Here is a 110006-nt window from a genome sequence, read left to right on the forward strand (position 1 = left end):
CGCGATCATGGAGGGCGTCAACGAGGACATCAAGAAGCGGGTCGGCTGGCTGGCGTACGTGCTGTCCGCGCTCAAGTCGCTGATGTTCCCCGCGATCCGGGTCGAGATCTCGGTCGACGGCGGGGAGTTCACCAAGCACCGCGCCCGCACGGTCGTGGTCGGGAACGTCGGCTTCCTCCAGGCCGGCATGCCGCTGCTCCCCGACGCCGCGATCGACGACGGGCTCCTCGACCTGGTGATGCTGCACCCGCGGCGCTTCCTCTCCTGGGTGCCCCTCGCCTACCGGATCCTCGCCAAGCGGTCGCGCACCGACGACCTGGTCAACCGGATGACCGGCCACTCGGTCGTCGTCCGGGCCGCGACCGACACCCCGCGCCAGCTCGACGGCGACTCGATCGGCCCCGGCCGTGAGCTGCGGATGACCTGCATCCACGGCCGGCTGCTGGTCCGCGTCCCCCGCTGACCTCTCTGCGTCAGGGTTGGGTCAAGCCGGGGCCGGCGAGCATCAGGGAACCGTCAAGAGTGGGCCACCCGAGGCCCGGGCGGGCCTACGAATGAGGCGTGCTCGACTTCGTCTACCTCCTCCTGACCCTGGTCGCCTTCGGTGCCCTCGCGATCCTGGCCGGCGCCATCGACCGTCACCTCGGTAGCGGCCGGGGCAGCGAGTGAGCGCCGTCGGCCCCGCGCTCGCCCAGGTGCTGCTGCTGGCGCTCGCCCTGGCCGCGGCGGTCCCGCTCCTGGGTCGCCACCTCGCGCACGTCTACACCTCCCCCCGGCACCTCGCCGTCGAGCGCGCGTCGTACCGGCTCCTGCGGGTCGACCCCGACGCCGACCAGCACTGGCGGGCCTACGCGATGTCGGTGCTCGGCTTCTCGCTCGCCGGCGTCCTCGCGCTCTACGGGTTCGGCCGGCTCCAGGCGCACCTGCCGCTCTCGCTCGGGTTCGCCGGGCTCCCGGCCGACGGCGCCTGGAACACCGCGGTGTCCTTCGTGACCAACACGAACTGGCAGTGGTACGCCGGCGAGGCGACCGTGGGTCACCTCTTCCAGATGTCCGGCCTGACCGTCCAGAACTTCGTCTCCGCCGGGGTCGGGATGGCGGTCGCCGCGGCGTTCGCCCGCGGGCTGGCGCGCAGCCACCGGGACGGGCGGGTCGGCAACTTCTGGGCCGACCTGGTGCGCACGGTCGTGCGCGTGCTGCTGCCGATCTCGCTGGTCGCGGCCGTCGTGCTGGTGCTCTCCGGCGCGGTCCAGAACCTCCTCGAGCCGATGACCGTGCACACGCTGACCGGCGGGGTGCAGCAGATCACCGGCGGCCCGGTCGCGAGCCAGGAGGCGATCAAGGAGCTCGGCACGAACGGCGGCGGCTTCTACAACGTCAACTCCGCGCACCCGTTCGAGAACCCGACCCCGTTCACGAACCTCCTCGAGATCTTCCTGCTGCTCCTCATCCCGTTCGCGATGGCGTGGGCCTTCGGGCTGATCGTCGGCGACCGTCGCCAGGGCGGCGCGGTGCTCTCCGTGATGGGAGTGCTGTGGGGCGGCTCCGTCGCCCTGCTCACCTGGGCCGAGATGGCCGGGCCTGGCACGGCGCCCGGGTTGGCCGGTGGCGCGATGGAGGGCAAGGAGGTCCGCTTCGGGGAGGCGGCGTCGGCGCTGTTCGCGTCCTCGACCACCGGCACCTCGACCGGTGCGGTCAACTCCATGCACGACTCGCTCACCGCGCCCGGCGGCGGGGTGGCGATGTTCAACATGATGCTCGGCGAGGTCGCGCCCGGCGGGGTGGGCTCGGGTCTCTACGGCATGCTGATGCTCGCCGTCCTCACCGTCTTCCTCGCCGGGCTGATGGTCGGCCGCACGCCGGAGTACCTCGGCAAGAAGATCGGTCAGCACGAGATCGTCCTGGTCGCGCTCTACGTGCTCGCGACCCCCGTGCTCGTCCTGACCGGCGTCGCCGTCGCGGTCACCGCGCACGCCGGCCTGGCCGGCCTCCAGGAGTCCGGTCCGCACGGCCTCTCGGAGGCGTTGTACGCCGTGACCTCGGCCGCCAACAACAACGGCAGCGCGTTCGCCGGCCTCAGCTCGGGGACGCCGTTCTGGAACACCCTGCTCGGGCTGCTCATGCTGATCGGCCGGTTCGTGCCGATCGTGCTCGTGCTCGCCCTCGCCGGCCGCTTCGCGGCGCAGCGCCAGCTGCCGCCCGGCGCCGGCACCCTGCCCACGCACCGGCCCCTGTTCGTGGTCCTCCTCACCGGCGTCGCCGTGGTGGTGGTCGGCCTGACCTACGTGCCGGTGCTCGTTCTCGGTCCCATCGCGGAGTCGCTGTCGTGAACACCCACCAACCCGCGCCGGTACGGCGTCCCCTCGGCGCGCAGCTGCGCGAGAGCCTGCCGGTCGCCCTGCGCAAGCTCGACCCGCGCGAGCTGCTCGCCTCGCCGGTGATGCTCGTGGTCGAGATCGGCGCCGTCGCCACGACCGTGATGTCCGTGCTCGACCCGAGCACGATGTCCGTGGGCGTCACCGTCTGGCTCTGGCTCACGGTGCTGTTCGGGACCCTCGCCGAGGCCGTGGCCGAGGGTCGCGGCAAGGCCCAGGCCGCCAGCCTGCGCGCACTCCAGCAGGAGACCACGGCGCGGCGGGTCCGCGGCTCGGCCGACCAGCTCGGGTACACCGGCAACCTGACCGAGCTGCCGACCGACCGGGTGCCGAGCACCTCGCTGCGGACCGGCGACGTCGTGGTCGTCGAGGCCGGTGAGCGGATCCCCGGCGACGGCGACGTGATCGAGGGGGTCGCCTCCGTCGACGAGTCGGCCGTCACCGGGGAGTCCGCACCCGTGATCCGCGAGTCCGGCGGCGACCGGTCCGCGGTCACCGGCGGCACCGTGGTGCTCTCGGACCGGATCGTCGTCCGGATCACCTCCGACCCGGGACAGTCCTTCGTCGACCGGATGATCGCCCTGGTCGAGGGCTCGGAGCGGCGGCGCACCCCGAACGAGATCGCGCTCAACGTGCTGCTCACCTCGCTCACCGCGATCTTCGTGGTCGTGGTGGCGTCGCTCCACTTCGTCGCCGACCACAGCGGCGCCCACCAGTCCGCGATCGTGCTCACCGCCCTGCTGGTCTGCCTGATCCCGACCACGATCGGTGCCCTGCTCTCCGCCATCGGCATCGCGGGCATGGACCGCCTGGTGCGCCGCAACGTGCTGGCGATGTCCGGACGGGCGGTCGAGGCCGCCGGCGACGTCGACGTCCTGCTGCTCGACAAGACCGGCACGATCACCTACGGCAACCGGCAGGCGACCGAGCTGCTCCCGCTGGAGGGGGTCTCCCACGACGAGCTCGCGGAGGCGGCGCTGCTGTCCTCGCTCGCCGACGAGACGCCGGAGGGCCGCAGCATCGTCACGCTGGTGGGCGAGCGGCGCGCCGTACCGGACGGGGCGGTGCTCGTGGCCTTCTCGGCGAGCACCCGGATGAGCGGCGTCGACCTGCCGGGCCGGATCGTCCGGAAGGGCGCCGCGTCCGCGGTCGCGCACTGGGCGCACAGCACCGGTGTCCCGGCGAGCGCGACGTCGGGGGGCGAGCTCACCGTCCTCGTCGACGGCGTCAGCGCCTCGGGCGGCACCCCGCTCGTGGTCGCCGAGCAGGACGGCGGGCGGCCGGCCCGCATCCTCGGCGTCGTCCACCTCAAGGACGTCGTCAAGGAGGGCATGCGGGAACGCTTCGACGAGCTGCGTGCGATGGGCATCCGCACGGTGATGATCACCGGCGACAACGCGATCACCGCCCGCGCCATCGCCGAGGAGGCCGGGGTCGACGACTTCCTCGCCGAGGCCACGCCCGAGGACAAGATGGCCCTGATCCGCAAGGAGCAGGAGGGCGGCCGGATGGTCGCGATGTGCGGGGACGGCACCAACGACGCACCCGCGCTCGCCCAGGCCGACGTCGGCGTCGCGATGAACACGGGCACGACCGCGGCCAAGGAGGCCGGCAACATGGTCGACCTCGACTCCGACCCGACCAAGCTCATCGAGGTCGTGCAGATCGGCAAGCAGCTGCTGATCACCCGGGGCGCGCTCACGACGTTCTCGGTCGCCAACGACGTCGCGAAGTACTTCGCGATCCTGCCCGCGATGTTCGTCGTCGCCTTCCCGGACCTCGACGTCCTCAACGTGATGCGGCTCTCGTCACCGGAGTCCGCGATCCTGTCGGCGGTGGTGTTCAACGCGCTGGTCATCGTCGCGCTGATCCCGCTCTCGCTGCGCGGCGTGCGCTACACGCCGTCCTCCGCGGCCGACCTGCTGCGCCGCAACCTGCTCCTGTACGGCGTCGGCGGCCTGATCGCACCCTTCCTGGGGATCAAGCTGCTCGACCTCGTCGTCTCGCTGATCCCGGGGGTCTGACATGTCCGACATCTACGCCCTGTTCCGCCACAGCCTCGCGGGGCTGCGGGTGCTCGTCGCGGCCACGCTGCTCGTCGGGGTCGCCTACCCGCTCGCTGTGTACGGCGTGGCCGCGGTGGCGGCGCCGTGGCAGGCCCACGGGTCGTTGGTCACCGCCACCGGCGCGCACACCACCGACGCCTCCGAGGCCGTCGGGTCGGTCGTCCTCGGGCAGCTCGTCGAGGGCGACCTGGCCGGCGACCTGTTCCGGCCGCGACCCTCCGCCGCCGGCGACGGCTACGACCCGCTGAGCACGTCCGGCTCGAACCTCGGACCCGAGAGCCCCGAGCTGGTCGCCGCGATCCGGCAGCGCCGGGCCGAGGTCGCCGCGCGCGAGGGGGTCGAGCCCGCCCAGGTGCCGCCGGACGCCGTCACCGCGTCCGCCTCGGGTCTCGACCCGGACATCTCACCGGCGTACGCCGAGCTCCAGGTCCCACGGGTCGCCCGCGCCACCGGGCTGGCCGAGGAGCAGGTGCGCCGGCTGGTCGCCGAGCACACCTCGGACCGGACCTGGGGCGTCCTCGGCGAGCCGCGGGTCGACGTCCTCGAGCTGAACCTCGCGGTGCTGGCAGGATCGTGAGCATGGACGAGGCTCGCCGAGGGCGGCTCACGGTCTACCTCGGCGCCGCCCCCGGCGTCGGCAAGACCTACGCCATGCTCAGCGAGGCCCGGCGGCGCTTCGAGCGCGGCACGGACGTCGTGGTCGGCTACGTCGAGACCCACGGCCGCTCCCACACCGCAGCGATGGTCGAGGGGCTCGAGGTCGTCCCACGCCGGGAGATCCCCTACCGCGGCACGACGTTCACCGAGATGGACACCGAGGCGGTGATCGCCCGCCGGCCCGCGGTGGTCTGCATCGACGAGCTCGCCCACACCAACGTCCCCGGCAGCCGGCACGAGAAGCGCGCCGAGGACGTCGAGCAGATCCGGGCGGCCGGCATCGACGTCATCACCACGGTCAACATCCAGCACCTGGAGTCGCTCAACGACGCGGTCGCCGGGATCACCGGGGTGCGCCAGCGCGAGACCGTGCCGGACGACGTGGTCCGCACCGCCGACCAGATCCAGCTCGTCGACATGTCGCCCGACGCGCTGCGCCGCCGGATGGCGCACGGCAACATCTACCGAGCCGAGCAGATCGACGCCTCGCTCACGTCGTACTTCCGGGTCGGCAACCTGACCGCGCTCCGCGAGCTGGCGCTGCTCTGGCTCGCCGACCGGGTCGACGACGCGCTCGACGACTACCGGCGCGCCCACCGGATCGAGGCCCCGTGGCCCGCCAAGGAGAGGATCGTCGTGGCGGTCACGGGCGGCCCCGAGACCGAGACGCTGCTGCGGCGCGGGGCCCGGCTCGCCCAGCGCGCGGCGGGCTCGGACCTCCTGGCCGTGCACGTGATCGCCAGCGACGGGCTCGCGAACCCGGACGAGAACCGCATCGCCCACGCCCAACGGCTGGTCGCCTCGCTCGGCGGCACGTTCCACTCCGTGGTCGGTGAGGACGTCCCTGCGGCGGTCGTCGAGTTCGCGAGCGGGGCCAACGCCACGATGATCATCGTCGGGGTGTCCCGGCACGGCCGCGTGCGCCGGCTGTTCAGCGGCACCACCGGCGACCGGATCGCGTCCCTGGCCGGCGCCATCGACGTCCACCTGGTCACCCACGGCGAGGTCGCGCATGTCTCGCGGCGGCGCCCCCACCGCTCGCCCCTGAGCCGCGAGCGGCAGATCGCCGGCGTGCTGTCCTCGGTGTCGCTGCCGCTGCTGCTGACGGTCGCGCTGCACACGTTCAACGACCCCAACCAGCTGCCGCTGGACGTCCTGCTCTTCCTCGCGCTCACCGTGCTGGTGGCTCTCGTCGGCGGCCTGCTGCCGGCCCTGATCGCCGCGCTCGAGGGCTTCGTGCTGATGAACTGGTTCTTCACCCCGCCGTTCCACCGGCTCACGATCTCCGAGCTGACCGACCTGGTGGCGCTGCTCGTGTTCGTCGCCGTGGCGGTGGGTGTCGCCACGGTCGTCGACCGGGCGTCGCGCCGGGCGGCCGACGCCGTACTCGCCCGGGCCGAGGCGGCCACGATGAGCTCCCTGTCGCGGTCGGTGCTGACCGGCCAGGACACCGCCGACGCGATCGTCGCCCGGCTGCGGGAGACCTTCGGCCAGAGCTCGGCCTCCCTGCTGGTCCGCACTCCGGCCGGCTGGTCGGTCCTCGCCTCCAGCGGCACCTCGCCCGCCTGCGCACCCGACGAGGGCGACACCCGGGTCCAGGTCGACGACGACCACGTGATCGTGCTGTGCGGGGCGCCGCTGCGCGCCTCCGACCAGCGCGTCCTCGAGGGCTTCGCGGTGCAGACGGGCCTGGTCCTGGAGTACCGCCGGCTCCGGGAGCGCGAGGAGCGGGCCGCCGCGCTCGAGCGGGCCGAGTCGACGAGCACCGCGATCCTGCGCGCGGTCTCGCACGACCTGCGCACGCCGCTCGCCACCATGCGCACCGCGGTCGACGGCCTGGTGTCGGGGTCGCTGGACTCCGCCGACCGGACCGAGCTCGTCGCCGCCGTCGACTCCTCCACGGACCAGCTCGAGCGGCTCATCGACAACCTGCTCGACCTGTCGCGGATCCGGTCCGGCCTGCTGCACCCGGTGCTCGTGGAGCGGAGCCTCGAGGAGGTGCTGCCGCTGGCCGTCGCCGGCCAGCCCGGCGGGGCGGTCTCCCTCGAGGTCGACGAGTCGGCACCCCTCGTGCTCACCGACGCCGGGCTGCTGGAGCGGGTGGTCGCCAACCTGGTCACCAACGCGGTCCGCGCCTCGGCCGGGATCCCGGTCCGCGTGCTCGCCCACGTGCTGCCCGCATCGGTCGAGATCCTCGTGGTCGACCGCGGCCCCGGCGTGCCACCGGCGCTGCGGGAGCGGATGTTCGACCCGTTCCAGCGGCTCGACGACACCAGCCCGGGCGGCCTGGGCCTCGGCCTCGCCGTGGCCCGCGGTCTCACCGAGGCCCTGGGCGGCGAGCTGAGCGCCGAGGACACGCCGGGCGGCGGACTGACCATGGTCGTCTCGATCCCCCGGGCTCCCGGGGAGGACCGGCCATGAGCCCCGCCCCGGCGAAGGTCCTCGTGGTCGACGACGAGCCCGCCCTGGCCCGCGCGCTCGCGATCAACCTCCGTGCCCACGGGTGGGAGGTGGTCACCGCTGCCGACGGTCGCTCCGCCCTGGACGCCGCCGCGACCGAGCACCCCGACGTCGTCGTGCTCGACCTCGGCCTGCCGGACATGGACGGCACCGAGGTGATCGCCGGGCTGCGCGGCTGGACCAGCGTGCCGATCGTCGTCCTCTCCGCGCGGCAGCACGGCGAGGACAAGGTCGAGGCGCTCGACCTGGGCGCGGACGACTACGTCACCAAGCCGTTCGCGATGAACGAGCTGATGGCGCGGCTGCGCGCGGCGGTACGCCGCAGCCAGGACGCCTCGCCCGCGCCGTCCGCCGTCGAGGTCGGCGACCTGGTGATCGACCTGGCGCGGAAGCGCGTGTCCCGCGGCGGGACCGACGTCCGGCTGACCCCCACCGAGTGGGCGTTCCTCGAGCTGCTCGCCCGCAACGTCGGCAGGCTCGTGCCCCGCGCCCAGATCCTCCGGGAGGTGTGGGGGCCGGCGTACGAGCACGAGTCGCACTACCTGCGGGTGTACGCCGCCCAGCTGCGCCGCAAGCTCGAGCACGACCCGGCCCGGCCGCGGCACCTCGTCACCTCCCCCGGCCTGGGCTACACGCTCGAGCCCTGAACGGGCCCCGGGCGCCCGTCGTGGTCAGCCGCGGGGACGGGCGTGCTCGATCGCCTCGAGCTCCTCGGGCGAGAGCTGCTGGTCCGAGCGCCACTCGTGGACGCTCTTGGCGTAGGTGCGCGCCTCGCTGCGCCCGTGGATCGAGGTGAGCACGACCCCGTCGCCGCCGTCGTCGAGCAGCGCGAGCGTCCAGGACAGGTGGCCGCCCATGTCGCCGAACGCGTCGTACCGCACCACCGCGAGGTGCCGCAGCGCGTCGCCCGCCTCGGCCCGCAGGGCGGCGACCTCCTGGCGCAGGCCGTGCACGTCCTCGGGCACCGAGTCGATCCCCGCCCCGGAGCGCGGGCCGCCGGCCCGGCGTCCGGCGAGCAGGGCGACGAGCAGGGCCGCGACCGCGACGACCAGGGCGAGCACCGCGAGGATCTCCACGCGCCGAGCCTAGGTCGACGTGGCGCGGACACCCGGCCGGATCGCCGGTGCGCCCGTGGGACGATGATCGCCGTGACCCGACGCATCGCCTACCAGGGGGAACCCGGCGCCAACTCCCACCAGGTGTGCAAGCAGCACTACCCCGACTGGGAGACCGTGCCGTGCGCGTCGTTCGAGGACGTGTTCGCCGCCGTCGAGGCAGGCCCCGGGGTCGAGCCGAGCGCCGAGCTGGCGATGATCCCGATCGACAACTCGATCGCCGGGCGGGTCTCGGACATCCACCACTTCCTCCCCGGCTCGGGGCTGCACATCATCGGCGAGCACTTCCTGCGGATCCGCTTCCACCTGCTGGGCGTCCCGGGCTCCTCGCTGGACACGATCACCACCGTGCACAGCCACGTGCACGCCCTCGGGCAGTGCCGCAAGGTGATCCGCGAGCACGGCCTCAAGCCGGTGATCTCCGGCGACACGGCCGGTGCCGCGCGGGAGGTCGCCGAGCTCGGCGACCCGACCCAGGCCGCGATCTCCCCGCCGCTGGCCGCGGAGATCTACGGCCTCGACGTGCTCGCCGAGGACGTCGAGGACGAGGACCACAACACCACCCGCTTCGTGGTGCTCTCCCGCGACCTGGTGCAGGCGCCCCCGGGCAACGGCCCGGTGGTGACCAGCTTCATCTTCAACGTCCGCAACCTCCCCGCCGCCCTCTACAAGGCGCTGGGTGGGTTCGCGACCAACGGCGTCAACATGACCAAGCTCGAGAGCTACATGGTCGGCGGGGAGTTCACCGCGACCCAGTTCCTCGCCGAGGTCGACGGGCACCCGGACGACATCGGGCTGAAGCGCGCGCTCGAGGAGCTCGCGTTCTTCACCACCGACGTGAAGATCCTCGGCGTCTACCCCGCCGACCCCTTCCGCGCCGCGGTCAGCTCGCCATCAGGTTGAACATGGCGCCCTGCGGGTCGGCGAGCACCGCCATCCGGCCCACGCCCGGCACGTCGAACGCGGGCGCGACGACCGAGCCGCCGAGCTCGGTGGCCCGCGCGATCGTGTCGTCGACCGAGTCGACGTTGAAGTAGACGTTCCAGTGCGCCGGGACACCGTCCATCGGCGGCAGCATCGCGCCCCCGACCTGGCGCCCGTCGACGACGAGGCAGGTGTAGGCGGGCCCGTCGCCCATCGGCTGGTCCTCCCACCCGACGCCGAGCACGTCGCTGTAGAACCGGGTCGCGGCCGCCACGTCGGGGGTGACGACCTCGTTCCAGATCGGGGTGCCGGGCTCGTTGGCGCGCTCGGTGCCGATGCTCGTGCCGGCCTGCCAGAGGCTGACGACGGCTCCGGTCGGGTCCTTCACGACCGACATCCGGCCGAGGCCCATCACGTCGAACGGCTCGGCCTCGACGGTGCCGCCCGCCCCGGCGACCTTGGCGGTCACGGCGTCGACGTCGTCGACGGCGAGGTAGACGCCCCAGTGGGCGCCGTGGTCCTCCGTGCCCGGCATCGGGCCGGAGATGCCGGCGACGGCGTCCCCGCTCACCGCTGCCGTGACGTAGTAGCCCGCGTCCCCCATCGGGACGTCCTCGAGATCCCAGCCGAACAGCGCGCCGTAGAACTCCTTGGCGGCGGCCTGGTCGGTCGTGGTCAGCTCGACGTAGCTGGGTGTGCCCTGGAGGTAGGACTCGATCTTGGTCATGTCTCGCTCCCTTGTGCGGTGGATCGACCCCACCCGACAGACAACACCCGGCCGCCGACACCTGACAACGCCCGGGCGATGCCCTGCGGGTGAACGAGTAGGTTCGCCCCGTGGACCAGCCCGACCCCCGCACCGCCGACCTCGGCTTCGCGCGCGTGGACCTCGACCGCGCCGCGCGCACCGGCGACCCCGAGGTCGTCTACGGGGCGGGCAAGACGCCCGACGAGGTCGTGGCGATCCTGCGCACCCTGCACGAGAAGCACCCCGAGCGGGCGGTGCTCGCGACCCGGGTCGCCCCCGACGCCCTCGCGGCCGTGTCCGAGACGCTGCCCGCCGCCACCGTGGACCACGTCGCCCGGGCGGTGACGCTCGGCCCGCTGCCGCAGGCGCGCGGCACCGTCGCGATCGTCAGCGCCGGCACCTCCGACGCACCGGTCGCCGCCGAGGCCGCGCTGACCGTGCGGGTGCACGGCGCCGAGGTCGACCGGATCGCCGACGTCGGGGTGGCCGGGCTGCACCGGCTCCTCGGCGTGCGCGACCGCCTGGCCGCCGCCGACTGCCTCGTGGTCGTGGCCGGCATGGAGGGCGCGCTGCCCTCCGTGGTCGGCGGGCTCACCGGCGTACCGATCGTGGCCGTCCCGACCAGCGTCGGGTACGGCGCCTCCCTCGGCGGGGTCGCGGCGCTGCTCGCGATGCTCAACTCCTGCGCCCCGGGTGTCACGGTCGTCAACATCGACAACGGGTACGGCGCGGGCGTGCACGCCGCCCGCGTGGCCCGGCAGTCGGTGCCCCGATGACCGGCGGCCCCCGCCAGATCTGGGTCGACGCCTCCGCCGGTGCGAGCGGCGACATGCTGCTGGGGGCGCTGGTGGGCGCGGGCGTCCCGCTCGAGGCGCTGCAGTCGGCCGTGGACTCCGTCGCTCCCGAGCCGGTGACGCTGCGGGTCGAGGAGGTGCGCCGGGGCGGGCTGGCCGCCACCCGGGTGCACGTCGAGATGGCCGAGTCCCACCACCACCGCACCTGGCGCGACGTGCGGGAGCTGCTCGACGCCCAGCCGCTCGCGCGGCGCGTCTTCGAGCGGCTCGCGGTCGCGGAGGGCACGGTCCACGGGGTGCCCGCCGACGACGTGCACTTCCACGAGGTCGGCGCGCTGGACGCGATCGCCGACGTGGTCGGCGCCTGCGCCGGCTTCGCGCACCTCGGCGCCACCTCGGTGACCGTGTCGCCGGTCGCCGTCGGCTCCGGCACCGTGCAGACCGCGCACGGCACCCTGCCGGTGCCACCCCCGGCCGTGGCCGAGCTGCTGCGCGGGGTCCCGACGTACGCCGGCGCGGTGCCGATGGAGCTGTGCACGCCGACCGGAGCCGCGCTGCTGACCACGCTCGCGACGGCGTACGGACCGCAGCCCGCGATGACCGTGGACACCATCGGGGTCGGCGCCGGCGGCCGCGACCCCGAGGGCCACGCCAACGTGCTGCGGCTGTTCGTCGGCGAGCCCGCGACCGCCACCGGTGGGCCGGTCCTCTTGGAGTGCAACGTCGACGACCTCGACCCCCGGGTGTGGCCGGCGGTGATCGCGGCGCTGCTCGAGGCCGGCGCCGCGGACGCGTGGCTGACCCCGATCCTGATGAAGAAGGGCCGGCCCGCGCACACGCTCAGCGCGCTCGTCGACACCGAGCGCGCGACCGCCGTACGTGCCGCGATCTTCCGGCAGACCTCGACGATCGGGCTGCGGGAGCAGCCGGTGACCAAGCACGCGCTCGACCGGGAGTTCGTCGCGGTCGAGGTCGGGGGCCGGCAGGTGGCCGTCAAGGTCGCCCGGCACGACGGCGTCGTGGTCAACGCGCAGCCGGAGTACGACGACGTGGCCCGCGCCGCCGCCGAGCTGGGCCGCCCGGTGGCCGACGTGCTGGCCGAGGCCACCGCGCTCGCGAGGCGGTTCCGGTAGTGGATCCGGCTATCGTCGGACTGACGTTCCTCGCGATCTTCGTGGTCGAGCTGCCGGACAAGACGTTCCTCGCGACGCTGGTGCTGGCCACCCGCTACCGGCCGATCCTGGTGTGGATCGGCGTCGGCTCCGCGTTCGCCGTCCAGACGACGGTGGCCGTGCTGCTGGGCCACGCGGCGTCGTTCCTGCCGCACGACGTGGTGCGGGCGGCCGCCGGGCTGATGTTCCTCGCCGGCGCGGTGATCCTGATCCGTGAGGGCCGGGGTCACCAGCAGGCGGCGCAGGACGAGGCGCTCGTGACCCGCGACGTGCACGGCCTGCGGGCGGTGGTCGCGAGCTTCCTGGTGCTGTTCGCCGCCGAGTGGGGCGACCTCTCGCAACTGCTGACGATCTCGATGGTCGCCAAGTACGAGCAGCCGTTCTCGGTGTTCGCCGGCGCGCTGGGCGCGCTGCTGGTGGTCAGCGGCCTGGCGGTGCTGGCCGGCCGGCAGCTGCAGCGGTTCGTCAAGCTGCACGTGCTGCACTACATCGGCGCGGCGGTGTGCCTGGCGCTGGCAGGCTTCACGGCGTACGAGCTCGTGAGCTGAGGCCGGCTCGCGGGGCACCGCCTAGAGTCTCCGCATGGCTTCTCCCCACGGCGCCGACAGCGAGGTCGGCCGGCTGCAGACCGTCCTGCTCCACCGGCCCGGCAACGAGCTCAAGAGGCTCACCCCGCGCAACAACGACCGGCTGCTGTTCGACGGCATCCCGTGGGTCAGCCGGGCGCAGGAGGAGCACGACGCGTTCGCCGCCGCGCTGCGCTCGCGGGACGTCGAGGTGCTCTACCTCACCGACCTGCTCACCGAGACCCTCGCCAGCGAGATCGCGCGCAACCACGCGATCACCACCGCGCTCGCCGGACTGCACCTGGGCGACACGATGCGCGGCTACCTGGCCCGGTTCCTGCACGACGCCTCGCCCGCGGAGCTCACCGGCTACCTCACCGCCGGGATCCGCAACGACGAGGTGCGCGGCGGCTTCGGGCTGGTCACCTCGCTGCTGGCCAGCGACGACTTCCTCATCGACCCGCTGCCCAACCTGCTGTTCACCCGCGACTCCTCGGTGTGGGTGCGCGACCGGGTGGCCGTGACGTCGCTCGCGATGCCGGCCCGGGCCCGCGAGACCCAGCTCACCGAGCTGATCTACACCGAGCACCCGCGCTTCCGGGGCACCCGCAAGATCCACGGCTGGCACCACGAGCACGTGGAGGGCGGCGACGTGCTGCTGCTCGCCCCCGGCGTGATCGCGGTGGGCGTCGGCGAGCGGACCACACCGGCCGGCGTGGAACGGTTCGCCCGCCAGGTCTTCCACGCGGACCTCGCGCACACGGTGCTCGCCGTACCGATCACGCAGGAGCGCGCCACCATGCACCTCGACACGGTGTGCACGATGGTCGACGTCGACAAGATCGTGATGTACCCGAACGTCGCCGACTCGCTGCAGGCGTACGCCGTCACCCTCACCGACCGCACCGACGACGACCGCGACCTGGTGCTGCACGTCGCCGGCGCCGAGCCGTTCCTGGTCGCGGCGGCGAAGGCCATGGGCATCGACACCCTGCACCAGATCGACACCGGCCTCGACCCGGTCACCGCCGAGCGGGAGCAGTGGGACGACGGCAACAACACCCTCGCGCTCGCCCCCCGGGTGGCCGTCGCCTACGAGCGCAACGACGAGACCAACGCCCGCCTGGAGGACGCCGGCATCGAGGTGGTTCGGATCGCCGGCTCCGAGCTCGGCTCCGGTCGCGGCGGCCCGCGGTGCATGTCCTGCCCGGTCGCCCGCGAGCCGCTCACCGTCGGCTGACCCCTGCGCCCCCCGCCCGCGGTCGGTCGGAACACTTGTCGTTTGGTCACCAACCACAGCATTTCCGGTCACGCGGCTGCCGTCTGTGACCACTGGATCGGTCCAGGAACCCACACCGGCATCGCCTGCGGCCGCCCCGCCGGTCGCGTGCAGCCGGTGACCATTCGGCGGTGCGTTCGGTAGATGAGAGCGCGGATGTCTGTCGTTTGGTCACCAACCGCGGGATCTCCGACCGCGAGGTGACAAACCCCCACCCGGCAGAACGTTTACAGCAGACCCAGGCTCCGGAAGGATCCGTCCTGGGGAGGACCAACCGCGAGAGGCGACACATGGCTCAGTCGTTCTACGACGCGTTCGCGCCCGACGAGATCGCGCGCATCGCTGCCGCAGGCACCCGCGTCCACCTGCCCCAGGGCTGGTCCCCGATCTGGGAGCACACCCCGGCGGACAAGGCGTACCTCATCCTCGACGGCACCGTCTCGGTGCGTCACCACGGCCAGGAGATCGCCCAGCTCGGCGCCGGCGACATCGTCGGCGAGGCCGCGATCGTCAACCACTCCCTGCGGACGGCGTCGATCGTCGCACTCACGCCGCTGGAGCTGATCCACTTCACCGACGACGCGGTGCGCCGGCTCTGCGACGAGATGCCGTCGTTCAAGGCGGCGCTCGAGGCCGTGGCGCTGGAACGGTTCGGTCCGCGCTGATCGCGCACCCCCCTCCCAGCCAGAACGACCTCGCGGGCGCCCAGGAGACCGTCGAGGCGCTGCTCCTCGGGTCGCTGCCGCATCTGACCCGCGGCGAGGTGGCCGAGCGGGCGGGCGTGCCGATCGAGGTGGCCGAGCAGCTGTGGCGGCTGCTCGGCTTCGCCCGCACCGAGGCCGACGACCTCGCGTTCACCGAGGCCGATGTCGACGCGCTGCGGCTGACCCGAGAGCTGATGGAGCTCGGTGTCATCGGCCCCGACTCGCAGGCCGCGCTGGTGCGCACCTGGGGCCGCAGCTATGCCCGGCTCGCGGAGTGGCAGACGTCGCTGCTCGCCGACATCGCGGTCGAGGACGCCGACCCGGCCCACCGGCTGACCCAGCTGGCGCAGGACGTGCTCCCGCGGGTCGAGTCGCTGCAGAGCTACGTCTGGCGCCGCCACCTGGCCAGCGCCACGAGCCGGGCCCTGGCCGTCGAGTCCGCGACCACGCCGGTGAGCACGATGGCGGTCTGCTTCGTCGACATCGTGGGCTACACCTCGCGGAGCAAGAGCCTCGACGAGGCCGAGCTGGTCGCCTGGCTGGAGCACTTCGAGGACGCCGCGACCGGGCTCGTGGTCGACCGCGGCGGCCGGATCATCAAGACCATCGGCGACGAGGTGCTGTTCGTCACCGACCGGGCCGAGGACGCCGCCGAGGCCGCACTCGAGCTGACGGCCCGCGGCGCGGACGACGGCGACCCCTTCCCCGCCGTACGCGCCGGCATCGCGTACGGCGAGGTGGTGAGCCGGCTCGGCGACGTGTTCGGCCCCACGGTCAACGTGGCGGCCCGGCTCACCTCCGTGGCCCGGCCCGGCGCGGTGCTCGTCGACCAGGGCTGCTTCGAGGAGCTGTCCGGCCGGACCGCGGACGACGCCCCGGACGACCCGGGGGACACAGGGGACACAGGGGGCACAGGGGACGCAGGGGCGGCGTACTCCCTGCGGCGCACCCGGCGGGTGTCGGTGAAGGGCTACTCGAAGCTGCAGCCCTGGGTGCTGCGCCGCGCCGATCGCTGAGGTCCGAGGATGGGGCCATGCCCACCCTGCTGCTGGCCACGTTCGAACTCGTCCCCGACGGCGAGGCCGGGGGCGACCTGCTCGTCGAGGCGTTCGCGCGCCGCGGCGTCCAGGCGTCCTGGGCGGTGTGGACCGACCCCGCCGTCGACTGGGCCGCGGCGGACACGGTCGTGGTGCGCTCGACCTGGGACTACCAGCGGCGGCTGCCGGCGTTCCTGCGGTGGATCGAGCGGGTGTCGGCCGCGACCCGGCTGGTCAACGATGCGGCGACGCTGCGGTGGAACGCCGACAAGCGCTACCTGCTCGACCTCGCCGCCGACCTCCCGATCGTGCCCACGCGCTCGGTCGGGGCCGACGAGCTCGTGCCCGGCCTCCGCGACGGCCTCGCCGAGCACGGGACGATCGTCGTCAAGCCCCGCGTCGGCGCGTCCGGCGTCGGCGTCGTGGTCGCGGAGGCCACCGACGACCTGCGGCTCGCGGGCCTGACCACCGGTCCGTGGGTCGTGCAGCCCCTCGTCGAGTCGATCCGCACCGAGGGCGAGCTCTCGGTCTACGTGTTCGGCGGCCGGGCCGTCTCCCAGCTGCGGAAGACGGCGCCCCCGGCCGACATCCGGGTGCAGGAGGAGCACGGCGGCGCGACGGCGGCGGTGCCGCTCGACGAGGACGCGGCGGCGCTCGCCGAGCGCGCCGTGGCTGTCGCGACGGATCGGCTCGGGCAGCGCCCGGCGTACGCCCGCGTCGACCTGCTGCGCTGGGACGGCCGGCTCGTGGTCAGCGAGCTCGAGCTGATCGAGCCGGGCCTCTACCTCGACCTGGTGCCGGAGAACGCGGAGGCGTTCGCGGCGCACGTACTCGCCTGATCCGGGGCGGCCCGGACAGCGAAAGGCCCGGCCGTTGTCGACGGGGGACACGACAACGACCGGGCATCCGCGAATCTACGTGGCGACGGGAGGGTCACACAACTCCCACACGCCGATCCGTCACATCGACGTCCGGAGCGCCGAGGTTTTACCCACGACGACCTACCGGATCGTGACCTGGCGGTTGGCCAGGCCCGAGCGGGCGGCCCGCTCCTCGGTCGTGAGGTCGGCGGTCTCGGCAAGGGCGGCGGCGAGGTCGGCGGCGAACCGCTCGGCGGGCTCCTCGAGCGGCTCGCGGCCGGTGCCGAGCGGGAGGTCCCACACCGGCGTCAGCAGGCCGTGGGCACGGAACATGCCGACGAACCGCGAGCCCTCGACGAGCACGTCCTTGCCCTGCGCGTGCAGCCGCGCGAGCGCGTCGAGCAGCTGGTCCTCCGGCTCCGGCATCACCCAGCGCAGGTGCTCCTTGGTGCCGACGTCGGTCCAGTACGCCGCCTCGACGGTCGTCAGCCGCGCGGTCGGCATCGCCGAGGAGTTCGCCTGCTCGAGGGCGGCGGCCATCGAGGCGCGCTCGCTCTCCTCGACGTCGCCGATCCAGAAGTCGAACCCGTCGTGGACGGTGACGGCCAGCCGATCGCCCGTGACCAGGTCCTGCAGCCGCGGCCCCTCGCCGGGCGGGTCGGTCAGCCCGACGATCCCGGCGTCGGCGGTCAGCGCCTTGCTGAGCACCGCGCCGAGGTCGCGCGCGGGGTCGCCGAAGTTGTGCTGGACCTGCAGCCCGAGCCAGATCTCGCCGCTGTCGCGCACCATCGCGGGCGCCGCCATCGGCAGCAGCGTGCACAGCTGCACCACCCGGTCGGGGTCGTCGCTCAGCGTGAGCGGCGCGGTCGCGGCCGGCACCAGCTCGCGCATCGCGACGACGTCGCACTCCGACGGCAGCCCCTCGAACGGTCGGCCGACGTACGGCGCGGGCGCCCCGTCGGCCGAGCCGTGGCAGGCCTTGTAGCGCCGGCCCGACCCGCACGGGCAGGGCTGTCGCGGGCCGACCTCCCCGGGGCTCGGCTGCTGGTCTCGGGCCTTGGTGCGGGACTTCTTCGCCATGCCGGTGACCCTATGGCACGGCCTACCCGGACGCGGCGTCGCGCTTGTCGAGCAGATCGTGCACGTACGCCGGCCGGTCGGTGATCACGGCCTTCACGCCGAGCTCGAGGCAGCGCTCCAGCTCGGCCGGCGTGTTCACGGTCCACACGTGCATGTCGTGCCCGCTGCGGGTGATCCTGCGGCCCAGCCTGGGGTGCTCCATCAGCTCGTCGATGCCCGGGCCGACCAGCCAGTCGTCGCCGATCAGCCGGCTCACGAACGGCCAGTGGTGGGCGTGCTCGACCAGCAGCACGAGCCGGATGCCGGGGGCGAGCCGCTCCAGGCGCTGCAGCGCGGTCCACGAGAAGCTCATCACGCGCACCGGCGAGCCCGGCCGGTCCCAGCCGAACCGGCGCAGCTCCTCGACCAGCCGGCGCTCGACGAGGCCGCCGTACCGGGTGGGGTGCTTGGTCTCGATCGCGACCTCGACCGGGCGCTCGTAGTCGGCGACGGTCTCCAGCAGCGTGCGGAGCGTCAGCACCCGGTCGAGCCGCTCGTCGCGGGGCGGGGCCTCGTCGTCGAGGTCGGCCCAGGGGTTCTTCCAGGAGGCGAAGTCGAGCTGGTCGAGCTCGGCGAGCTCCATGGTGGAGATCAGCCCGCGCGTGCGCGCCGTACGCCTCAGGTCCCGGTCGTGCACGCAGACCAGGTGGCCGTCGGCGGTCAGCCGCACGTCGCACTCGACCGCGTCGGCGCCGGCGTCCAGGGCGGCGACGTACGCGCCGAGGGTGTGCTCGGCGTTCTCGTAGCTCGCGCCGCGGTGCGCGACGACCTGGGGCCTCACCTGGTCCTCACCGGGGCCGGCGCTCGACCAGGCCCACGAGGTTGCCCTCGGAGTCGCGGACGAAGGCGTGCCATTCGTCGGTGCCGCGGGGGCCGAGGGTGTCGTCCTCGTGGGTGAAGATCACGTGCGGCTCGGACTCGACGGTGGCGCCGGCCTCGCGCAGCCGGCCGACGGTGGCGTCGACGTCGTCGACGCGCAGGTAGATCGTGGCGCTCGGGGCACCACGCTCGACCAGCAACCGCACCCCGCCGAGGTCGAAGAACACCAGCCCGGGCGGGTCGTACGTCGCGACCGGTGGACTGCCGAGCAGCAGGGTGTAGAACGCGGTCGCCCGCTCGAGGTCGTCGGCGCGTTGCGCGATCTGGACGAGGTCCACCCCCCGATCGTCTCAGGGTGGCTGGTCGCTGACCGTCGAGACACCCGAAGTGGCTGTGATGGAAACGATTCCACCAGCCAGTTCTGGTGTTTCGACGGTCGCTCAGCGAGACCGCAGGAACTTGCCGAAGTGCGGCACGGTGAACGCCACGCTCCCCCGCTCGGCGGAGAAGACGAGCCCCTTCTTGATCAGCCCGTCGCGAGCGGGTGAGAGCGACTGCGGCTTGCGCGCCAGGTGGCGGGCGATGTCGGCGGTGGCCACGGCCAGGTCGCCGTGCTCGGCGCCGAGGTCGGCCATCGCGGTCATGTAGTCGCGCTCGGCCGGAGTGGCCCGGTCGTAGCGCGCCCCGAAGAACCCGACCGCGAGCTCGGCCTCCGCCTCGGGCGCAGCCGCGTGCACGTCGGCGACCCGGATCGGCGAGTCGACCGCAGCGTCCCAGGTGACCTTGCCGTAGGCCTGCACGAAGTAGGGGTAGCCGTCGGTGAGCCGGTAGAGCTCGTCGAGGGCGTCGTCCTCGAACGTCACCCCCTCGCCGCCCGCGGGCACCCGCCAGGCGCGGTCGGCCATCGGCCGCGGCAGCCGGTCGACCGAGGCGTAGCGGAACAGTCGCTCGGCGTACGACTTCGAGGCGGCGAGCGCCACGGGCAGGTGCGGCAGCCCGGCGCCGACGACGATCAGCGGCGCGCTCTGCTGGCTGATCTCGTGGCAGGCGCCGCAGAGCGCGGCCAGCTCGGGCAGCGCGATGTCCTGCATCTCGTCGACGAACAGCGCGACCCCGACGCCGAGGTCGCCGGCCAGCGTCGCGACGTCGCCGAACAGCTCGACCAGGTCGAGCTCGAGGTCGCCGGAGTCGGCGCGGCCGCGGGTGGCGGGCACGTCGACCGGCGGCGTCCACCGGGTGCCGGCCTTCGCGGCGGCCCGGCGGTCCTCCGCCGCGGTCCGCAGCGCGAAGCTCTTCAGCACCCCGGCGACCGCGTCGACCCGGTCGGGGTCACGGTGCCGGTGGGCGACCTCGCGTACGGCGGCGTGCACGGCCTGGGCGACCGGGATCCGGATGCTCTGGTCGGGTCGGGCCTCGATCTTGCCGGTGCCCCAGGCCCGGCGTACGGCCTGGCCGCGCAGCGCGTTGAGCAGCACGGTCTTGCCGACCCCGCGCAGCCCGGAGAGCACCATGCTGCGCTCGGGCCGGCCCGCCGCCACCCGCTCGAGGGTGACCTCGAACTGCTCGAGCTCGCGGTCGCGGCCGGCCAGCTCCGGCGGCCGCTGCCCCGCGCCGGGCGCGTACGGGTTGCGGATCGGGTCCATGCCAGGACCGTATCTGCCTGTCTAGCGGATTCCGTAGACAACGCGCCGGCGCAGGTAGCGCTCCTTTATGGTCCCCGGCCTACGCCTGAGACAGGGTCCCCAGGGGCAATAGAGGAGCGTGACAAGCGGCAGGAGCCCGAGGTCAGGCGGACTCGACCGCGCCGAGCCGGTCGCGGGCGTGCTCGTAGGAGCTGACCAGGCCGGCGCGGAGCATCTCGATCAGCCCGGGCACCTCGTCGATGTCCAGCCGGAACGAGCCGGAGCAGACGTTCTCGCGCCACAGCGAGAGCACCACGAGACCGGACTCCTCGTGCCAGGAGACGCGCAGCGCGCGGTCGCCCCCGCGGGCGTCGAGGAAGATCGACCCCGTCTCCGGGAACGGGCGGACGGCCACCATCTGCCCATGATGCTCCCGGCAGGCACCGCTTGTCACCGATTCGCGACCCGGCCGGCCGTCCGGGAGACCTCCTAGACTGGCGCCGTGCCCGAGCTGCCCGAGGTGGAAGCCCTGGCCCTCGACCTCCGGGGCCGGCTGGACGGCCACGCCATCGCGAAGATCCACGTGGCGCAGTTCAGCGCTCTCAAGACCTTCGACCCGCCGCTGTCCGCGCTCGAGGGCACGCTGGTCGACGACGTCACCCGGCACGGCAAGTTCCTCGACGTCGAGGCCTCCGGCCTGCACCTCGTGCTGCACCTGGCGCGCGCCGGGTGGGTGCGCTGGCGCGACGAGGTGCCCGCGGTCCCACCCAAGCCGAGCACCAAGTCCACGCTCGCGGTGCGGGTCGTCCTCGACGACCAGTCCGGGCTCGACATCACCGAGGCCGGCACGCGCAAGAGCTTGGCGATGTACGTCGTGCGCGACCCGCGGGACGTGCCCGGCATCGCCAGCCTCGGGCCCGACCCGCTGACCGACGAGTTCACAATCGAGCGTCTCCGCGAGATCCTCGAGCGCGAGGGACGCAAGCAGCTCAAGGGCGTGCTGCGTCACCAGGGCACGATCGCCGGCATCGGCAACGCCTACTCCGACGAGATCCTGCACGCGGCGAGGATGTCGCCGTTCAAGCCGGCCGGCACGCTCACCGACGACGAGCTGCAGATCCTGTACGACGCCCTGCGCGGCACCCTCGCCGACGCCGTCGACCGGTCCCGGGGGCTCGCCGCGAGCGAGCTCAAGGGCGAGAAGAAGTCCCACCTCGCGGTGCACGGCCGCACCGGCCAGCCCTGCCCGGTGTGCGGCGACACCGTGCGCGAGGTGTCGTTCGCCGACTCCAGCCTGCAGTACTGCCCGACCTGCCAGACCGGCGGCAAGCCGCTCGCCGACCGGCGGCTCAGCAAGCTCCTCAAGTAGCCGCGGACGGCCCCGTGGCCGACCCGTCGTGCGGGTGCCGGTAGGGTGGGCCGCGAAAGGGAGTAGTCCCCAACAGCCGTGTCGACATGCTGGCCCTCGGGCCCGGCGCGGCGGGCCACCTCGGTGGCGGACGAGACTTTCGACCGATGTGCCGACCTTCGACAGGACCGGCCTGGTCGAAGGGTCGTCCACGCTGGCGAACACCCTCCGGCCTGGCCCGGAGAGGACCAGAACCCGATGTACGCATTCCTGCTGAGCACCGCCGTGATCTTCGTGGCCGAGCTCGGCGACAAGAGCCAGCTGATGGCGATGACCTTCGCGGCCCGCTACCGGGTCCGCGACGTGCTCATCGGCATCACCGTCGCCACCGCCATCGTCCACCTCGCCTCGGTCGGCATCGGCTACACCATCGGCGATGCGTTCGCCGACCAGCAGCACTGGATCTCGATCGCCGCCGGCGTGGCGTTCCTCGGCTTCGCCGCCTGGACACTGCGCGGCGACGAGCTCACCGAGGAGGAGGCGGCCAAGGCCCGGTCCAGCCAGGGCATGGCGATCCTCGCCGTCGGCGTCGCGTTCTTCCTCGCCGAGCTCGGGGACAAGACGATGCTCGCCACGATCACCCTCGCCACCCAGGAAGGCTGGTTCGGGACCTGGCTCGGCAGCACGCTGGGCATGGTCGTCGCCGACGCCCTCGCCATCGGCGTCGGCGCCGTGCTGGGCAAGAAGCTCCCTGACCACGTCATCCGGTGGGGCGCGACGGCGCTGTTCGCGCTGTTCGGCCTGCTCCTCATCGCCGACGGCGTGCGGGTCCTCGGATGACGTCCGAGCACCACGACCACGCACACGACCATGACCACTCCCACGGCCTGGTCGACCCCTCGATCCTCCGGTCGCGGGCCGGGGTCCGGGCGGTCAGCCTCAGCCTGGCCGTCCTCCTGGCCTCCGCGCTCGTCCAGCTCGTGGTGTTCCTCCTCAGCGGCAGCGTCGCGCTGCTCACGGACGTCATCCACAACGGGGGCGACGCCCTGACCGCGATCCCGCTCGGGATCGCGTTCCTGCTGCGCAGCCACCGCGCCGAGCGGTGGGCCGGCTACGCCGTGGTCGCGGTCATCCTCGCCAGCGCCCTGGTCGCCCTGGTGGAGGTGGTCGACCGGTTCCTGCACCCGCAGACCCCGACCCATCTCTGGGCGCTCCTGCTGGCGGGCGTCGTCGGCGTGGGTCGGCAACGAGATCGCGGCGGTGATCCGCTGGCGGGCCGGTCGCCGCCTGGACTCTCCCGCCCTGATCGCCGACGGCAACCACGCCCGCGCGGACGGCTACGTCAGCGCGGGGATCGTGGTGTCCACCGCGTCCATCGCGATCGGCCTGCCGATCGCGGACCCGATCATCGGGCTCCTCATCACCGGCCTCATCCTCCACACGACCTGGGAGTCGTGGGTGACCATCCGCCGCGGCTGAGGGCGCCGGACCTCGGGCCTCACCAGGTCCGCGTCAGACTGGGCGGGTTCGTCCGCAGCCCAGCTGGAAGGCACCGCAGCACATGACGCAGGTCCCCACCGTCCCGATCGAAGGTGTCCCGCACCCCCTGCCCGACGGGCTGGTCGTGCTCGACGTCCGCGAGCCCACGGAGTGGGAGCACGGCCACATCGAGGGCGCCGTGCACATCCCGCTGTCGCTGCTGCCGCTGCGGTACGCCGAGCTGCCCACCGCCCAGACGCTCGTCGTCTGCAAGGTCGGCGGCCGGTCAGCCCAGGCGGTCGCCTGGCTGCAGCAGCAGGGCCACGACGCGGTCAACCTGGCCGGCGGGATGCTCGACTGGGAGGCGGCGGGCCGGCCGATGGTCTGCGATACCGGCCGGCCGCCCCAGGTCGTCTGAGCCGCGTCCGCTCGGTCAGGGGCTCTCGGTCAGCGAGCCCATCTGCTCCTCGAGCTCCGACATCATCGACTCCATGTCCTCGGGGTCGATGTTCTCCAGGTCGCTGGCCAGGTCCGACGGGTCGATGCTCGGCAGGTCGGAGGCGTCCACGCCCGGGATGTCGAGCGCGCAGTTGTCCGTCGTCCAGGTGCTGAACGCGTCGCCGTCGGCCTGGTCGTCGTCGCTGAGGTCGTCGCCGAGGTTCTGCAGGTCGTCGAGGGTCGCGTCCTCGTCGAGGTCCTTCGCCTGGTCGATGAACAGCTCGAAGCCGCGCCGGGCGTCGTCGGGCATGTCGCTGGGGGTGCCGATGTCCTCCATGTCGCCCGCCCAGTCCTTGAGCGCGGTGATCATCGCGGACGAGTCGCCCGAGGCCGCCTGGGCGAGCACCTTCTCGAAGAGCCCGTTGAACCCGTCGCAGAAGTCGCTGGTGGAGGCGTCGTCGGGCGCCGAGGCCCCGGAGCCTCCGTCGCTGCCTCCGCACGCCGTCAGCGAGGTGGCCAGCGCCAGGCCGGCCAGGACGTTGAGTGCTGCTCTCATGGGGTCCGTCTCCCGTCTCGTCGGTCCGTCGGCGTCACCCTTCCCACCGGCGGCCCTCTCATGCTCCACCCCCGCCGGGTGGTTCGGACAGGGTGAAGGCCTGTGGGATCGGCAACGGCAGCGCCCGGGCCAGCGCGCGGAGGTACGCTGCTCGCGGGACCTCGACCGCGCCGAGGGACGCGAGGTGCGGGGTCAGCCACTGCACGTCGAGCAGCCGGCCGGGGACCCCGTCCCGGAGTATCTCGACCAGCCCCACCAGGGCGACCTTCGACGCGTCGCGCTCGCGGTGGAACATCGACTCGCCCGCGAACAGCCCGCCGACGGCCACGCCGTACAGCCCTCCGGCGAGCCGGCCGTCCCGCCACGCCTCGACCGAGTGGGCCCACCCGAGCCGGTGCAGCCGGACGTACGCCTGCCGGATCTCGTCGTCGATCCACCCGCCGGGCCGGTGCCGGTCGGCGCACGCCTCGACGACCTCCTCGAACGCCGTGTCGACCCGGATCTCGAACTCCCGGCACGCCCGCCTCAGCGACCGCGACACCCGCAGCCCGTCGAGGGGCACGATCCCCCGGCGGACCGGGCAGAACCACGCCATCGGGTCCCCCCGCCGACCCGACGGCATCGGGAACAGGCCGCGCCGGTAGGCCGCGAGCAGCGTCCCCGGCTCCAGGTCGGCGCCGATCGCCACCATGTCGTCCTCGGCGTCGTCCTCGGCGTCGTCCTCGGCGTCGTCGTCGGCGTCGGCCGCATCAGCGTCGGCGTACGTCGCCGGGTCGGCGAACGCCCAGCGCGTCGGCGGGGGTTCCTCGGGCACGGGACCGAACCTAGCCGCCGGCTGGCCGCCGGGCACCCGCCCGCCAGTCACCCGGTCCGTACGATCGCTCCATGAGCAGCAAGGGGATCGGCGGCCGTCTGGTCGAGCAGCACCTGGCGCCGCGCGTGCCGCACCTGGCGCCCGACCTGACGGCCTCCTTCGTCCGCGAGGCGCTGGACCGGGCGATCCACGGGGTGGGTCCGCTCCCGGCCGCGGCCGACGCCGCCGACAAGCAGCTGCGCGAGCAGCACGGCGACGTCAAGCGGGCGGTCCGCGAGGTGATCGAGAACCACGTCCGGTACGCCGGCGCCCAGGGGCTCCTCACCGGCGTCGGCGGCGTGGTCACGGCCGCGTTCGCGATCCCCGCGAACCTCACCGGCCTGGCGCTCATCCAGGCCCGGATGATCGCCGGCATCGCCCACCTGCGCGGCTACGACCTCGCCGACGCCCGGGTCCGCAACGCCGTACTGGCCTGCATGCTCGGCGGCGACGCCGTCGACAAGCTCGTCAAGGAGCGCAAGCTGCCCGCCCCGCCGATGGCGATCGCGACCGCCCCGGTCCACGACCCGCAGCTCGACCGGGTGCTCTCCGCGGAGGTCACCTCCGGTCTGATCACCCGGGTGGCCGGCAAGCGGCTGGCGATCACCGTCGCCCGGCGCACGCCCGTGGTCGGCGGCGCGTTCGGGATGGGCGCCGACGGACTCGCGACCTGGCGGATCGGCCGCTACGCCGACCGCGAGCTGCGCCCCCGCGCCCGCCCGTAGCCCCCGATGTCCGCTCAGCCTGGATCCACCGATCCAGGCTCAGTGGTCGCGCAGCCGCTGCGCCTGGTGACGGACCCGGGAGGCCAGCTGGCGCTCCGGGTCGGGCCGGCGCGCGGCCTCGCGGGTCATCGCCGCCAGCGCGTCGAGGGCGGTGGTGAGCTGCCGCTTGGCCCCGACCAGGTCGGGGTCGCGCCAGGGCTCGTCCTCGGCGGGACGCACCGGGCGCAGCTCGTCGACGTCGCCGACCACGTGGACCCCGCTGCCCTCGATCCACTCGATCCAGCGCTCGGCGCGCTCCTCGGCCCACGCGTAGCGCTCGGGCGGCAGCCGCACGGCGGCCGACTCGCGCTTGACCAGCTCCCCCTGGGCGAGCATGTCGCGGATCAGGGCGTCGTACGTCGACTCGCGGCGCGCCGCCCGGTCCATCCGGCGGTTGAGCTGGCGGATCACCTGGGTCTCGGCGATGCCGAGCGAGCGGTTGGAGCGGTCGCTGTCGAGCGGCGCCCAGGCCGGGTCGATGCCGAGCACCTCGCACATCCGCAGCCACAGCCGGTCGCCGTGCTGGGCCTGCACCCGGGCCTGCGGGACGGTCACGACGTGGATGTTCTCGGGCGGCAGGCCCGAGCCCCAGGTGCCCAGCACCCGCGGGACGTCGAAGGCGGAGTGGTACCAGGTGCGACCCTTCTCGAACCGGTCCAGGAACCGCCGGTAGCTCCACCGGCGGCCCTGCTTGATGCTCTCCTGCCACGCGGCGGGGAGCTGGCGGGCGAGGTCGCGCGCCGTGTAGACGACGTGGATGTCGCTGCCGGCGAGGTCGCGCATCGCTCGCGCCACCTGGCCGGGAGCGGCCGGCGCGAGGATCTCGTGGCTGATCACGACCGTCCCCGACCGGCGCTTGGCCTTGCGCACCAGCGCGCCCCAGCTGCCGTCCGCGTGGCCCGGCGGCCCGCCCCAGTCCTGGTCGAGCAGGTCGAGCGCGGCCCGGAACTGGAACAGCCCGGGGCTGACCAGCGGCGACCCACTCGGGAAGTGCACCCCGTGGTCGGCCAGGGACTTCGCGTTCACCGACAGCCGGTCCTGCAGATAGGTCGTCCCCGTCTTCGGCGCACCGATGTGCAGGTAGACCCTCCGGCTCATGCCGTGATTGTGCCGTAGTGGCCGCGCCCGCTTGTAACGCGGGTTTATTGCCCCTCGCCGGGGCTCGCTCACGCGTGGGGCGCTGGCAATAGAGGAGCGTTACAAGCGGGGGCGGGCTACGACGCGGACGGCGCCAGCGCGCGGACCACGGCCGAGGGACTGGGGCGGCCGAGGTGCGCGGCCATCCACACGCTGGTGGCGGCCACCTCCTCGAGGTCGACCCCGGTCGCGATGCCGAGCCCGTGCAGCATCCACACGAGGTCCTCGGTGGCGAGGTTGCCGGTGGCGCTCTTGGCGTACGGGCAGCCGCCCAGCCCGCCGGCGCTCGCGTCGTACGTCGTGATGCCGGCCTGCAGCGCGGCGTAGGTGTTGGCGAGCGCCTGCCCGTAGGTGTCGTGGAAGTGCAGGGCGAGCCGGTCGGCGCCGAGGCCGACCTCGTCGAAGGCGCGCACCAGCGCGGTCACGTGACCGGCGGTGCCGACGCCGATGGTGTCGCCGATGCTGAGCTGGCTGGCGCCGAGGTCGAAGAGCCGCTTGCCAACGCCGACCACCTGCTCCAGCGGCACCGAGCCCTCCCACGGGTCGCCGAAGCACATGCTGACGTAGGCCCGTACGTCGAGGCCGGCGTCGCGGGCCCGGCGCACGGTCGGCTCGAACATCGCGAACTGCTCGTCGAGGCTGCGGTTGAGGTTCTTCTGCGCGAAGGTCTCGGTGGCCGACCCGAAGATCGCGACGTGCCGAGCGCCGAGCTCGAGGGCCCGGTCGAGGCCGCGCTCGTTGGGCACCAGCACCGGGCAGTCCCGACCGGCCGGGCCGAGCAGGCCCATCAGCTCCGCGGCGTCCGCGAGCTGGGGCACCCACCGGGGGTGCACGAAGCTGGTCGCCTCGACGATCGGCAGACCGGCCGCGAGGAGCCGGCGTACGAACTCCGCCTTGACCTCGGTGGGGACCAGCGCCTTCTCGTTCTGGAGGCCGTCGCGCGGGCCGACCTCGTAGATCGTGACCCGGTCCGGCAGCCCCGGGGCCGGGATCACCGTGGGAGTGCGCATCAGTCCTCCATCTCCGCCGGAGCCTCCACCAGGAACAAGCGGTCGCCGAGCGCCACCTGATCCCCGGTCGTCGTGTGGACCTGCCGGACGATCCCGTCGAACGGCGCCTTGAGGCTCAGCTCCATCTTCATCGCCTCCAGCACGCCGAGCACGTCGCCCGCAGACACCTGAGCACCGGGCTCGACCCGGACGTCGAGCACGGTGCCCGGCATCGGCGCGGCGATCGCGCCGTCGCCCACGTCGACGGCATGGTCGCCGAAGACGTCGGGTCGGTCGAAGACGAACCGCTGGCCCTCGTAGGCCACCTCGGCCGTGTGCGGCTGCACGTTGACGACCGCCGAGACCAGCTCGCCGTCGACCTCGAGGGTGAGCACGTGGTCGGCGGCGGAGACCTGGCGGACGGGGAGGTCGTCGACCAGACCGGCGTGCCGGTCGACGGCCACCACCCGGTCCAGCTCGACGAGCGTCGGCGCCGGGTCGGCACCCGAGCGCCAGCCGTCGGACCGGAACGGCTGCCCGGAGTCGGTGCCGGCGGTGAGCATCGCGCTCACCCAGGCCACGAAGACCCGGGGCAGCGCGTCGTCGGGGGCCGGGACGGTGTGCCGGTCGAGCCAGGCGGTGTCGATCGCGGCGTCGCGGAACTCGTCGCTCGCGGCGAGCGCCCGCAGGAACCCGACGTTGGTGGTGAGGCCGAGGATCGCGGTCTCGTCGAGCGCCGCGACCAGCGCCCGACGGGCCGACTCGCGATCGGGACCGTGCACGATGACCTTGCCGAGCATCGGGTCGTACGACGTGCTGACGACCTGCTCCGGCTCCAGCGCATGGTCCACGCGCACGCCCGTCGGCCACCGCACGATCGACGTCCGGCCGGCCTGGGGCAGGAAGCCGCCGAACGAGTCCTCGGCGTACACCCGCGCCTCGATCGCGTGACCGGTGACCGTCACGTCGTCCTGGGTGACCGGCAGCGGCTCACCGGCGGCGACGCGGAGCTGGAGCTCGACGAGGTCCACCCCGGTGATGGCCTCGGTGACGGGGTGCTCCACCTGGAGCCGGGTGTTCATCTCCAGGAAGTAGGCCTCGCCCGTCCCCCCGTTCGCCTCAGGGTCGAGCAGGAACTCCACGGTGCCCGCGTTGCGGTAGCCCACGTGCCTCGCGAGCGCGACGGCGCTGGAGGTCACGAGCTCACGCACCTCGGGCGTGATCGTGGGCGCGGGTGCCTCCTCGAGCACCTTCTGGTGGCGGCGCTGGGTCGAGCAGTCGCGCTCGAAGAGGTGCACGACGTTGCCGTGCGCGTCGGCCAGCACCTGGACCTCGATGTGCCGGCCGTGCTCGACGTACTTCTCGACCAGGAGGGTGTCGTCGCCGAACGCGCTCAGCGCCTCGCGTGCCGCCGCGGCCCGCGCCTCGGCGAGCTCGGACTCCTCGCGCACGATCCGCATGCCCTTGCCGCCGCCGCCGGCCGCGGCCTTCACGAGCACGGGGCCCTGCCAGTTCTTGGCGGCGTCCTCGCCGCGGGGTACGACGGGGACCCCGGCCGCGACCGCGATCTCGCGAGCGGCGTCCTTGCGGCCCATCGCGTCCATGACGTCCGCGGTGGGGCCGACCAGCGTGATGCCGGCGGCCTCGACGGCGCGGGCGAACGCCGCGCGCTCGGAGAGGAAGCCGTAGCCCGGGTGGACCGCGTCCGCGCCGGCCCGCTGCGCGACCGCGACGACCTCCTCGACGTCGAGGTAGCTCGCCACCCGGTGGGCCTCTCCCCCGTTGGACAGGGCGGCGCGCACGTGGGGCGCGGTCCGGTCGAGGTCGGTGTAGATCGCGACGGTGCGGATGCCCATCCGGGCCGCCGTGCGCATCACGCGCAGGGCGATCTCGCCGCGGTTGGCGATGAGCAGTGTGTTCATGCGTGGTCCTCGGTCTGCCTGGCTACTGGGTCTCGACGCGCCCGCTGCGGCCTCGTCCCTCGGCCGCAGGGCAAGCTCTGCCTGGTCTCGCCCACGTGCCGCGCTCGTTCCTCGCGCTCCACTGCGAGCCTCACATCCTGAAGACGCCGTACGACGGCGCCTCGATCGGTGCGTTGGCCGCGGCCGCGAGCCCCATGCCGAGCACGCGGCGGGTGTCGGCGGGGTCGATGATCCCGTCGTCCCACAGCCGGGCGGTCGAGTAGTACGGCGAGCCCTGGGTCTCGTACTGGTCGCGGATCGGCGCCTTGAACTCCTCGTCCTCCGGACGTCCGGCGACCGTGGCCAGCACCGACGCCGCCTGCTCGCCGCCCATCACGGAGATCCGGGCGTTGGGCCACATCCACAGGAACCGCGGGTCGTAGGCCCGCCCGCACATGCCGTAGTTGCCGGCCCCGAAGGACCCCCCGATCACGACCGTGAACTTCGGGACCACCGAGCACGCGACCGCCGTCACCAGCTTGGCGCCGTCCTTGGCGATCCCGCCGTTCTCGTACTCCCGACCGACCATGAAGCCGGAGATGTTCTGCAGGAACACCAGCGGGATGCCGCGCTGGTTGCACAGCTCGATGAAGTGCGCGCCCTTGAGCGCCGACTCGCTGAACAGGATGCCGTTGTTGGCGACGATGCCGACCGGGTGGCCCCAGATGTGCGCGAAGCCGGTCACCAGCGTCTCGCCGTAGAGCTTCTTGAACTCGTGGAACCGGCTGCCGTCGACCACCCGGCGGATCACCTCGCGGACGTCGTACGGCGTGCGCGTGTCCGCGGGGACCACGTCGTAGAGCGTGGCCGGGTCCTCGTGGGGCTCCTCGACCGGACGCACCTCCCACCCGGCCACGGTGGTTGAGGTGCGAGCGAGGCGAGCCTCGAAACCACCGTGCCGCGGCAGGGTGTCGACGATCGAGCGGACGATCGCGAGCGCGTGGGCGTCGTCCTCGGCCAGGTGGTCCACGACGCCGGAGGTGCGGGCGTGCACGTCGCCGCCGCCGAGCTCCTCGGCGGTGACGACCTCGCCGGTCGCGGCCTTCACCAGTGGCGGGCCGCCGAGGAAGATCGTGCCCTGGTTGCGCACGATCACCGTCTCGTCCGACATCGCGGGGACGTAGGCGCCGCCGGCGGTGCAGGAGCCCATCACCGAGGCGATCTGCGGGATGCCGCGCGCGGACAGGTTGGCCTGGTTGAAGAAGATCCGGCCGAAGTGCTCGCGGTCGGGGAAGACCTCGTCCTGCATCGGCAGGAACGCCCCGCCGGAGTCGACGAGGTAGACGCAGGGCAGCCGGTTGTCGGCCGCGACGGTCTGCGCGCGCAGGTGCTTCTTGACGGTCAGCGGGTAGTAGGTGCCGCCCTTGACGGTGGCGTCGTTGGCGACCACGACGACCTCGCGGCCGCTCACCCGCCCGATGCCCGTCACCACGCCCGCCGCCGGGACCGGGCTGGTCCCGGGCTCGCCGTACATCTCGTACGCCGCGAGCGGGCTGAGCTCGAGGAACGGGCTGCCCGGGTCGAGCAGCCGGTCGACCCGGTCGCGGACCAGCAGCTTGCCCCGGTCGGTGTGCTTGCGGCGCGCCGACTCGCTGCCGCCGAGGCGCGCCGTCGCGAGCCGCTCGCGCAGCTCGTCGACCAGCTCCTTCATGTGGCTCACCCGGAGAAGGTTAGCGATCATTAACCAACCGGTCCACCGTCACCCTGCGGAAGGCTCTCGCCCCTTGGACGGCCATTCTCGACAGGCCTACTGCACTTTAGGCTGCGAGCACCGACCCGAGGAGAGACCATGACCTACCGCCCCGAGACCCTGGCCGTGCACGCCGGGCAGGAGGAGGCCGACCCCGCGACCAACGCCCGCGCGGTGCCGATCTACCAGACCACGTCGTACGTCTTCAACGACACCGAGCACGCCGCGAACCTGTTCGCGCTCGCCGAGCCCGGCAACATCTACACGCGGATCATGAACCCGACGCAGTCGGTCTTCGAGGACCGGATCACCCAGCTCGAGGGCGGCGTCGGCGCGCTCGCCACGGCCAGCGGCTCGGCGGCGACGACGTACGCCGTGCTCAACCTGACCTACGCCGGCGACAACATCGTCGCGCTCGCCACGCTGTACGGCGGCACCTACGCGCTGTTCGCCCACACGCTGCCGCAGTTCGGCATCGAGGTCCGCTTCGTCGACCCCGAGAAGCCCGAGGAGCTCGCGCAGCACGTGGACGAGAAGACCAGGCTGGTCTTCGGCGAGACGGTCGGCAACCCGAAGATCAACGTGGTCGACATCCCCGCCTGGGCCGAGGCCGCGCACGCCCAGGGCCTGCCGCTGATCATCGACAACACCGCGCCCACGCCGTACCTCGTGCGTGCCTTCGACCAGGGTGCCGACGTCGTCGTGCACGCCGCGACCAAGTACATCGGCGGCCACGGCACGTCGATCGGCGGCGTGATCGTCGACTCGGGCAGGTTCGACTGGGCCGCGCACTCCGAGCGGTTCCCGGGCCTGACCAAGCCCGACCCGGCGTACCACGGCGCCGTGTGGACCGAGGCCGCCGGACCCGCCGCCTACATCATCCGCGCGAGGACCGTGCTGCTGCGCAACACCGGCGCGGCCATCGCACCGCTCAACTCCTTCCTGTTCCTCCAGGGCCTGGAGACGCTGCACCTGCGGATGGAGCGGCACAGCGAGAACGCGCTCGCGGTCGCCGAGTTCCTCGAGTCGCACGACGGGGTCTCCTGGGTGAGCTACCCCGGCCTGGCGAGCAGCCCCTACAAGGAGGTCGCCGACCGCACCTTCACCGGCAAGGGGTACGGCGGCCTGGTCAGCTTCGGGCTGAAGTCCGGGCGCGACGGGGGCAAGCGGTTCATCGAGGCCCTGGGGCTGTTCAGCCACCTCGCGAACATCGGCGACGCCAAGTCGCTCGCGATCCACAACGCCACCACCACCCACAGCCAGCTCACGCCCGAGGAGCTCGACGCCGCCGGCGTACCGGAGGACATGGTGCGCCTCTCGGTCGGCATCGAGAACGTCGCCGACATCATCGCCGACCTGGAGCAGGCGCTGGCCTCCAGCAAATGAGCAGAGCCACGTGACCGGCCCGCTCGGCTACGTCGAGACGCAGCGGGTCGTCCTCGCGGACGAGGACGACCCGCTGCTGACCCGTGGCGGCGGGCGCCTCGACCACGTCGAGGTCGCCTACGAGACGTACGGCGAGCTGAGCCCGGCCCGCGACAACGCGGTGTTCGTCTGCCATGCGCTGACCGGCACGGCGAACGCGGCCGGGCTGCACCTGGGCGCGAAGAAGCGCGGCTGGTGGGACAACATGATCGGGCCGGGCAAGCCCGTCGACACCGACCGGTTCTTCGTGATCTCGCCGAACATCCTCGGCGGCTGCTCGGGGACCACCGGTCCGCTGTCCACGGACCCGGCGACCGGCCGGACCTACGGCCCGGACTTCCCGCTGCTGCACATGACCGACCTGGTCTCGGTGCACCGGCGGCTGCTGCGCCACCTGGGCGTGGACCGGCTGTACGCCGGTGTCGGCGGGTCGCTCGGCGGGATGCAGGTGCTGCAGTGGGCGATCGACGACCCCGTCGCGGTCGAGCGGGCGGTGCTCGTGGCCGCGTCCTCCCGGCTGACCGCTGAGAACATCGCCTTCTCCGCGGTCGCCCGCGAGGTGATCATGAACGACCCCGACTTCGTGGGCGGCCGCTACGCCGAGCACGGGGTGTTCCCGTGGCGGGGCCAGAAGGTAGCCCGGATGATGGCCCACATCACGTACGTCTCGGGCCGGTCGCTCGAGGACAGGTTCGGCCGAACCCGCGCGTCGACCGGCGACGCCTGGACGTTGGACGCCGACTTCGAGGTCGAGCACTACCTGCAGCACCAGGGGCTCACCTTCCTGGACCGCTTCGACGCACTGTCCTACCTCTACCTCACCCGGCTGCTGGACTACTTCGACCCGTTCGCGGACCCCGGCACCGACGACGCCCTGCGCCGGGCGGTCACCCGGTTCCAGGTCACCTCCTTCGACAGCGACTGGCGGTTCTCCACCGCGCAGTCGCTGCGCCTGGTCGCCGAGCTGGAGCGCCTCGGGCTCCCGGTTGACTTCGCCGAGCTGGCCTCGCCGTACGGCCACGACTCGTTCCTGCTCGAGCCTCCCGGCTACCACGACCGGGTCCGCGCCTTCCTCAGCCCACGTTGAGTCGGGACTTCCGCACGTCGAGTCGGGACAACCGACGGTCGAGTCCGGAGATATCTCCGGACTCGACCGTCAGAAGTCCCGATTGAGCCGTCAGAAGTCCCGACTCAACGATCGGGCGTCACTTCGGCGGGGCCGGGACCAGGCAGGGCGTGGGCGCCGACTGGTTGCCGCTGAAGTCCGTGGCGTAGACCTCCGCGTCGCCGGTGCCGGTGATGTGGAGGATGCCGCCCGGCATCGGCTTCACCGAGGGCGTGGCGCCGTTCTCGGTGTACTTGATCCGCTGACCGTCGGCGTACGGCCCGAACACCGTGCCGCTGCCGGTGTCACGGACATAGACCTGCGGGTCGGCGTCGACCGCGTCCGAGGACGTGAGCTCGAAGAAGCCGTCCGGGTTGTGGGAGCCGGGCACGTGGCCGCCGGGGTTGGGGCCCTCCGGGCACGCGGCGGTCGGCGCGGTGGTGTCGACCACGGTGATGGTCCCCGTCCCGGTGCCGGTGTTGCCGGCGGCGTCGGTCGCCGCGCAGGTGACCGTGGTCGAGCCGAGCGCGAACAGGCTGCCCGAGGGCGGCGTGCAGTCCGGGGTGAGCGGGCCGTCGACGTTGTCGACGGCGGAGGCGTCGTACGTCGTGGTCGCGCCGTCCGGCCCGGTGGCCTCGACGGTCTTGCTCTCGACGGTGACCACCGGCGGGGTGACGTCATTGACCGCGATCTCCACGGTCTGGACGAACTCCGGGCCGGGCAGCTCGCCGTTGACCAGGAACCGCGTCGTGCAGGTGACCGTGCCGCCCTGGGGTGCGTCCCCGGCGAGGGTGACCGTCTCCTGGAACGTCGTGCTGTCTCCGGAGACGACCGTCCGGCTGGCCTGGTCGAACGAGAGGCTCGCCCCCGGGTCGCAGGTGGTGTCGTGGGTGACGACCGCGGGCAGGTTCTGCAGCTCGCTGAGGATCGTGCTCGCGACCTCGCTCGGGTCGGCCGCGGCCAGCGTCCCGCCGGTCTGGCTGGTGACGTGCGTGGCCTGGCCGTCGTGATCGAGGTCGCCGACGTCGATGGCGATCACCCGGATGCCGGCGGCCTGGAGCCCGCTGGTGGCGGAGCCGAGGGTGAAGCCGAGCGACGGGTCGTGGCTCGGTGCGTCACCGAACATGACGAGCACGCGCGTGCCGTCGGGCCGGAAGCTGATCGTCGACGGCACCCGGCCGAGCGCGCCGATCCAGGCCTCCGGGGTGTCCCCGCCTCCGGAGGCGGACCACGCGTTGATGCCGGTCACCACGTCGGCGGCGTTGCCGGTCAGCTGCTGGTCCACCTGGTAGACCGCGGCCCCGTCGCTCTCGTCCTTGTACTCCGCCACGGCGAACTGCGCCGTCGGCTGGGCGCTCTGGATCTGGCTGAGGATAGCGCTGGCGTTCGTGCGGACGTTGGCGATGCTGCCGCCCATGCTCCCGGTCGTGTCGGCCATCAGGACGATGTCGGGCCGGGGCGGGATGGGCGGTGTCTCGACCGTCTTGGTGATCGTCACCGAGGCGCCCGGATCGAGGCTGTCGGTGTAGTGGGCGGGGGTGACGCCGGGGCTGGCGAGTGCCGCGGCTGTCGTGGCGATGCTGAGGGCGGCGGCGCCGGCGACCGGCAGCAGCCGGCGCGGTACCGCCCGAGAAGTGGTGCGCATGATGTCCTCCGAGTGTCGACGGCTTGTGCCGTGCTCATCGACGCTAAGGACGCACTCCGGCCCCGGACATGGCTCTCCCGGGCCACCCCCCGCCCCCCGTGAGGGGGGTTACGCAGGCACTGGCCTGCGGTGGGGGTGACCCGGGAGTGACCTCAGCTCTGCCGGCGGAACCGGTCGAACAGGCCCGGGCGCGGCTCGCCCTCATGGCCCTGGCAGCGCTCCGACTTCGGCACGCCGGCCATGACCTGCGAGACATGGGCGCCGCAGCCGGACCAGCCGGCCTTGCCGCACCGGCGGCAGGTGATACGTCGACACATAGTGGTGTTTCGTCCTTCCTCAGGGGGTCAGTTGGGTCAGGGTCAGCTGTGGGAGAAGCGGATGTCCGGCAGGACCTTGGTGAGCCAGGTGGGCACCCACCAGGCCGCCCGGCCGGTGAGCCGCAGCATCACCGGCAGCAGCACGAGCCGGACCAGGAACGCGTCGAGCAGCACGGCGACGCCGAGCACCACGCCCATCTCCTTCGGCGGGAGCGGGCCCGACAGCGCGAACGTGAAGAACACCGCGACCATCACCGCACCGGCGGCGAAGATCACCCGGCCGGAGTGGGCGATCGATCCGACCATCGCGTCCTTCGGGTCGCCCGAGTGCTCGTAGTGCTCCTTGGCCGAGGCCAGCAGGAACACCGTGTAGTCCATCGCGATCGCGAAGATCATCGCGAAGAAGAACACCGGCGCCCACGCGTCGAGGAAGCCCTGGTGCTCGAACCCGAGCAGGTCGGAGCCGTAGCCGTCCTGGAACACCAGCCGGGCCACGCCGAAGGCCGCGGCCGTCGACAGCAGGCTCGCGAGCGTGCCGAGCAGTGCGATCAGTGGCGCCCTCAGCGCGACCAGCAGCAGCAGGAAGCCGAGCGCGAGGATCACCCCGATCACCAGTGGCGTGGAGTCGTCGAGCTGCGACTTGAGGTCGAGGTTCTCGACCGCGGCGCCGCCGACGATCGCGGACTCGGGCAGGTCGCCCCGCAGCCGGTCGACGGTCTGGCCGAGCTCGGGGTCGGACGGGTCGACCGTCGGCACGGCCTGGATCAGCACGCTGTCCGTGCCGTCCGGGGCCGGCATGGCCGGCATCGCCGCGGCGATGCCCGGGTCGGCGACCAGGGCGTCGTACGTCGACTGGGCGTCGGCCGAGTCGGCCACGACCTGGAGGGCACCGGGGGCACCCTCGCCGAAGCTCTGCTGCACCAGGTCGTAGCCGACCCGGGCGCTGGCGTCCTCGGGGAGGACCTTGATCGACGGCATCGCGGTCTTCAGGCCCATGATCGGCGCGGCCAGCGCGAGCAGGATCACCAGCGCCGCCAGGCCGAACGCGATCGGACGCTTCCACAGCCGCTCGCCCCAGGCCTCGAACTTCGGCGAGCGGTGCTCACCGGTGTGGACCCACGGCAGGGCCAGCTTGTTGATCCGCTGGTCGAGCTTGTGCAGCACCAGTGGCAGCAGGGTCAGGGTCGCGGCCAGCACGAAGACCACGGAGAGCATGATCCCGCCGGCCATCGAGCGGAACGACGGCGAGGGCACCAGCATCACCGCGGACAGCGAGATCAGGACGGTGGCGCCGGAGAGCAGCACGGCCTTGCCGGCGGTGTCCATGGTCTCGGCGATCGCCTGGCGTGGGCTCTCGTGGTGGCCCATGCGGGCGGCACGGAAGCGGACCACGATGAACAGCGCGTAGTCGATGCCGAGGGCGAGCGCGAACATCATCGCGAAGTTCATCGCCCAGATCGAGACCGGCACCACCTGGTTGATCAGCACCAGGGAGCCGGCGGAGGCGACCAGCCCCGCCAGGGTGAGGATCAGCGGCAGTCCGGCGGCGACGAGCGCGCCGAACGCGAGCACGAGGATCGCGAGGGTGACCGGCCAGGAGAACATCTCCGACTTCATCATCGCGTTGAGGTTGGCCTCGTTGAAGTCCGACCACAGCAGCGAGGCACCGGTCGGGTTCACCTGCACGCCGTCCGTCGACAGGTCCTGCAGCGGACCCTTGAGGTCGTCCGCGGCGCGCACCATGTCGTTGGGGTCGGCGCCGGCACCGGCGAGCAGCACGGCGGTCTTGCCGTCCTGGCTCAGCGTGGCGCCCGGCTGGGGCTGGACGACCTCGGCGATGCGGGAGTCCTCGTTGAGGATCGCGGTCGCCTCGGCCAGGATGTCCTTGCCGGCGCCGCTCGTCACGGGGCCGTCGTTGCTGTGCACGACGACCTGGATCGCGGAGCTGGCGTTGCCGCCGAAGTGCTCCTGGGCGAACTCTCGGACGGCCACGGACTCCGAGCCGTCGGCCTGCCAGCCGGCGCCGGACAGCTCGGCCTCGACCTTCGGCGCGAAGGCGCCGAGGCCGACGATCACCAGCAGCCAGACGATGGCGGTCATGCGAGTGTGGTGGCTGACCCACACACCAAGCCGGCCCAGCGGGCCGGGGCGGTAGCCGATCTCGGGATCGACGTCAGGGGGCGTCGTGATGGTCGACATGGGGAAAGGGACTCTCACTCTCGGTTTCGGTACCTGGTGGAATACCCCTGGGGGTATCCGTCGTTCGGAACCATAACACCCCGGGGGGTATCGTATTCCCGGGACGACCAGAGGAGAGACATGACCACCACCACCCTGACATCTGCCGAGTTCGAGGAGACCGTGACCGGGAACGACATCGTCCTGGTCGACTTCTGGGCCTCCTGGTGCGGACCCTGCCGCCAGTTCGCCCCGGTCTATGAGGCTGCCTCGGAGAATCACCCCGATGTGGTGTTCGGCAAGGTCGACACGGAGGCCGAGCGCGAGCTCGCCGCAGCCGCCCAGATCACCTCGATCCCGACGCTGATGGCGTTCCGCGAGGGCGTGCTCGTCTTCGCGCAGCCCGGCGCCCTGCCCCCGGCCTCCCTGGAGCAGGTGATCACCGCCGTCCGCGAGCTCGACATGGACGACGTGCGCGCCCAGCTGGCCGCCCAGCAGCAGGGCCAGAGCGAGGGGAGCGACCAGTGAGCTTCACGCTGAGCACCACCGTCGAGCGCTCGTACGACGACACGGTGGCCGCCGTGCGCGAGGCGCTGGCCGACCAGGGCTTCGGCGTGCTCACCGAGATCGACCTGCGCGCGACCCTGGCGGCCAAGCTCGGCGTCGACGTACCCCCGCAGGTGATCCTCGGGGCCTGCCGTCCCCAGCTCGCCCACCAGGCGCTCCAGGTCGACCCGTCCGTCGCCGCCGTCCTGCCCTGCAACGTGGTCGTCCGGTCGACCGGTGAGCACACCACGATCGTCGAGGCGTTCGACCCGGACGCCATGATGGCGCTCGCGGGCGACGGCCTCGCCGAGGTCGCCGCCGAGGCACGGCAGCGCCTGACCGCGGCACTCGCCGCCCTGACCGAGGAGAACTGACATGGAGCTGGACCCGAAGGACATGACGCCGGTCATCAACCGGATCAAGCGCGCCCAGGGCCAGCTGGCCGGGGTGCTGCGGATGCTGGAGGACGGCCGGGAGTGCGAGGACGTCGTGACCCAGCTCGCCGCGGTCTCGCGGGCCCTGGACCGCGCCGGCTTCGCGATCGTCGCCACCGGGCTCCAGCAGTGCCTGGCCAACGGCGAGGGGCTCGACGGCCTCGACGCGAAGAAGATGGAGAAGCTGTTCCTGTCCCTGGCCTGACACGTTGACCCGCCCGAAACTTCACGACGGGTCAACGTGGATCGGTCGATGGCCCACGGGTTAACAAGCACTAACCTGAGCCCATGAGCAGGCGCGACCAGATCCTCGCCACGGCGGCGGAGCTGTTCGCGACCCATGGGTTCCACGGCGTGTCCGTGGCCGACCTCGGCTCGGCGTGCGGGATCTCCGGGCCAGCGCTCTACAAGCACTTCCCGTCCAAGCAGGCGGTGCTCGCCGAGATGCTGGTCGCGATCAGCGAGGAGCTGCTGCGGGTCGGCACCGAGCGGGCCGCGGCCGCCGACGACGCGCGCGCCGCGCTCGCGGCTCTCGTCGACTGGCACGTCGACTTCGCGCTGCGCCACCGCGCCCTGATCGTCGTGCAGGACCGCGACTGGGAGGCGCTCCCGGTCGAGGCCCGCGACCGGGTGCGCGCGCTGCAGCGGGAGTACGTCGACCTGTGGGCCACTCAACTGCGCCTGGCCGACCCGACGCTCGACCAGCCCACCGCGCGGTCGATGGCGCACGCGGCGTTCGGGCTGATCAACTCCACCCCGCACAGCGGCCTGCTGCCCGACACCCGCATGCGTGGCCTGCTGAGCCGGATGGCGCTGGGCTCACTCGGCGTCAGCTGACTCCGGCACCGCCTCCTGGAGCAGCCGCGCGGCATACAGCGCGGCCTCGACGGCGGCCTCCAGGTCGGGCTCGTCGTCCGTGGGAACATCCGAGGCGGTCGGCTCCACCGTGCGCTCGTGCAGCCGCCCGAGCAGGTCGTCGCGGGACAGACCGCGCAGCTGGAGCAGCACGAACGGGTCGGCCTCCACCAGCCACGTCAGCTGCTGGAGCACCGCGAGCGCGTGCACGCACGGGTCGGCCCAGTGGTCGCAGGTGCACGACGAGCCGAGCTCGCCGCCGTACGGCAGCAGCTCGACGCCCGCCTCGTCCGCGTGCTCGACGAGCCCGAACGGCAGGTCGCCGGCCAGCAGCGCCGCGATCCGCCCGGACTCGGCCGCGACCGCCTCCACGAGCACGCCGAGGTCGGCCGGGTCGAGCACGGGCACGGCACCCTCGACGGTCCACAATCCACGCCGGTCCTCGACCGAGGCCACGAACCGGCCCGGCTCGGTGGCGATCTGGCCGACGTGCCCGTTGCGGGCCAGCACCCGCGCCGCGACCAGCTCGGACTCGGCGTACGCCGCCTCCTCGACCGCGCGCACCCAGGCCTTGCCCCACCACGTGGTGGCACGGACCATCGAGCGCCGGGCCGCGAGCCGGGGATGCAGCACGGGTCGGGCCATCAGTCGTCCGGCTCGGGGTCGCGGTCGGGCCGCAGGGCCACGAAGTCGCGCAGCTCGTCGTTGCTCAGCTCGGTGAGCGCCGCCTCGCCGCGCGCGAGCACCGCGTCGGCGAGCGCCCGCTTGCGGGTCAGCAGCTCGGCGATCTTCTCCTCGACCGTGCCGCGGGCGATCATCCGGTGCACCTGGACCGGCTTGGTCTGCCCGATCCGGTAGGCCCGGTCGGTCGCCTGGTCCTCGACGGCGGGGTTCCACCACCGGTCGACGTGCACGACGTGGTCGGCGCGGGTGAGGTTGAGGCCGGTGCCGCCGGCCTTCAGCGAGAGCAGGAACACCGGCACCTCGCCCGCCTGGAAACGGCGCACCATCGCCTCGCGCTCCCGCACGGGGGTGCCGCCGTGCAGCAGCTGGTGGGGTACGCCGGCCCGCGCGAGGTGGCTCTCGAGCAGCCGCGCCATCGCGACGTACTGCGTGAACACCAGCACCGCGCCGTCCTCGGCGAGGACCGTGCCGACCAGCTCGTCGAGCAGGTCGACCTTCTCCGAGCGCCCCGACAGCCGGACCGCGGACTGCTTGAGGAAGTGCGCCGGGTGGTTGCAGATCTGCTTGAGCCCGGTCAGCAGCATCAGCACCAGCCCGCGCCGCGCATCCTCGTCGGCACGCTCGATGCGCGCCATCGTGTCGCGGACGAACGACTCGTAGAGCACCACCTGCTCGCGGGTCAGGCTCAACCGGTGGTCGGTCTCGGTCTTGGCCGGCAGCTCGGGCGCGATGCCCGGGTCGGACTTGCGGCGGCGCAGCAGGAACGGCCCGATCAGGTCGGCGAACTGCCGCGCCTTGGTCGGCTCGAGGCCGGACTCGATCGGCGCGGCCCAGACCTTGCGGAACGCGTTGCGGCTGCCGAGCAGCCCGGGCGTCGTCCAGTCGAGGATCGCCCACAGCTCGGTGAGGTTGTTCTCGACCGGCGTGCCGGTGAGCGCGACCCGCGCGGCGCTCTCGATGGAGCGGAGCGCCCGCGCGGACGACGTACGCGGGTTCTTCACGTGCTGCGCCTCGTCGGCGACCACGAGGTCCCACGCGACCGTGCCGAGGGCCTCAGCGTCGCGCCTCATGGTGCCGTACGTCGTGAGCACGAACCCGTCCCCGGCCGCCGAGACATCACGCGCGCTGCCGTGGAACCGCACCGCCGGCACGCCCGGCGCGAACCGGTGGATCTCGTCCTCCCAGTTGCCGAGCAGGCTGGCCGGACACACCACGAGCGTGGGGCCCGTGGCCCCCCGCTCGTGGCGGTGCAGGTGGAGGGCGATCAACGTGACCGTCTTGCCCAGGCCCATGTCGTCGGCCAGGCAGGCGCCCAGGCCGAGCGAGGTCATCTCGGCGAGCCAGGTCAGCCCGTGCCGCTGGTAGTCGCGCAGCGTGGCCCGCAGCCCGCCGGGCGGCTCGACCGGCTCCTGGGTGGCCGCGCCGAGCAGCCGCTCGCGGACCTTCAACAGGCTCGCCCCGACCACGACCTGCTGGTCGGTGTCGGCGACCTGGACGGTGCCGGTCAGCGCCGCGGCGACCGCCTCGGCCGGCTTGACGGTGCGGATCAGCCGCTTGCGCGCCTTGCGCGCGATCGCGGGGTCGACCACCGTCCAGGCACCGCGCAGCCGCAGCAGCGGCGTGGCCGAGCCCGCCAGCCGGTCCATCTCCTCGGGGGTCAGCGGGTCGCCGTGCACGGCGATCTGCCAGTTGAACGAGAACAGCGCCTCGCGGCCGAGCACCGGCTCGTTGAGCGGCTCCTCGCGCGGGCCGGCCGGCGCGCGATCGAGCACCGTGGTCGCGGTGAGGTCGCGGCCCAGGCTGCGTGGCCACAGCACGTCGACCCCGCGGTCGCGGAGCGCGCCGACGCCCTCGTCCAGCAGGCTCACCAGCTCGTCGGTGTCGAGCACGAGCTGGTCGGGCACCCGCAGCTCGAGCAGCCGGTCGAGCACCGGCCAGGCGTCGGCGGCGGCCCGCAGCGCGATGGTCGCGTGGGTGCGGGCCCGCTCACCGAAGCCGTGCTCCTCGGGCGTCCCGGTCCACAGCAGCGCCAGGTCGCAGAGGTGCAGCGGGTTCTGCTCGTCGTGGGCCTGCGGCACGAGACGTACGGCGCCGGCGACGAGCTCCTCCTCGTCGGCCTCGACGCGCAGCGAGATCGTGACCAGCTGCGGCAGGTCGCGCGCGTCGACGCGCTGGTGGCGGGCCAGCCGCGCCTGCAGCCGCTCCTCGAAGGTCGGCCGCCGCTCCCGCGGCGCGACGGCGACCGCGGCGCGGCTGGGCTGCGAGCGCGGCATCGCGTCGGCGACCGCGTCGAGCAGGTCGCGGACCACCTGCTCCTGCTCGGCTCCGCTGCTCGCGAGCATCGCGATCCGCTGCTCGTCGTCGGCGTCCAGGCCGGCGACCCGCCAGCTCGGCGGGCTCCCCGCCGGGGCGAACTTGCCGGCCGCGACCAGCCGCAGCGCGAGCAGCGCCGCCCCCGAGAGCACGCCGACGCTCGGGTGCAGGTCGTCGCGCGACCGCGCCTTGGTGAGCACCGGCAGGGCCGCGCGGATCGGCAGGCTCACGGTCCGCCGGTCGTCGGTGAACTCCACCACGCCCTCGCGCGGCGGCTCGGCGGCACGGAACGTCGCCGGGCCGGTGACCGGGACGAAGCTCACCTACGTGACCGTAGTCGGAGACGCCGACAGGTCGGCCTTCCGGGCGCCCGTAGCCTGAAGGCATGAGCATCCTCGACGCCCCCGTCGCGCGCCTGGACGGCACCCCCACCACGCTCGGCGAGATCACCGGCGGCCGGCCCGCCCTGCTGGTCAACGTCGCGAGCAAGTGCGGGCTCACCCCGCAGTACGCCGGGCTCGAGGAGCTCCACGAGCAGCACGCCGAGCGCGGCTTCACCGTGGTCGGCCTGCCCTGCAACCAGTTCCTCGGCCAGGAGCCGGGCACTCCTGCGGAGATCGCCGAGTTCTGCTCCGCGACGTACGGCGTCACCTTCCCGATGACCGAGAAGATCGACGTCAACGGCGACGACCGACACGAGATCTACCGCGGCCTCGTCGACACCCCGAACGAGAAGGGCGAGGCCGGCGACGTCACCTGGAACTTCGAGAAGTTCCTCGTCGACGGGTCGGGTGCCGTCGTCGCTCGCTTCAGCCCCGGCGTCGAGCCGGGCGACCCGGCGCTCGTGGCGGCCGTGGAGTCCCAGCTCGCCTGAATCTTGCACTCACCTGGTGACCCAACCCACAGGCCGTCGAGCCGAAAGTAGGGTGCCTGGCGAAGGTAGGTCCACCTAACCTCGTCCGGTGACCGAGACCCAGGACGAGAACACCGCCGCCCAGGCCCCCGCCACAGCTCCCGACGCCCCTCCTGAGGGGCTCGACGCGCGCGTGCTGCTGGTCGCCGGCGTCGTCGTGCTCGGCGCGATCATGTCGATCCTCGACATCACCGTGGTCTCAGTGGCGCTGCAGACCTTCCAGCGCGAGTTCGACGCCACCTCCGCGCAGGTCGCCTGGACGATGACCGGCTACACCCTCGCGCTGGCGAGCGTGATCCCGTTGACCGGGTGGGCCGCCGACCGGTTCGGCACCAAGCGGCTCTACCTGCTCGCCGTCCTCCTCTTCACGGCCGGCTCGGTGCTCTGCGCCGCGGCCACGTCGCTGGAGATGCTGGTGTCGTTCCGGGTGCTGCAGGGCCTCGGCGGCGGCATGCTGATGCCGCTCGGCATGACGATCCTGACCCGCGCCGCCGGCCCCGAGCGGGTCGGCCGGGTGATGGCGGTGCTCGGCATCCCGATGCTGCTGGGCCCGATCTTCGGCCCCATCCTCGGCGGTGCGCTGATCGACTCCGCGAGCTGGCACTGGATCTTCCTCATCAACCTGCCGATCGGCATCATGGCGCTCGCCTACGCCGCGGTCGTGCTGCCCCCCGACCACGTGGAGCCGTCCGAGACCTTCGACTGGGTCGGCATGGCGCTGCTCTCCCCCGGCCTCGCGGCGTTCCTGTACGGCGTCTCCTCGATCCCCGAGGCCCGCCAGGAGGACGGCACCGTGTGGACCGCGCAGGTCGTCGGCCCCGCAGTCGCGGGCCTCCTGCTGATCGCGGCGTTCGTGCCGTGGGCGCTCCACCGCAACAACCTCCACCCGCTCGTCGACCTGCGCCTGTTCGGCCACCGCACGATGACGGTGGCGGTGCTCGCGATGTCGCTGTTCGCGATCGCGTTCTTCGGCGCCAGCCTGCTGTTCCCGCTCTACTTCCAGTCGGTCCGCGGCGAGGACGCCCTGCACGCCGGGCTGCTGCTCGCACCGCAGGGCGTCGGCGCGATGCTGACGATGCCGCTGGCGGGCGTGCTGGCCGACCGCATCGGCCCCGGCAAGATCGTGCTGACCGGCATCTCGGTGATCACCGTCGGCATGGCGATGTTCACCCAGATCGAGGCGGACACGTCGTACCTCTACCTGTGCTCGGCGCTGTTCGTGATGGGCCTGGGCATGGGCGGCACGATGATGCCGATCATGTCCGCGGCGCTGGCAACGCTGCAGACGCACACGATCGCCCGGGGCTCGACGCTGATGAACATCGTCCAGCAGGTCGCGGCCTCGATGGGCACCGCGCTGTTCTCGGTGCTGCTCACCAACGGCACCATCGACCTCGACCCGACCGACCCGGCGTCGTACGTCCCCGGCCTCGCCGACGCGTTCGCCACCGTGTTCGTCGTCGCGACCATCCTCGTGGCCTGCGTGATCATCCCCGCCGCGTTCCTGCCCCGCCGCAAGGTCGCCCCGCTCGACCCCTCGCTGGTCGTCGGGCACTAGCCGCATGGACCTGGCAGCCCAAAGCCGCACGACACGCCGACGCCTCTCGGCGTGTCGTGCGGGTTTCGGCTGTCAGCAGCCGAACCCCGCAACCCGCCCCGTCACCGGCGGCAGATCCGCGAGCGTGACGATGCCGGGCGGGGCGGCGACGACGGACGGCACGGCGTTGGTCACCGGCATCGCGGTGTAGATCATCCCGAGGCCCATGAACCCCGGCTCGTCCCAGCCGTCGGGCGGCAGGCAGTGGATGACCGTGCGCATGTTGGGCAGCCCGAACACCTGGACCACGTGCCCGTGGGCGAGGGGCTTGGGCGGTACGACGTGCGAGCCCATCGTCCAGTTGAACCCGACACTGACCACGTTGCGCTCGCCGACCCAGCCACGGTGGTAGCCCATCACCCCGCCGACGGTGCCGGCCGGGATCGACATGTTGCCCAGGTCCGAGTCACCGGTCGCCGGCGTGAACGTGACGTCGAAGGTCATCCGGTCGAGCGTCACCCCGAGCGCGTCGGCCATCATCGCGGCCGACTCGGCGAAGACCTCCGACTCGCGGCGCACCGACTCGGCGAGCCCTGGGGTGTCGGGCGCCTGCGCGAAGCCCATCGCCCGCTGGGTCTCCGCGCTCTCGTACGTCGAGCAGTCCACCGACTCGGTGATCCGGATCTCGTCGACGCGCTCGCACGACCCGCTGAGCACCATGCCGACCAGGTTGGTCATCCCCGGGTGCGCGCCGCTGCCGAAGATCGTCGCGCCGCCGCGCTCGCACGCCTCCAGGACTCGGGCCCGGTCGTCGGGGGTCTGCTTGCCGCCGGTGATCCAGGCGGCGCTCGTGCACACGTTGACGCCGGCGCCGAGCAGGGCGCACAGCTCGTCGATGCTCGGCCACAGCGGGTTGTAGCAGCACGCGTCCGCGCCGAGGGCCAGCAGCGCGTCGACGTCGTCGGTCGCGAGCACGCCGGTCGGCTCGGGCCAGCCGCAGAGGTCGGCCGCGTCGGTGCCGACCTTCTCCGCGCCGTGGGCGTAGACACCCACCAGCTCGAGGTCGGGTCGGGCGAGGATCGCGTGCAGCGACCGTCGCCCGATGTTGCCGGTCGTCCACTGGATGACCCGGAGCGGTTGTGGTGCGGGAGGCATGGGCGCAGACTAGAACGTGTTCTATCAACCGTCCATCGCCCGGAGGCGGCGCGGCGAGCCGCGCGGGGTCACCGCCCCGGACTGACCCGCTCGGCCAGCCGCACGGCCGCGTGGTGCACGAGGTCGGCGGTCTCGGGGTCCGCGGCGGCCTGCTCGGGGACCAGGCCGCCGAGCAGCCCGGCCGGCTGGGTCAGCCAGGCCCAGGCCTTCCACGGGTCCATCCGGGCAGCGAGCAGCGGCTCGATGACCGGCCCGAGCTCGGGCCGCAGCTCGCCGCGGCCGGTCAGCTGGAAGCCGGGCACCAGGGTCCGCTCGTCGGCGGCGACCACCAGCAGGCGGTGCTCACCGCCGGCCTTGTGCACCGCGAAGCGGGTCGCGTCGACCGAGGTCTCGCGCAGCTCGGCCAGCGTCTCGTAGGTGAACCACGGGCTGGCCAGCAGCTCCTCGCGCAGCCGCGCCTGCCGCGCGAGCTGCACCAGCTGCACCGGCACCGCGTGCTGCGGGTCGGTGCCCTCGCTGCGCAGCAGCCGCTCGAGGTCCTCCAGCTGCACGCTCGCCATCGGCAGGCCGGTGTGGGGATCGGTCCACCGCACCCGCCCGTGGTCGTCGCGCTCGTACGTCGGCAGCCCGGCGGCCTCCAGCTGCGGACCGAGCCCCAGCTCGTCGAGCCAGGCGGCGAGCCGTTCGCCCAGGTCGGCTGCGCGCGCCGACTCGTCGCTCGGGTCGTCGGGGTGGGCGTCGTACGCGGTCATGGGACCAGCCTGCCGCACGGGCGGCGGGGCCCGCTCACCGGTCGCCGGGCAGGGCGGCGTCGAGGAACGCCACGACCCGCTGCGCCCACTCCTGGCGGCTAGGTGGTGGCGGCGAGCACCAGCGGCCGCACCTCGGCCGCGCCGGCACGGCGTACGGCGCGGGCGGCGAGCGTCAGCGTCCAGCCGGTGTCGGTGCGGTCGTCGACGAGCAGCACCCGCTGGCCCTCGAGCGGCTGGTCGGCCTGGAGCGCGAACCGCCGGCCGACCGCCGCGACCCGCTGGGCGGAGTTGGCCGCGCCCTGGCCGGGGGCCACGTCGGGGTTGACGATCGCCCACCGGCCGAGCACCGGCACCCGCAGGTAGCGCGAGAGCCCGTCGGCGAGGTCGGCGGTCAGCGTCGGGTGGGTCTCGGACTCCACGACCACGATGCCGTCGACCGGAGGACGCCAGTCGCCGAGCACCTCGACGACCGCCCGCACCAGCGGCACCGGCACCGGGCCGTCCGGGGTCGCGGGGGCGAACAGCTCGCGCAGTGCCTGGCCGTGGCCGAGGTCGGTGAGCCGGGCGACCGCTCGCCCCTCCTCGGCGCCCTCGGCGATCTTGCCCTTGAGGTCGATGCCGAGGTTGGCCAGCGCCGTCGGCCACATCTTGCGCGGCTCGACGACCACGCCGGGCCGGGCCAGCCGCGCGCCGGCCTCCTCGAGCGCCGCCGCCGAGACGTCGGCGGACAGGGCGAGCCCGCCACAGTTGTCGCAGCGCCCGCAGTCCTCGGCCTCGGGGTCGTCGAGCTGCTCGCGCAGGAACCGCATCCGGCACGCGTCGGTGGCGATGTAGTCGAGCATCGCCTGCTGCTCGCGCTGGCGGGCCTCGGTGACCCGCCGGTAGCGCTCCTCGTCGTAGGCCCACGGCTGTCCGGTGGACTCCCAGCCGCCGCGGACCCGGCGTACGGCGCCGTCGACGTCGAGCACCTTGAGCATGGTCTCCAGCCGGGTGCGGTTGAGGTCGACGTACGTCTCGAGGGCGGCCGTGCTGAGCGTGCGGCCCTCGGACGCGAGCACCTCGAGCGTGCTGCGCACCTGCTCCTCGCGCGGGAACGCCAGCGAGGCGAAGTAGGCCCAGATGTCGCGGTCCTCGGTCGCGGGCAGCAGCACCACGGTGGCCTCGTCCGTGCCGCGGCCCGCGCGGCCGACCTGCTGGTAGTAGGCGACCGGGGACGGCGGCGCCCCCATGTTGACCACGAACCCGAGGGTCGCGTCGAAGCCCATGCCCAGGGCGCTGGTCGCGACCAGCGCCTTGACCCGGCCGTCGACGAGGTCCTGCTCGAGGGCGTGCCGCTCGGTCGGGTCGGTCTGGCCGGAGTACGCCGCGACCGCGTGCCCGCGGGAGCGCAGGTAGTCGGCGATCTCCTGGGTGGCCGCCACCGTCAGGCAGTAGACGATGCCGGAGCCGGGCTGCTCGGCGAGGTGGTCGGCGAGCCACGCCAGCCGCTGCTCGGCCGTGCGCAGCCGGACCACGCCGAGCCGCAGCGACTCCCGGTCCAGCGAGCCGCGCAGCACGAGCACGTCGCCCATCGAGCCGTGGCTGCTGCCGAGCTGCTCGGCGACGTCGGCGGTCACCCGGGCGTTGGCGGTGGCCGTGGTGGCGAGCACCGGGATGCCCTCGGGAAGGTCGTCCAGGAGGGTGCGGATGCGGCGGTAGTCGGGGCGGAAGTCGTGGCCCCAGTCGGAGATGCAGTGGGCCTCGTCGACGACCAGCAGCCCGCAGGTCGCGGCCAGCCGGGGCAGCACCTCGTCGCGGAAGCCGGGGTTGTTGAGCCGCTCGGGGCTCACCAGCAGCACGTCGACCTCGCCGGCGGCGATCGCGGCGTGGATCGGCTCCCAGTCCTCGATGTTGGTGGAGTTGATCGTCACCGCGCGGATGCCGGCGCGCTCGGCGGCCGCGATCTGGTTGCGCATCAGCGCCAGCAGCGGGGACACGATCACCGTGGGCCCGGCGCCCTGCTCGCGCAGCAGCAGGGTCGCGACGAAGTAGACCGCGGACTTGCCCCAGCCGGTGCGCTGCACCACCAGGGCCCGGCGCCGCTCGACGGCGAGCGCCTCGATCGCCGACCACTGGTCCTCGCGGAGCACCGCGTCACCCCGTCCATCCCGGGGCCCGACGAGGGCGCGCAGGTGCGCCTCCGCGCGCTGGCGGACGTCGGTCGTGGTGGGCGTGGTCATGGCGCCCTGTCTACCAGCGGCCCCCGACCGCTCCGTACCGCCGCTCGTGCCCGTGGACGTATCTGGCGTGACCCGGCTCACTCCTCACCGCCGACGCGGCTCGTACCGGCGGGCCACCCCTCCCCCAGGAGCACGACATGAGCACCACGCACCGCACCCTCAGCTTCGCCGCCGTCGCCGGGATCGCCACGCTCGCGCTGGTCGGCGCCGCCACCACCCCCAGCACGGCCACCGGCTCGTCCGACCGATCCGCCCCCCACGCCGGTCAGCGCGTCGCCGCGCGGGCGGCCGCCCCGGTCACCTGCTCGGGTGGCCCGCTGAAGTCGATGACCAGCCGGCTCTCCGCCGACCCGTTCTCCTTCGCCGGCACCGCCGGCGCCGACGTCGCCGTGCCCGGCGCCCAGGTGTCCCTGTCCGGCCCGAGGCGCGGCACCGACACGATCCTGGTGACGTTCACCGCCGAGAGCTACTACACCGGGGGCGGCTGGCTGAGCCTCGAGCTGCACAAGGACGGCGTGCCGGTCGCGCCGTACGCCGACAACGGCAGCCCGTTCGCGTTCACCTCCGAGTCGAGCTACCACGGCGACTCCGCGCAGTTCTGCACCAAGATCCGCCGCGGCGTCCACACGCTGGCACTCCAGGCGAGCACCACGGGCGACGCCACCACCGACTCCGGCTGGATCGACGACTGGACGATGACCGTCGAGCGCTTCGAGTGATCCTCCCCAGGCTCAGGTAGCCCGGCGTCTCCTCGTCTCCGGCCACGTCGGCGGCGATGCCCAGGTCGCCCCGTCGGCGTACGTCGGTCCCGTCGTGGCGTCGCCGTCGACGGCGATGCCCAGGGTGAACGGCAGCTCGACGGTCTCGCCGCTCTGCTTGGAGCTGATCATCAGGTAGTAGTCGCCGGCCAGCGAGAGGTCCGGCGAGCCGATGTTGGGCGAGTGGTCTGCCCGCCACCGGCCGGCTCGGACATCGAGCCCGAGGAGTCCAGCAGCAGGATCATCCGGCGCGAGCCGGCCTGGTAGCCACCATCGGCGGTCCGCAGCGGCCCGCTGACCCCGGGCGCCCCGGCTGGTGGTCCCTCGATCCCCATCGCCCCGCTGACGCCGATCACGGGCATGCACCCGATCGCCACGACCTGGCGAGCCCCGAACTCATGGTCACGAACCTTCCGCACGGTGGCGCTCTCCAAACCCGGCTGTGCCGACCTCAGGCCGGCCGGGGTCGGCAGCCAGCCGCGACGAACGCCTCGCCCACCAGGAGAGGTACGACGTCGCTCGCGTCGAGCCCGGCCGCCACCTCGACGTCGCCGGCGAACCCCATCTCGACCAGCTCGCGACCGCTCGCGCAGTCCGGGAGCTCCTCAGCGAGCCGTGGCTCGACCGCCCGGAACGCCTGTTCGGCCACGCGGGCCTCCGGGCTGAGCCCGCTCGCGCCCAGGCCGGCCAGCGCAGCGATGACCGCCCCGGCTCCCCAGAGGTCCTCGACCGCCGGGCGCAGCGTGCCGTCCGGCCAGCGCTCGCCCGCGGCCACCACCGCCACGGTCGCCCCGTCGGGCAGCCACCGCGCGACCGCGGACGCGTTGCGCAGCGAGGCACCCACGACCCGCACCCCTGCCTCGGCGAGCCCGAACGCGATCGACGACCCGTTCGGCGACGGCAGCACGAGCCGCTCGACCCCGGCCGCTGCCCGGACCGAGACCGGCGACAGGCTGACCCCGCCCCGCGCGGAGCGTCCGGTCGCCAGCACCGCGTCCCGTTCGGCGGCGTACGCCGCGGCCCGCTCGTCCTTCCACCGGAACGGGTAGACCGTCATCCCCCGCTCGACCGCGACACTCAACGTCGTGGTGAACGACAGCACATCGACGACCACGGCGACGTCGGCGCCCTCGGCCATCGCCGCTGCTCCGGTCGCCCCCCACTCCATCCGGACCCGGTACGCCGACTGCGAGTGGGCCCCGATGTGCTGCATGGGAGGGAACCTAACCGCTCGGCGCCCGGCCCGCGCCGTGTGCTTCGGCTTGCGGGCCGCCGTGTGGTTGCGGTGGCCGGCAGCAAGGCGGGTACGGCGGGCGTCTGGTCGCGGCCGCCTCCCGGCTTCGCGGTCGCTACCTGCAGTGCGGTCTCTGGGTTGAGCCTGCGTCATCCCAGCGACCGCACCCGGCCACACGGCCCGCACCCAAGCGCCGACCGCAACCACCCCGTCGGATGGCCAAGCCCAGAGCGATCCCGCGGCTACCAGATGCGGACCCGGTCCGCCCGGTCGAGCCACAGCCCGTCCCCGGGCGAGGTGCCGAACACCTCGTGGAACTCGTCGAGGTTGCGCACGATGTTCGCGCGGAACTCCGGCGGGCTGTGCGGGTCGATCGTGAGGTACTGCTGCTCCTGCTCCTTGCGCCGCTTGGTGCGCCAGCAGTACGCCCAGTTCATGAACAGTCGCTGCCGCTCCTCGGCGGAGGCCGAGCCGCCGCGGGCGATGAGGAACGCGGTGTGGCCGATCGTGAGGCCGCCGAGATCGCCGATGTTCTCGCCGACGGTGAGCGCGCCGTTGACGTGCTCGCCCGGCAGGGTGCGGGGCTCGAACGCGTCGTACTGCTCGATGAGCGCCTTGGACTTCACCTCGAACGCGGCCTTGTCGTCCGGCGTCCACCAGTCGTTGAGGTTGCCGGCGCCGTCGTACTGCGCGCCCTGGTCGTCGAAGCCGTGGCCGATCTCGTGGCCGATGACCGCGCCGATGCCGCCGTAGTTCTCGGCCTCCTCGGCGTCGGGGGAGAAGAACGGCTTCTGCAGGATCCCGGCGGGGAAGCAGATCTCGTTGGTGCCGGGGTTGTAGTAGGCGTTGACGGTCTGCGGCAGCATGAACCACTCGTCGCGGTCGACCGGTGAGCCGATCTTGGCGAGCTGGCGGTCGGTCTCGAACGCCGACGCGGCGGCGACGTTGCCGAGCAGGTCGTCGCGGGTGACCCGCAGCGCCGAGTAGTCGCGGAACTTCTCGGGGTAGCCGATCTTGGGCCGGAACGTGTCGAGCTTGTCGTAGGCCCGCTGCTTGGTCTCTTCGGTCATCCAGTCGAGCTTCTCGATGGAGACGCGGTACGCCGCGAGCAGGTTGGCGACCAGGTCGTCCATCATCGCCTTCGCGCGGGGCGGGAAGTGGCGCTCGACGTACTGCTTGCCGACCGCCTCGCCGATCGCGCCCTCGACCAGGGCCACCCCGCGCTTCCAGCGAGCTCGCAGCTCGGGGGTGCCGTTGAGCGTGCGGCCGTAGAAGTCGAAGTTGGTCTCGACGAAGTCGTCGGTGAGGTAGGCGGCGACGGAGCGCAGCACGTGCGAGAGCAGCCACTCGCGCCAGTCGTCGAGGGGCACCTCCTCGAGCACCGTCGAGAGGTGGGCGAAGTACGACGGCTGCCGCACGCACACCTCGGCGAGCGTCGCGTCGCTGCCGCCGAGGTTGGTGATGTAGGCGTCCCAGTCGAACGCCGGACAGAGCTCGACCAGGTCGGCCTTGGTCATCAGGTTGTAGGTCTTCTGGACGTCGCGGGTCTCCGCGCGCTCCCAGTGGCCGGCCGCCAGACGGGTGTCGATCGCCAGCACGGTCGCGGCCGCCGCCGCGGGGTCGGGGTGCTCGCCCAGGCCGAGCAGGGTGGTGAGGTAGGCGACGTACTTGTCGCGGATCTCGGCGAACTTGTCGTCGCGGTAGTAGGACTCGTCGGGCAGCCCGAGGCCGCCCTGCACCAGGTTGAACAGGTAGCGGTCGGAGTCCTTGCTGTCGGTGTCGACGTAGGACCCGAACAGCCCGTGCCCGCCGATCCGCTCGAACTCGCCGAGGAACGCCGCCAGGTCGCGGATGTCGCGCAGCGCGCCGACGGCGGCGATCAGCGGCCGCACCGGCTCCAGGCCGTGCCGCTCGATCGTGGCGGTGTCCATGAACGACGCGAACAGGTCCCCGATCTTGTGGGCGTCCTCGTCCACGTCCTCGCCGGCCTCGACCTTGCGGGCGAGGTCCTCGATGATCGCGTGGACCTGCTCCTCCGCGACGTCGGCGAGTTGCACGAACGGCCCCCAGCTCGACCGGTCGGCGGGGATCTCGGTCTCGTCGAGCCAGCGCCCGTTGACGTGACCGAAGAGGTCGTCCTGGGGCCGGATCTCGGGGTTCATGCCCGCGCGGGCGTCGTCGAGGATGCTCACGGCGACGACAGTAGCCGGGGAAGCCGACCGGCACGTCACCACTTCGCGCAGGGCGAACGGTCCGGGCGGAACGGTCCCGGGCGGCCCGGGGGTCGTCGAGACACCAGGAATGGCTGCCCCGGGGCCCGGGCCACAACCACTTCTGGTGCCTCGACGGGAGACGGCCGGCGGCTAGCGCACCCGCAGCACCGACTTGCCGAGCGTGCGGCGCTCGTCCATGTCGACGAGCGCCCGGGCGACGTCGTCGAGGTCGTACGTCGCACCGATCGGCGGCTTGACCACGCCGGACTCCAGCATCGGCAGCAGCGCGGCCCACTGCTGCTGCATGTAGCCCGGACGCATCATCGCGTAGGCGCCCCAGCCGACGCCGCGGACGTCGACGTTGTTGAGCAGCAACCGGTTCACCTTCACCTCCGGGATGCCCTGGCCCGCGGCGAAGCCGACCACCAGCAGCCGGCCCTGAGCGGCCAGGCAGCGCAGCGAGTCGGTGAACGCCGAGCCGCCCACGACGTCGACGACCACGTCGACGCCCTGGCCGCCGGTGAGGCCCATCACCGCGTCCTTGAACCCCTCGAGAAGCACCGCCTCGTCGGCCCCGGCGGCTCGGGCCACCGCGGCCTTCTCCTCGGTGCTGACCACGGCGATGGTGCGCGCGCCGTACCCCTTGGCGACCTGGATCGACGCCGTGCCGACGCCGCCGGCGGCGCCGTGGACGAGCACGGTCTCCCCGGCCTTCAGGCCCCCGCGCTCGGCGAGCGCGAACTGCGCGGTGAGGTAGTTCATCGGCAGCGCCGCGCCCTCCTCGAAGGACACGTGGTCGGGCAGCGCGAACGTGAACATCGCCGGGTTGGCGACCAGCTCGGCGGCGCCGCCGTACCCGTTCACGCCCGCCACCCGCTGGCCGGGCTCGAACGGACCGCCGCTGACCACCGTGCCGGCGAAGTCGACGCCGAGCGTGAACGGCACCTCGGGCTTGAGCTGGTACTCCCCCTTGCTCAGCAGCAGGTCGGGGAAGGAGATCCCGACCGCGTGCACCTCGACCAGCACGTCGTCGGGGCCGGGGGTCGGCTCGGGTACGTCGCGCACGGCGACGTCGGCGGGTCCGGTGGTCTCCAGCACTCGGGCGGCTCGCATGCGCCGACCGTAGCGGGCCGCGACTCAGCCCGGACGGACCAGGCGGTTCATCTCGAAGTGCATCGGGTCGGTGTAGGCCCAGTCGCCGCCCCAGGTGAAGCCCCAGTACTTGAAGATCTCCACGACGCGGCGGTCGATCTCGCCGGCGGTGCCGCGCTGGTTGCCCGGCACGTTCAGGTCGAGCGCGAGCCCGAACGCGTGGTTGGAGAGCTTCGTCGAGCCCGCGATGAAGCGCGGGTAGTAGCAGCCGGCGTACTCGCCGGGGTGGATCCTGTCGGCCAGACCCTCGCGTTGGACCTGCGCGAGCGCGGCCTTCAGCTGCGGGTACATCAGCCGGTTGCAGGTGACGTTCCCCAGGATCGGCACCGCCTCGGTGGCGATGTGCGCCGCGACCCAGCCGGGGTCGGGGGCGATGTGGCCGCCACTGAGCACGGTGTAGCGGAAGATGCCGACCGCGTCGGCGATGGTGCCGGCCACGATCGCGGTCTGCCGCACGTCCGTGTCGAGGCCGTTGCGGGCCACGGCGTCGGTCATCTGCACCGAGGCGTCGCTGCCGCGCAGAATCCGCTCGATCGGCTTGCGCAGTGTGATCGGCGCGGTGGTGCCGGTGCGGATCAGCAGCGCGTTGCCCTCGGTCATGTCGAGGTCGGGGACCCAGGTCTCGTTGACCACCGCGTCGACGAGCCACGACTGCTGGGCGTAGGCGCCCACGTGCACCCGCGGCGCGTCCTGGGCGCTGCCGAGGCGCAGGAACCCGTCGTCGTCGATCGGGGCCCGCTTCTCCAGCGCCGGGCGGAGCGCGAGCTCGCCGCCGGAGACCCGGTCCCACACGTCGTCGGTCTTGGCGCTGTCGCTGTTGGTGACGTAGTTGCGGTACGTCGCCGGGTCGACCGCGGCGACGCTGAGGGACTGGTTCTCGATCAGCACCTGGACCAGCGAGATCTGCTCGACATCGACGACGCCGGGCAGCCGCTCGATCGCCCGGACCCGCGCGGGGGCGATCGTCTTCGACCCGTTGGCGACGATGTCGGGTGGCGAGATGAGGCCGGTCCGCCGCCCCGGCCTCTCGACCGCATGAGCGGGGTCGAGCGCCGGCTCGGCCGTCTGGCCGCCGGCCGCGGCCGTCGCGCTCGAGGAACCGCTCGGCTGGGGGGCGCCGGCGTCCGAGGAGCCGTTGCACGCCGTGGTCAGCGCGCCGAGGGACAGCACGAGACCCAGCACCGCCGTACCCCGCGCGCGCCCGAGTGCCATGACATCCCTCCCCGGGAGCCAGGGTACGACGTCAGTCCGCGCTGCCGGTCCGGTCGCGCAGACCGGAGACCTCGTAGCACTGCTCGTCGTCGATCGTGTCCTGACGGGGGTCGATGCTGACCGACCGGAGCGCCCCGTCGTCGTCCCGCTCGACCTCGACGACGGCGTCCGGCCCGGCCCGCTCGATCAGCTGCTCGAGGTCGGCGATCGTCGGCACGTCCTGGAGCCGTGGCCTCGGGGTGCGCCCGACCGGCTCGACCTTCGCCACCTCACCGTCCTCGACCCACACCCGGAAGGACCCGATCAGGCTCCGCTCGCCGCAGCTGGAGGTGAGGTCGAAGGAGTACGCCGCCGGCAGCTCGGCCCGCTGCGTCCCACCCGCCCGTGCGGCTGGCTCCGATCCGTCGCCGCACCCGGCCGCGAGGACCGGCACCACGGCCAGCAGACAGAGCAGTCGCCTCATGCCCGATCGGACGTCGGCGCCCGCCCGCGGGTTCCGCGCGTGGCCGATGGGAGACTGGTGCCGTGTCCGAGTTCGTGCTGATCCTCTCCTGCCCCGACCGCCCCGGCATCGTGCACGCCGTCACCGGCTTCCTGGTCGAGCGCGGGGCGAACATCACCGAGAGCCAGCAGTTCGGCGACCCCCTCAGCGGCCGGTTCTTCATGCGGATCGCGGTCGACGTCCCCGGCACGGTCGACGAGGCGACGCTGCGCGCGGAGTTCGCGCCGGTGGCGGAGACGTTCGAGATGCGCTTCGAGGTCCGCGACGCGGCCGCGCCGTACCGGACCGTGATCATGGTGTCCAAGGACCTGCACTGCCTCAACGACCTGCTGTTCCGCGCGAGCACCGGCGCCCTCGGCATCGAGGTCGCGGCCGTCGTGTCCAACCACCCGGACGCCGCGCCGATGGCCGCGTCGTACGGCGTGCCCTTCCACCACGTCCCGGTCACCCCGGGCACCAAGGCACAGGCGGAGGCGCGGCTGCTCGAGCTCGTCGCCGAGCTCGACGTGCACCTGGTGGTGCTCGCGCGCTACATGCAGATCCTCTCCGACGAGCTCTGCCGGGCGCTCGACGGCCGGGCGATCAACATCCACCACTCGTTCCTGCCGAGCTTCAAGGGCGCCCGGCCCTACCACCAGGCGTTCGACCGCGGCGTCAAGCTCGTGGGCGCCACCGCCCACTACGTCACCGGCGACCTCGACGAGGGGCCGATCATCGAGCAGGACGTGATGCGCGTCGACCACGGCTACAGCCAGGCGCAGCTGGTCTCCGCCGGCCGCGACGTCGAGTCGCAGGTGCTGTCCCGCGCGGTCCGCTGGCACGCCGAGTCGCGGGTGCTGCTCAACGGCCACCGCACCGTCGTCTTCCGCTGACTCGGCGCTCCGCGCACGTGCGGATGCGCCGACTCGCGGGTCAGGCGGACCAGCGGATGGCCTCGACGGCCAGGTCGGCGGGCGGGTAGACCCCGGCCAGCTCGGGCCGGCGCTCCATCAGCTCGACCAGATCGCGGGCCCGGGCGGCCGCGCGAGCCTCCTTCACGACGGACGTCGGTGCTGGTGTGGCGCGGGGGGGGCGGGTCGTCGTGACCATCGGTCCGCGTCCTCCCTCGTTCGGCTTGTCGAAGGCCTAAGTCTAGCCAACCCGTCGCCGGACGCCTCCCGGGCCCGCCGAGAGTGGGCTCAGACGGACCAGCGGATCGCCTCGACGGCGACGTCGGCGGGCTTGTAGACGCCGACCAGGTCGGGCCGGCGGGCCAGCAGGTCGACGAGGTCCTGGGGTCGTACGGCGACTCGCGCCTTGCGGGTCGCGGCGGCCGGCGCCCGTCGGGTGGTGTGGCGCTGCGGTACCGCGAATGACGTGGTCATGTCTCCCCCTCCGGGTGCGAGTCCCCCACGGGGCTCCATACCCCTTCACATCGGCGGCACTCGACCGGTCATGAGGCTTGCGGGCCGGCGATCCGCCCGTACCGTAGGGGAGGTGAGCGCGAGCCACCCCGTCGTCGCCCAGACCGTCCTCGACTGCCCCCGACCCCGGGTGCTCGCGGAGTTCTACCGCGAGCTGCTCGGCTACGCCTACCGCCCCGGCGACGAGACGCCGCCGGCCGGCGAGCCGGACCCCCGGGGCGAGGACTGGCTGGTGATCCGCCCAGAGCGCGACGCCCCGGCCGCCGGCCGCGGCCTGGCCTTCCAGGCCAACGCCGCGTACGCCGCACCCGTGTGGACCCCCGGCCCCGATCGGCCCGGCGACCAGCAGATGATGCTGCACCTCGACCTGACGGTGCCCGACGTCGCGAGCCTCGAGGCCCAGCGCGCCCGGGTCCTCGCGCTCGGCGGCACCGAGCTCTACGACCGCAGTGACGACGAGGACGAGCCGCTCTACGTCTTCGCCGACCCGGCCGGACACCCGTTCTGCATCTTCGTGGCCGGCTAGACCCGCGGAGTCAGAGGCCGGGGTCGCGGATCGTCAGCCAGGACACCACGCCGCCGACCGCCAGCAGCACCGCGCACGCGATCGTCGCCGAGCCGTACGCCGCGTCGAACGCCGCCGGGTCGGCGTACTCCTCCCCGCCGAGCCCCACCGCCGCGGGCAGCGCGGCCACCGCGAGCAGCGACCCGGCGCGGGCGACCGCGTTGTTGATGCCGCTGGCGATGCCCGCGTGCTCGTCGGACGCCGCCGCCAGGACCGTCGCGGTCAGCGGCGCCACCATCAGCGCGAGCCCGAGCCCGAACACCACCAGCCCCGGCAGCACGTCGGTCCAGTAGTCGGCGTCGGGCCCCACCCGCAGGAGCAGCAGCGTGCCGCCCGCCAGCACCAGCGGGCCGACGGTCATCGGCAGCCGCGGCCCGATCCGGGCTGCGAGGGCACCGCCGCGCGAGGCGAGCAGCAGCATGCAGAGCGTGATCGGCAGCGTGGCCAGGCCGGCACGCAGCGCGCCGTACCCGCTCACGGTCTGCAGCTGCAGCACCAGGAAGAACAGCACCGCGCCGAGCGCGGCGTACACCACGAGCGTCATCACGTTGGCCGCGGTGAAGGTGCGGTTCGCGAAGATGCCGAGCGGCAGCATCGGGTGGTCGCTGCGCCGCTCGTCGATGACGTACGCCGCAGCCGCGACGACGGCGACGGCCCCGGCCCAGGGCGCGAGCGGGCCGCCCCACTCCGTCAGCGCGTAGGTGAGGGCGCCGAGGGCGAGCGCCGCCAGGAGAGCACCGAGCGCGTCGAATCGGCGGGGTGCGTGCGGGTCCCGGGTCTCGGGGACGGTGCGCTGGGCGATCAGCACGGTGAGGGCCGCCACGGGGAGGTTGATCAGGAAGATCCAGCGCCAGCTGGCGTACTGCACGAGCCCGCCACCGACCAGCGGGCCGATCGCGGCGGCGACGCTGGTCAGGCCCGACCAGGAGCCGATCGCGCGGGCTCGGTCGTCGTGGGCGAACGCACCCTGGATCATCGCCAGGCTGCCGGGGGTGAGCAGTGCGGCGCCGACCCCTTGGAGGACCCGCGCGGCGATCAGGACCAGCGGCGTCGGCGCGAGACCGCAGGCCAGCGACGCCGCCGCGAACCACACCGTCCCGACCACGAACACACGTCGCCGGCCGAACCGGTCGCCGAGCGAGCCGCCCAGCAGGATCAGGCTGGCCAGGGACAGCAGGTAGCCGTTGGTGATCCACTGCAGCTCGGCCAGCGACGCGTCGAGGTCCTCGCCGATCGTGTGCAGGGCGACGTTGACGACGGTGCCGTCGAGCATCGTCATCCCCGAGCCGAGCACCGCGGCCGCGACGACGGCCCGGCCGGCCGGCGTGCCGAGCCGGACGCCGTCTGCCGGTGCGGCGTGGTCGCCCATCGGGACACCCTAGTGTCGACGAGTGCGGGGACCTCAGGGGAAACCCGGATGTGCCGAGCACCCGAACCCACCTAGCATTCCGCAATGCCGCGCGCGTCAACCTCCGAGGCGAGGCTCGCCGACCACGTCGACCGGCTCGGGCTGGAGCACCCGCCGATCGACCTGGACTCCGTGGACTTCACGGTCCGCCGTCCCCGCGAGCTAGCCGCCCGCTTCGGCCACGTGCTCGACTACATGGCCCGCGTCGAGCTCGAGGTCGACCGCAACGTCCTCGAGCTGACCACGCTGCTGCCCGACCCGCCCGAGATCGACCGGCGCTTCTACGCCGAGGTCTGGCAGCCGCAGGAGATCCAGCACGGGTTGATCCTCGACCGGCTGCAGGTGGAGCTGGGGCGCGCCCCGGCGCAGCCGGACCGTACGTCGGTCGGCGTCAAGCTGAGGGTCCTCGGGGCGCTCGCGCACCTGGATGCGTTCCAGGACGTGTGCCGGATGCTCTACTACCTCACCGGCATGGCCACCGAGCGGTCCGCCGTCCTGGCCTACAACCTCCTCCACGCCGGCGTCCGCGAGCTCGGCGAGCACGCGGTCGCGGACACGCTGATCGCACCGATCCGCCGGCAGGAGCCGGGCCACTTCGCGTTCTACCAGCTCTCCGCGCGCGCCCTGTGGGCCGAGCTGGCGGCCTGGCAGCGCTGGCTCGTCCGCCGGATGCGCCGGCTCTCCTTCGCCCCGGTCGGCGCCAACGACGCCGCCCAGTCCGCCGACTTCGGTGATGTGATGCGGGCCCTCGGCATCGACCGGGACGTCGACGACTTCGCGGCCCAGGTCTCCCGGGTCGAGAGCGAGCTGCTGTGGGCCCACCGGCGCGGGCTGGCCGTCCCGCCGTACGTCGTGCGTGCGTTCCGCGAGGCGGCCGAGCTCGCAGCGGTACGACGGGCGGCCTAGCATCCGGACAGCGCATCGACCCGCGGCTCGGAGCCCTGCTCCGCGTGCGCCCCCAGGTCGTCCGGGGTGACGGTCGCGGCCCGGCGGGCGGCACGCGTCGCCAGCACCAGGCCCACCACGCCCCACGCCGTCAGCAGCAGGAGCCCCGCGACGGCCGCGCCCCGACCGGTAAGCGCCGTCCGCACGAGGTCCGCCGCGACCGGCACCGGCAGCAGGCCGTGCAGCATCCGCACCGCGGCCGGGGCCGCGTCGATCGGCAGCAGCCCGTCGAGCAGCAGTGCCTGCAGCGCGAGCAGCACGAGGACCGTCGCCCGCCCGCGGGCCGCGCCGAGCAGCCCGACGATCCCTTGGACGAGCGCCGCGAACACCGCCCCCGCGAGCACGAGGACCGGGACGAGGAGCCCGACGTGGGCCAGCGTGACGTCGAACAGCACGAGCACCGGCACGAGCAGCACCGCCTGCACGACCCCGGCCAGCAGGCCCGGTCGCCAGCCGGCCAGTGCGACCCGCCAGGGCAGTCCGGGCGCCTCGAGCCGCGCCGGCGGGAGCGCCGGACGGAGCAGGTAGACCAGGGCGGCCCCCAGCCAGAGCACGAGCGCGAGGACGGCGGGGGCGATGCCGACCCGGGTCGCGTCGCCGGCCTCCGTCACGTCAGTCCGCACCGCGACCGGCTCCGCCACGGCGCCGGCGAGGCGCTGCTGCTCGGCGGAGGTCATCGACGGCAGCGCCTCGACGCCGCTGCGCAGTCCCTCCGCCAGGTCGCCGGAGCCCGAGCCCAACCGGTCGGCGCCACTGGACAGACGGTCCGCGCCGGAGGCGAGGCTCCCCGCTCCGTCGGCAGCGCGGGTGGCACCCGCCGCCAGCCGTCCGGCGCCGCCGGCGAGCTCGCCGGTGCCGGTGGCGAGGCGCGCGGCCCCCGTCGAGGCCGACCCGGCCCCGTCGGCGAGCCGGCCCGCGCCCGCACCGATCTGCCCGGCTCCATCGGCGACCCGGCCGGCTCCCGTCGCCAGCCGGTCGGCGCCGGCCGCCAGGCGCGCGGCACCGGCGTGCAGTCGTGCGGCGCCGTCGGCGGCATCGCTCACGCCCTGGACGAGCGCGGGTGCCGCGTCGGCCAGCTGCCGCGCGCCCGAGGCGACCGCGGCCGCCCCGCCCGTGAGCTGGTCTGCGGTGGCGCCGTCGGCGCCGACTGCCTGCGTGGTCCCGGCACACAGCGCGGCGTACCTCGTCATCGTGGGATCGGCGGCGCACGCCTGCTGCCACCCGCGCAGCACGCGGGCCCAGCCCGCGACACCCTGGCTCACCACGCCCGCGCCGTCGGCGAGCCGGCCGGCCCGCGTGGGCAGCGGCGCCACGGCGTGGTCCAACGTGGCCAGCCCGGTGCCGAGATCGGACGTGCCGGAGGCGAGCGTGTCCGCCCCCTCGCCGAGGCGGCCTGCCCCGGCGTCGAGGGCGGTGGCGCCGCGGGCGAGCCGGCCGGCGGCCGAGGCGAGCTCCTGGGCGCCGCCCGAGAGCCGTTCGAGGCCGGTGGTGAGCTCGCCCGCCCCGGCGCTCGCCTGCTCGGAGCCCTGGCGCAGGTCGTCCGCGCCCGAGGCGAGCGCATCGACGCCCGTCCCGAGGTCATCGGCACCCTGCGCCAGCGTGTCGGCTCCGGTGGTCAGGGTGCTGGCCCCGTCCCCGATCCGGCCGGCCGCGTCGGCGGCCCGGCCGAGACGGACGCCGAGCTGTGCGGTCTGCCCGTACAGGCCCTCGAGGTAGGTGCCGGTGATGCGGTGGCCGAGCTCGGCGCCGGCGATCCGGCTGACGTCGTCGCTCAGCCGCCCGAGGAGAGCCCCCGAGCCCTCCGCGCTGCGGACGGAGAAGCTGGCCTGCTGCGCCTCGTTGCGGGTGAGCCCGGCCACCGTCTGCGAGAAGTCCTCGGGGATCGTCACGACCGCGTCGTACGTCCCGTCGTCGAGACCGGAGCGCGCGTCGGCGGCGTCCGTGAGCTGCCAGTCGAGGCGCATCCCCCCGGTGTCGGCGTCCTTGCTCGGCGAGGTCAGGCCCGCGGCGAGGAGCCGTCCGGCGGCGATGGTCTGCTGCTGGTCCCCGGTCCCGGTGGTCACCGGCTCGTCGAGGTTGACGACGGCGGCGGCGATGCGGTCGGTGTCGGCCCCGCGGTCGCCCAGCGACCACAGCGCCATCGCCGCCAGGAGCGCCGGGAGCAGGATGAGCGCGATCAGCGCCCGGAGGGTGCGGCGGTGGGCGATCACGACACGGTCTCCTTCTCGGCAGCCGCGAACGGCCGCAGCGGGTGATGGGGTACGTCGGGGGTGGTGCTCGCGCCGGCCACGACCGTCACGCCGAGCTCGGCCAGGCCCACGAGGCGGTGCCACCGCTCGAGCTGGACGGCCACGGAGGCCTCGTCGACACCGTCGACCACGAGGAGCAGGTCCGCCCCGGCGCGGGCCCGGCTCGCGAGGCGCTCCAGCAGTGCGGCGTCGGGGAACCGCGGCAGGTGCCAGACGCGGGCACGCACGGCGACGGCCTCGGTCGGCAGGATCCGGTCCTGCACGACCAGGACACCGTCGGTGACGGGGAGCCGGCCGGCGAGCGCCGCGAGCAGCGCGGCACGGGTCCGCGTGTCCTCGAGGGCTACCACGCTCAGGTCGCCCGTCGGGACGACGAGCGTGGCCGGCGGCAGGACGGTCCGCCCGTGACGGTCGACCACCTCGGCGCCGTCGGCCCGCACCGCGACCTGTCCGTGGTCGCGCACCCACGCCTCGTGCTCGAGGTGGGCGTGGAGTCCTGCCCCCTCGACATCGAGCTGCGGCACGCGCGCCTCGAGCCACCGGGGCAGCCACCAGGCGCGCCGGCCGAGCAGGGCGAGCACGGCCGGCACGAGGGTCATCCGGACCAGGAAGGCGTCGACGAACACTCCGACCGCGAGGCCGAGGGCGATCGGCTTGACGATGGCGTCACCGTGCGGGACGAAAGGCGGCGAAGACGCCGAACATGATGATCGCGGCGGCCGCGACCACCCGGGCGCTCGCGGTGAAGCCGCTGACGACCGCGCCGCGGGCGTCGCCGCCGTGCCCGCTGCTGTGCACGAAGTCCTCGTGCATCCGCGAGACCAGGAAGACCTCGTAGTCCATGGCCAGCCCGAACAAGACGCCCATCAGGATGATCGGCAGGAACGAGATCACCGGTCCGACCTTCGACACGCCCAGGGCGTCGGAGAACCAGCCCCACTCGAAGACGGCGGCGACGGCGCCGAACGACGCGGCCACTGAGAGCACGTAGCCCAGGGTCGCCTTGACCGGAACGGCGATCGAGCGGAACACGATCATCAGCAGCAGCAGGGAGAGGCCGACCACCACGAGACCGAAGGGCAGCAACGCGCCCGACAACCGCTCGGACACGTCGATCGTGACCGCGGTCTGGCCGGTCACCTCGAGGTCGGTGACGCCGTACCTCTCCTCCAGGGACGTGCTGCGGTCGCGGATCTCGCGCACGAGGTCCGCGGTCGCCGCGTCGGTCTGGCCGGTCTCCGGCACCACCTGGATCACCCCGAGGTCGCCCTGGGGGTTGGGCGTGGCCAGCGGGACGGCGGCGACGCCGTCGAGGCGAGCCAGGTCGGCCGCCAGGTCCTCGACCACGCCGACCGGGTCGGTGGTCTGGATGATGTCGACGGTGACGAGCAGCGGGCTGTTCCAGCCCGGGCCGTAGGCGTCGCTGATGAGGTCGTAGGTCACGCGCGAGGTGCTGCCCGGCGCGTCGGAGCCGCGGTCGGGAAGCCCGAGGTCGAGGTCTCGTGCCGGCAGGGCCAAGACCAGCAGCACGGCCGTGGTGAGCACGACGGTGATCACCGGCAGGCGGGTCACCGCGCGCACCCACCGAGCGCCCATGCTGTGGCCGGTCGCCACGCCGGAGCCGGCGACGGCACCGTGCCGCGCAGCCCGGGAGCCAGGTCGCGGACGGAGCCGCTCGCCTGCGACCGCGAGGATCGCGGGCACGAGGGTGAGCGCGACGGCGACGGCGACGGCGACACCGGCCGCCGCAGCGAAACCCATGACGGTGATGCCCGGGATGCCCACGACGACGAGACCGCAGAGCGCGATGATCACGGTCGTGCCGGCGAAGATGACGGCGCTGCCGGCGGTGGCCACCGACCGGGCGATCGACTCGTCCACCGCCATGCCGGTCGCGAGTTGGGTGCGGTGGCGGAAGACGATGAACAGCGCGTAGTCGATGCCGACCGCCAGCCCGATCATCAAGGCGAGCGTCGGCGTCGTGCTGTTGACGGTCGTGAACGCCGCCACGGCCAGCAGGCCCAGCATCGTGGTGCCGACCCCCACCAGGGCGGTGAGGATGGGCAGCCCGGCGGCCAGCACGGAGGCGAAGGTCATGGCGAGCACCACCATCGCGATCACGACGCCCAGGCCCTCGGTCGCGCTGAGGGTGACCTTGGTCGGGGTGTACACCTGCCCTCCGAGGTGCACCGCCAGCGGGCTCGAGGAGGACACCTCCACGGCCTCCTCGAGGTCGCCGAGCGTGCCGCCGTCGAGCTCGTCGAGACCCTCGTCGAGCAGCACCTGGGCGAACGCCTGGTGGCCGTCCTCGGAGAGGAGGTACTCCGAGCCCGGAGCGAACGGGTCGACCACGCGGGCGACGTGCTCGACCCCCTCGACCCGGTCCAGGACCCGGCGTACCTCCGCGCGGTGGTCGGCGACCTGCTCGCCCTCGGGCGCGACGAACAGGACCTGGGCGCTGGTGCCGGCCAGCAGCGGGAACCGGTGGTCGAGGGTGTCGAGGCCGCGCTGGGACTCGGTGCCGGGGATCGACAGGTCTTGTTGGAGATGGCCGCCGAGCAGGCCGGCCGATGCTCCGGCGAGGATGAGCAGGGCGAGCCAACCCGCCATGACCCAGCGCGCGGACCCGACAGCGAACCGGCCGAGCCGGTAGAGGAACGAGGACACGTTCAATACGGTAGCGTATTGAATACACGAATGAATCGAGGGGTGCCCATGACGACCACCACATCCCCGCAGAGCCCCGCTCCGCGGCGCCGGGAGAACACCCGAGCCCGGCTGGTCGAGTCGAGCTTCGGCGTCTTCGTCGACCAGGGCCTCAAGCGGGTCACCGTCGACGACCTCGTCGGGGCCGCCGGCTACACCCGCGGGGCGTTCTACTCGAACTTCTCCAGCATCGAGGAGCTCTTCTTCGAGGTCTTCCGCGACCGGGGCGAGGGGATGCTGGCCGCCGCGTCCGCAGCCGTCGACGCGGTGCCCGAGGAGGACTTCACGATCGAGTCGATCGGCTCGGTCCTCGACGCCGTGCGGGCGCAGGGCCGCGAGTGGTACATCCTGCATGCGGAGTTCACGCTGCTGGCGCTGCGCGACGAGCAGGCTCGCGAGGTGCTGGCGGAGTTCTCCGGCAGGTTCCGGGTCCGCCTGGTCGCGGTGATCGAGGACGTGCTGCGTCGCCTCGGGCGCACGGCCGACCGGCCCACCGAGGAGCTGGCCGAGATGGTGGCCGCGCTCCACCTGCACGCCCTCGGCCAGCGCCTGGTCGGCTCCTCGGTGCTCGGCCCCGACGGGATCGGCCTGGAGACCGTGTCGGCGCTGGTGCTCGGCTTCTCCCACCCGGCGGGGTGAGCCTGCGTCAGGACGTGCGGGACGCTCGCGGGTCCTGGAGCACCCGGGCCGCGATCCAGGCGATGTCGTCGGCGGTCTCGGCCGGGCTGCCCGAGGGCTGCATGACGTGGCTGAGCACCACCCGCACGACCACGTCGATCGCCGCCTCCAGGCGCCGGCCCTCGAGGTCGAGGGTGTACGGCGCCAGCCGCTCGGCCACGACCAGCTTGGCCGCGGCGAGCAGCGACTCGGCGTGGGTGGTCAGCAGCGGCAGCAGCTCGGTGTCGGCGCCGTGCGTCGCGGACACCACGGCGTGCAGCAGCAGGTTGTCCTGGGCGAGCTCCAGCACCGCGGCCGAGGCGGCCCGGATCGCGCCGACCAGGTCGGCCGGGTGCCGGTCGAAGGCGTCGGCGACCACGCCGAGGAAGCGCTCGAGCTCGTGGGCGATCATCGCCTCGGCGAGCCCGGGCTTGGTGCCGACCTCGTTGTAGACCGTCTGCCGACTGACCCCGACCCGCTCGGCGAGCCCGGCCATCGTGACCGAGGACCAGCCGGTGTCCACGGTCATCGCGACCGCGGCGTCGATGATCCGCGAGCGCGTGGTCGGGGGCACCCCCGGAGTGTAGGCAACGCCCGGCTCAGACCTTGAAGGCGCTCACCAGCTCCGCGAGCCGCGACACGGTCTGCCCGAGGTCGTCGGTGGCACGCGACGACTCGTCGACGGCGACCCGGGTCTGCTCCATCGTGGCCTCGACCTCCCCCAGGCTGTCGAAGATCTGCCCGCTGCCCGCGGCCGCGGACGCGACGTTGTGCGACATCTCGTTCGTGGTCGCGGTCTGCTCCTCGACGGCCGCCGCGATGGCGGTCTGGAACCCGTCGACCCGGCCGATGGTCTCGGTGATCGCGTTGATCGCCTGCACCGCGCTGTCGGTGTCGCCCTTGATGGCGGCGACCCGCGACGCGACCTCCTCGGTCGCGCGGGCGGTCTGGCTCGCGAGCTCCTTGACCTCGCCGGCGACGACCGCGAAGCCGCGCCCCGCCTCGCCCGCGCGGGCCGCCTCGATGGTCGCGTTGAGCGCGAGCAGGTTGGTCTGGCCGGCGATCGTGGCGATCACGTCGACCACCTCGGCGATCCGCGCCGAGGACTCGCTCAGCGTGCGCATCACGCCCTCGACGTCGCCGGCGAGGCCGACGCTCTCGCGGGCCACGACCGCTGCCTCCTGTGCGCTGCCGGAGATCTCCCGGATCGAGGCCGACATCTCCTCCGAGCCCACGGACAGGGTCTGCACGTGCTCGGTGACCTCACCGGCGGACGCGGCCGCTGCGACCGACAGCCGGGTGGCGGCGTCGGCGCTCACGATCAGGTCCTGGCGCACGCCGCTGAGCCGGTGGCTGGCGTCGTCGACGCGGCCGGCCTCGGTGCTGATCTCCTCGAGCAGGTCGTGGAGCCGGCGTACGGCGAGGTTGAGCGCGCGGCTCATCGTGCCGATCTCGTCGCCGCCGTCCTCGGGCACCGACACGGTCAGGTCACGCTCGGCGAGCCCGCTCATCGCTGCGGTGAGGCGGCCCATCCGCCGCGACATCCGGGTCGCGACCGCCCACGCCGCCAGGGCGCCGACGATCGCGAGCACGACCGCGACGATCACGAAGACCCTCAGCATCGTGGACCGTCCGTCGGCCAGCGCCTGGCTGGCGGCGGCGAAGTCCGGGCCGTAGGCCGTGACGACGATCGCCCAGCCGTACGCCGCGTACGACCCGACGTACACGGTGCTGTCCGCCGCGGGTGCGCCGCCGGTGCCGGGCAGGCGGTAGCCGGCGGCCGCCAGCCGGCCGGCCTCGAGCTCGGCGGCCCGGGTCAGGGTCTCCTCCACCCAGGGCTTGCCGTCGGCGTCCTCGCCCTCGAGCGTGGAGCCGACGGAGTCCGGGTCGCTGGACGCGACCACGCGGCCGCGGTCCGCGGCCGCGGTGCTGACGATCGAGACCGTGCCGTGCTCCCCGATCCTGGTCTCGGCGAGCGCGCCGCTGAGCGCCGCGATCGCCTGGGCCTGGGGGACGCCGACGAACAGCGCGCCGACCACCCGCCCGTTCGCGTCGCGGATCGGGTCGTAGGCCGTGACGTTCCAGGTGTCGACGACCTTGGCGATGCCGCGGTAGGGCTTGCCGGAGCGGATCGCGGCCGCGACGGGGTTCGGGTTGCCGGCTTCGTCGGCGGCCGGGATGTAGGTGCCGATCGCCCGCATGCCGTCCGCGGTCTCGACCGTGGTCGCGACCCGCAGCAGGTCGCCGCGCTCGTTCATCCGCTGGAAGACGGTCACGGCGCCGCCCACGACCTTGGTGATGTCGTCCACGACCGGCGTCGCGATGTCGAGGTCCTTGTTCTGCCCCAGCCAGGTGCCGCCGACGGTCGCGGCGGGCAGGCGCACCTTCGTGGCCTCGCCGCTGACCTGGTCGACGGCGTCCCACGTGACGGCGCGTCCCGCGTCGAGCCGCAGACCGCCGTCGCGGCGTACGACCGAGGTCGCGACGGTCATCCCGCGGTCCTGGGCCTCCTGCACCGACTCGCCGACCGCGGCCACCAGGGTGCCGATGCCGGCGGTCACGTGGGTGAGGTCGGAGGCCGTGAGCTCGTCGATGCGGCGGTCGGCATCCCCGGTGAACCGGGTGGTCTGCCAGGCCCCGACACCGACGAGGACCGCGGCCGTCAGCACCACGCTGCCCGTCCCGAGAGCAATGAGGCGGTGGCGCAGCTGCCAGGAGCGTGCGCGAAGGTTCATAGGCTTCCCAACGGCTGCGCACACCTCGACCTGAGGGCACCTCAGGTAAAGCCTGGCCCAGGGTGACGCTCGTCCCGCGTCAGGCGTTCGCCTCGCTGAGCGGCACGAAGTCGACCTTCTCGCGGACGCCGCAGTCCGGGCAGCACCAGCTGTCGGGGATGTCGGCCCAGGCGGTGCCGGCCGCAAACCCCTCGTGCTCGTCGCCGGCCGCAACCTCGTAGGTGTAGCCACAGCCCGGGCACCGGGCGGCGAGCACCTCGTCGACGACAACCGGCTGGCCGTCCGCACCGGTGGTCGGGCCGGCGGCGACGTCGACCGCCGGGGACGGGTACTTCGCGAGGATCTTGTCGCGCTTGCGCGGGCTGAGGTTGGCCCGGGACAGGTCGCCGTGGAAGTGGGCCAGCACCCGCGGGTCCATCACCCGCCGCCAGATCGCAGGGACGATCGCGAGCACGATCATGCCGGCGTACCCCGTCGGCAGCACCGGCGACTCCTCGAAGTCCCGCAGCGCCTGGTAGCGCCGGGTCGGGTTCGCGTGGTGGTCGCTGTGCCGCTGCAGGTGGTAGAGCAGCACGTTGGTGGCGATGTTGTTGGAGTTCCACGAGTGCGTCGGGTCGACCCGCTCGTAGCGCTGCCGCTCGCCGACCCCGACCTTCTGGCGGAGCATGCCGTAGTGCTCCATGTAGTTGACGACCTCGAGCAGCGAGAAGCCGACGACCGCCTGGATCACCAGGTAGGGCAGCAGCCCGATGCCCAGCCAGGCGACCAGCCCGCCCCAGAGCATCGCCGACATCAGCCAGGCGTTGAGCACGTCGTTGCCGATCCGGAACGGGTGCTGGCTCTTGCGGGCGTAGCGGCGCTTCTCGATCCGCCAGGCCGACTTGAGGGAGCCCCAGACCGTGCGCGGCCAGAACTGGTAGAAGTTCTCGCCCACCCGGGAGGAGGCCGGGTCCTCCGGCGTCGCGACCCGCACGTGGTGGCCGCGGTTGTGCTCGATGTAGAAGTGCCCGTAGAAGCTCTGCGCGAGCGCGATCTTGGAGAGCCAGCGCTCGTTGGCCTCCCGCTTGTGCCCCAGCTCGTGGGCGGTGTTGATGCCGATGCCGCCGATGCAGCCGATCGAGACGGCCAGGCCCACCTTGTCGATCGTCGCCAGGTCGGCGCCGCCGCCGATCAGCCACATCGCGCCGACGAACCCGGCGTACTGGATCGGCAGGAACAGGTAGGTGATCCAGCGGTAGTAGCGGTCGTTCTCCAGCGCCTCGATCACGTCGTCGGGCGGGTTGGAGCGGTCGAGGCCGGCGATCAGGTCGATGGCCGGGACCACGACCAGGATCACGAACGGCCCGATCCAGAACCACACCCCCCAGCCGGTGGCGGCCCAGAGCCCGAAGCCGATGAAGGCCAGCGACGGCACCACCAGCCCGATCAGCCAGAGGTAGCGCTTCTTGTCCTTCCAGGCGTCCGTGGACCCGTCCGGGACGGTGCTGTGGGGGATGGCGGTCATGGGCTTGGCCTCCTGCGGTGACGGCGGTCACGTCCGTGGGTTTACAGAACTCTACGAAATGTCAACCGTCTAGACAAGAGGGTGCACGAATGTTCACTGGATTTCGATGCCCGCGCGAAGGTTCGCCTCGGTTGCTGCAGGCGTGGGTGATCTGGAGGGTCGGCAGCCTCCCGGTGGCGCAGGAGCGTTGTCGTTTGGTCCCCAACGACAACATGGAAGCGCTCCCAGCTGCCGTCTGTGACCATCCCCGACCCTCCGCCTGTCTGACCCCTCGGGCGGCGAAAGCTAGGCGTTCTCGCGACGGAAGGTCGCGGTGCCCCACCAGGCGCCGAGGGCGGCGAGCACGACCGCCCATACCGAGCCCCACAGGACGGACGAGGTCGCCAGGTCGCCGGCGAACCCGTCACGCACCGCGTCGACGATGTAGCGGAACGGCATGAAGTCGCTGATGTTCCTGAGCCAGCCGGGCCCGAGGGTCATCGGCAGCAGGATCCCGCTGAGCAGCAGCACCGGCATCATCACGATGTTGATGACCGGCGCCATCACGTCCTCGCTCTTCGTCGTGAGCGCGAGCGCGTTGGACGCCGCCGCACAGGCCCCGCCGATGACCAGCGTCAGCAGCACGCCGAGCACGATGCCGGCGAACGAGCCGCGCATCCCCATGGCCAGGCCGAGCACGACCAGGATCACCGCCTGCACGAACAGCTGGATCACGTCGCGCGCGAGCCGGCCGACGAGCAGTGCCGACCGGTTGGCGGGGGTGACCCGCTCGGCCTCGATCACGCCCTCACGCCACTCCCCGATCAGCCCGAAGCCCGCGAAGAACGCCCCGAACATGCCCAGCTGCACGAGCAGGCCGGGCACCAGGAAGGTGTAGGCGTTGTCGGTGCCGGTGTCGAACGAGGCGACCAGGGGCTTGAGCAGCGGCCCGAACAGCAACAGGTAGAGCACCGGCTGCATGATCCCGATCAGCACCCAGGCGGGGTTGCGCAGGTTCATCCGGATCTGGCGGCGGAAGACGATCGAGCTCTCGCGGACGAAGCTGGTGCCGGCGTTCATGCCAGGACCTCCTCGGGCTGGTTGGGGGCGTCGGCCGAGTCGGCATCGCGCAGCGACCGGCCCGTGAGGGAGAGGAAGACGTCGTCGAGGGTCGGGCGGATCACCTCGATGGAGTCGAGCTCGACCCCGGCGTTGTCGAGGTCGCGCAGCAGACCGGGTACGACGCGGCCGGCCCGCTGGACCCGGGCCCGGACGTGGTGGCCGTCGGTCTCCACCCCGTCGACCCCGCCCGCGCCGTGCACGAGGGCGCCGAGGCGCGCCGCGGCGACCGCGACCTGGTCGTCCGCGGCGACCTCGAGGTCGACCAGGTCGCCAGCGACCTGGGCCTTGAGGTTGTCGGAGGTGTCGGAGGCGACGATCCGGCCCTGGTCGATGATCACGATCCGGTCGGCGAGCACGTCGGCCTCGTCGAGGTAGTGGGTGGTGAGGAACACCGTCGCCCCGAGCCGGGTGCGCAGGCCCTGGATGTGCTCCCACAGGTTGGCCCGCGCCTGCGGGTCCAGGCCGGTGGTCGGCTCGTCGAGGAAGACCAGCCGGGGGTCGTGGATCAGCCCCATCACCACGTCGAGGCGGCGCTTCTGCCCGCCGGACATGTTCTTGGGCATCCGCTTCCAGAGCCCGTCGAGCTGCAGCTGGGCGAACAGCTCCTGGCCGCGGCGTACGGCGTCGGCGCGCGACATCCCGTAGAGCATGCCGTGGTCGACGACCTCGTCCCCGGCGTAGGCGCCGGAGAACGTCGCCCCCACCTGCGAGACGTAGCCGATGCTGCGGCGCACCTGGACCGACTCGGTGACCACGTCGTGCCCGGCCACGGTGGCGGTGCCGGCGGTCGGCCTGAGCAGGGTGGTGAGCATCCGGAGCGTGGTGGTCTTGCCCGCGCCGTTGGGGCCGAGGAAGCCGACCACCTCGCCCTCGTGGACGTCCAGGTCGACGCCGTCGACGGCCCGGACCTCCTTGGTGTTCTTGCCGCGCCCCGTGTGGAACGTCTGCACGAGTCCTCGTGCCTGGATCATGGGGATCTCCCTCGTGTTCAAGTTTGAACATCAGTGTTCAACGTTGAAGAGTCATCGTCAAGTCGCGCCCGGGGGACAGACCTCCGGACGCGCCGCGACTCATCGGTCGGTCGGGCTCGGCTCAGCTCCAGGTCACGGCCGCACGCTCGCGCCAGTCCGCCTCGAGCCCGGGCCGCGGGGTCCGGTTCCAGAGTGCGAGGTAGAGGTGCACCGCGGTCCCGTCCAGCTCCCAGTCGCCCTCCTCCGCGTCGCCACGGTGCCGGGTCGTCACCGCGGGCCGGGGCCCGAGCTCGACCTCCCACCAGTCGGCGACGTCGTCGGGTGCGACCACGAGCACGGCGTCCTCCTCGCAGCGCAGCCGCGACCGTGGCCGGGTGAGGAAGCCGCCGAGCAGCTCGTCGATGCCGTCGGCGGCGAGGTCGGTCTCGATCCAGGTCTCCGCCGCGTCCGGGGGGCGACCGAGCGCGGCCGCGAGGGCGTCGACGGCGTGGACGGTCGTCTCGTGGCACTGCCGCCGGGCCCAGAACTCCCGCGGTGCCGGGGCGTCGTGGAGGAAGACCAGGGCGTCCAGGTCGGCGGGCGCACGGGTCAGCGCCTCCGCGAGCGCGACCGCGCCGTCCCGCAGCCACTCCAGCGGGTCGGGCTCGGCGCGACCGGCCGCCTCGAACGCATCCGGGTCGACGTCCCGCTCGCCGCGCACGATCGCGGCGGCCCAGCGGTGCACCATGCCCTGGTGGGCGACCAGGTCGCGCACGGTCCAGTCGGGACAGGTCGGCACCGGGGCCGCCAGGCCGGCGCGGTCGGCGTACCGGACGAAGGCGACCATCGCGGCGCGGAGCCCGTCGAGGTGGCGGGCCAGCGTGAGCTGGGTGGGCACCTCCTGAGCGTGACAGTTGGCGCGGCGCGCGGCACCTCGTTTACGCCGTGGTAGGACGGGGTGGTGACCGAACCCGCCGACGTGCGCCTCGCCGTCCTCATCGACGCCGACAACGTCTCCGCCTCCCACTCGGCGGCTCTCCTCGCCGAGCTCGCGCGCTACGGCGTCCCGACCGTCAAGCGGGCGTACGGCGACTGGACCACCCAGCAGCTGACCGGCTGGAAGTCCGAGCTGGCCCGGCACGCGATCCAGCCGATCCAGCAGTTCGCGAACACCGTGGGCAAGAACTCCACGGACTCGGCACTGATCATCGACGCGATGGACCTGCTCTACTCGGGCAACCTCGACGCGTTCGCGATCGTGTCGAGCGACAGCGACTTCACCCGGCTCGCGACCCGGCTGCGCGAGTCCGGCAAGACCGTCTACGGCCTCGGCCGCCGCCGTACGCCGGCGTCGCTGCAGGCGGCGTGCGACAAGTTCATCTTCCTCGAGGTGCTCCGCGACGAGGCCGACGACCAGGCGGGCCACCGGGACACCTCGGGCGAGACGGACGCGGAGTCCGAGGCCGACTCGCTGCCCGACCTGCGCACGATCCTGGAGGCCGCCGTGCGCAGCACCGCCCAGGACGACGGGTGGTCGGCTCTCGGCTCGGTCGGCACCTACCTGGGCAAGACCCACGCTGCCTTCGACCCGCGGCACTACGGCTTCCCGCGGCTCAGCGCGCTCGCGGGCGCCCAGGACTACCTCGACCTCGACCACCCCGAGGGCGGCCAGCCGCGGGTCAGGCTGCGCTCCCAGCGGCCGGCGCGCAAGCGCGCGCCCGCCAAGAAGGCGACCAAGAAGACCGCTCAGAAGGCGGCCCAGAAGCCCGCCCCGGAGCCCGCCGAGAAGCCCGCTCCGGCGGCCGCCCCGGCCACCCCGCCCGCTGCCCCGGAGAGCGCGCCGGCCAAGACGACCCTGACGACCCGGACGAGGAAGCGCTCAACGGCCCAGTAGCGCGCGGTACTTCTCCCGCTCGGCGTTCATCTGCCAGCCGGGGTCGTCCGGCGGCGGCACCCAGCCCCACTCCTCGCCCATCTCGAACGCCAGGGTGCCGCTGCGCACCTCCTCGATCGTCTCGCGGAGCCAGGCGAGCTCGGCGACCGCGATGTCGAGCCACAGCAGCATGCTCCGGGTGGCGTGCGGCGGCGCGACGCCCGGCTGGTGGTCGGCGAGCTCCTTGACGGTCTCCTCGAGCCCGACCCGGCGCTTGGTCAGCGAGCGCAGCACCTGGGCCCGGTCCATCAGCGGCAGCATCGAGAACGCGACGTGGAAACCGGTGCGCGTGAACACGTCGACGGTCTCGAGCGACTCGACCAGCATCCGGTCCAGCTCCGCGCGCCCGGTGTCGGTGAGCTCGTAGACCGCGACCTCGCGGCCCCCGTCGACCAGGTCGTGGCGCACCAGGTGGCCGAGGTTCGTCAGCGCGGTCAGCCCGTGGTAGATCGAGCCCGGATTGGTATTCGCCCACCGGTCCACCTGCCACGACAGCAGCTCGCGGCGGATCTGGTAGCCGTTGACCGGCTCGAAGAGCGCGACGGCACCCAGGATGAGCATCCGGGTCTCGTGCGCCGACATGCGGTGCAGTTTAGGGTTGCCAGATGGCCCAGACCGCACCGCAGCCCTTCGGCATCGACTTCGGCGGCACCGGCATCAAGGGTGCCCCGGTCGACCTGGACGCCGGTGCCTTCGCCGCCGAGCGGGTGCGGATCAAGACCCCGGACCCCTCGACGCCCGAGCGGGTGGCCGAGGTGTTCGTCGACCTGCTCGCCCAGTTCCCCGACTGCACCGGCGCGGTGGGCGTCACGGTCCCCGGCGTCGTGCGGCACGGCGTGGTCCGCTCCGCCGCCAACATCCACAAGTCCTGGCTCGGTACCGACGCCGACCGGCTCTTCACCGAGGCGACCGGCCGTGAGGTGCACGTCGTCAACGACGCGGACGCCGCGGGCTTCGCCGAGGTGAGGTACGGCGCGGCCAAGGGCCGGTCCGGCCTGGTGATCGTGACGACGCTCGGCACGGGGATCGGCTCGGCGATGGTCCACGACGGCGTGCTCGTGCCGAACTCCGAGCTCGGCCACCTCGAGATCGACGGCCACGACGCCGAGACCCGGGCCGCCAACAGCGCCCGGGAGCGCGAGGACCTCTCGTGGGAGCGCTGGGCCAAGCGGCTCACGACGTACTACCGGACGCTGGAGAGGCTGTTCTCCCCCGAGCTGTTCGTGGTCGGCGGCGGGGTCAGCAAGAACTCGGATGAGTTCCTCCCCCTGCTCGACCTCGACACCGAGATCATCCCCGCGGCCCTGCTCAACAAGGCCGGCGTCGTCGGCGCGGCGCTCTACGCCTCCGAGGGCGGCGGCTGAGCGGCGCGGGACGGGCCCGACACCTGCTCGAAGGCGGCCTGCGCACCGCGCAGGTAGCGCTCGACCACGGCGCGCTCCTCGTCGGTGAAGGACCGGTCCCACGCGTCGAGGGCGCTGAACATCGGCAGCAGGTGGGCGAGCACCTCCTCGCGCCCCGAGGCGGTCACTCGCACCTCGGTGCGGCGCCGGTCGGCGGCGTGCGGGAAGCGCTCGGCGTGGCCCCGGTCGACCAGGCGGTCGACGATGCCGGTCGACGCGGCGGTGCTGACGTCGAGGATCCGGGCGAGCTCGGCCGGGCCGAGCGGTGAGCGGACCAGGTGCTGCAGCGCGACCAGCTCGGAGTCGCTGAGCCCGGCCCGGCGGGCTACGACGTGCCGCACCCGGGCACCCGCCTCGATCGCCTCGCGCAGCGCCACCAGGCTCCCGGTCTGGCGCCACCTGTCGGCGAACTCGGTGGCCGGACCCGCCGGCTCGGCTCCCGCCATTTTTATTTCACCTACTTGATGTCTAATCTAGTTAGCGACCTGTCCCCACCGTACTCGGAGACTCGATGACCTCGCTGATCACCGGCCGGCGCACCGCCTGGATCGTGGCGCTGGTGCCATTCTTGCTGGCCCTCGCCCTGATCGGCGCGGTCGGTGAGGGCGACCGCGCCTCGAGCACCACCGACTCGCTGCCCGCGGGACTCGACAGCACCGAGGGCACCGCGCTCCTGGACCGGCTCCCCGAGGACGCCGCGACGGCCGCGGTCGTGCTCTTCACCGCCGACCGGGGCGAGCTCACCCGCGACCAGCTCACCGCGCTGCGCGACGCGGCCGGTGACCTCGCCGGCACCGGTTCCGACGCGGGCTCCAGCGCGGGAGCCAGCCCGCTCGTGCCCGCCGAGGACGGCACCGCGGCGCTGCTCGCCGTACCGGTGCCGTCGGTCTCGGCGAGCGAGGTCGCCGACCGGGTGACCGAGCTGCGGACCGCGGCCGACGAGGCTGCGCCGGACGGGGTGCGGGCGCAGGTCACCGGGCCGGCCGCCGTGCAGGCCGACCTCGCCGCGGTGTTCGACGGCGCCAACACCCGGCTGCTGCTCGTCACCGCGCTGGTGGTCGCGGTGCTCCTGGTCATCACCTACCGCAGTCCGGTGCTGTGGCTGGTCCCGCTGACCGTCGTCGGCGTCGCCGACCGGCTCGCGGCCGTGCTCGCGACCCAGCTGATGGCCGCGGTCGACGTGGCCTGGGACGAGTCCACCGTCGGGATCCTGTCGGTGCTGGTCTTCGGCGCCGGCACCGACTACGCGCTGCTGCTGATCTCGCGCTACCGCGACGAGCTGCGCACCGAGCCGTCGCGGCACCGGGCGATGGCCCACGCGCTGCGACGCACGGCCGAGGCGGTGCTCGCCAGCGCCACCACGGTCGTGCTCGGCCTGCTCACGCTGCTGCTCTCGCTCACCCCCACCACCCGCGGCCTGGGCCTGGCGTGCGCCGTGGGCATCGTCGTCGCGGCGGCGTTCGCCCTCGTGGTGCTGCCGGCGGTGCTGGTGCTGTTCGGCCGCTGGGTGTTCTGGCCCCGGGTCCCGCACGTCGGCGAGACCGTCACCGTCGAGTCCGGCACCGTGTGGCACCGGATCGGCGCCCGGGTCGCGCGCCGGCCCGCGGCCGTGGTCGGCGGGTCGCTGGTGCTGCTCGCGGTGATGGCGGTCGGGCTGTTCCGGATCGACCTGGGCCTGGACCAGGCCGAGCAGTTCCTCGACGAGCCCGAGGCGATCAGCGCGGCCGGCCGTCTGGCCGAGTCGTTCCCCGCCGGCACCGCCGACCCGACCCGGGTCGTGACCACCGGCTCGGCCGAGCCGCTGCTCGAGGCGGTGCGGTCGGTCGAGGGCGTGACCTCCGCGCGCGTGTCCGAGACCGGCGGCGGGGTCAGCGCCGTCGACGCCGTGCTCGCCGGGCGGTCCGGGGAGAACACCGACGTCGTGGAGGCGCTGCGCGACGCGGTCGCGCCGTACGACGCCCACGTGACGGGCTCCGAGGCCGAGGCGCTCGACGAGCGGGACGGCTCGGACCGCGACCTGCGGCTGATCGTGCCGCTGATCCTCGTGCTCGTGCTCGGCGGGCTGGTGCTGCTGCTGCGCTCCGCGGTCGCGCCGGTGCTGCTGGTGCTGACGGTCGTCGCGACGTACGCCGCCGCCATGGGCGCGTCCTGGTGGCTGTTCACCGGACCGCTCGGGTTCGGCGCCATGGACTCCGGGGTGCCGCTGTTCGCGTTCCTGTTCCTGGTCGCGCTCGGCGTCGACTACAACATCTTCCTGGTCACCCGGGCCCGCGAGGAGGCCGCCGGGCACGGGTCGCGTGAGGGCATGCTGCGCGCCCTGTCGGCGACCGGCGGCGTGATCACCAGCGCGGGGATCCTGCTCGCGGCGGTGTTCGCGGTCCTCGGCGTGCTGCCCCTGGTCGTGCTCGCCCAGCTGGGCACGATCATCTGCCTCGGCGTGCTGCTCGACACGCTGCTGGTGCGCACCCTGCTCGTGCCGGCGCTCGCGCTGCTGCTCGGCGACCGGTTCTGGTGGCCGCGCCGGGTCGGGTGATCGTCGCCTGCGGGGTGGTTTCGAGGCTCGTTTCGCTCGCACCTCGACCACCGTTGCGCCTCAGCTGCCGCGGACGGCGGCGGCGACCTTGCGCTGGACGTCGGGGTGGAACACCGTCGGGATGATGAACGCCGGGTTGAGCTCCTCGTCCTTGACCACCATCGCGATCGCCTCGGCGGCCCGCAGCAGCATGTCGATGGTGATCTCGCTGGCGCGCGCGTCGAGCAGGCCGCGGAACACCCCGGGGAACGCCAGCACGTTGTTGATCTGGTTGGGGTAGTCGGACCGGCCGCTGGCCACGACCGCGGCGTACTTCGCGGCCTCCGCGGGGTCGACCTCGGGGTCGGGGTTGGCCAGGGCGAACACCACCGGGTCGGGCGCCATGTCCTGGATCCACTCGGGCCGCAGCAGGCCCGGGCCGCTGACGCCGATGAAGACGTCCGCGCCGTCGAGGGCGGCGCGCAGGTCGCCGCGCACCTGCCGCGGGTTCGTCATCGCGGCCAGTTCGCGCTTCGCCGGCGGGAGGGTGTCGTCCTCGCGGGAGAGGCAGCCCTCGCGGTCCCACACGACGATGTCGGGCGCCCCGGCCGCGATCAGCAGCGTGACGATGGCCGTGCCGGCCGCCCCGCCACCGGAGACGGCGATGCGCACCTCGTGGATCTCCTTCTTCACCACGCGCAGCGCGTTGGTGAGCGCAGCCAGCACCACGATCGCCGTGCCGTGCTGGTCGTCGTGGAAGACCGGGATGTCGAGGCTCTCGCGCAGCCGTCGCTCGATCTCGAAGCAGCGCGGTGCCGCGATGTCCTCCAGGTTGATGCCGCCGAAGCCGGGCGCGATCATCTCCACCGCGCGCACGATCTCGTCGGTGTCCTGGGAGGCGAGGCAGATCGGCCAGGCGTCGATGTCGGCGAACCGCTTGAACAGTGCGGCCTTGCCCTCCATCACCGGCAGCGCCGCACCCGGTCCGATGTTGCCCAGCCCGAGGACCGCCGAGCCGTCGGTGACGACCGCGACGGAGTTGCCCTTGATCGTCAGCCGCGGCACGTCACCGGGGTTCTCTGCGAGCGCCAGGCTGACCCGCCCGACACCGGGGGTGTAGGCCATCGACAGGTCGTCGCGGTTGCGCAGCGGGACCTTGGAGGTCACCTCGATCTTGCCGCCGATGTGCAGCAGGAACGTCCGGTCGCTGACCCGGTAGACCGCGACGCCCTCGACCGCGGCGGCCGCGGCCTCGAGCTCCTCGGCGTGGTCGGCGTCGCTGGCCGAGCAGGTCACGTCGACGATGAGCCGCTCGGAGTTCGACTCCGCCACGTCGATCGCGGTCACCACGCCGCCCGCCTGGGAGATCGCGGTGGCGACGGCGCCCACGACGCCGTTGTCGGGCGCGGTGTGCAGACGCATGGTGATCGAGTACGACGACGCGGTGGCGGCCATGGACCGCACCCTTCCTCCGCGGGCCGGTCGCGAGCAAGTCGAGGACCCCGTTCCTCCGCTCGTGTGACGACCGCCACAGTTTTGCACTCTCGGACGGATCGTGCAAAACTGCACTTTGTGAAGTTGAGTGCAACATCGTGCGGGCGCCGCGCCACGCAGAAGCGGGAGACCGAGCTGCGGATCCACCACTGCGCACTCCGACTGACCGACGAGCACGGCCTCGACGGCTGGACCATGGACGACCTGGCCGCCGCCGCCGACGTGTCCCGGCGCACCCTGTTCAACTACTTCCCCGGCAAGGTGGACGCCGTCCTCGGCAGCACGCCGGAGCTCCCGGCCGACGCCCTCGAGGCGTTCCACCGCGGCGGCCCCACCGGCCGGCTGGTCGACGATCTGTCCGCGCTCGCGGAGGCGATCCTCAGCGAGAAGGGCTTCGACCCCGAGGTCATGGCGCTCGGCCACCGCATCCTGCACCGGACACCGCGGCTGATCGTCATCGCCCACGAGCGCTTCGAACTGGTCACGAGCGAGCTCGTCGACCACATCCTGCGCCGCGAGGGCGAGGACTTCGGCGAGGGCCGGGCCCGCCTGCTGGTGCGCCTGCTCGTCGCCGTCTTCGACGTCGCGATCAACCAGCTGAACGACGACCCAGGGGGCCGACCGGTCGCCGAGGTCTTCGACGAGAACGTCCGTCTGGCCCGCGACCTGCTCGCCTGACGCCACCGCCCACCCTTCCCCAGGAGACCCGCCACCCATGGCCACCCTGTTGCACCGACTCGGCAAGACCGCCTACCGGCGGTGGCCGATCTTCATCGCCGGCTGGATCGTCGCGATGCTCGCCATCGGCACGTTCGCCGCCACGATGTCCAAGCCGATGACCGACGCGTTCTCGATCCCGGGCATCCCCTCGGAGAAGGCCGCCGACATGCAGTCCGAGCTGTTCCCCAGCTCGGTCGACGCCCTCGACCAGGCGACGGTGAACGTCGTCGTCGCCGCCCCCGAGGGCCACACGCTGGAGGAGGCGCCGTACGCCGGCTCTGTCGACGACCTGGTCGCCGAGCTGCGCTCTCTGCCGCAGGTCGCCAAGGACGCCCCGATCGCCAACCCGGTCGAGGCGGCCGACTCCCAGCGCCAGCAGCTGCTGGACGCCGCCGAGGAGAACGGCACCCCCACCGACGAGGCCGCGGCCAACGCCGAGGCGCTCAGCCCGCTCTCCGCGGACTCCCGGGTCGGCACCATCACGTTCGAGTACGACGTCGACACCGTCGCCGACGTCGAGCCCGCGACCCAGGACGCGCTGCTCGAGGTCATGGACGACGCCCGCGACAGCGGCCTCACCGTCGAGGCCAACGGGGCCGGCACCAGCGCGATGACCGAGCCGGGCGGCTCCTCGGAGCTGATCGGTGTCGCGGTCGCCCTGCTCGTGCTCGTGCTCACCTTCGGCTCGCTGATCGCGGCCGGGCTCCCGATCGTCACCGCGCTGTTCGGCGTCGGGCTGGGCATCACCGGCATCACCGGCATGACCGCGTTCATGGACATCGGCTCGAGCACGCCGATGCTGGCCACGATGATCGGCCTGGCGGTCGGCATCGACTACACGCTGTTCATCCTGGCCCGCTACCGCACCGAGCTGCACCACACCGAGGACCGCGAGGAGGCCATCGGCATCGCCGTCGGCACGGCCGGCTCGGCCGTCGTGTTCGCCGGCCTCACCGTGTTCATCGCGCTCACCGCGCTCGCCGTGGTGCGGATCCCGTTCCTGACGGCGATGGGCCTCGCGGCCGCCGGCACCGTGCTGATCGCGGTGCTGGTCGCCCTCACCCTGCTGCCGGCCATCCTCGGCCTGCTGAAGTCCAAGGCCTTCGGCGGCCGGGTGCGCCGCTACGCGCCGCACCGCGAGCCCGACGGGCACGTGCTGAACAACGGCGTCCGCTGGGCCCGCCTGGTCGGGCGCCGGCCCGTGGCCGTCGCGCTGCTCGTGGTCGTCGCGCTCGGCGCGCTCGCCGTACCCCTCAAGGACCTGCACCTGGCGTTCCCGACCGACAGCACCGCGTCCTCCGACACCACCCAGCGCAAGGCGTCGGACCTGATGTCCGAGGCGTTCGGCCCCGGCCGCGAGGGTCCGCTGCTGGTCGTCGTCGACGCCACCGACGTCGCCGAGGCCGACCGCGGCGCCGCGATCGGCGAGGTGACCTCGTGGGCCGCCGGGCTCGACGACGTCGAGAACGCCCAGGTCGTGGCGATGAACCAGGAGGGGACCGGCGCCCAGATCATGATCACGCCGACCTCCGGCCCCGACGACACCGCGACCGAGAGCCTGCTCACCGCGCTGCGCGAGGGCCAGGACTCGATCGAGCAGCAGACCGGCACCGAGACCGGCGTGACCGGCCTGACCGCGATCACCACCGACGTGTCGGAGCGGCTCAGCGACGCGCTGCCGATCTACCTCACCGTGGTCATCGGGCTCGCGTTCCTGCTGCTGATGATCGTGTTCCGCTCGATCCTGGTGCCGCTCACCGCGACCCTCGGGTTCCTGCTCTCCGTGCTCGCCACCCTCGGGGCGACCGTCGCGGTCTTCCAGCAGGGCGCCTTCGGGATCATGGAGGGCCAGCCGATCGTGAGCTTCATGCCGATCTTCCTGATCGGCGTGGTCTTCGGGCTCGCGATGGACTACCAGGTGTTCCTGGTGACCCGGATCCGTGAGGCGCACGTGCACGGCTACCCGATGCGGGAGGCCATCGTGGACGGCTTCCGCAACAGCGCCCGGGTCGTCACCGCGGCCGCCGCGATCATGACCGCGGTGTTCGCGGCGTTCATGCTGCAGGACGAGCCGATCATCAAGTCGATGGGCTTCGCGCTCGCGATCGCGGTCGTGTTCGACGCGTTCGTGGTGCGGATGGCGCTGATCCCGGCGGTGCTCTACCTGCTCGGCGACCGCGCCTGGTGGCTCCCGAAGTGGCTCGACCGGCTGCTGCCCGATGTCGACGTCGAGGGCGAGAAGCTCGAGCGCCCCTACCTGCGCGACGCCAACTTCGACGACGCGTTCGACGACCTGGAGGAGACCTCGCGGTCGTAGGGCGTGGCGGAGGATCCCCGGTTCACCGGGGATTCTTCCGCTTCCCGGCCGTTGCAACCCCCGAGAAGCGGAAGGACCGGCCGACCAGTCCCGCGGTGGGCCCGGACGGGCCGCCGGCTCAGGCGACCTCCCGAGCCCCCAGATGGGCGAGCAGGTTCCTGGAGAACCGGTCGCCCATCTGGTCGATCACCCGGTTCATCGTGGCCCGGACGGCGCGCCCGGACGCCCGGGGCAGCGGCAGGTCGAGGCTGATCTCGAGCGAGGTCACCAGCCGGGTGCCGGCCCGGTGCTCGTCGAGGGAGTACCACCCCTCGACCGAGGACCGCTCGGTCGCGCCGGCCGGCGGGTCGTGCCGGAACTCGATGCGCTCGGGCTCGTCGTACGTCATCCTCTCGGTGAACGACGGGGCCACGCCGACGCCGAGCACCTTGAGCCCGCTCATCTCCCAGCGCCAGTGCTCGCCGTCCTCGCGGATCGTGCGGACGAACGGCGTGAGCTCGGCGACCAGGTCCGGGTCGGTGAGCGCGGCCCAGATGCGGTGGCGCGGCGCGTCCACGACCGCCTCGGCGCGGGTGTCGGCGGAGAACGTGGTCATGGGCTGCCACTACCCACCGCGACCGGACGAGATGTGTGCGAGCGGCCCAGATCACACCCCGCCCCGGGTTTCACCGCGGGGTCCGACTGGGAACGAGGGAGGCAGACCGCACCCCCGGAGGAACCGATGACGATCACCGCACTGCTGATGGCCGGCCTGCTGACCTTCGTGCTCCTCGTGCCCACGCTGATGGTGGCCGTGCTCGTGTCCGGTCTCTCGCGACGGCCGGTGCTCGTCGAGCGCGAGCCGGCGACTGCGCCCGCGACCGCGGACCGCGTCCTCGCCGGCTGACGTTCAGCCGATCATCCGGGCCCGCACCTGGGCCGCCTGCTGGTGGCCCACCGGGTTGAGGTGGCCGTCGAGCAGCACCTCGATGGTCCGGTTGCCGAGGTCGAGCACCACCCGGTCCGGCCCGACCTCGAGAACCTCGCCGCGCACGAGGTAGTCCTCGGCGTGCAGCCGCTCGAGCAGGATCTCGGGGGCACAGCGCTCGACGTCCCCGAGCGCCACCGCGCGCAGCCGGGCGCGCATCCGGCCGCCAAAGCGCCACATCAGCATGATGAGGATCAGCAGCACGACGTCGGCGACGATGGTCACCACCAGCGGCACCCGGCTCTCAACGGCTCCCGAGACGCGGTACGCCGACGGGTCGTCCTCGAGCACCCGCACCTCGATCGCGCCGGACTCGACGGCGTCGTCGTACGTCGTGTCGTCGACCTCGGCCGACCAGGTGCGCTGGTCGGCGTCGATGTCGGTGGGGAACCGGAACGCGAGACGGCGGGAGCCGTCGTCGTGCTCGACCACCGTCGCGGTCACCTCGACCCCGGCGCTCTCGACCCGGGCGTCGGTCCAGGTGCTGTGCACGAGCGGCAGGTTGACCACCACCGCCAGCAGCAGGAGCACGAACGCCGTGCGACCCCGACCCCTGCGCCTCGCCTCCGCCATGCCGGCCAGTATCCCGGGCGTCGGACCAGCTACGGCAGGTCGACCCGCAGGAACCGCGGCCGGTAGCGGGTCGGGTCCTCGACGACCTCGCCGATGTCGGTACGGTTCTGGCTGTACGAGACGACCACCGTGCCGGGCTCGGGGAGCAGGTCCGGGTGCGCGAGCGGCATGTACCGCAGCCGCCCCTCGGCCGCGTCGGATGGCAATGCGGCGACCGTGCGACCCCCGTCGAAGGGACCCCACGGGTCGGGTGCGCTCCAGACCACCACGTCGCTGCCGAGGAACTCGTTGCGCTTGCTCAGCGCGTGCCAGTGCTCGCCGTCGCTGAAGACCGACAGGGTCTGCGAGGTGCCACCGTCGGCGGGGATCAGCTCCTGGCTCTGGTCCGGATCGCCGACCCAGTCGGAGCCGGACCAGTACTCCCAGGCCGAGGGCCGCAGCACGTCGTCTGGGCGCACCCGCGCCACCCGCAGGGAGAAGCCGAAGACGTAGTCCTGGTCGGGGTTCGCGGTGCCGTAGAGGTAGAGCCAGCCGTCGTCGATGACGGCGGCCGCGCCCCATGCCGGTCTCGTGATGTCCGCCGAGTCCGGTCCGACGTCCCGCATCCCGACCAGCTGCGGGGTCTCGCCACGCGGGACCACGAAGACGGCGACCGCGGGCCCGAGGTTCTCGAACCCGAGCCCGTCGTCCTCCCCGGTGCTGCGCACCCGCTGGCAGGTCACCACCACCAGGTCGTAGCCGGGATGGGTCACGGTCACCGCGGACATCGGCCAGTAGCCGACCCGCCCGGTCGACAGCGCGCTGGGGCGGTCCGGGATCAGCGCCCCGTGGTCCTCCGGGACGATCGCCTGGATGCACTGCTCGTCGAAGACCAGCATCGAGTTGCGCACGAAGCGCTGGCCGCTGAACGACGGGCTGCGCAGCGTGTCGCCGAACACCATGATCCGGCGCCCGTCCTGCAGCTCGGTGTCGGCGCCCACGTCACCGCCCTCGAACTCCGGGCCGCCACGGACGGTCCGGGCGATCCGGTTGAGGTCGGCCACGCTGCGGACCTGCCCGGTCGACACGCACTGGGACTCGCTGGCCTGGCTGGCGACGGCGGCCGCGTCGGCGACGGCGTCCCGGGGGACGAACGACACGAGTGCGAACGCCGCGACCGCGGCCGGGAGCACCACGACCGCGACCCGCCACCGCCAGCGCACCAGCCGGCCGTGGCGGACCGCGGGCGTCAGCGGCGGATGCAGCAGCAGCGGCTCGTCGAGCCCCGCATCCGGGGCGACCCGCTCGCGGGCCCGCTCGCGCCGCGACACGACCAGCCCGAGGATCGCGGCCAGCAGCCACACGGCGAGCACCAGCAGGGGCAGCCGGACGCCGGTGCCGCCGTACATCGCGATGGCGCTGAGCGCCTCGACGCTCGCGCCGGGCGCGGTCCAGACGGCCAGGATCGGCCAGGGCTCGGGCAGCAGCCGCGGGTCGGTGCCGAGCAGCTGCGGGGTCGCCACGACCAGGTAGAACGCGGCGCTCAGGCCCAGTCCCCCGAAGCCCGCGACACCCTCCAGCGCGAGCGTCAGCACGCCGGCGACGACGGCCGTCAGCCCGAGCACGCCGGCCAGTCGCAGCTGAGTGGCGGTGTCGAGCCCGCTCACCCCGGGCAGCACGATCGCGGCGACGTACCCAGCGGCCAGCGAGACCGCGCTGACCACCAGGATCCGCCGGGTGCCCAACCGCAGGGTCCGCGCGACCGGCCCGAACCGCAGCGAGAGCAGCACCGCCAGCAGGAACCCCAGGGCCCCGAAGCCGACCGCCAGCCGCCGGACCACGTGGTCGTCCACGGGCGACACGGACACGTAGCGGACCGAGAGCGTGCGCCCGTGCGAGCGCTCGATCGCCTCGACCTGGTCGCGGACGGCTCGGGCGAGGCGATCGTCGGTGGAACTGTTGAGCACCAGCTGGTCCTGGGTGGTCGTCAGGTCGACGAGGGTGGCGCCGACGGTGACGCCGTGACGTACGTCGTCGATGGCAGCGGCCCGGTCGTCGCTCGCGATGGCCTCGAGCGGATGTCCCGGGAGCGCGTTGACCTGCGCGGCCAGCGCCTGCGCCACGATGGCCGGCGCGACGACGGCGCCCGGTGCGCCGTGGGGGCGCGGCTCCCGGACGTCACGGACCAGCATCGCCAGCCCCACACCCTCCGCGACCAGCAGGACCGCGCAGACGATCGCGACCCGACGCGGGAACAGCCGGCGGAGCCTCGATCGGGACACGGCCACCAGTCTGGCGGGTCCGGGCGGGAAGAGGGTCGGCGGTAGGTTGGCGACGTGCCAGCAGCGGCCCGCCTCCACGGCATCGGTGACCTCCGCGTCGAGCAGATCGACGCACCGCCTCCCCCCACGCCGGGCTGGTCCACGATCGACGTGACCTCGGTCGGCCTCTGCGGCAGCGACCTGCACTGGTACACCGATGGCGGCACCGGCGAGGTCACCCTCGACCGGTCGGTGGTCCCCGGGCACGAGTTCGCTGGCGTCGCGGTCGACGGTCAGTACGCCGGGCGCCGGGTCGCGGTCGACCCCGCGATCCCCTGCGGGACCTGCGAGCAGTGCCGCGCCGGGCACGGGAACCTGTGCCCCGACGTGCGGTTCGCCGGGCACGCCGGCCTCGACGGTGGGCTCCAGGAGTCCCTGGTCTGGCCGGACCACCTGCTGTTCCCACTGCCCGACTCGCTCAGCGACGACGCGGGCGCGCTGCTCGAGCCGCTCGGCGTCGCGATCCACGCGGTCGGCGTCGCGCATGTGCGCCCGGGCGACGACGTCCTCGTCGCCGGCGGCGGCCCGATCGGGGTGCTCGCGGCGGCGGTCGCCCGCCGTACCGGCGCGCGACGGATCTTCGTCAGCGAGCCGCTCGCCCACCGCCGCGAGACCGCCCGGCGCTTCGGTGCCGACGACGCCTGGGCCCCGGAGGAGGCGGCCGCGGCCGTGGAGTCACTGACCGACGGTCGTGGGGTCGACGTGGCGATCGAGATGGCCGGCGTGGATGACGCGATCGGCACCGCCGTCGCGGCCGTTCGTCCGGGCGCGCGGATCGCGCTCGGCGGCATCCCGTCGGTGCCGCTCTCGGCGTTCCCCGCGGCGGTCGCACGGCGCAAGGGTCTGACGTTCGCGATGGTGCGCCGGATGCACGAGACCTATCCGCGGGCGATCGAGCTCGCCACCACCGGCCTCGACCTCGACCCGCTGGTGAGCCACCGCTTCCCGCTCGCCGAGGCACCGCAGGCCTTCGCCCACGCCGTCGCCCGCACCGGCGACAAGACCGTCATCACCCTCCCGCGTTGAGTCGGGACTTCTGACCGTTGAGTCGGGAGTTGTGACGGTCGAGTCGGGACTTTCGGCGCGCAGCGCGTCCAGAACCCCCGACTCGAACGACGAAAGTCCCGACTCGACGGTGCTCAGTCGGCGTCGAGCTCCGTGAGCTCGTCGTCGGTGAGGTCCAGCTCGGCCGCGGCTGCGGAGTCCTGGATCGACTGGGGACGCTTGGCGCCGGGGATCGGGATCACCACCGGGGACTGGGCGAGCTCCCACGCGAGCGCGACCTGCTGGGCGCTGACCCCGCGGGCCTGCGCGACCCGGGCGAACGCCGGGTGCTTCTCGGCCAGCTCCTTGGCGTCGCCGAGACCGCCGAGCGGGCTCCACGGCAGGAACGCCAAGCCCAGCTCCTCGCAGACGTCGATCTCGGGACGGCTGCTGCGGAACGCCGGGGAGAACTGGTTCTGCACGCTCACCAGGTGGTCGCCGAGCGCCGCGTGCGCGGCCCGGATCTGCTCGGGGTTGGCGTTGGAGATGCCGAGCATCCGCACCTTCCCGGACGCGGCGACCTCCTGCATCGTGGCGAGGACCTCGTCGTACGGCGTCTTGCTGCTCGGCCGGTGGTGCTGCCAGAGCGCGATCTGCTCGACGCCGAGCCGCCGCAGGCTGTCGTCGACGGCCTGCTTGAGGTGGGCCGCGGAGCTGTCGGTGCCCCAGCCGCCGCCCTCGGTGCGGACGTGGCCGCCCTTGGTCGCGAGCAGCACCCGGTCGCGCACCCCTAGCTCGTCGAGCAGCGAGGCGATCAGCAGCTCGTTCTCACCCTGGGCGCCCGCACCCTTCTCGTCACCGGGCCCGTAGGCGTCGGCGGTGTCGAAGAGCGTCACCCCCGCGTCGAGCGCGGCCCGCACGGTCGCGAGCAGCTGCTCGCGGGGCTGGGTGCCGGTCTGGTCGAAGGTCATCAGGCCGAGCCCGATGGCGCCGACCTCGGTGCGGCCGACGGTGTCGTTGCCGATGCTGCGAATCCTCATGACTCGTTCCTACCAGGGGCGTGCACACCGCCCGCCCCCGGGCCGACCGCGCTACCGCTGACTCGAGTCGGCGTACATCGGCGGGCACTCGCCGCCGGGCGTCGTCGCGAGCTCGAAGTGCCAGATCTCGTTGGCGAAGACCTGGCACAGCCCGTACGCCGACCCGTACCGTCCGAGCCACTCGTCGGCCTCCGTGGGGCCGATGTCGACGGCCTCGCCCTTCACGTGCTCGGACTCGTCGGGGGTCGAGACGAACTTGAGCGCCTCCTCCAGGCTGCCGTACGTCGCCACCGCCTCGTCGAGCAGCCGCTGCTGGTGCTCGCGGCTGCGCCACCCGCTGGTCACCTCGATGTCGACGCCGTCCGCCCTCGCCGCCCGCACCGCCTCCTCGAGGGCGGAGCGCAGGTCGGGGTCGAGACGGGCGATGTCGACGCGCGAGGTGTCCAGGGTGCCCTGCCGAGGGAGGGCCAGCCGGTCGACGGGCTTGGCGAGGCCGGTGCCCGGTCGCCCGTGGGGCGTGCCGGTGGGCTCCTCGGCGGCGTGGTTCCCGCACGCGGTCAGGACGATCCCGAGCAGGAGCACGGCGAGGAGCGCTGGTGCGCCGGCGTGCCGGCGGGGACGAGGTGTGCTCATGCCGACGACGCTAGGAACCGGGCGCGCGCCGCACCTCCGCCTCAGGTACCACTCCGGTCACCGCTCAGCCAGAAGATCGGTCCTCCGATCGCGGCCCCGTCTGCCCGACAGGATTCCCACGTTCTCGGACACGATCTTGCGGGACGCTCGCCCCGGTGCTCCGGCGGCAGCGCATCCTCGCTGCATGGGCAAAGTAGTGGCACAGGCGATCACGTCCCTCGACGGGTACGTCGCCAAGCAGGACAACAGCATCGGCCGGTTGTTCGACTGGCTGCAGAACGGCGAGGTCGAGCTCCCCACGCCCGCCGGCGACATGACCGTGCACCTCACTCCGCAGAGCGCTGAGCACTGGCGGCGGTGGGTGTCGTCGCTCGGTGCACTGGTCTGCGGCCGGACCCTCTTCGACGTGACCGACGGGTGGCATGGGCGCCACACTCTCGACGTCCCCGTCGTCGTCGTGACCCATCGGGTCCCGACCGACTGGGTCGAAGCACACCCAGAGGCGCCGTTCACGTTCGTGACCGACGGAGTGGCGGCTGCGGTGTCGCAGGCGCGGGCGCTGGCCGGCGATCGCGACGTGACGGTCACCGGTGGCGACATCGCCCGGCAGTGCCTGGACCTCGGGCTGCTCGACGAGGTCGCCGTCGACCTCGTTCCGGTCGTGATGGGTGAGGGCAACCGACCGTTCTTCGGCCGGCTCTCCTCCGAGGACGTCCTACTCGGCAACCCGACCGTCTGCGTCCAGGGTGACCGGGTGACGCACCTCGTCTTCCCCGTCGACCGCTCGGGCTGACGCCGGAGGAGCCGGTCAGCGCTTATGCGGGGTGATCACGACCTTGCCGTGGAGCGTCCCCGCCGCGGCCTGTGCATGGATGCTCGCCAGGTCCTCGAGCGGGGCGCGCTGGGCCACCTGGACCTTCAGCTGCCCCCGGTCGACGAGCTCGGCCAGACCGGCGAGCTGGGCGGCGTCGCTCCGGACGTAGAGGTCGATCCCGCGCACGCCCCGGTCCTCGTCGGCCGGCGCCGGCATCCAGACGGTGGTGTTGACCACGACCCCTCCGTCCCGCACCAGGGCAGCCAGCGCCGCGAACTCCTCCGGCTCGATCGGGGCGAGGTTGAGCAGGACGTCGACGGGCTCGGCCACCTCATCGACCACCGACGCAGCGGTGTGGTCGATCACCTGGTCGGCCCCCGCCGCCGCGACCTGGGCACTGCTCCGGGCACTGGCCGTGGCGATCACCTGCGCCCCGACGGCCTTCGCGAGCTGGGTGGCGTAGCCACCGACCGCGCCGTCGGCCCCGTTGATGAGGATGCGCTGGCCCGCCTGGAGCCCCGCGTGCTCGTGAAGGGCCTGCCAGGCCGTCAGCCCGACCACGGGCAGGGCGGCCGCGTCGGCCAGCGCGATGCTCCTCGGCGCCGGCGCCAGGCTGTCCGCGGAGGCCAGGACGTACTCCGCGGACGCGCCGTCGGCGACGAACGGCAGGAACCCGAGCACCCGGTCACCCACGCTCAGGCCCTGGACGTCCTCGCCGAGCGCATCGACCGTCCCCGCGACGTCCAGGCCCGGGATGTGTGGCAGCTCGAGCGGCATCGGGCCCTGCATGAAGCCGGCCCGGATGTTGCCGTCCACACCGTTGAAGGTGGTTCCCGCCACCCGGACGCGCACCTGGCCCGGCCCGGGCTCGGGCGTCTCGACGTCCTCGTGGACCAGCACCTCGGGACCGCCGTACGCGTGGAATCGCACTGCCTTCATCTGACTCACCCGTCCTCACATCGATAGTGCTTCGAATTCGAAGCGATACGACGACGGTAGCAATGCTTCGAATTCGAAGCAAGGGTTCAGAGGTGGCAGTCCGCAGTCCGGCGGCGCAGGCGTCAGCGGGCGTACGGCGCAGCAGGATCTCCACCGCGCGACGACGCGGTGGTGAGAGGCCCGGTGGACCCGGCGCCGTCGGCGAGCGCCGCGCTCAGGCCTGCGGTGCGGAGGACTTGCGGCGAGGCGTGGCCGAGCGCGGCGGGCTGGCGCGCATGTGGTCGAGCACCGGCTCCAGCAGCGCACCGAGGGCGCCCACGTCGGCGCCGGTCAGGGTGGTGAAGAGGAGCTCGCGGACGACCTCGATGTGTCCGGGCACCGCCTTGGCCAGCCGGGCGCGCCCGGCCTCGGTGATCGTCACGATGACGCCGCGGTCGTCGTCGGGCGACGGGCTCCGCTCGACCAGGCCCGCCTTCTCCATCTGCCCCGCCTGGTAGGTCAGGCCGCTGCGGCTGTAGACCACCTCGTCCGCGAGCTCGGTCATCCGCAGGCTGCCGGTCGGCGAGTCCAGGCCCAGGCGAGCCAGCACCTTGAACTGCACGTAGGTGAGGTCGCTGGCCTCGCGGAGCTGCTGCTCCACGCGGTGGCGCAGCAGGGCCGCCACGTCCATCAGTGCGAAGTACGCGCGCAGCTGGGCGTCATCGAGGTCGAGCTCGGAGTAGGGCTCCGCGAACGTCACCTCCGCACCCTAACGTCGATATTCACATTCGAAGCACTTCTGCCCGCAGCACCGCCAGCGCCTCGTGGCACAGTGCGGCGACCTGGGAGCTCTCGGAGCGTTCGCACGCGCCGCGGCACACCGGCTTCCCAAGCCCCGCGACCGGGCGGCTCTCGACGTGATGCGCGCCGCCCAACGGCTGGCAACCGGCGCCCCGGTGCAACTCGACCCGGTGGAGTCGCACGTGCACCAGAGCGCGTGCTGGGGTGGGTTCACGACGCCCCGGGACGACTCGGTCACGCGGCGGTGCAGAGTCTGGCCGACCCGCTCGGACGGGCGAAGCCAGCCCGACGCGCGATAGGCTGAGCCCTGCCGAAGCAACACCCGATGGGTGGGGAAAGTGAGGCGACGCCGGCCAAGCCCGGTCGGCGCTTCCATCCCAAGCACGCGGGTACGCCTCGGACGTCCTCCCTGGCCACCCGCGAGGAGGACCGATCCTGTGCATGCCATCGAGACACAGTTCATCTCTTTCGACGACCGCTTCCAGGGTCTCGACGGCGACTTCGTCGTCGAGCGGATCCACACCGGCGCGCGCAAGAGCGAGGGCCCGGCGTACTTCCCTGCAGGCCGCTACTTGATCTGGAGCGACATCCCGAACTCGCGCCTGATGCGATGGGACGAGACGTCGGGCGCCGTGGGGGTGTTCCGCGACGACTCCGGCTACGCGAACGGCAACACCGTCGACCGCGAAGGGCGGCTCGTCACCTGCGAGCAGGGCAACCGGCGGGTGACGCGCACCGAGATCGACGGCCGGATCACGATCCTGGCCGACTCGTTCCGCGGTCGGCGGCTCAACAGCCCGAACGACGTCGTCGTCCGGACCGACGGCACGATCTGGTTCACCGACCCGCCCTACGGGATCGCCACGGACTACGAGGGGAACCTCGCCGAGCAGGAGCTGGACGGGCAGTACGTCTTCCGGCTCGACCCGGCGACCGGCCACCTGTCGGTCGTGGCGGACGACTTCGTCCGGCCCAACGGTCTGGCGTTCTCGCCCGACGAGAAGCAGCTCTACATCGCCGACACCAGGCAGGATCCCAGCCACATCCGCGTCTTCGACGTGCGCGACGACGGCACCCTGACCGGCGGCAAGATCCATGCCACGTGCGACAACGGCAAGTTCGACGGCTTCCGGCTCGACAGCGAGGGCCGCATCTGGGCGGCGGCCTGGGACGGCGTGCACTGCTTCGCCCAGGACGGCGATCTCATCGGCAAGCTGCTGCTGCCGGAGTCGGTCTCGAACCTGTGCTTCGGCGGTCTCAAGCGCAACGTCCTGTTCATCACGGCCGGGTGCTCGGTCTATGCCCTCCGGGTCACCTTCAACGGCGCCCGGTACCCGCGCCCCGACAGCCCGGACACCGGGGGCGGGCGCAGGGGCTGACGGGTCCGTGCCTCAGCCATCCGGCGTCGCGCACGACCTATGAGGCCGGCGAACTGGCGCAGTTCGACTCCTGGTTCGAGCCCATCGAACTCCCGGCCGGTGCCTCATCCGAGGTGATGCGCCGGGTTGTCAGGCAGGCTCGTCCCGGTGAGTCTCTCGGAGACCTCCCAGAGCCGTCTAGCGGTCGCGGGGTCTGTCGCTCCATCTGACAGTTTGGTGACGGCGGCGGGTCCACGGACTCCTCCGAAGCGGCTCGGCCCGACGAAGCTGCCGGGCGGAACGTCGCCGACGGCGGCCAGCAGCGTCGGGAGCGAGCCTCTTTCGGGCCCGTGGGCGAACAGGGGGGTGCTGAGTGCGGCAATGGCGTCCAGCAGCCTGTTGCCGCTGGTGATCCGAAAGTTGGTTGATGCCCAGCCGGGATGGGCGGAGGTTGCGATCACCGGCGAGTCGATGGCCGTCAGGCGGTGTTGGAGTTCGGCGGTGAAGAGCAGGTTCGCCAGTTTGGACTGCCCGTAGGCGCCGAACGGCTGGTATGTCTTCCTCTCCCATTGCAGATCGTCGAAGTCGATCCGTGCCGAGCGATACGCGGTCGAGGAGACGGTGACGACCCGGCTCGCGATTCGGTCCATCAGCAGGTTCGTCAGTGCGAAGTGTCCCAGATGGTTGACCCCGAGCTGGAGCTCGAAACCGTCAGCCGTGTGCTGCAGTGTGTCGGTCATGGTTCCGGCGTTGTTGACGAGCACGTCGACGGTCCTGTCGATGCTGGACGCGAAGTCACGGATCGAGGCCAGCGAGGCGAGGTCCAGCGAACGGACCTCGACCTTGCTGCCCATCGTGGCCGCTGCGGCACGACCCTTGTCCTGGTCCCGGACCGCGAGGAGGACCAGAGCTCCCTTGGCGGCGAAGGCGGCCGCCGCGGCTCGGCCGATCCCACTGTTGGCGCCGGTGATGACGATCGTGCGGCCGGTCTGGTCCGGCATCTGCGAAGGCGAAGTGAGTGTCTGCATGCGGCCAATGTATCCAGTGGATACAATTTTTCCAATGGATACATCGCAGTAGGCTGGCACCATGAAGGTCGCCCGTCCCTATCACCACGGCAATCTGCGCCAGGCGGTGTTGAACGAAGCCACAGCGGTGGTGCGGGAAAGAGGAGCGGCCGAACTGTCGCTGCGCGAGGTGGCCACGACCATCGGCGTCACCCACGCGGCTCCACGTCGATACTTCCCCGGTCGACAGGACCTGCTCGACGCCCTGGCCGTGGAGGGCTTTTCGCGTCTCGGGGCCCGGTTGCAGGACGCCCTCGACACGTCGTCCGGATACCGGGAACAGGTGCGCGCAGTCGCAACGGCCTATCTCGACTTCATGATCTCCGAGGCGAACCTGACCGAGCTGATGTTCGCCACCAAGCACGGTGCGGACGGTGACGCCGTAGGGGAGGGTGCCGCCGCCGCGTTCGCGCCGCTGCTGCAGATGTTCCGTCGCGGGCAGGCAGAGGGCGCGCTCTCGAACCGGGATCCCGAGCGGACCGGTCTGGTCTTTCTCGCAACGCTCCAGGGCATCGCAGGCCTCGTCCACTGTGGCGTCGTACCGCCTGGGCAGCTTGATGACCTGATCGATGACGCCCTGGCGCAGTTCTCGGGTCTGTCCTGACATGAGTGCGCCGCGTGCGGCGTCGAGTACACCCAGTAGCGGTCGGGGGACTCAGTCGTTGGTCGACGGCCCGGGGTCAGTCGCGGCGTACCGGGCGGCGATGGTGCGGACCGCCTCGTCGACAACTTGCGCGGCGCGTTGGGCGCTCACCTGCCAGCCCGGCACCAGGAGTGTGGGCCAGAAGATGTAGTTGGAGATCATGCCCAGGAACTGGGTGGCCGCGAGGTCCACGTCGTCGATGCGCACCGTTCCGGCCTCGTGCTCGGCCAGCAGGTAGCTGCGTACGGACTCGAAGTAGGGCATCTTGCCGTGCGAGAACTGCGCGTTGGCGAGCTCAGGGAACCGCGGCAGCTCGGCGATGACGATGCGGAAGAGGTCGGTCATCTGGGGGCGGCTCAGCAGTTCGGCGTAACGGCGACCGATGGCTCTGAGCCCGTCGACGACGTTGCCGGCTGGCGGAGGATCCTCCTCGTCAGCGGTTGACCAGGACTCGGTCACGATGGCGTCGAAAAGGGCAGCCTTACTCGGGAACTGCTTGAACAAGGTGGCCCGCGAGACACCCGAGCGCTCCGCGACGCGCGCCAGGGACGTCCGGTCGTAGCCCAATTCGAGGAACAGTGCGGTTGCGGCCGTGACGATCAGCGCTCGCTTCTCCAGGGCGACGCGCTGGTGGTACGTCGGCACGGCCCTGCTCATGGGCAGAGCATACGAGGTGAGTGGCTTGACTCACCACCTTCGGCGACCTACCGTCGAGTCAGTGGTGAGTCACTTGGCTCACCACTCCCGGTGTCGATCACCGGCGACCTCGATCCGTCATCCGCGCACCGAAGGAGCCCCTGATGAACCGCTTCGACAACCAGACCGTGCTCGTGACCGGTGGGACCGGTGGTCAGGGATCGAGCCACGTACGCGCCTTTCACGCGGAGGGAGCGAACGTCGTGATCGCCGACATCGACACCGAGCGCGGCGCCGCTCTCGCCGACGAGCTCGGGACGCGCGCTCGGTTCGCCCGCCTCGACGTCGCCGACGAGAGCTCGTGGTCCGCCGCTGTGCTCGCCGCCGAGAGCGCCTTCGGTGCCCTGAACGTGCTCGTCAACAACGCCGGCGTGCAGAACCCGCCCGCCATGATCGAGGACACGGAGCAGGCCACGTGGTCGCGGATCCTCGACATCAACCTCACCGGGACGTTCCTCGGCATCAAGGTCGCCGCCCCCGCCCTGCGGCGCGCAGCAGGGGGAGCGATCGTCAACATCGCCTCGACGATGGGCCTGGGCGGCACGGCCCACTACGCGCCGTACGTCGCCAGCAAGTGGGCCGTGCGAGGCCTCACCCGCACGGCAGCACTCGAGCTCGGCCGCGACCGCATCCGGGTGAACGCCATCCACCCCGGCGTGATCGCGACGCCCTTCATCCACGAACCAGCTGCCGGCGCCACCTCCGCGATCGCCGACTTCTACTCCCCAGAGCCGTTCGCCATTCCCCGGCTCGGAGAGCCCACCGACGTCACCCGGCTACTCCTGTTCCTCGCGTCGTCAGACGCGTCGTTCATCACGGGGTCGGAGTACGTCATCGATGGTGGACTCCTCCTCGGCCCCGCACTTCAAGCCGAGACTGCATGAGCACTTCAGAAATGGCGGGGGCGAGCGGCTCGGCCCGGGATGCGGGTGTGTCCCACCTGTCAGACGACATCCGAAGGGCCATCGAGATCACCTCCACCGCGGGCACCCGCGAGCGGATCATCGACATCACGACGCTGGGGCGCCGTACCGGCCGGCCCCGCCGCATCGAGATCTTCTTCTACCGGGCCCTCGGCAACACCTACCTGTGCAGCGGCGCCGGCGGTGCCGCGACCGACTGGCATGCGAACCTGCTCGCCAATCCGGACTTCACCTTCCACCTCAAGAACGGGATCCGTGCCGATCTGCCGGCACGGGCCACGCCGGTCACCGACCCAGCCGAGCGGGAGGCGGTGCTGGGGGAGATCGTCAGGGATCTCAACCAACCCCACGACCCCGGCACCATCCGGCCGACCCGGCTCGAAGACTGGGCCGACAGCCGGCTGATGCGCGTCACCTTCTCCTCCTGATCTCGAGTCAGGGCGCCGCAACAGCGGATGCGTCCTCACTCGGTCCGGGGCAGGAGAGCGATCGCGGTCTCGGCGACGCTCGCCAACTGATCGTCGTCCATGCCGGCCTTTCCGAGCGCCTCGGTGCCTCGCAGGACGGCCAGGACGAGGAGGGCGAGCTGCTCGGCGTCGGCCGAGCTGTCGAGATCCCCGTGACGCTGGGCGGCACGTATGTCATCGGCCAGCGCGGAAGTGATGCGCTCGAGGGTCTGCCGGGCACGGAGGGTGACGTCAGGGTCGTGCTCGGAGAGCTCGGCCGCGCTCTTCGCCAGCAGGCAGCCGCGGTGGCTTCGGTCGGCGGCGATGCCGGCCGCCGCCGCCCGGATGTGCACACACAGCCGGTCGTACGCGCCGTCGTCCGGGCCGGTCAGGGCGTCAATGACGCGGTCGGCGACATCTGTGCAGTAGGCGTCGAAGATCCGCAGGAACAGCTCGTGCTTGCCGCCGAAGGCGCCGTACAGGCTGCCCTTCCCCAAGCCGGTCGCCGCCGCGACGGCGTCCATGCTCGTCCCGGCGTACCCCGATGTCCAGAACCGCTCCCGCGCGGCGTCCAGGACCGCCCCCTCGTCGAACGTCCGCGGTCGCGCCATGCCGCGAGCCTACCCGTTGTTGACGGATCGGTCCATAACTCGGTAGCGTTATGGGCGAAATGGTCCAGAACGGATCGCATCGTCCCTGCGCGACATCCGGCACGAAGGAGCAGACATGGTCAGCAATGAAGAGGTCGTCCGCGAGGCCTACCGACTGGCGGAAGGCGATGTCCTCGACGGAGCCGGCTTCCGAGCCCTGTTCGCAGAGGGCGGAACGTTCAACGACGTGCCGAACTCACTGACCTTCCGCGGGGAACAGATCCCGCAGGCGTTGACCGGCCTCGCCAGCGCTTTTCCCGACATTCCCCGCGAGCTCCTCGTCGTGCATGCGGTCGGCGACGTCGTCGCCGTCGAGCTGAGGATCCAGGGAACACATCTCGGCGCGTTCCCGACTCCGATCGGCGAGGTCCCTCCGACCGGGCGCCGTATCGACGTACCGACGGCCGATCTCTGGTACCTGCGTGACGGGAAGATCGAGACCTTCAACTGCTACAACGCCGCGAATGTGTGGCTTGCTCAGCTCGGAGCCGAGCCGGATTACAGCTCGGCGATCAAGGCCGCCAATGCCGCTGCCGGGGGGTAGCTGCGGCCGCCGGTCGACGACCTTGCAGGGAAGGGGGTCCGAGCATTCCAGCCCACCAACTGCCGGAACGGACTCGATGATGTACCAGCTCAGGACTTACACACTGCGCACGGCAGAGGCGCTCCAGCAGTAGGCCACCGTGCACTGGCCGCGGCATGTCGCCAGCATGGCCCGGTTCGGCGTCGACATACGCGGCTTCTGGACCCACCACCTGGCCCGGCGCGCACCACCTGGTGGTCCTCATCTCGTTCCAGGAAGGCGTCGACCCCACTCAGTTCACCGCATAAAGGTGGCCAGGAATGGGCCACTGGCCCCGGATCCGAGGACCCGGGGCCAGTCGCTCACGTGCGCGAGGGGGGAGTTGAACCCCCACGCCCTTTCGGGCACACGGACCTGAACCGTGCGCGTCTGCCTATTCCGCCACTCGCGCGTGAAGCGGGCCAAGGCTATCCCAGGCCGGAGGTTTGCCCCAAACCGGCACCGGAGGCGGGCACCGGGCGGGTCACCGGTGGGTCGGGTGCCCCAGAACGCGCCGGGGCGCGGCGTGAGGCACACGACCCGCACTTCCCTCGGGCACCCCGTTACGATCGGTCGGAACCCGGCCACCGGTCGGGGTGCCCGGCGTGTGCCCGGCCCGAGGCGTGGGCCACGGGGTTAGGCGAGCAGGCGGACGGGCACGACCACCGGGACGTGGACGGAAGGAGGCGACGTGGGCGGACTCCAGAGGCTGGAGCACCGGCTCGAGCAGATGATCTCGGGCGCGTTCGCCCGGGCGTTCCGTTCCGCCGTCCAGCCGGTCGAGATCGCCGCGGCCCTCCAGCGCGAGTGCGACAACAACGCCCAGATCCTCTCCCGGGACCGCCGGCTGGTCCCCAACGACTTCCACGTCGAGCTCTCCCAGACCGACCTCGACCGGCTCTCGCCGTACAACACCGCGCTCGCCGCCGACCTCGCCACCCAGCTGCGCGACCACGCCGACCACCAGGGCTACGTGTTCCCCGGGCCGGTGTCGATCGGGTTCGAGCCGGCCGAGGACCTCACCACCGGGCGGTTCCGGATCCGCAGCCAGGCCCAGGCCAAGGTCACCAGCGGCGCCACGAACACCCAGGTCGGCCGCGCCCGCGCGGTGCTCGAGGTCAACGGCACCCGCCACCCGCTGCAGCCGCCCGGCCTCGTGGTCGGCCGCGGCACCGAGGCGGACGTCCGCATCAACGACCCGGGCGTGAGCCGCCGGCACGCCGAGTTCACCGTGGTCGGGTCGGCCGGCGGGGGCCTCGCGATCGAGGTCAACGACCTCGGCTCCACCAACGGCATGCTGGTCGACGGCCACCGCATCACCCACACCCCGCTGCGCGACGGCTCGCAGGTCAAGATCGGCAACACCACGATGACCGTCCGGGTCCTCGAGGAAGGCTGAGGATGTCCGAGCTCACGCTGTTCCTCATCCGGATCTCCTACCTGGCGATCCTCTGGATCTTCGTGCTCTCGGCGATCTCGGTGATCCGCTCGGACATGTTCGGGGCCCGGGTGCCGGAGGCCGCCCGCGGCGGCGGCCGCGCCGCCGGCCGGACCCCCAAGCCCGCGAAGCCGCCGAGCAGGCGCCGGGGCACCCCCACCCACCTGCTGGTGACCGAGGGCTCCAACGCCGGCGAGCGCGTCGACCTCGCGAACGCCCCGATCCTCATCGGCCGCGGCGCGGACGCGGCGATCCGGCTCGACGACGACTACGTGTCCACCCGGCACGCCCGCATCGCGGCGTCCGGTGAGACGTGGTTCGTCGAGGACCTCGGCTCGACCAACGGCACGTACGTCGGGACGGTCCGCATCACCCAGCCCACCACGATCACGCTCGGCACCCAGGTCCGCATCGGCAAGACGATCCTGGAGCTCAGGAAGTAGCCGGGATGACCGACACGCCAGCAGCGGCGCCCCCGACGAGCCTGCGCCTGCGGTTCGCCGCGATCTCCGACGTCGGCCGGGTCCGCAAGGACAATCAGGACTCCGGGTACGTCGGCCCGTGGCTCGTCGCGGTCTGCGACGGCGTCGGCGGAGCGGCCCGGGGCGACATCGCCTCGAGCACCGCGATCGCCCAGCTGCGGCGCCTCGACGTACCCCCTGACGGCGACTCCCCCGACGACCTGCTCACCAAGGTCGCCGGAGCCCTGCACCGGGCCCACGACCGCATCAACGAGCTCGCCGACGAGGATCCGGCCCTCGACGGCACCAGCACCACCGCCACGGTCGCGCTCTTCGACGGCGCCCGGATCGGCATCGGCCACGTCGGCGACAGCCGCGCCTATCTGTTCCGCGACCGGGAGATCACCCGGCTGACGTCCGACCACACGTTCGTGCAGACCCTCATCGACGAGGGCCGGATCACCGAGGAGGAGGCGCGGGTCCACCCGCACCGCAACCTCATCCTCAACGCGCTCGGTGGTCCCGGCGACGTCGAGCCCGACCTCTTCGTGATCGAGCTGACCCCCGGCGACCGGCTGCTGCTGTGCAGCGACGGCGCCAGCGGCGTGCTCGACGACCACCGGCTGGCCGACATCCTGGCCACCGGCAGCCCCGAGTTCGCGTCCGTGGAGCTGGTGCGGGCCAGCCTCGAGGCCGGCAGCTCCGACAACGTCACCTGCCTGGTCGCCGACGCCGTCGACGCCGCGGCGCCACCCTCGCCCGGTGAGGCCGGCCAGCCGCTGCTCGTCGGCGCGGCCGCCGAGCGCCGGCTGCCGCGGCAGCGCGGCGGCGGCATGGGCGGGCTGTTCCGCGGCCACCGCTCCGGCGACACCGGCGAGCTCGAGCCGGTGCAGGCGGACATCCCGGACGACCTGCCGTTCGCGATCACCGCCGATCCGATCGACCCCGAGGAGGCGCGCTACGCACCCCGGCCGCCGCGCCGCTTCGTGTGGCTCAAGCGGCTGCTCGCGACGGTGGTCGTGGTCGGCCTCGCCTGGGTCGGCCTCGCGGCCGCCTGGTCGTGGACGCAGGACCAGTACTACGTCGGCGAGGAGGACGGCACGGTCGTCATCTTCCGCGGGGTCAACACCGAGCTCGGCGGCTTCTCGCTGTCCGAGCCCTACGAGCGCACCGACGTCGAACTCGACCGGCTCGGCGAGATCGAGGCCGACCGGGTCCGCGAGGGCATCGCGTACGACAACCTCGCGGACGCCGAGCAGAAGGTCCAGGACCTCGCCGCCCGGCAGGCGCCCGCGACGGGTGACAGCGGGAGCGCGGGCTGATGTCCCAGACCGCAGCCACTCCCGGCTCCTCCAGCCTGATGGGGTTCGTGCACCGGCGCCGCCGTGGCGCCGAGCTGTTCCTGCTCGTGCTCGCCCTCGCCGTCGGCATCGGCGCCTACGCCGCGGTCGGCATCGGCGTGCAGGAGAAGGTGCCGGCCGACCTGCTGGGGTACGGCGGCTGGCTCGCCGCCCTGGTCATCGTCGCCCACGTGGTGATCCGCTTCGTCGCGCCGTACGCCGACCCCGTGCTGCTGCCGGTGGTCGCCGCGCTCAACGGCCTCGGGCTGGCCGTGATCCATCGGCTCGACCTGGCCAAGGAGGCCGCCGACAAGCCGCACGCGTTCGCCCAGCAGCAGCTGACCTGGATGACGCTCGGCGTCGTGCTGTTCGTCGTCACGCTGCTCGCGCTGCGCGACCACCGCGTGCTGCAGCGCTTCACCTACACGAGCGGGCTCGCCGCGATCGTGCTGCTGCTGCTGCCGATGCTCCCCGGGATCGGCCGCACCATCAACGGCGCCCGGATCTGGATCCACGTCGGACCGTTCAGCTTCCAGCCCGGCGAGGTCGCCAAGGTGCTGCTGGTCGTGACGTTCTCCGGCTACCTCGTCCTGCACCGTGACGCGCTCGCGCTCGCCGGCCGCCGGTTCCTGTTCGTCGACCTGCCCCGCGGCCGCGACCTCGGCCCGATCCTCGTGATGTGGGTCGTCAGCCTCGGCATCCTGGTGCGCCAGCAGGACCTCGGCTCGAGCCTGCTGTTCTTCGGCCTGTTCCTGGTGATGCTGTACGTCGCCACCGAGCGACCCGGATGGCTCGTCGTCGGTGGCCTGCTCTTCGCCGCCGGCGCGACGCTGGCCTACTACCTGTTCAGTCACGTCCAGGTCCGCTTCGACATCTGGCTGCACCCGTTCGACTACTACAACAAGAACGGCGACCAGGCCTTCCAGCCGGTCGAGGCGCAGTTCGGCATGGGCTGGGGTGGGCTGATCGGCCGCGGCTTCGGCGACGGCGACCCCAACCGGGTGCCGTTCGCGGAGTCCGACTTCATCGTCGCCGCGATCGGCGAGGAGCTGGGGCTCACGGCGGTGATCGCGGTGATCCTGCTGTACGGCCTGATCGTCGAGCGGGCGCTGCGCATCGCGCTGATCTGCCGCGACGGGTTCGGCAAGCTGATGGCCACCGGTCTGGGCAGCATCTTCGCGCTGCAGGTCTTCGTGGTCGTCGGCGGCGTCACCAGCCTGATCCCGCTGACCGGTCTCACCACGCCGTTCCTGTCGTACGGCGGCTCCTCGTTGATCGCCAACTGGGTGATCGTGGCGATCCTGCTGCGGATCTCCGACCAGGCCCGCCGCCCCGCGCCACAGCTCTCCGACGACACCGCCGCCATCGGCGACGACGCCACCCAGGTGGTGAAGCTCGGGTGAACAAGCCGATCCGCACCATCGCGACGTTCTGCCTGATGCTGTTCCTGGCGCTGATGATCAACGCCACCTACCTGCAGTACTGGAAGGCCGACGAGCTCAACGACAACCCGCAGAACCGCCGCGTGCTGGTCGCGTCGTACTCCCGCGAGCGCGGGGCGATCCAGGTCGGCAGCAAGGCCATCGCCGAGAGCGTCGAGTCCGACGACCAGTACAAGTTCCAGCGCACCTATCCCAAGCCGCTGGAGTACGCCCCGATCACCGGCTGGTTCAGCTACTACAGCGCGACCGGCATCGAGCAGACCCGCAACGACATCCTCTCCGGCGACGACTCCCGGCTCTTCGTCACCAAGCTGGTCGACCTGCTGAGCAACGACCCGACCAAGGGCGGCAACGTCCGGCTGACGATCGACCCGGCGGCGCAGGACGCGGCGTACGACGGGCTCAAGGCACTGGGGCCGAACGTCCAGGGCTCGGTCGTGGCCCTCGAGCCCAGCACCGGCAAGATCCTCGCGATGGTCTCGCTGCCGACCTACGACCCCAACAAGCTCGCCTCCCACGATCTCGGGTCGGTGCAGGACACCTTCGACCGGCTCAACGACGACCCCGCGCAGCCGCTGCTCAACCGCGCGATCCAGACCCGGCTGCCCCCCGGCTCGACGTTCAAGATCCTCACCGCGGCCGCCGCGATCGACAAGGGCCTCTACAAGGCCGACGACCCGGTCCCGGGTGGCGCGACGTTCCAGCTGCCGCAGACCAGTGGCGTGACCGGCGAGATCGACAACGAGGGCCGCTCGTGCGGCGCGAACGGCAGCCGGATCCCGTTCACGCAGGCGCTCGCCCAGTCCTGCAACACCACCTTCGCGCAGCTGGCGATCGAGGTCGGCGCCGAGGACATGACCAAGACCGCCGAGGGCTTCGGCTTCAACAGCCACTACTTCGACGACCTCACGCCGCAGGCCGAGTCGGTGTTCCCCACCGACGCCAACGAGCCGCAGATCGGACAGTCGGGCATCGGTCAGTACGAGGTCGCGGCGACGCCGCTGCAGATGGCGATGGTCACCGCGGGCATCGCCAACGGCGGCTCGGTGATGCGGCCCTACCTGGTCGACGAGGAGCAGTCCGCGGACCTCGACGTGATCCAGAAGACCGACCCGCAGGAGCTCTCGCAGGCCGTGTCGTCCTCGACCGCCAGTGAGGTCACCAAGCTGATGGTCGCGACCGTCAACGACGGCACCGCGAGCCCGGCCGCGATGGACGGCATCCAGGTGGCCGGCAAGACCGGCACCGCGCAGAGCGGCCAGCCCGACAAGCCGCCGTACGCCTGGTTCGTGTCGTTCGCGCCCGCCGAGAACCCGCGCGTCGCGGTCGCGGTGATGATCCAGGCCGCCGACATCCCGCGGGGAGAGATCGCCGGCGGCACCTACGGCGGCCCGATCGCCAAGGCCGTCATGGAGGCGGTGATCAGGTGAGCCCGAGCAACGAGCAGGGCTTCGGCTTCGCCGACGCCGAGCGCCGCTACCGCCTCGACTCCCGCATCGCCACCGGCGGCATGGGCGAGGTGTGGCGTGGCACCGACACCACCCTGGGTCGCGAGGTCGCGATCAAGCTGCTCAAGAACGAGTACGCCGACGACCCGTCGTTCCGGGCCCGCTTCGAGACCGAGGCGCAGCACGCCGCCTCGCTGCACCACGCGAACATCGCCGCCGTCTACGACTTCGGTGAGTCCCCGACCGCCGACGGGTCCGACGTCCAGCGGCCCTACCTCGTCATGGAGCTCGTCGACGGGCAGCCGCTCTCGGCGCTGCTGCGCCCCGGTGAGCCCATGGATCCCACGGCCGTCCGGGGGCTGCTCGCCCAGGCCGCCGACGGCCTGGCCGCCGCCCACGCCGGCGGGATCGTGCACCGCGACGTCAAGCCGGCGAACCTGCTCGTGACCCCGGACCGGCGGATCAAGGTCACCGACTTCGGCATCGCCCGGGCGGCCGAGGGCGTCGGGATGACCCAGACCGGCGAGGTGATGGGCACCCCGCAGTACCTCTCGCCCGAGCAGGCCCGGGGCGAGACCGCGACGCCCGCCTCCGACGTGTACTCGCTCGGCGTCGTGGCGTTCGAGTGCCTCGCCGGCCGCCGGCCGTTCGTCGCCGACACCGCGGTCGCCACCGCGCTCGCGCACCTGCGGGAGGCGGTCCCGGACCTGCCCGGCTCCGTCCCGGCCGACCTGGCCGCCGTCGTACGGCGCGCGCTGGCGAAGCTGCCCCAGGACCGGTTCGCCGACGGCGCGGCGTTCGCCGCCGCGCTGCGCAACCCCGCGGCGGCCGCGGCCCAGGCCCCGCCGCCGGTCGCCCACGACGCGACCCAGGTGCTGACCGGGGTGGTGCCGCCCGCCGCGGCACCGGTGCCCGGGCCGGTCGCCGGCCACCTGCCCGACCCGCCCCGGGTGGCCCGGCGCAACGCGCTCTGGCCGGTGCTCGCGGTGCTCGCCCTCGTCGTCGTGGCGGTGCTGGCGTTCGTGCTCATCGCCCAGGGCCTCGGGTCCGACGACCCGCAGGAGGAGCCGACCCGCTCCCCCCACCGCACCCGGAGCTCGGAGCCGACCTCGCAGCCGCCGTCCTCCGAGCCGACCTCGGAGCCGCCGTCCTCCGAGCCGACCTCGCAGCCGCCGTCCTCCGAGCCCACGTCGGAGCCGCCGTCCACGGAGCCCACCTCCGAGCCGCCCACCTCGGCGCCGCCGTCGTCGAGCGCGCCGGCGACCGGCAGTCCCACGGCCGGCGCGTCGCAGCCGGCGCCCTCCGGGAGCGCGTCCCCCGGCAAGCCCGGCGCCAGCAGCTCCCCCAGCGACACACCCAGCAGCACACTCAGCAGGCAAGGCGAGGTCGACCGTCGATGAGCAACCACCAGCCCACAGTCGTCGGGGGCCGCTACGAGCTCGGTGAGCTGCTCGGCCGCGGGGGCATGGCCGAGGTCCGCAAGGGCACCGACGCGCGGCTCGGCCGCGTCGTCGCGGTCAAGCGGCTGCGCACCGACCTGGCCAGCGACGCGACGTTCCAGGCTCGCTTCCGCCGCGAGGCCCAGTCGGCGGCCTCCCTCAACCACCCCGCGATCGCCGCCGTGTACGACACCGGCGAGGAGCCGGCCGCCGACGGCTCCGGCATCTCCCAGCCCTACATCGTCATGGAGTTCGTCGCCGGCCGCACGCTGCGCGACATCCTGCGTGAGGGCCGCAAGATCCTGCCCGAGCGGGCGCTGGAGATCACCAGCGGCGTGCTGGCCGCGCTCGACTACAGCCACCGCGCCGGGATCATCCACCGCGACATCAAGCCCGGCAACGTGATGCTCACCCCGAGCGGCGACGTCAAGGTGATGGACTTCGGCATCGCCCGGGCGATCAGCGACGCGTCCTCGACGATGACCCAGACCGCCGCGGTCGTCGGGACCGCGCAGTACCTCTCCCCCGAGCAGGCCCGCGGCGAGACCGTCGACTCGCGGTCCGACGTCTACTCCGCAGGCTGCCTGCTCTACGAGCTCCTCACCGGCCGTCCGCCGTTCGTCGGCGACAGCCCCGTCGCGGTCGCCTACCAGCACGTCCGCGAGCCCGCCGTACCCCCGTCGGACCACGACACCGAGCTGCCGCCCGAGATCGACGCGATCGTGATGAAGGCGCTGGCGAAGCGGGTCGAGGACCGCTACCAGTCGGCTGCGGCGATGCGCAGCGACATCGAGCGCTACCTGGCCGGCCGCCCGGTCCAGGCGCCGATCCCCGCGCCGGTGGCGGTGCCGGCGACGCCGTCGTACGCCACCGCGCCGACGGCGGTCGTCGGTGCGGTGCCGCCGGGCGACGACGAGCTGCCGCGCAGCCGCACCGGCCTGCTGGTGCTCATCGGTGTGCTGCTCGTCGCGCTGCTCCTGGCCGGTGCCTTCTTCGTGTGGCCGAAGCTCTTCCCCTCGGCACCCGAGCAGGTCCCCGTGCCGGACCTCGTCGGCAAGACCGAGCCCCAGGCGCGGCGGCTGATCGGTGACGCGGGGCTCACCGTCGGCAGCATCGACCAGGAGAACAGCGACACGGTCAAGGCCGGCCAGATCATCCGGCAGAGCCCCGAGGCGGACGACTTCGTCGACCCGGACACCGCGGTCGCCTTCGTGGTCTCCCTCGGGGAGGCCCAGGTGGCGATGCCGTCGGTGATCGGCAGCGACAAGGACGCCGCCCGCGCCGAGCTCGCCGGCGACCCGTACCGCTTCGTGGTCAAGCTCCGGGAGGACGACTCCGACGAGCCCGCCGGACAGGTGATCCGGCAGGAGCCCGAGGCCAACACCCAGCTCGACCCCGGCAGCGAGGTCACGCTGTTCTACTCCGACGGCCCCGAGGAGGTGCCCGGGGTCGTGGGCCTCCTGCAGGGTGCTGCGAAGACCAAGATCCGCGCCGCGGGCTTCGAGCCCGAGGTGATCGAGAATCCCAACAGCACCGAGCCCGCGGGCACGGTCATCAGCCAGTCGCCCCAGGGCGGCACCCCCGCCGACCAGGGCGCGACGGTCACGATCGTGGTCTCGACGTACGCGCCCACGGAGCCCACCGAGTCGCCGACGACGTCCCCGACCGACCAGCCGACCGAGAGCCCGTCCCCGCTGCTGCGCGACCGTGCGGCGCCCCCGGCGTCACTCAGCTCCCGGACGCCGGGACGAGCGGGACGGCGTAGCTGAGGTCGAGCAGACCCTCGTAGGCCGGCGCGGTGACGTCGGTCTCGAGCTCGAGGTCCCACCCCACGGAGATGTCGGGGTTGGCGGCGTCCTCGCGGTAGCCCGCGACGTACGGGTCCTCCTCGATCGCGGTGAGCAGCGCGCCCGGCTCGCCCACCGCCTCGATGACGTAGGGCTGTGGGTACGGCACACCCTGCAGCTGGACGGCGTTGCCCTCGCACTTGATGCCGGTCGTCGAGACGATGCGCTGCCCGGCGATCGTGACCGCGGTCGCACCGCCCTTCCACAGTGCGTTGACCACGGCCTGGATGTCCTGCTGGTGCACCAGGAGCTTGTTGACGTCGCCGGTGGTGGAGTTGATGAGGTCCTCGGGTGCGTCGGAGAGCGTGATGGACAGGCCCGGTCCGGAGCGCGGCACCAGCCCGGCCGGGTCCTCGAGCTTCTCGACCCGATGGTGGTAGCGAGCGACCTGGCGGTCCCTCGTCGCGGCGGCGAGCGCCTTCACCTGGGCGTCCAGCCGCCCACGCTCAGCCTCGAGCTCGGCGTACTGGTCGGCCTCGTCCTTCACCAGCGACGCCAGGTCGGTGTAGCGGCCCGGCCGCAGGTCGGTGCCCTCGCTGTTGGCGGCGCTCACGACGAACAGCCCCCCGCACAGCAGTCCCGCCACCGGTGTGGCGATCCGCCACGCGTCGCGCCTCCGGCCGGGCGTGCGCCGGACCAGACGGTCGCGCAGCCGCGCGGCCCGCGACGGCTCGGGGGGCCGCGCATGTGTTCGAGGGGTCACGCCGACTAAGGTAACCCGCAGCCCGTGGAGACCCGCGGACGCCGACCATCCCGCACCACGATCGACCAGGAGCACCCGTGGCCAAGGCCAAGCTCGACCCCCTCGCCCCCGTCCGGGGACCGCTGTTCTCCGTCCGCTTCGTGGTCGCGCTCGCGCTGATGGTCCTGGGCATCGCCTGGATCGCCTACTACTACGTGGTGTTCGACCCGGCGGCGTTCCCGCCCAAGGACTCCGGGTCGCCGGGCTTCATGGGTGACCTGAACGGGTGGAACTACGTGATCGGCTTCGGGCTGCTCATGCTCGGCCTGGTGATCTCCGCGCACCCGACCACGCCCCTGGGCCGCGGCCGCGGCGTGGTCGTCGGCATGCTCGGCTGCTTCCTCATCGGGCTGCTCTGGATCTGCACGTACTACGTCTTCAGCAACGACATGTCCGACATCTGGGTGTTCAACGACCTGGGCCAGAAGAACCTCTTCGTCGGCATCGCGTTCATGGCCGTCGGCTTCACGTTCGCCACCCGCTGGGAGTGACACCTCGGCGCCGAGTGCCGGCGCAGCTGCACACCGCCGGTCCCCTGACGGGGGCCGGCGGTGCTGTTTCCACACCTGGGGACAACCTGTGGAGAACTACACCGTTGTAGTTCTCCACAGCGGTTTCCACACCTGTGCATGGACGCGCCCGCGGCTCGTCCGCCTCACGCTCGCTCATCGAGGTGCGAGAGGCGGACGAGCCGGTGAGGCCGGTCAGGCGAGGGCGGTCAGGTGAGGCCGGTCAGGCGAGGGCGGAGGCGCGGAGGATGATCGCGAGCGCCGTGAGGGCCGCGACGACCAGCAGGCCGCCGGCCTGGAACAGCGGCCGCCGGCGCCCGCGCGGGGCGTAGGCGAGGACGACGGCGACGACACCGCCGCCGACGAAGCCGCCGAGGTGGCCCTGCCAGGAGATGTTGGGGACCGCGAACGTGATGAACACGTTGATGCCGATCAGCACCCACAGCTGGCGCATGTCGGCGCCGACCTTGCGCGCCACCACGAGCAGCGCGGCGAACAGGCCGTAGATCGCGCCCGAGGCGCCGAGCGTCAGCTGGTACTCCGGGGCCGCCCACAGCACCACCGCGGACCCGGCGAGCAGCGAGAGCAGGTAGAGCGCCAGGAACCGGACCCGGCCGAAGACCATCTCCAGCTGCGGGCCGATCACCCACAGCGCGAGCATGTTGAAGCCGATGTGGAAGAT

At 72.6% G+C, this 110006-nt stretch carries 108 protein-coding genes, 1 tRNA gene and 1 pseudogene (2 of these 110 only partly in view); 54 read left to right on the forward strand and 56 right to left on the reverse strand.

The window, feature by feature from the left end:
* The 6 genes from QQZ14_RS03650 to QQZ14_RS03675 all read left to right on the forward strand — a co-directional run.
* A protein-coding gene (locus QQZ14_RS03650; RefSeq protein WP_284532829.1) for a diacylglycerol kinase family protein crosses the window boundary here: on the forward strand, positions 1-463 show its 3' portion. The gene continues 1112 nt to the left of window position 1, outside the view; the window shows 463 of its 1575 coding nt (coding positions 1113-1575); the start codon falls outside the window, past its left edge; its stop codon occupies positions 461-463.
* Between the two features lie 202 nt (positions 464-665).
* Positions 666-2330 carry a potassium-transporting ATPase subunit KdpA gene (gene kdpA, locus QQZ14_RS25390; RefSeq protein ID WP_284532830.1) on the forward strand — a complete coding sequence of 555 codons (1665 nt, stop codon included), beginning with the start codon at positions 666-668 and terminating at the stop codon, positions 2328-2330.
* Positions 2331-2440: 110 nt separating this feature from the next.
* Positions 2441-4399 (forward strand): potassium-transporting ATPase subunit KdpB, encoded by a 1959-nt coding sequence (gene kdpB / locus QQZ14_RS25395; protein WP_284533079.1) that lies wholly within the window; start codon positions 2441-2443, stop codon positions 4397-4399.
* 1 nt (position 4400) lies between these two features.
* A complete protein-coding gene (gene kdpC, locus QQZ14_RS03665; protein ID WP_284532831.1) occupies positions 4401-5018 on the forward strand; it encodes a K(+)-transporting ATPase subunit C in 618 nt (205 codons plus the stop codon).
* 2 nt (positions 5019-5020) lie between these two features.
* Positions 5021-7519, forward strand: a complete 2499-nt coding sequence (locus QQZ14_RS03670) for an ATP-binding protein (RefSeq protein ID WP_284532832.1) — start codon at positions 5021-5023, stop codon at positions 7517-7519.
* Positions 7516-8205, forward strand: coding sequence for a response regulator (locus QQZ14_RS03675; RefSeq protein WP_284532833.1), 690 nt, complete (start codon positions 7516-7518; stop codon positions 8203-8205). The genes QQZ14_RS03670 and QQZ14_RS03675 overlap by 4 nt, the downstream gene beginning before the upstream one ends.
* A gap of 24 nt (positions 8206-8229) precedes the next feature.
* Here the strand turns inward: QQZ14_RS03675 and QQZ14_RS03680 are convergent, their stop codons facing one another.
* Positions 8230-8634, reverse strand: coding sequence for a DUF4446 family protein (locus QQZ14_RS03680; protein ID WP_284532834.1), 405 nt, complete (start codon positions 8632-8634; stop codon positions 8230-8232).
* 72 nt (positions 8635-8706) lie between these two features.
* Between QQZ14_RS03680 and QQZ14_RS03685 the strand changes: the two genes are divergently transcribed.
* A complete protein-coding gene (locus QQZ14_RS03685; RefSeq protein ID WP_446740467.1) occupies positions 8707-9576 on the forward strand; it encodes a prephenate dehydratase in 870 nt (289 codons plus the stop codon).
* Here QQZ14_RS03685 and QQZ14_RS03690 read toward each other — a convergent pair.
* On the reverse strand, positions 9557-10324 hold the full coding sequence (locus tag QQZ14_RS03690) for a VOC family protein (protein WP_284532836.1): 768 nt from the start codon (positions 10322-10324) through the stop codon (positions 9557-9559). The two genes, QQZ14_RS03685 and QQZ14_RS03690, sit on opposite strands and share 20 nt — an antisense overlap.
* A 110-nt stretch (positions 10325-10434) precedes the next feature.
* Between QQZ14_RS03690 and larB the strand changes: the two genes are divergently transcribed.
* The 7 genes from larB to QQZ14_RS03725 all read left to right on the forward strand — a co-directional run bounded on the left by larB (position 10435) and on the right by QQZ14_RS03725 (position 16736).
* Complete coding sequence (gene larB / locus QQZ14_RS03695) at positions 10435-11121, forward strand: nickel pincer cofactor biosynthesis protein LarB (RefSeq protein ID WP_284532837.1); 687 nt, start codon at positions 10435-10437, stop codon at positions 11119-11121.
* Positions 11118-12272: a nickel pincer cofactor biosynthesis protein LarC gene (larC, locus tag QQZ14_RS03700; RefSeq protein WP_284532838.1), complete on the forward strand. Its 1155-nt coding sequence runs from the start codon at positions 11118-11120 to the stop codon at positions 12270-12272. Before larB ends, larC begins: the two co-directional genes overlap by 4 nt.
* Complete coding sequence (locus QQZ14_RS03705; protein WP_284532839.1) at positions 12272-12859, forward strand: TMEM165/GDT1 family protein; 588 nt, start codon at positions 12272-12274, stop codon at positions 12857-12859. Before larC ends, QQZ14_RS03705 begins: the two co-directional genes overlap by 1 nt.
* Positions 12860-12893: 34 nt before the next feature.
* The gene (locus QQZ14_RS03710; RefSeq protein WP_284532840.1) at positions 12894-14117 is read left to right on the forward strand and encodes an arginine deiminase; all 1224 of its coding nucleotides are present in this window, start codon (positions 12894-12896) and stop codon (positions 14115-14117) included.
* Between the two features lie 329 nt (positions 14118-14446).
* A complete protein-coding gene (locus QQZ14_RS03715; RefSeq protein WP_284532841.1) occupies positions 14447-14821 on the forward strand; it encodes a Crp/Fnr family transcriptional regulator in 375 nt (124 codons plus the stop codon).
* A gap of 116 nt (positions 14822-14937) precedes the next feature.
* On the forward strand, positions 14938-15876 hold the full coding sequence (locus tag QQZ14_RS03720; protein WP_342395215.1) for an adenylate/guanylate cyclase domain-containing protein: 939 nt from the start codon (positions 14938-14940) through the stop codon (positions 15874-15876).
* A 17-nt stretch (positions 15877-15893) separates the two neighbouring features.
* Positions 15894-16736: an ATP-grasp domain-containing protein gene (locus QQZ14_RS03725; protein ID WP_284532843.1), complete on the forward strand. Its 843-nt coding sequence runs from the start codon at positions 15894-15896 to the stop codon at positions 16734-16736.
* A 162-nt stretch (positions 16737-16898) separates the two neighbouring features.
* Here QQZ14_RS03725 and QQZ14_RS03730 read toward each other — a convergent pair whose 3' ends face one another.
* From QQZ14_RS03730 to QQZ14_RS03750, 5 genes are all read right to left on the reverse strand, one after another.
* Positions 16899-17837: a DUF5926 family protein gene (locus QQZ14_RS03730; protein ID WP_284532844.1), complete on the reverse strand. Its 939-nt coding sequence runs from the start codon at positions 17835-17837 to the stop codon at positions 16899-16901.
* A 22-nt stretch (positions 17838-17859) separates the two neighbouring features.
* Positions 17860-18657, reverse strand: coding sequence for a glycerophosphodiester phosphodiesterase (locus QQZ14_RS03735; protein ID WP_284532845.1), 798 nt, complete (start codon positions 18655-18657; stop codon positions 17860-17862).
* A 7-nt stretch (positions 18658-18664) separates the two neighbouring features.
* Positions 18665-19033, reverse strand: coding sequence for a VOC family protein (locus QQZ14_RS03740; RefSeq protein WP_284532846.1), 369 nt, complete (start codon positions 19031-19033; stop codon positions 18665-18667).
* A 102-nt stretch (positions 19034-19135) separates the two neighbouring features.
* Positions 19136-20338, reverse strand: coding sequence for an ATP-binding protein (locus QQZ14_RS03745; RefSeq protein WP_284532847.1), 1203 nt, complete (start codon positions 20336-20338; stop codon positions 19136-19138).
* Positions 20339-20480: 142 nt separating this feature from the next.
* On the reverse strand, positions 20481-20735 hold the full coding sequence (locus QQZ14_RS03750; RefSeq protein WP_284532848.1) for a hypothetical protein: 255 nt from the start codon (positions 20733-20735) through the stop codon (positions 20481-20483).
* An 84-nt stretch (positions 20736-20819) separates the two neighbouring features.
* On the opposite strand from QQZ14_RS03750, the gene QQZ14_RS03755 reads away from it, so the two are divergent.
* The 5 genes and pseudogenes from QQZ14_RS03755 to QQZ14_RS03770 all read left to right on the forward strand — a co-directional run bounded on the left by QQZ14_RS03755 (position 20820) and on the right by QQZ14_RS03770 (position 23562).
* Complete coding sequence (locus QQZ14_RS03755; RefSeq protein ID WP_284532849.1) at positions 20820-21686, forward strand: Fpg/Nei family DNA glycosylase; 867 nt, start codon at positions 20820-20822, stop codon at positions 21684-21686.
* Positions 21687-21923: 237 nt separating this feature from the next.
* The gene (locus QQZ14_RS03760; RefSeq protein WP_284532850.1) at positions 21924-22505 is read left to right on the forward strand and encodes a TMEM165/GDT1 family protein; all 582 of its coding nucleotides are present in this window, start codon (positions 21924-21926) and stop codon (positions 22503-22505) included.
* Positions 22502-22891: pseudogene (locus QQZ14_RS25400) on the forward strand (cation transporter); the annotation flags it as partial. The gene QQZ14_RS03760 and the pseudogene QQZ14_RS25400, both read left to right, overlap by 4 nt.
* Before the next feature lie 25 nt (positions 22892-22916).
* On the forward strand, positions 22917-23144 hold the full coding sequence (locus QQZ14_RS03765) for a cation transporter (RefSeq protein ID WP_342395221.1): 228 nt from the start codon (positions 22917-22919) through the stop codon (positions 23142-23144).
* 82 nt (positions 23145-23226) lie between these two features.
* Positions 23227-23562: a rhodanese-like domain-containing protein gene (locus QQZ14_RS03770; protein WP_284532851.1), complete on the forward strand. Its 336-nt coding sequence runs from the start codon at positions 23227-23229 to the stop codon at positions 23560-23562.
* Positions 23563-23577: 15 nt separating this feature from the next.
* Here QQZ14_RS03770 and QQZ14_RS03775 read toward each other — a convergent pair whose 3' ends face one another.
* Both QQZ14_RS03775 and aat read right to left on the reverse strand, forming a co-directional pair.
* A complete protein-coding gene (locus tag QQZ14_RS03775) occupies positions 23578-24138 on the reverse strand; it encodes a hypothetical protein (RefSeq protein ID WP_284532852.1) in 561 nt (186 codons plus the stop codon).
* A gap of 58 nt (positions 24139-24196) precedes the next feature.
* Positions 24197-24829, reverse strand: a complete 633-nt coding sequence (aat, locus tag QQZ14_RS03780) for a leucyl/phenylalanyl-tRNA--protein transferase (protein ID WP_284533081.1) — start codon at positions 24827-24829, stop codon at positions 24197-24199.
* A 194-nt stretch (positions 24830-25023) separates the two neighbouring features.
* Between aat and QQZ14_RS03785 the strand changes: the two genes are divergently transcribed.
* On the forward strand, positions 25024-25716 hold the full coding sequence (locus QQZ14_RS03785) for an EcsC family protein (RefSeq protein WP_284532853.1): 693 nt from the start codon (positions 25024-25026) through the stop codon (positions 25714-25716).
* A gap of 39 nt (positions 25717-25755) precedes the next feature.
* Here the strand turns inward: QQZ14_RS03785 and QQZ14_RS03790 are convergent, their stop codons facing one another.
* The 4 genes from QQZ14_RS03790 to QQZ14_RS03805 form a co-directional block, all read right to left on the reverse strand.
* A complete protein-coding gene (locus QQZ14_RS03790; protein ID WP_284532854.1) occupies positions 25756-26853 on the reverse strand; it encodes a hypothetical protein in 1098 nt (365 codons plus the stop codon).
* Between the two features lie 116 nt (positions 26854-26969).
* Positions 26970-27902, reverse strand: a complete 933-nt coding sequence (locus tag QQZ14_RS03795) for a hydroxymethylglutaryl-CoA lyase (RefSeq protein WP_284532855.1) — start codon at positions 27900-27902, stop codon at positions 26970-26972.
* Positions 27902-29803 (reverse strand): acetyl/propionyl/methylcrotonyl-CoA carboxylase subunit alpha, encoded by a 1902-nt coding sequence (locus QQZ14_RS03800; RefSeq protein ID WP_284532856.1) that lies wholly within the window; start codon positions 29801-29803, stop codon positions 27902-27904. Before QQZ14_RS03800 ends, QQZ14_RS03795 begins: the two co-directional genes overlap by 1 nt.
* Before the next feature lie 130 nt (positions 29804-29933).
* Positions 29934-31493, reverse strand: a complete 1560-nt coding sequence (locus QQZ14_RS03805; protein WP_284533083.1) for a carboxyl transferase domain-containing protein — start codon at positions 31491-31493, stop codon at positions 29934-29936.
* A gap of 138 nt (positions 31494-31631) precedes the next feature.
* Between QQZ14_RS03805 and QQZ14_RS03810 the strand changes: the two genes are divergently transcribed.
* Together QQZ14_RS03810 and metX are read left to right on the forward strand one after the other, a co-directional pair.
* Complete coding sequence (locus QQZ14_RS03810; RefSeq protein ID WP_284532857.1) at positions 31632-32918, forward strand: O-acetylhomoserine aminocarboxypropyltransferase/cysteine synthase family protein; 1287 nt, start codon at positions 31632-31634, stop codon at positions 32916-32918.
* Positions 32919-32928: 10 nt separating this feature from the next.
* Positions 32929-34044: a homoserine O-acetyltransferase MetX gene (gene metX, locus QQZ14_RS03815; RefSeq protein WP_284532858.1), complete on the forward strand. Its 1116-nt coding sequence runs from the start codon at positions 32929-32931 to the stop codon at positions 34042-34044.
* Between the two features lie 118 nt (positions 34045-34162).
* On the opposite strand, the gene QQZ14_RS03820 is transcribed toward metX, so the two are convergent.
* The 3 genes from QQZ14_RS03820 to QQZ14_RS03830 all read right to left on the reverse strand — a co-directional run bounded on the left by QQZ14_RS03820 (position 34163) and on the right by QQZ14_RS03830 (position 38124).
* Entirely contained in the window at positions 34163-35707 is a 1545-nt protein-coding gene (locus QQZ14_RS03820; protein WP_284532859.1) for a vWA domain-containing protein, read from the reverse strand.
* A 152-nt stretch (positions 35708-35859) separates the two neighbouring features.
* Positions 35860-36024, reverse strand: a complete 165-nt coding sequence (locus QQZ14_RS03825; RefSeq protein WP_284532860.1) for a hypothetical protein — start codon at positions 36022-36024, stop codon at positions 35860-35862.
* Between the two features lie 42 nt (positions 36025-36066).
* Complete coding sequence (locus tag QQZ14_RS03830) at positions 36067-38124, reverse strand: MMPL family transporter (protein ID WP_284532861.1); 2058 nt, start codon at positions 38122-38124, stop codon at positions 36067-36069.
* A 219-nt stretch (positions 38125-38343) separates the two neighbouring features.
* Between QQZ14_RS03830 and trxA the strand changes: the two genes are divergently transcribed.
* The 4 genes from trxA (at position 38344) to QQZ14_RS03850 (ending at position 40019) form a co-directional block, all read left to right on the forward strand.
* Entirely contained in the window at positions 38344-38730 is a 387-nt protein-coding gene (trxA, locus tag QQZ14_RS03835) for a thioredoxin (RefSeq protein WP_284532862.1), read from the forward strand.
* Positions 38727-39122, forward strand: coding sequence for a DUF302 domain-containing protein (locus QQZ14_RS03840; protein WP_284532863.1), 396 nt, complete (start codon positions 38727-38729; stop codon positions 39120-39122). Before trxA ends, QQZ14_RS03840 begins: the two co-directional genes overlap by 4 nt.
* A gap of 1 nt (position 39123) precedes the next feature.
* A complete protein-coding gene (locus QQZ14_RS03845) occupies positions 39124-39387 on the forward strand; it encodes a metal-sensitive transcriptional regulator (protein WP_284532864.1) in 264 nt (87 codons plus the stop codon).
* 83 nt (positions 39388-39470) lie between these two features.
* Positions 39471-40019 (forward strand): SACE_7040 family transcriptional regulator, encoded by a 549-nt coding sequence (locus QQZ14_RS03850; protein ID WP_284532865.1) that lies wholly within the window; start codon positions 39471-39473, stop codon positions 40017-40019.
* Here the strand turns inward: QQZ14_RS03850 and QQZ14_RS03855 are convergent.
* Together QQZ14_RS03855 and QQZ14_RS03860 are read right to left on the reverse strand one after the other, a co-directional pair.
* Positions 40002-40682, reverse strand: a complete 681-nt coding sequence (locus QQZ14_RS03855; protein ID WP_284532866.1) for an SWIM zinc finger family protein — start codon at positions 40680-40682, stop codon at positions 40002-40004. The two genes, QQZ14_RS03850 and QQZ14_RS03855, sit on opposite strands and share 18 nt — an antisense overlap.
* On the reverse strand, positions 40682-43357 hold the full coding sequence (locus QQZ14_RS03860; RefSeq protein WP_284532867.1) for a DEAD/DEAH box helicase: 2676 nt from the start codon (positions 43355-43357) through the stop codon (positions 40682-40684). The genes QQZ14_RS03855 and QQZ14_RS03860 overlap by 1 nt, the downstream gene beginning before the upstream one ends.
* Before the next feature lie 62 nt (positions 43358-43419).
* On the opposite strand from QQZ14_RS03860, the gene QQZ14_RS03865 reads away from it, so the two are divergent.
* Together QQZ14_RS03865 and QQZ14_RS03870 are read left to right on the forward strand one after the other, a co-directional pair.
* A complete protein-coding gene (locus QQZ14_RS03865; protein WP_284532868.1) occupies positions 43420-43908 on the forward strand; it encodes a glutathione peroxidase in 489 nt (162 codons plus the stop codon).
* An 88-nt stretch (positions 43909-43996) separates the two neighbouring features.
* The gene (locus tag QQZ14_RS03870; protein WP_284532869.1) at positions 43997-45505 is read left to right on the forward strand and encodes a DHA2 family efflux MFS transporter permease subunit; all 1509 of its coding nucleotides are present in this window, start codon (positions 43997-43999) and stop codon (positions 45503-45505) included.
* 72 nt (positions 45506-45577) lie between these two features.
* Here the strand turns inward: QQZ14_RS03870 and QQZ14_RS03875 are convergent, their stop codons facing one another.
* The 3 genes from QQZ14_RS03875 to QQZ14_RS03885 form a co-directional block, all read right to left on the reverse strand.
* Entirely contained in the window at positions 45578-46639 is a 1062-nt protein-coding gene (locus tag QQZ14_RS03875) for an NAD(P)H-dependent amine dehydrogenase family protein (RefSeq protein WP_284532870.1), read from the reverse strand.
* A 68-nt stretch (positions 46640-46707) separates the two neighbouring features.
* A complete protein-coding gene (locus QQZ14_RS03880) occupies positions 46708-47391 on the reverse strand; it encodes a hypothetical protein (RefSeq protein ID WP_284532871.1) in 684 nt (227 codons plus the stop codon).
* A 98-nt stretch (positions 47392-47489) separates the two neighbouring features.
* Positions 47490-49610 carry a RecQ family ATP-dependent DNA helicase gene (locus QQZ14_RS03885; protein WP_284532872.1) on the reverse strand — a complete coding sequence of 707 codons (2121 nt, stop codon included), beginning with the start codon at positions 49608-49610 and terminating at the stop codon, positions 47490-47492.
* A gap of 137 nt (positions 49611-49747) precedes the next feature.
* Here QQZ14_RS03885 and QQZ14_RS03890 point away from each other — a divergent pair, with 137 nt between their 5' ends.
* Positions 49748-50329, forward strand: coding sequence for a hypothetical protein (locus QQZ14_RS03890; protein WP_284532873.1), 582 nt, complete (start codon positions 49748-49750; stop codon positions 50327-50329).
* Between the two features lie 12 nt (positions 50330-50341).
* Here QQZ14_RS03890 and QQZ14_RS03895 read toward each other — a convergent pair whose 3' ends face one another.
* From QQZ14_RS03895 to QQZ14_RS03925, 7 genes are all read right to left on the reverse strand, one after another.
* The gene (locus QQZ14_RS03895) at positions 50342-50500 is read right to left on the reverse strand and encodes a hypothetical protein (RefSeq protein WP_284532874.1); all 159 of its coding nucleotides are present in this window, start codon (positions 50498-50500) and stop codon (positions 50342-50344) included.
* A complete protein-coding gene (locus tag QQZ14_RS03900; RefSeq protein ID WP_284532875.1) occupies positions 50500-50730 on the reverse strand; it encodes a hypothetical protein in 231 nt (76 codons plus the stop codon). Before QQZ14_RS03900 ends, QQZ14_RS03895 begins: the two co-directional genes overlap by 1 nt.
* A gap of 89 nt (positions 50731-50819) precedes the next feature.
* Positions 50820-51581, reverse strand: coding sequence for a 2-phosphosulfolactate phosphatase (locus tag QQZ14_RS03905; RefSeq protein WP_284532876.1), 762 nt, complete (start codon positions 51579-51581; stop codon positions 50820-50822).
* 263 nt (positions 51582-51844) lie between these two features.
* Positions 51845-53794, reverse strand: a complete 1950-nt coding sequence (locus QQZ14_RS03910) for a M13 family metallopeptidase (RefSeq protein WP_284532877.1) — start codon at positions 53792-53794, stop codon at positions 51845-51847.
* A gap of 171 nt (positions 53795-53965) precedes the next feature.
* Positions 53966-54928 (reverse strand): NADPH:quinone oxidoreductase family protein, encoded by a 963-nt coding sequence (locus QQZ14_RS03915; RefSeq protein WP_284532878.1) that lies wholly within the window; start codon positions 54926-54928, stop codon positions 53966-53968.
* A 24-nt stretch (positions 54929-54952) separates the two neighbouring features.
* On the reverse strand, positions 54953-56179 hold the full coding sequence (locus tag QQZ14_RS03920) for a M15 family metallopeptidase (protein WP_284532879.1): 1227 nt from the start codon (positions 56177-56179) through the stop codon (positions 54953-54955).
* A gap of 31 nt (positions 56180-56210) precedes the next feature.
* On the reverse strand, positions 56211-56642 hold the full coding sequence (locus tag QQZ14_RS03925) for a DUF6174 domain-containing protein (RefSeq protein WP_284532880.1): 432 nt from the start codon (positions 56640-56642) through the stop codon (positions 56211-56213).
* A 62-nt stretch (positions 56643-56704) separates the two neighbouring features.
* Between QQZ14_RS03925 and purU the strand changes: the two genes are divergently transcribed.
* Positions 56705-57553, forward strand: a complete 849-nt coding sequence (purU, locus tag QQZ14_RS03930) for a formyltetrahydrofolate deformylase (RefSeq protein ID WP_284532881.1) — start codon at positions 56705-56707, stop codon at positions 57551-57553.
* A 40-nt stretch (positions 57554-57593) separates the two neighbouring features.
* Here the strand turns inward: purU and QQZ14_RS03935 are convergent, their stop codons facing one another.
* Both QQZ14_RS03935 and QQZ14_RS03940 read right to left on the reverse strand, forming a co-directional pair.
* Positions 57594-57770 carry a hypothetical protein gene (locus tag QQZ14_RS03935; RefSeq protein ID WP_284532882.1) on the reverse strand — a complete coding sequence of 59 codons (177 nt, stop codon included), beginning with the start codon at positions 57768-57770 and terminating at the stop codon, positions 57594-57596.
* A gap of 89 nt (positions 57771-57859) precedes the next feature.
* The gene (locus QQZ14_RS03940; protein WP_284532883.1) at positions 57860-58045 is read right to left on the reverse strand and encodes a hypothetical protein; all 186 of its coding nucleotides are present in this window, start codon (positions 58043-58045) and stop codon (positions 57860-57862) included.
* Positions 58046-58157: 112 nt separating this feature from the next.
* Here QQZ14_RS03940 and QQZ14_RS03945 point away from each other — a divergent pair, with 112 nt between their 5' ends.
* Positions 58158-58610, forward strand: coding sequence for a VOC family protein (locus tag QQZ14_RS03945; protein ID WP_284532884.1), 453 nt, complete (start codon positions 58158-58160; stop codon positions 58608-58610).
* Positions 58611-58620: 10 nt separating this feature from the next.
* On the opposite strand, the gene QQZ14_RS03950 is transcribed toward QQZ14_RS03945, so the two are convergent.
* Entirely contained in the window at positions 58621-60018 is a 1398-nt protein-coding gene (locus QQZ14_RS03950; RefSeq protein ID WP_284532885.1) for an MFS transporter, read from the reverse strand.
* An 84-nt stretch (positions 60019-60102) separates the two neighbouring features.
* On the opposite strand from QQZ14_RS03950, the gene QQZ14_RS03955 reads away from it, so the two are divergent.
* Entirely contained in the window at positions 60103-60963 is an 861-nt protein-coding gene (locus QQZ14_RS03955) for a GTP-binding protein LepA (protein ID WP_284532886.1), read from the forward strand.
* Here the strand turns inward: QQZ14_RS03955 and QQZ14_RS03960 are convergent.
* The 3 genes from QQZ14_RS03960 to QQZ14_RS03970 are packed head-to-tail and all read right to left on the reverse strand — an operon-like array spanning position 60960 to position 65918.
* Complete coding sequence (locus tag QQZ14_RS03960) at positions 60960-63212, reverse strand: hypothetical protein (protein ID WP_284532887.1); 2253 nt, start codon at positions 63210-63212, stop codon at positions 60960-60962. The genes QQZ14_RS03955 and QQZ14_RS03960 overlap by 4 nt on opposite strands.
* On the reverse strand, positions 63209-63877 hold the full coding sequence (locus tag QQZ14_RS03965; RefSeq protein WP_284532888.1) for a hypothetical protein: 669 nt from the start codon (positions 63875-63877) through the stop codon (positions 63209-63211). The genes QQZ14_RS03960 and QQZ14_RS03965 overlap by 4 nt, the downstream gene beginning before the upstream one ends.
* A gap of 40 nt (positions 63878-63917) precedes the next feature.
* Complete coding sequence (locus tag QQZ14_RS03970; RefSeq protein WP_284532889.1) at positions 63918-65918, reverse strand: MMPL family transporter; 2001 nt, start codon at positions 65916-65918, stop codon at positions 63918-63920.
* Positions 65919-65966: 48 nt separating this feature from the next.
* On the opposite strand from QQZ14_RS03970, the gene QQZ14_RS03975 reads away from it, so the two are divergent.
* Complete coding sequence (locus QQZ14_RS03975; protein ID WP_284532890.1) at positions 65967-66596, forward strand: TetR/AcrR family transcriptional regulator; 630 nt, start codon at positions 65967-65969, stop codon at positions 66594-66596.
* A gap of 7 nt (positions 66597-66603) precedes the next feature.
* Here QQZ14_RS03975 and QQZ14_RS03980 read toward each other — a convergent pair whose 3' ends face one another.
* From QQZ14_RS03980 to QQZ14_RS04010, 6 genes are all read right to left on the reverse strand, one after another.
* On the reverse strand, positions 66604-67188 hold the full coding sequence (locus tag QQZ14_RS03980; protein ID WP_284532891.1) for a TetR/AcrR family transcriptional regulator: 585 nt from the start codon (positions 67186-67188) through the stop codon (positions 66604-66606).
* Positions 67189-67213: 25 nt separating this feature from the next.
* Entirely contained in the window at positions 67214-69349 is a 2136-nt protein-coding gene (locus QQZ14_RS03985) for a methyl-accepting chemotaxis protein (protein ID WP_284532892.1), read from the reverse strand.
* 79 nt (positions 69350-69428) lie between these two features.
* Complete coding sequence (locus QQZ14_RS03995) at positions 69429-70853, reverse strand: fatty acid desaturase (RefSeq protein WP_446740468.1); 1425 nt, start codon at positions 70851-70853, stop codon at positions 69429-69431.
* A gap of 285 nt (positions 70854-71138) precedes the next feature.
* Positions 71139-71912 (reverse strand): ABC transporter permease, encoded by a 774-nt coding sequence (locus tag QQZ14_RS04000; RefSeq protein ID WP_284532893.1) that lies wholly within the window; start codon positions 71910-71912, stop codon positions 71139-71141.
* Entirely contained in the window at positions 71909-72925 is a 1017-nt protein-coding gene (locus QQZ14_RS04005) for an ATP-binding cassette domain-containing protein (protein ID WP_284532894.1), read from the reverse strand. Before QQZ14_RS04005 ends, QQZ14_RS04000 begins: the two co-directional genes overlap by 4 nt.
* Positions 72926-73046: 121 nt before the next feature.
* On the reverse strand, positions 73047-73802 hold the full coding sequence (locus QQZ14_RS04010) for a maleylpyruvate isomerase family mycothiol-dependent enzyme (RefSeq protein WP_284532895.1): 756 nt from the start codon (positions 73800-73802) through the stop codon (positions 73047-73049).
* Between the two features lie 63 nt (positions 73803-73865).
* Here QQZ14_RS04010 and QQZ14_RS04015 point away from each other — a divergent pair, with 63 nt between their 5' ends.
* On the forward strand, positions 73866-74798 hold the full coding sequence (locus QQZ14_RS04015) for an NYN domain-containing protein (RefSeq protein ID WP_284532896.1): 933 nt from the start codon (positions 73866-73868) through the stop codon (positions 74796-74798).
* Here QQZ14_RS04015 and QQZ14_RS04020 read toward each other — a convergent pair.
* Positions 74784-75419 carry a PadR family transcriptional regulator gene (locus QQZ14_RS04020; protein ID WP_284532897.1) on the reverse strand — a complete coding sequence of 212 codons (636 nt, stop codon included), beginning with the start codon at positions 75417-75419 and terminating at the stop codon, positions 74784-74786. The two genes, QQZ14_RS04015 and QQZ14_RS04020, sit on opposite strands and share 15 nt — an antisense overlap.
* A gap of 23 nt (positions 75420-75442) precedes the next feature.
* Between QQZ14_RS04020 and ppgK the strand changes: the two genes are divergently transcribed.
* Positions 75443-76201, forward strand: coding sequence for a polyphosphate--glucose phosphotransferase (ppgK, locus tag QQZ14_RS04025; RefSeq protein ID WP_284532898.1), 759 nt, complete (start codon positions 75443-75445; stop codon positions 76199-76201).
* On the opposite strand, the gene QQZ14_RS04030 is transcribed toward ppgK, so the two are convergent.
* A complete protein-coding gene (locus QQZ14_RS04030; RefSeq protein WP_284532899.1) occupies positions 76177-76686 on the reverse strand; it encodes a MarR family winged helix-turn-helix transcriptional regulator in 510 nt (169 codons plus the stop codon). The two genes, ppgK and QQZ14_RS04030, sit on opposite strands and share 25 nt — an antisense overlap.
* Positions 76687-76751: 65 nt before the next feature.
* Between QQZ14_RS04030 and QQZ14_RS04035 the strand changes: the two genes are divergently transcribed.
* Positions 76752-78773 carry an MMPL family transporter gene (locus QQZ14_RS04035; RefSeq protein ID WP_284532900.1) on the forward strand — a complete coding sequence of 674 codons (2022 nt, stop codon included), beginning with the start codon at positions 76752-76754 and terminating at the stop codon, positions 78771-78773.
* A gap of 60 nt (positions 78774-78833) precedes the next feature.
* Here the strand turns inward: QQZ14_RS04035 and QQZ14_RS04040 are convergent, their stop codons facing one another.
* Positions 78834-80207, reverse strand: coding sequence for an NAD-dependent malic enzyme (locus QQZ14_RS04040; protein ID WP_284532901.1), 1374 nt, complete (start codon positions 80205-80207; stop codon positions 78834-78836).
* 123 nt (positions 80208-80330) lie between these two features.
* On the opposite strand from QQZ14_RS04040, the gene QQZ14_RS04045 reads away from it, so the two are divergent.
* Positions 80331-80924 carry a TetR/AcrR family transcriptional regulator gene (locus QQZ14_RS04045; RefSeq protein WP_284532902.1) on the forward strand — a complete coding sequence of 198 codons (594 nt, stop codon included), beginning with the start codon at positions 80331-80333 and terminating at the stop codon, positions 80922-80924.
* Between the two features lie 37 nt (positions 80925-80961).
* Positions 80962-83283, forward strand: a complete 2322-nt coding sequence (locus tag QQZ14_RS04050) for an MMPL family transporter (protein ID WP_284532903.1) — start codon at positions 80962-80964, stop codon at positions 83281-83283.
* A gap of 118 nt (positions 83284-83401) precedes the next feature.
* Here QQZ14_RS04050 and QQZ14_RS04055 read toward each other — a convergent pair whose 3' ends face one another.
* The gene (locus tag QQZ14_RS04055; RefSeq protein ID WP_284532904.1) at positions 83402-83878 is read right to left on the reverse strand and encodes an SRPBCC family protein; all 477 of its coding nucleotides are present in this window, start codon (positions 83876-83878) and stop codon (positions 83402-83404) included.
* A 126-nt stretch (positions 83879-84004) separates the two neighbouring features.
* Here QQZ14_RS04055 and QQZ14_RS04060 point away from each other — a divergent pair, with 126 nt between their 5' ends.
* On the forward strand, positions 84005-84169 hold the full coding sequence (locus QQZ14_RS04060) for a hypothetical protein (RefSeq protein ID WP_284532905.1): 165 nt from the start codon (positions 84005-84007) through the stop codon (positions 84167-84169).
* Positions 84170-84172: 3 nt separating this feature from the next.
* On the opposite strand, the gene QQZ14_RS04065 is transcribed toward QQZ14_RS04060, so the two are convergent.
* Positions 84173-84823, reverse strand: coding sequence for a hypothetical protein (locus tag QQZ14_RS04065; protein WP_284532906.1), 651 nt, complete (start codon positions 84821-84823; stop codon positions 84173-84175).
* Between the two features lie 29 nt (positions 84824-84852).
* Positions 84853-87084, reverse strand: coding sequence for a DUF4185 domain-containing protein (locus QQZ14_RS04070; RefSeq protein WP_284532907.1), 2232 nt, complete (start codon positions 87082-87084; stop codon positions 84853-84855).
* A gap of 54 nt (positions 87085-87138) precedes the next feature.
* Between QQZ14_RS04070 and QQZ14_RS04075 the strand changes: the two genes are divergently transcribed.
* Positions 87139-88149: a zinc-dependent alcohol dehydrogenase gene (locus tag QQZ14_RS04075; protein WP_284532908.1), complete on the forward strand. Its 1011-nt coding sequence runs from the start codon at positions 87139-87141 to the stop codon at positions 88147-88149.
* Between the two features lie 113 nt (positions 88150-88262).
* Here the strand turns inward: QQZ14_RS04075 and QQZ14_RS04080 are convergent, their stop codons facing one another.
* Together QQZ14_RS04080 and QQZ14_RS04085 are read right to left on the reverse strand one after the other, a co-directional pair.
* Positions 88263-89147 (reverse strand): aldo/keto reductase, encoded by an 885-nt coding sequence (locus QQZ14_RS04080; protein WP_284532909.1) that lies wholly within the window; start codon positions 89145-89147, stop codon positions 88263-88265.
* A 51-nt stretch (positions 89148-89198) separates the two neighbouring features.
* Entirely contained in the window at positions 89199-89780 is a 582-nt protein-coding gene (locus QQZ14_RS04085) for a M15 family metallopeptidase (protein WP_284532910.1), read from the reverse strand.
* A gap of 184 nt (positions 89781-89964) precedes the next feature.
* Between QQZ14_RS04085 and QQZ14_RS04090 the strand changes: the two genes are divergently transcribed.
* On the forward strand, positions 89965-90573 hold the full coding sequence (locus QQZ14_RS04090) for a dihydrofolate reductase family protein (protein WP_284532911.1): 609 nt from the start codon (positions 89965-89967) through the stop codon (positions 90571-90573).
* A 15-nt stretch (positions 90574-90588) separates the two neighbouring features.
* Here QQZ14_RS04090 and QQZ14_RS04095 read toward each other — a convergent pair whose 3' ends face one another.
* Both QQZ14_RS04095 and QQZ14_RS04100 read right to left on the reverse strand, forming a co-directional pair.
* Entirely contained in the window at positions 90589-91533 is a 945-nt protein-coding gene (locus tag QQZ14_RS04095; RefSeq protein WP_284532912.1) for an NADP-dependent oxidoreductase, read from the reverse strand.
* Between the two features lie 214 nt (positions 91534-91747).
* Positions 91748-92272 carry a MarR family winged helix-turn-helix transcriptional regulator gene (locus tag QQZ14_RS04100; RefSeq protein WP_284532913.1) on the reverse strand — a complete coding sequence of 175 codons (525 nt, stop codon included), beginning with the start codon at positions 92270-92272 and terminating at the stop codon, positions 91748-91750.
* Positions 92273-92750: 478 nt separating this feature from the next.
* On the opposite strand from QQZ14_RS04100, the gene QQZ14_RS04105 reads away from it, so the two are divergent.
* Complete coding sequence (locus QQZ14_RS04105; RefSeq protein WP_342395217.1) at positions 92751-93692, forward strand: SMP-30/gluconolactonase/LRE family protein; 942 nt, start codon at positions 92751-92753, stop codon at positions 93690-93692.
* A gap of 104 nt (positions 93693-93796) precedes the next feature.
* Here the strand turns inward: QQZ14_RS04105 and QQZ14_RS04110 are convergent, their stop codons facing one another.
* Positions 93797-94699, reverse strand: a complete 903-nt coding sequence (locus tag QQZ14_RS04110; protein WP_284532914.1) for an oxidoreductase — start codon at positions 94697-94699, stop codon at positions 93797-93799.
* A 61-nt stretch (positions 94700-94760) separates the two neighbouring features.
* Between QQZ14_RS04110 and QQZ14_RS04115 the strand changes: the two genes are divergently transcribed.
* Entirely contained in the window at positions 94761-95342 is a 582-nt protein-coding gene (locus QQZ14_RS04115) for a TetR/AcrR family transcriptional regulator (RefSeq protein ID WP_284532915.1), read from the forward strand.
* A gap of 51 nt (positions 95343-95393) precedes the next feature.
* Here the strand turns inward: QQZ14_RS04115 and QQZ14_RS04120 are convergent, their stop codons facing one another.
* Complete coding sequence (locus tag QQZ14_RS04120; RefSeq protein ID WP_284532916.1) at positions 95394-96038, reverse strand: TetR/AcrR family transcriptional regulator; 645 nt, start codon at positions 96036-96038, stop codon at positions 95394-95396.
* A 143-nt stretch (positions 96039-96181) separates the two neighbouring features.
* Here QQZ14_RS04120 and QQZ14_RS04125 point away from each other — a divergent pair, with 143 nt between their 5' ends.
* Together QQZ14_RS04125 and QQZ14_RS04130 are read left to right on the forward strand one after the other, a co-directional pair.
* On the forward strand, positions 96182-96961 hold the full coding sequence (locus QQZ14_RS04125; protein ID WP_284532917.1) for a glucose 1-dehydrogenase: 780 nt from the start codon (positions 96182-96184) through the stop codon (positions 96959-96961).
* A gap of 11 nt (positions 96962-96972) precedes the next feature.
* Positions 96973-97428 carry a nitroreductase/quinone reductase family protein gene (locus QQZ14_RS04130; protein WP_284532918.1) on the forward strand — a complete coding sequence of 152 codons (456 nt, stop codon included), beginning with the start codon at positions 96973-96975 and terminating at the stop codon, positions 97426-97428.
* Between the two features lie 35 nt (positions 97429-97463).
* Here QQZ14_RS04130 and QQZ14_RS04135 read toward each other — a convergent pair whose 3' ends face one another.
* On the reverse strand, positions 97464-98057 hold the full coding sequence (locus QQZ14_RS04135) for a TetR/AcrR family transcriptional regulator (RefSeq protein WP_284532919.1): 594 nt from the start codon (positions 98055-98057) through the stop codon (positions 97464-97466).
* 115 nt (positions 98058-98172) lie between these two features.
* Between QQZ14_RS04135 and QQZ14_RS04140 the strand changes: the two genes are divergently transcribed.
* Positions 98173-98640, forward strand: coding sequence for an ester cyclase (locus QQZ14_RS04140; RefSeq protein ID WP_284532920.1), 468 nt, complete (start codon positions 98173-98175; stop codon positions 98638-98640).
* A gap of 346 nt (positions 98641-98986) precedes the next feature.
* Here the strand turns inward: QQZ14_RS04140 and QQZ14_RS04145 are convergent.
* Positions 98987-99070, reverse strand: a tRNA-Leu gene (locus QQZ14_RS04145).
* A gap of 279 nt (positions 99071-99349) precedes the next feature.
* Between QQZ14_RS04145 and QQZ14_RS04150 the strand changes: the two genes are divergently transcribed.
* The 7 genes from QQZ14_RS04150 to pknB are packed head-to-tail and all read left to right on the forward strand — an operon-like array spanning position 99350 to position 107995.
* On the forward strand, positions 99350-100057 hold the full coding sequence (locus QQZ14_RS04150; RefSeq protein WP_284532921.1) for an FhaA domain-containing protein: 708 nt from the start codon (positions 99350-99352) through the stop codon (positions 100055-100057).
* A 2-nt stretch (positions 100058-100059) separates the two neighbouring features.
* Positions 100060-100539 (forward strand): FHA domain-containing protein FhaB/FipA, encoded by a 480-nt coding sequence (locus QQZ14_RS04155; protein ID WP_284532922.1) that lies wholly within the window; start codon positions 100060-100062, stop codon positions 100537-100539.
* A gap of 5 nt (positions 100540-100544) precedes the next feature.
* Positions 100545-101879 (forward strand): PP2C family protein-serine/threonine phosphatase, encoded by a 1335-nt coding sequence (locus QQZ14_RS04160; protein WP_284532923.1) that lies wholly within the window; start codon positions 100545-100547, stop codon positions 101877-101879.
* On the forward strand, positions 101879-103300 hold the full coding sequence (locus tag QQZ14_RS04165) for an FtsW/RodA/SpoVE family cell cycle protein (protein WP_284532924.1): 1422 nt from the start codon (positions 101879-101881) through the stop codon (positions 103298-103300). Before QQZ14_RS04160 ends, QQZ14_RS04165 begins: the two co-directional genes overlap by 1 nt.
* Positions 103297-104769, forward strand: coding sequence for a peptidoglycan D,D-transpeptidase FtsI family protein (locus QQZ14_RS04170; RefSeq protein WP_284532925.1), 1473 nt, complete (start codon positions 103297-103299; stop codon positions 104767-104769). The genes QQZ14_RS04165 and QQZ14_RS04170 overlap by 4 nt, the downstream gene beginning before the upstream one ends.
* Entirely contained in the window at positions 104766-106187 is a 1422-nt protein-coding gene (locus QQZ14_RS04175) for a serine/threonine-protein kinase (RefSeq protein WP_284532926.1), read from the forward strand. Before QQZ14_RS04170 ends, QQZ14_RS04175 begins: the two co-directional genes overlap by 4 nt.
* Positions 106184-107995 carry a Stk1 family PASTA domain-containing Ser/Thr kinase gene (pknB, locus tag QQZ14_RS04180; protein WP_284532927.1) on the forward strand — a complete coding sequence of 604 codons (1812 nt, stop codon included), beginning with the start codon at positions 106184-106186 and terminating at the stop codon, positions 107993-107995. The genes QQZ14_RS04175 and pknB overlap by 4 nt, the downstream gene beginning before the upstream one ends.
* On the opposite strand, the gene QQZ14_RS04185 is transcribed toward pknB, so the two are convergent.
* Entirely contained in the window at positions 107955-108776 is an 822-nt protein-coding gene (locus QQZ14_RS04185) for a DUF881 domain-containing protein (protein ID WP_284532928.1), read from the reverse strand. The genes pknB and QQZ14_RS04185 overlap by 41 nt on opposite strands.
* 77 nt (positions 108777-108853) lie before the next feature.
* Between QQZ14_RS04185 and QQZ14_RS04190 the strand changes: the two genes are divergently transcribed.
* A complete protein-coding gene (locus QQZ14_RS04190; protein ID WP_284532929.1) occupies positions 108854-109306 on the forward strand; it encodes a cell division protein CrgA in 453 nt (150 codons plus the stop codon).
* A gap of 241 nt (positions 109307-109547) precedes the next feature.
* On the opposite strand, the gene QQZ14_RS04195 is transcribed toward QQZ14_RS04190, so the two are convergent.
* Positions 109548-110006 carry the 3' end of a rhomboid family intramembrane serine protease gene (locus tag QQZ14_RS04195; RefSeq protein ID WP_284532930.1) on the reverse strand. Its footprint extends 471 nt past the window's final position, so the window shows 459 of its 930 coding nt (coding positions 472-930); the start codon falls outside the window, past its right edge; the stop codon is at positions 109548-109550.

Origin of the sequence: Nocardioides sp. T2.26MG-1 (genome assembly GCF_950101795.1) — a bacterium.
GTDB lineage: Bacteria > Actinomycetota > Actinomycetes > Propionibacteriales > Nocardioidaceae > Nocardioides.

What these genes read in the sequence shown, in the direction of transcription:
- QQZ14_RS03900 (WP_284532875.1), bottom strand. Translation starts at nt 50,730, where the DNA reads ATGCCCGTGATCGGCGTCAGCGGGGCGATGGGGATCGAGGGACCACCA.
- QQZ14_RS03790 (WP_284532854.1), bottom strand. Translation starts at nt 26,853, where the DNA reads ATGAGCCGGAGGGTCTACCTGCACATCGGTGCGCCGAAGACGGGGACG.
- QQZ14_RS04055 (WP_284532904.1), bottom strand. Translation starts at nt 83,878, where the DNA reads ATGACCACGTTCTCCGCCGACACCCGCGCCGAGGCGGTCGTGGACGCG.
- QQZ14_RS04040 (WP_284532901.1), bottom strand. Translation starts at nt 80,207, where the DNA reads ATGGCCGCCACCGCGTCGTCGTACTCGATCACCATGCGTCTGCACACC.
- QQZ14_RS03905 (WP_284532876.1), bottom strand. Translation starts at nt 51,581, where the DNA reads ATGCAGCACATCGGGGCCCACTCGCAGTCGGCGTACCGGGTCCGGATG.
- QQZ14_RS03710 (WP_284532840.1), top strand. Translation starts at nt 12,894, where the DNA reads ATGGCTTCTCCCCACGGCGCCGACAGCGAGGTCGGCCGGCTGCAGACC.
- QQZ14_RS03940 (WP_284532883.1), bottom strand. Translation starts at nt 58,045, where the DNA reads ATGACCACGTCATTCGCGGTACCGCAGCGCCACACCACCCGACGGGCG.
- ppgK (WP_284532898.1), top strand. Translation starts at nt 75,443, where the DNA reads ATGGCCCAGACCGCACCGCAGCCCTTCGGCATCGACTTCGGCGGCACC.
- QQZ14_RS03690 (WP_284532836.1), bottom strand. Translation starts at nt 10,324, where the DNA reads ATGACCAAGATCGAGTCCTACCTCCAGGGCACACCCAGCTACGTCGAG.
- QQZ14_RS03875 (WP_284532870.1), bottom strand. Translation starts at nt 46,639, where the DNA reads ATGCCTCCCGCACCACAACCGCTCCGGGTCATCCAGTGGACGACCGGC.
- QQZ14_RS04165 (WP_284532924.1), top strand. Translation starts at nt 101,879, where the DNA reads ATGTCCCAGACCGCAGCCACTCCCGGCTCCTCCAGCCTGATGGGGTTC.
- QQZ14_RS03715 (WP_284532841.1), top strand. Translation starts at nt 14,447, where the DNA reads ATGGCTCAGTCGTTCTACGACGCGTTCGCGCCCGACGAGATCGCGCGC.
- QQZ14_RS04115 (WP_284532915.1), top strand. Translation starts at nt 94,761, where the DNA reads ATGAAGGTCGCCCGTCCCTATCACCACGGCAATCTGCGCCAGGCGGTG.
- QQZ14_RS04155 (WP_284532922.1), top strand. Translation starts at nt 100,060, where the DNA reads ATGTCCGAGCTCACGCTGTTCCTCATCCGGATCTCCTACCTGGCGATC.
- QQZ14_RS04060 (WP_284532905.1), top strand. Translation starts at nt 84,005, where the DNA reads ATGACGATCACCGCACTGCTGATGGCCGGCCTGCTGACCTTCGTGCTC.
- QQZ14_RS04020 (WP_284532897.1), bottom strand. Translation starts at nt 75,419, where the DNA reads ATGTCGGCGCACGAGACCCGGATGCTCATCCTGGGTGCCGTCGCGCTC.
- QQZ14_RS04090 (WP_284532911.1), top strand. Translation starts at nt 89,965, where the DNA reads ATGGGCAAAGTAGTGGCACAGGCGATCACGTCCCTCGACGGGTACGTC.
- QQZ14_RS03935 (WP_284532882.1), bottom strand. Translation starts at nt 57,770, where the DNA reads ATGGTCACGACGACCCGCCCCCCCCGCGCCACACCAGCACCGACGTCC.
- QQZ14_RS03985 (WP_284532892.1), bottom strand. Translation starts at nt 69,349, where the DNA reads ATGAACCTTCGCGCACGCTCCTGGCAGCTGCGCCACCGCCTCATTGCT.
- QQZ14_RS04050 (WP_284532903.1), top strand. Translation starts at nt 80,962, where the DNA reads ATGGCCACCCTGTTGCACCGACTCGGCAAGACCGCCTACCGGCGGTGG.
- QQZ14_RS03725 (WP_284532843.1), top strand. Translation starts at nt 15,894, where the DNA reads ATGCCCACCCTGCTGCTGGCCACGTTCGAACTCGTCCCCGACGGCGAG.
- QQZ14_RS03925 (WP_284532880.1), bottom strand. Translation starts at nt 56,642, where the DNA reads ATGAGGCGACTGCTCTGTCTGCTGGCCGTGGTGCCGGTCCTCGCGGCC.
- QQZ14_RS03770 (WP_284532851.1), top strand. Translation starts at nt 23,227, where the DNA reads ATGACGCAGGTCCCCACCGTCCCGATCGAAGGTGTCCCGCACCCCCTG.
- pknB (WP_284532927.1), top strand. Translation starts at nt 106,184, where the DNA reads ATGAGCAACCACCAGCCCACAGTCGTCGGGGGCCGCTACGAGCTCGGT.
- QQZ14_RS03745 (WP_284532847.1), bottom strand. Translation starts at nt 20,338, where the DNA reads ATGGACCCGATCCGCAACCCGTACGCGCCCGGCGCGGGGCAGCGGCCG.
- QQZ14_RS03785 (WP_284532853.1), top strand. Translation starts at nt 25,024, where the DNA reads ATGAGCAGCAAGGGGATCGGCGGCCGTCTGGTCGAGCAGCACCTGGCG.
- QQZ14_RS03915 (WP_284532878.1), bottom strand. Translation starts at nt 54,928, where the DNA reads ATGCGAGCCGCCCGAGTGCTGGAGACCACCGGACCCGCCGACGTCGCC.
- QQZ14_RS03805 (WP_284533083.1), bottom strand. Translation starts at nt 31,493, where the DNA reads ATGAAGGAGCTGGTCGACGAGCTGCGCGAGCGGCTCGCGACGGCGCGC.
- QQZ14_RS03775 (WP_284532852.1), bottom strand. Translation starts at nt 24,138, where the DNA reads ATGAGAGCAGCACTCAACGTCCTGGCCGGCCTGGCGCTGGCCACCTCG.
- QQZ14_RS04030 (WP_284532899.1), bottom strand. Translation starts at nt 76,686, where the DNA reads ATGGCGGGAGCCGAGCCGGCGGGTCCGGCCACCGAGTTCGCCGACAGG.
- QQZ14_RS04035 (WP_284532900.1), top strand. Translation starts at nt 76,752, where the DNA reads ATGACCTCGCTGATCACCGGCCGGCGCACCGCCTGGATCGTGGCGCTG.
- kdpC (WP_284532831.1), top strand. Translation starts at nt 4,401, where the DNA reads ATGTCCGACATCTACGCCCTGTTCCGCCACAGCCTCGCGGGGCTGCGG.
- QQZ14_RS03895 (WP_284532874.1), bottom strand. Translation starts at nt 50,500, where the DNA reads ATGATCAGCTCCAAGCAGAGCGGCGAGACCGTCGAGCTGCCGTTCACC.
- QQZ14_RS03885 (WP_284532872.1), bottom strand. Translation starts at nt 49,610, where the DNA reads ATGACCACGCCCACCACGACCGACGTCCGCCAGCGCGCGGAGGCGCAC.
- QQZ14_RS03820 (WP_284532859.1), bottom strand. Translation starts at nt 35,707, where the DNA reads ATGCGCACCACTTCTCGGGCGGTACCGCGCCGGCTGCTGCCGGTCGCC.
- QQZ14_RS03890 (WP_284532873.1), top strand. Translation starts at nt 49,748, where the DNA reads ATGAGCACCACGCACCGCACCCTCAGCTTCGCCGCCGTCGCCGGGATC.
- QQZ14_RS04005 (WP_284532894.1), bottom strand. Translation starts at nt 72,925, where the DNA reads ATGATCCAGGCACGAGGACTCGTGCAGACGTTCCACACGGGGCGCGGC.
- QQZ14_RS03850 (WP_284532865.1), top strand. Translation starts at nt 39,471, where the DNA reads ATGAGCAGGCGCGACCAGATCCTCGCCACGGCGGCGGAGCTGTTCGCG.
- QQZ14_RS03975 (WP_284532890.1), top strand. Translation starts at nt 65,967, where the DNA reads ATGACGACCACCACATCCCCGCAGAGCCCCGCTCCGCGGCGCCGGGAG.
- QQZ14_RS04065 (WP_284532906.1), bottom strand. Translation starts at nt 84,823, where the DNA reads ATGGCGGAGGCGAGGCGCAGGGGTCGGGGTCGCACGGCGTTCGTGCTC.
- larC (WP_284532838.1), top strand. Translation starts at nt 11,118, where the DNA reads ATGACCGGCGGCCCCCGCCAGATCTGGGTCGACGCCTCCGCCGGTGCG.
- trxA (WP_284532862.1), top strand. Translation starts at nt 38,344, where the DNA reads ATGACCACCACCACCCTGACATCTGCCGAGTTCGAGGAGACCGTGACC.
- QQZ14_RS03920 (WP_284532879.1), bottom strand. Translation starts at nt 56,179, where the DNA reads ATGGCACTCGGGCGCGCGCGGGGTACGGCGGTGCTGGGTCTCGTGCTG.
- QQZ14_RS03675 (WP_284532833.1), top strand. Translation starts at nt 7,516, where the DNA reads ATGAGCCCCGCCCCGGCGAAGGTCCTCGTGGTCGACGACGAGCCCGCC.
- QQZ14_RS04085 (WP_284532910.1), bottom strand. Translation starts at nt 89,780, where the DNA reads ATGAGCACACCTCGTCCCCGCCGGCACGCCGGCGCACCAGCGCTCCTC.
- QQZ14_RS03845 (WP_284532864.1), top strand. Translation starts at nt 39,124, where the DNA reads ATGGAGCTGGACCCGAAGGACATGACGCCGGTCATCAACCGGATCAAG.
- QQZ14_RS03880 (WP_284532871.1), bottom strand. Translation starts at nt 47,391, where the DNA reads ATGACCGCGTACGACGCCCACCCCGACGACCCGAGCGACGAGTCGGCG.
- QQZ14_RS03995 (WP_446740468.1), bottom strand. Translation starts at nt 70,853, where the DNA reads ATGACCGCCATCCCCCACAGCACCGTCCCGGACGGGTCCACGGACGCC.
- QQZ14_RS03855 (WP_284532866.1), bottom strand. Translation starts at nt 40,682, where the DNA reads ATGGCCCGACCCGTGCTGCATCCCCGGCTCGCGGCCCGGCGCTCGATG.
- QQZ14_RS04140 (WP_284532920.1), top strand. Translation starts at nt 98,173, where the DNA reads ATGGTCAGCAATGAAGAGGTCGTCCGCGAGGCCTACCGACTGGCGGAA.
- QQZ14_RS03795 (WP_284532855.1), bottom strand. Translation starts at nt 27,902, where the DNA reads ATGCGCACTCCCACGGTGATCCCGGCCCCGGGGCTGCCGGACCGGGTC.
- QQZ14_RS03825 (WP_284532860.1), bottom strand. Translation starts at nt 36,024, where the DNA reads ATGTGTCGACGTATCACCTGCCGCCGGTGCGGCAAGGCCGGCTGGTCC.
- QQZ14_RS04095 (WP_284532912.1), bottom strand. Translation starts at nt 91,533, where the DNA reads ATGAAGGCAGTGCGATTCCACGCGTACGGCGGTCCCGAGGTGCTGGTC.
- QQZ14_RS03810 (WP_284532857.1), top strand. Translation starts at nt 31,632, where the DNA reads ATGACCTACCGCCCCGAGACCCTGGCCGTGCACGCCGGGCAGGAGGAG.
- QQZ14_RS04130 (WP_284532918.1), top strand. Translation starts at nt 96,973, where the DNA reads ATGGCGGGGGCGAGCGGCTCGGCCCGGGATGCGGGTGTGTCCCACCTG.
- QQZ14_RS03670 (WP_284532832.1), top strand. Translation starts at nt 5,021, where the DNA reads ATGGACGAGGCTCGCCGAGGGCGGCTCACGGTCTACCTCGGCGCCGCC.
- kdpB (WP_284533079.1), top strand. Translation starts at nt 2,441, where the DNA reads ATGCTCGTGGTCGAGATCGGCGCCGTCGCCACGACCGTGATGTCCGTG.
- QQZ14_RS04160 (WP_284532923.1), top strand. Translation starts at nt 100,545, where the DNA reads ATGACCGACACGCCAGCAGCGGCGCCCCCGACGAGCCTGCGCCTGCGG.
- QQZ14_RS03760 (WP_284532850.1), top strand. Translation starts at nt 21,924, where the DNA reads ATGTACGCATTCCTGCTGAGCACCGCCGTGATCTTCGTGGCCGAGCTC.
- QQZ14_RS03750 (WP_284532848.1), bottom strand. Translation starts at nt 20,735, where the DNA reads ATGGTGGCCGTCCGCCCGTTCCCGGAGACGGGGTCGATCTTCCTCGAC.
- QQZ14_RS03830 (WP_284532861.1), bottom strand. Translation starts at nt 38,124, where the DNA reads ATGACCGCCATCGTCTGGCTGCTGGTGATCGTCGGCCTCGGCGCCTTC.
- QQZ14_RS03950 (WP_284532885.1), bottom strand. Translation starts at nt 60,018, where the DNA reads ATGGGCGACCACGCCGCACCGGCAGACGGCGTCCGGCTCGGCACGCCG.
- QQZ14_RS03730 (WP_284532844.1), bottom strand. Translation starts at nt 17,837, where the DNA reads ATGGCGAAGAAGTCCCGCACCAAGGCCCGAGACCAGCAGCCGAGCCCC.
- QQZ14_RS04080 (WP_284532909.1), bottom strand. Translation starts at nt 89,147, where the DNA reads ATGAGGATTCGCAGCATCGGCAACGACACCGTCGGCCGCACCGAGGTC.
- QQZ14_RS03955 (WP_284532886.1), top strand. Translation starts at nt 60,103, where the DNA reads ATGCCGCGCGCGTCAACCTCCGAGGCGAGGCTCGCCGACCACGTCGAC.
- QQZ14_RS04000 (WP_284532893.1), bottom strand. Translation starts at nt 71,912, where the DNA reads ATGAACGCCGGCACCAGCTTCGTCCGCGAGAGCTCGATCGTCTTCCGC.
- aat (WP_284533081.1), bottom strand. Translation starts at nt 24,829, where the DNA reads ATGGTGGCGATCGGCGCCGACCTGGAGCCGGGGACGCTGCTCGCGGCC.
- QQZ14_RS04125 (WP_284532917.1), top strand. Translation starts at nt 96,182, where the DNA reads ATGAACCGCTTCGACAACCAGACCGTGCTCGTGACCGGTGGGACCGGT.
- QQZ14_RS03800 (WP_284532856.1), bottom strand. Translation starts at nt 29,803, where the DNA reads ATGAACACACTGCTCATCGCCAACCGCGGCGAGATCGCCCTGCGCGTG.
- QQZ14_RS03865 (WP_284532868.1), top strand. Translation starts at nt 43,420, where the DNA reads ATGAGCATCCTCGACGCCCCCGTCGCGCGCCTGGACGGCACCCCCACC.
- QQZ14_RS04135 (WP_284532919.1), bottom strand. Translation starts at nt 98,057, where the DNA reads ATGGCGCGACCGCGGACGTTCGACGAGGGGGCGGTCCTGGACGCCGCG.
- QQZ14_RS04110 (WP_284532914.1), bottom strand. Translation starts at nt 94,699, where the DNA reads ATGCAGACACTCACTTCGCCTTCGCAGATGCCGGACCAGACCGGCCGC.
- QQZ14_RS04120 (WP_284532916.1), bottom strand. Translation starts at nt 96,038, where the DNA reads ATGAGCAGGGCCGTGCCGACGTACCACCAGCGCGTCGCCCTGGAGAAG.